The organism is Streptosporangium album, from assembly GCF_014203795.1.
Classification (GTDB): domain Bacteria; phylum Actinomycetota; class Actinomycetes; order Streptosporangiales; family Streptosporangiaceae; genus Streptosporangium; species Streptosporangium album.
This window is the reverse complement of the sequence record NZ_JACHJU010000006.1, coordinates 1-113,232: the sequence shown is the minus strand read 5'-3', so window position 1 is coordinate 113,232 and position 113,232 is coordinate 1. Positions and strand designations below refer to the sequence as shown.

General features: G+C 70.1%; 106 protein-coding genes, 2 pseudogenes and 1 riboswitch. Of the genes and pseudogenes, 62 read left to right on the top strand and 46 right to left on the bottom strand.

The features are described 5' to 3' along the window. Positions 1-166: 166 nt before the first annotated feature. Positions 167-655, bottom strand: coding sequence for a cation transporter dimerization domain-containing protein (locus FHR32_RS45485; protein ID WP_246468544.1), 489 nt, complete (start codon positions 653-655; stop codon positions 167-169). A gap of 289 nt (positions 656-944) precedes the next feature. Between FHR32_RS45485 and FHR32_RS39320 the strand changes: the two genes are divergently transcribed. Both FHR32_RS39320 and FHR32_RS39315 read left to right on the top strand, forming a co-directional pair. Continuing rightward, a complete protein-coding gene (locus FHR32_RS39320; protein WP_184759684.1) occupies positions 945-1,280 on the top strand; it encodes an ArsR/SmtB family transcription factor in 336 nt (111 codons plus the stop codon). Further along, positions 1,280-2,005, top strand: coding sequence for a cation efflux transmembrane domain-containing protein (locus FHR32_RS39315; RefSeq protein ID WP_184759682.1), 726 nt, complete (start codon positions 1,280-1,282; stop codon positions 2,003-2,005). The genes FHR32_RS39320 and FHR32_RS39315 overlap by 1 nt, the downstream gene beginning before the upstream one ends. A 152-nt stretch (positions 2,006-2,157) precedes the next feature. Here the strand turns inward: FHR32_RS39315 and FHR32_RS47580 are convergent, their stop codons facing one another. Together FHR32_RS47580 and tnpA (FHR32_RS39305) are read right to left on the bottom strand one after the other, a co-directional pair. Continuing rightward, positions 2,158-2,406 carry an IS3 family transposase gene (locus FHR32_RS47580; RefSeq protein WP_184759680.1) on the bottom strand — a complete coding sequence of 83 codons (249 nt, stop codon included), beginning with the start codon at positions 2,404-2,406 and terminating at the stop codon, positions 2,158-2,160. A gap of 230 nt (positions 2,407-2,636) precedes the next feature. Then, positions 2,637-3,063: pseudogene (gene tnpA, locus FHR32_RS39305) on the bottom strand (IS200/IS605 family transposase). A 23-nt stretch (positions 3,064-3,086) separates the two neighbouring features. Between tnpA (FHR32_RS39305) and FHR32_RS39300 the strand changes: the two are divergent. Next, positions 3,087-4,355 carry an RNA-guided endonuclease InsQ/TnpB family protein gene (locus FHR32_RS39300; protein ID WP_312882911.1) on the top strand — a complete coding sequence of 423 codons (1,269 nt, stop codon included), beginning with the start codon at positions 3,087-3,089 and terminating at the stop codon, positions 4,353-4,355. A gap of 317 nt (positions 4,356-4,672) precedes the next feature. Here the strand turns inward: FHR32_RS39300 and FHR32_RS39295 are convergent, their stop codons facing one another. Beyond that, positions 4,673-5,617: a TetR/AcrR family transcriptional regulator gene (locus tag FHR32_RS39295; RefSeq protein ID WP_184759679.1), complete on the bottom strand. Its 945-nt coding sequence runs from the start codon at positions 5,615-5,617 to the stop codon at positions 4,673-4,675. A gap of 69 nt (positions 5,618-5,686) precedes the next feature. Here FHR32_RS39295 and FHR32_RS39290 point away from each other — a divergent pair, with 69 nt between their 5' ends. After that, complete coding sequence (locus FHR32_RS39290; RefSeq protein ID WP_184759677.1) at positions 5,687-7,462, top strand: right-handed parallel beta-helix repeat-containing protein; 1,776 nt, start codon at positions 5,687-5,689, stop codon at positions 7,460-7,462. Positions 7,463-7,536: 74 nt separating this feature from the next. Here FHR32_RS39290 and FHR32_RS39285 read toward each other — a convergent pair whose 3' ends face one another. Next, a complete protein-coding gene (locus tag FHR32_RS39285; RefSeq protein WP_184759675.1) occupies positions 7,537-8,109 on the bottom strand; it encodes a putative glycolipid-binding domain-containing protein in 573 nt (190 codons plus the stop codon). Positions 8,110-8,211: 102 nt separating this feature from the next. Further along, positions 8,212-8,403 carry a hypothetical protein gene (locus tag FHR32_RS39280; protein WP_184759673.1) on the bottom strand — a complete coding sequence of 64 codons (192 nt, stop codon included), beginning with the start codon at positions 8,401-8,403 and terminating at the stop codon, positions 8,212-8,214. On the opposite strand from FHR32_RS39280, the gene FHR32_RS39275 reads away from it, so the two are divergent. The 6 genes from FHR32_RS39275 to FHR32_RS39250 all read left to right on the top strand — a co-directional run bounded on the left by FHR32_RS39275 (position 8,390) and on the right by FHR32_RS39250 (position 15,172). After that, the gene (locus tag FHR32_RS39275; RefSeq protein WP_184759672.1) at positions 8,390-9,262 is read left to right on the top strand and encodes an AEC family transporter; all 873 of its coding nucleotides are present in this window, start codon (positions 8,390-8,392) and stop codon (positions 9,260-9,262) included. The two genes, FHR32_RS39280 and FHR32_RS39275, sit on opposite strands and share 14 nt — an antisense overlap. Before the next feature lie 107 nt (positions 9,263-9,369). Beyond that, the gene (locus FHR32_RS39270) at positions 9,370-10,329 is read left to right on the top strand and encodes an alpha/beta hydrolase (RefSeq protein WP_184759670.1); all 960 of its coding nucleotides are present in this window, start codon (positions 9,370-9,372) and stop codon (positions 10,327-10,329) included. A 129-nt stretch (positions 10,330-10,458) separates the two neighbouring features. Next, a complete protein-coding gene (locus tag FHR32_RS39265) occupies positions 10,459-10,644 on the top strand; it encodes a CsbD family protein (protein ID WP_184759668.1) in 186 nt (61 codons plus the stop codon). Positions 10,645-10,850: 206 nt separating this feature from the next. Further along, positions 10,851-12,902: an N-acetylneuraminate synthase family protein gene (locus tag FHR32_RS39260; protein WP_184759665.1), complete on the top strand. Its 2,052-nt coding sequence runs from the start codon at positions 10,851-10,853 to the stop codon at positions 12,900-12,902. A 54-nt stretch (positions 12,903-12,956) separates the two neighbouring features. Beyond that, positions 12,957-13,886 (top strand): glycosyltransferase family 2 protein, encoded by a 930-nt coding sequence (locus FHR32_RS39255; protein WP_184759664.1) that lies wholly within the window; start codon positions 12,957-12,959, stop codon positions 13,884-13,886. Then, positions 13,883-15,172: a polysialyltransferase family glycosyltransferase gene (locus FHR32_RS39250; RefSeq protein WP_184759662.1), complete on the top strand. Its 1,290-nt coding sequence runs from the start codon at positions 13,883-13,885 to the stop codon at positions 15,170-15,172. Before FHR32_RS39255 ends, FHR32_RS39250 begins: the two co-directional genes overlap by 4 nt. Before the next feature lie 73 nt (positions 15,173-15,245). On the opposite strand, the gene FHR32_RS39245 is transcribed toward FHR32_RS39250, so the two are convergent. Together FHR32_RS39245 and FHR32_RS39240 are read right to left on the bottom strand one after the other, a co-directional pair. Next, positions 15,246-16,433, bottom strand: coding sequence for a DUF6716 putative glycosyltransferase (locus FHR32_RS39245; RefSeq protein WP_312882910.1), 1,188 nt, complete (start codon positions 16,431-16,433; stop codon positions 15,246-15,248). Positions 16,434-16,444: 11 nt separating this feature from the next. Further along, complete coding sequence (locus FHR32_RS39240) at positions 16,445-17,482, bottom strand: hypothetical protein (protein ID WP_184759658.1); 1,038 nt, start codon at positions 17,480-17,482, stop codon at positions 16,445-16,447. A gap of 151 nt (positions 17,483-17,633) precedes the next feature. On the opposite strand from FHR32_RS39240, the gene FHR32_RS39235 reads away from it, so the two are divergent. The 9 genes from FHR32_RS39235 to FHR32_RS39195 all read left to right on the top strand — a co-directional run bounded on the left by FHR32_RS39235 (position 17,634) and on the right by FHR32_RS39195 (position 27,500). Further along, positions 17,634-18,506 carry an oxidoreductase gene (locus FHR32_RS39235; protein WP_184759656.1) on the top strand — a complete coding sequence of 291 codons (873 nt, stop codon included), beginning with the start codon at positions 17,634-17,636 and terminating at the stop codon, positions 18,504-18,506. A gap of 15 nt (positions 18,507-18,521) precedes the next feature. Continuing rightward, positions 18,522-19,100 (top strand): TetR/AcrR family transcriptional regulator, encoded by a 579-nt coding sequence (locus FHR32_RS39230; RefSeq protein WP_184759654.1) that lies wholly within the window; start codon positions 18,522-18,524, stop codon positions 19,098-19,100. Positions 19,101-19,470: 370 nt separating this feature from the next. Then, a riboswitch (cyclic di-AMP (ydaO/yuaA leader) is annotated at positions 19,471-19,607 on the top strand. Positions 19,608-19,626: 19 nt separating this feature from the next. After that, complete coding sequence (locus FHR32_RS39225) at positions 19,627-20,331, top strand: CHAP domain-containing protein (RefSeq protein ID WP_184759652.1); 705 nt, start codon at positions 19,627-19,629, stop codon at positions 20,329-20,331. Positions 20,332-20,782: 451 nt separating this feature from the next. Then, on the top strand, positions 20,783-22,135 hold the full coding sequence (locus tag FHR32_RS39220; protein WP_184759651.1) for an ABC transporter substrate-binding protein: 1,353 nt from the start codon (positions 20,783-20,785) through the stop codon (positions 22,133-22,135). An 82-nt stretch (positions 22,136-22,217) separates the two neighbouring features. Beyond that, on the top strand, positions 22,218-23,198 hold the full coding sequence (locus FHR32_RS39215; protein WP_184759649.1) for a carbohydrate ABC transporter permease: 981 nt from the start codon (positions 22,218-22,220) through the stop codon (positions 23,196-23,198). After that, entirely contained in the window at positions 23,195-24,073 is an 879-nt protein-coding gene (locus tag FHR32_RS39210; protein ID WP_184759647.1) for a carbohydrate ABC transporter permease, read from the top strand. The genes FHR32_RS39215 and FHR32_RS39210 overlap by 4 nt, the downstream gene beginning before the upstream one ends. Then, entirely contained in the window at positions 24,070-25,494 is a 1,425-nt protein-coding gene (locus tag FHR32_RS39205) for a GH1 family beta-glucosidase (protein WP_184759645.1), read from the top strand. The genes FHR32_RS39210 and FHR32_RS39205 overlap by 4 nt, the downstream gene beginning before the upstream one ends. 33 nt (positions 25,495-25,527) lie before the next feature. Beyond that, positions 25,528-26,535: a LacI family DNA-binding transcriptional regulator gene (locus FHR32_RS39200; protein WP_184759643.1), complete on the top strand. Its 1,008-nt coding sequence runs from the start codon at positions 25,528-25,530 to the stop codon at positions 26,533-26,535. Between the two features lie 77 nt (positions 26,536-26,612). Beyond that, a complete protein-coding gene (locus tag FHR32_RS39195; RefSeq protein WP_221466881.1) occupies positions 26,613-27,500 on the top strand; it encodes an aldose 1-epimerase family protein in 888 nt (295 codons plus the stop codon). A 374-nt stretch (positions 27,501-27,874) separates the two neighbouring features. Here FHR32_RS39195 and FHR32_RS39190 read toward each other — a convergent pair whose 3' ends face one another. Next, entirely contained in the window at positions 27,875-28,804 is a 930-nt protein-coding gene (locus FHR32_RS39190) for a MurR/RpiR family transcriptional regulator (protein WP_312882909.1), read from the bottom strand. A 131-nt stretch (positions 28,805-28,935) separates the two neighbouring features. Here FHR32_RS39190 and FHR32_RS39185 point away from each other — a divergent pair, with 131 nt between their 5' ends. Genes FHR32_RS39185 through FHR32_RS39175 form a run of 3 tightly spaced genes read left to right on the top strand, consistent with a single transcriptional unit; the run spans position 28,936 to position 31,963 of the window. Next, positions 28,936-30,318: an MFS transporter gene (locus FHR32_RS39185; protein ID WP_184759639.1), complete on the top strand. Its 1,383-nt coding sequence runs from the start codon at positions 28,936-28,938 to the stop codon at positions 30,316-30,318. Next, the gene (locus tag FHR32_RS39180) at positions 30,315-30,755 is read left to right on the top strand and encodes a GAF domain-containing protein (RefSeq protein WP_184759637.1); all 441 of its coding nucleotides are present in this window, start codon (positions 30,315-30,317) and stop codon (positions 30,753-30,755) included. Before FHR32_RS39185 ends, FHR32_RS39180 begins: the two co-directional genes overlap by 4 nt. Next, the gene (locus FHR32_RS39175; RefSeq protein ID WP_184759635.1) at positions 30,752-31,963 is read left to right on the top strand and encodes a metal-dependent hydrolase family protein; all 1,212 of its coding nucleotides are present in this window, start codon (positions 30,752-30,754) and stop codon (positions 31,961-31,963) included. The genes FHR32_RS39180 and FHR32_RS39175 overlap by 4 nt, the downstream gene beginning before the upstream one ends. A 129-nt stretch (positions 31,964-32,092) precedes the next feature. On the opposite strand, the gene FHR32_RS39170 is transcribed toward FHR32_RS39175, so the two are convergent. Together FHR32_RS39170 and FHR32_RS39165 are read right to left on the bottom strand one after the other, a co-directional pair. Then, entirely contained in the window at positions 32,093-33,043 is a 951-nt protein-coding gene (locus tag FHR32_RS39170; RefSeq protein WP_184759633.1) for an alpha/beta fold hydrolase, read from the bottom strand. 106 nt (positions 33,044-33,149) lie between these two features. Beyond that, on the bottom strand, positions 33,150-33,761 hold the full coding sequence (locus FHR32_RS39165) for a GNAT family N-acetyltransferase (protein WP_184759631.1): 612 nt from the start codon (positions 33,759-33,761) through the stop codon (positions 33,150-33,152). 136 nt (positions 33,762-33,897) lie between these two features. Between FHR32_RS39165 and FHR32_RS39160 the strand changes: the two genes are divergently transcribed. From FHR32_RS39160 to FHR32_RS39145, 4 genes are all read left to right on the top strand, one after another. After that, the gene (locus FHR32_RS39160) at positions 33,898-34,863 is read left to right on the top strand and encodes a GntR family transcriptional regulator (protein ID WP_184759629.1); all 966 of its coding nucleotides are present in this window, start codon (positions 33,898-33,900) and stop codon (positions 34,861-34,863) included. Positions 34,864-35,213: 350 nt separating this feature from the next. After that, positions 35,214-36,431, top strand: a complete 1,218-nt coding sequence (locus FHR32_RS39155) for an FAD-dependent oxidoreductase (RefSeq protein ID WP_184759627.1) — start codon at positions 35,214-35,216, stop codon at positions 36,429-36,431. A gap of 66 nt (positions 36,432-36,497) precedes the next feature. Then, entirely contained in the window at positions 36,498-37,829 is a 1,332-nt protein-coding gene (locus FHR32_RS39150) for a class II 3-deoxy-7-phosphoheptulonate synthase (RefSeq protein WP_184759625.1), read from the top strand. A 304-nt stretch (positions 37,830-38,133) separates the two neighbouring features. Then, positions 38,134-38,529, top strand: a complete 396-nt coding sequence (locus FHR32_RS39145) for a hypothetical protein (RefSeq protein ID WP_184759623.1) — start codon at positions 38,134-38,136, stop codon at positions 38,527-38,529. A gap of 150 nt (positions 38,530-38,679) precedes the next feature. On the opposite strand, the gene trxA is transcribed toward FHR32_RS39145, so the two are convergent. The 5 genes from trxA to FHR32_RS39120 all read right to left on the bottom strand — a co-directional run bounded on the left by trxA (position 38,680) and on the right by FHR32_RS39120 (position 42,644). Beyond that, positions 38,680-39,051: a thioredoxin gene (trxA, locus tag FHR32_RS39140; protein WP_184759621.1), complete on the bottom strand. Its 372-nt coding sequence runs from the start codon at positions 39,049-39,051 to the stop codon at positions 38,680-38,682. A gap of 168 nt (positions 39,052-39,219) precedes the next feature. Then, positions 39,220-40,191 (bottom strand): glycine betaine ABC transporter substrate-binding protein, encoded by a 972-nt coding sequence (locus tag FHR32_RS39135; RefSeq protein ID WP_184759620.1) that lies wholly within the window; start codon positions 40,189-40,191, stop codon positions 39,220-39,222. 54 nt (positions 40,192-40,245) lie between these two features. Then, positions 40,246-41,013 carry an ABC transporter permease gene (locus FHR32_RS39130; protein WP_221466848.1) on the bottom strand — a complete coding sequence of 256 codons (768 nt, stop codon included), beginning with the start codon at positions 41,011-41,013 and terminating at the stop codon, positions 40,246-40,248. Next, positions 41,003-42,004 (bottom strand): ABC transporter ATP-binding protein, encoded by a 1,002-nt coding sequence (locus FHR32_RS39125; protein WP_184759618.1) that lies wholly within the window; start codon positions 42,002-42,004, stop codon positions 41,003-41,005. The genes FHR32_RS39130 and FHR32_RS39125 overlap by 11 nt, the downstream gene beginning before the upstream one ends. Then, positions 41,991-42,644 carry an ABC transporter permease gene (locus FHR32_RS39120; RefSeq protein WP_184759616.1) on the bottom strand — a complete coding sequence of 218 codons (654 nt, stop codon included), beginning with the start codon at positions 42,642-42,644 and terminating at the stop codon, positions 41,991-41,993. Before FHR32_RS39120 ends, FHR32_RS39125 begins: the two co-directional genes overlap by 14 nt. A gap of 121 nt (positions 42,645-42,765) precedes the next feature. On the opposite strand from FHR32_RS39120, the gene FHR32_RS39115 reads away from it, so the two are divergent. Next, complete coding sequence (locus FHR32_RS39115) at positions 42,766-43,662, top strand: IclR family transcriptional regulator (protein ID WP_184759614.1); 897 nt, start codon at positions 42,766-42,768, stop codon at positions 43,660-43,662. Between the two features lie 399 nt (positions 43,663-44,061). Here the strand turns inward: FHR32_RS39115 and FHR32_RS45475 are convergent, their stop codons facing one another. Next, the gene (locus tag FHR32_RS45475; RefSeq protein WP_246468543.1) at positions 44,062-44,475 is read right to left on the bottom strand and encodes a hypothetical protein; all 414 of its coding nucleotides are present in this window, start codon (positions 44,473-44,475) and stop codon (positions 44,062-44,064) included. A gap of 204 nt (positions 44,476-44,679) precedes the next feature. Between FHR32_RS45475 and FHR32_RS46430 the strand changes: the two genes are divergently transcribed. The 4 genes from FHR32_RS46430 (at position 44,680) to FHR32_RS39095 (ending at position 48,411) form a co-directional block, all read left to right on the top strand. Then, positions 44,680-44,940: a hypothetical protein gene (locus FHR32_RS46430; RefSeq protein WP_281391202.1), complete on the top strand. Its 261-nt coding sequence runs from the start codon at positions 44,680-44,682 to the stop codon at positions 44,938-44,940. A gap of 413 nt (positions 44,941-45,353) precedes the next feature. Beyond that, the gene (locus FHR32_RS39105) at positions 45,354-46,781 is read left to right on the top strand and encodes a pentapeptide repeat-containing protein (protein WP_184759612.1); all 1,428 of its coding nucleotides are present in this window, start codon (positions 45,354-45,356) and stop codon (positions 46,779-46,781) included. Positions 46,782-46,955: 174 nt separating this feature from the next. Next, positions 46,956-47,594: an HD domain-containing protein gene (locus FHR32_RS39100; protein ID WP_184759610.1), complete on the top strand. Its 639-nt coding sequence runs from the start codon at positions 46,956-46,958 to the stop codon at positions 47,592-47,594. Positions 47,595-47,724: 130 nt separating this feature from the next. Continuing rightward, positions 47,725-48,411: a permease prefix domain 1-containing protein gene (locus FHR32_RS39095; RefSeq protein ID WP_184759608.1), complete on the top strand. Its 687-nt coding sequence runs from the start codon at positions 47,725-47,727 to the stop codon at positions 48,409-48,411. On the opposite strand, the gene FHR32_RS39090 is transcribed toward FHR32_RS39095, so the two are convergent. Further along, positions 48,380-48,781 (bottom strand): PadR family transcriptional regulator, encoded by a 402-nt coding sequence (locus FHR32_RS39090; RefSeq protein ID WP_312882908.1) that lies wholly within the window; start codon positions 48,779-48,781, stop codon positions 48,380-48,382. The genes FHR32_RS39095 and FHR32_RS39090 overlap by 32 nt on opposite strands. A 93-nt stretch (positions 48,782-48,874) precedes the next feature. Here FHR32_RS39090 and FHR32_RS39085 point away from each other — a divergent pair, with 93 nt between their 5' ends. The 8 genes from FHR32_RS39085 (at position 48,875) to FHR32_RS39050 (ending at position 57,121) form a co-directional block, all read left to right on the top strand. Further along, entirely contained in the window at positions 48,875-50,062 is a 1,188-nt protein-coding gene (locus FHR32_RS39085) for a cytochrome ubiquinol oxidase subunit I (RefSeq protein ID WP_184759606.1), read from the top strand. A gap of 10 nt (positions 50,063-50,072) precedes the next feature. Beyond that, positions 50,073-50,840: a cytochrome d ubiquinol oxidase subunit II gene (locus tag FHR32_RS39080; protein ID WP_184759604.1), complete on the top strand. Its 768-nt coding sequence runs from the start codon at positions 50,073-50,075 to the stop codon at positions 50,838-50,840. Between the two features lie 17 nt (positions 50,841-50,857). After that, positions 50,858-52,576 (top strand): thiol reductant ABC exporter subunit CydD, encoded by a 1,719-nt coding sequence (cydD, locus tag FHR32_RS39075; protein WP_184759603.1) that lies wholly within the window; start codon positions 50,858-50,860, stop codon positions 52,574-52,576. Between the two features lie 5 nt (positions 52,577-52,581). Further along, positions 52,582-54,252: a thiol reductant ABC exporter subunit CydC gene (gene cydC / locus FHR32_RS39070; RefSeq protein ID WP_184759920.1), complete on the top strand. Its 1,671-nt coding sequence runs from the start codon at positions 52,582-52,584 to the stop codon at positions 54,250-54,252. Between the two features lie 92 nt (positions 54,253-54,344). Next, on the top strand, positions 54,345-54,971 hold the full coding sequence (locus FHR32_RS39065; RefSeq protein WP_184759602.1) for a transporter: 627 nt from the start codon (positions 54,345-54,347) through the stop codon (positions 54,969-54,971). Then, positions 54,968-55,288, top strand: coding sequence for a winged helix-turn-helix domain-containing protein (locus tag FHR32_RS39060; protein WP_184759600.1), 321 nt, complete (start codon positions 54,968-54,970; stop codon positions 55,286-55,288). The genes FHR32_RS39065 and FHR32_RS39060 overlap by 4 nt, the downstream gene beginning before the upstream one ends. A gap of 30 nt (positions 55,289-55,318) precedes the next feature. After that, complete coding sequence (locus tag FHR32_RS39055; protein WP_184759598.1) at positions 55,319-56,260, top strand: ABC transporter ATP-binding protein; 942 nt, start codon at positions 55,319-55,321, stop codon at positions 56,258-56,260. A gap of 123 nt (positions 56,261-56,383) precedes the next feature. Next, a complete protein-coding gene (locus FHR32_RS39050) occupies positions 56,384-57,121 on the top strand; it encodes an ABC transporter permease (RefSeq protein WP_184759596.1) in 738 nt (245 codons plus the stop codon). 94 nt (positions 57,122-57,215) lie between these two features. Here FHR32_RS39050 and FHR32_RS39045 read toward each other — a convergent pair whose 3' ends face one another. The 7 genes from FHR32_RS39045 to lon form a co-directional block, all read right to left on the bottom strand. Then, the gene (locus tag FHR32_RS39045; protein WP_184759594.1) at positions 57,216-58,547 is read right to left on the bottom strand and encodes a S1C family serine protease; all 1,332 of its coding nucleotides are present in this window, start codon (positions 58,545-58,547) and stop codon (positions 57,216-57,218) included. Positions 58,548-59,380: 833 nt separating this feature from the next. Continuing rightward, positions 59,381-60,934, bottom strand: coding sequence for an acyl-CoA synthetase (locus tag FHR32_RS39040; RefSeq protein WP_184759592.1), 1,554 nt, complete (start codon positions 60,932-60,934; stop codon positions 59,381-59,383). 97 nt (positions 60,935-61,031) lie between these two features. Continuing rightward, positions 61,032-61,868, bottom strand: coding sequence for a MetQ/NlpA family ABC transporter substrate-binding protein (locus FHR32_RS39035; protein ID WP_184759590.1), 837 nt, complete (start codon positions 61,866-61,868; stop codon positions 61,032-61,034). Between the two features lie 96 nt (positions 61,869-61,964). Next, positions 61,965-62,621, bottom strand: coding sequence for a methionine ABC transporter permease (locus FHR32_RS39030; protein ID WP_184759588.1), 657 nt, complete (start codon positions 62,619-62,621; stop codon positions 61,965-61,967). Positions 62,622-62,676: 55 nt separating this feature from the next. Next, positions 62,677-63,639 carry a methionine ABC transporter ATP-binding protein gene (locus FHR32_RS39025; protein ID WP_184759586.1) on the bottom strand — a complete coding sequence of 321 codons (963 nt, stop codon included), beginning with the start codon at positions 63,637-63,639 and terminating at the stop codon, positions 62,677-62,679. Between the two features lie 353 nt (positions 63,640-63,992). Then, positions 63,993-64,235, bottom strand: a complete 243-nt coding sequence (locus FHR32_RS39020; protein WP_184759584.1) for a hypothetical protein — start codon at positions 64,233-64,235, stop codon at positions 63,993-63,995. A 64-nt stretch (positions 64,236-64,299) separates the two neighbouring features. Beyond that, positions 64,300-66,669: an endopeptidase La gene (lon, locus tag FHR32_RS39015; protein ID WP_184759582.1), complete on the bottom strand. Its 2,370-nt coding sequence runs from the start codon at positions 66,667-66,669 to the stop codon at positions 64,300-64,302. 194 nt (positions 66,670-66,863) lie between these two features. Between lon and FHR32_RS39010 the strand changes: the two genes are divergently transcribed. The 5 genes from FHR32_RS39010 to FHR32_RS38990 all read left to right on the top strand — a co-directional run bounded on the left by FHR32_RS39010 (position 66,864) and on the right by FHR32_RS38990 (position 71,475). After that, on the top strand, positions 66,864-68,138 hold the full coding sequence (locus tag FHR32_RS39010) for a sensor histidine kinase (RefSeq protein ID WP_184759580.1): 1,275 nt from the start codon (positions 66,864-66,866) through the stop codon (positions 68,136-68,138). Next, entirely contained in the window at positions 68,135-68,791 is a 657-nt protein-coding gene (locus FHR32_RS39005) for a response regulator (RefSeq protein WP_184759578.1), read from the top strand. Before FHR32_RS39010 ends, FHR32_RS39005 begins: the two co-directional genes overlap by 4 nt. Before the next feature lie 110 nt (positions 68,792-68,901). After that, the gene (locus FHR32_RS39000) at positions 68,902-69,642 is read left to right on the top strand and encodes an alpha/beta hydrolase (protein WP_184759576.1); all 741 of its coding nucleotides are present in this window, start codon (positions 68,902-68,904) and stop codon (positions 69,640-69,642) included. After that, the gene (locus FHR32_RS38995; protein ID WP_184759575.1) at positions 69,635-70,744 is read left to right on the top strand and encodes an acyltransferase family protein; all 1,110 of its coding nucleotides are present in this window, start codon (positions 69,635-69,637) and stop codon (positions 70,742-70,744) included. The genes FHR32_RS39000 and FHR32_RS38995 overlap by 8 nt, the downstream gene beginning before the upstream one ends. 77 nt (positions 70,745-70,821) lie before the next feature. Then, a complete protein-coding gene (locus FHR32_RS38990) occupies positions 70,822-71,475 on the top strand; it encodes a biliverdin-producing heme oxygenase (RefSeq protein ID WP_184759573.1) in 654 nt (217 codons plus the stop codon). Between the two features lie 165 nt (positions 71,476-71,640). Here FHR32_RS38990 and FHR32_RS38985 read toward each other — a convergent pair whose 3' ends face one another. Continuing rightward, positions 71,641-72,012: a DoxX family protein gene (locus FHR32_RS38985; protein ID WP_184759571.1), complete on the bottom strand. Its 372-nt coding sequence runs from the start codon at positions 72,010-72,012 to the stop codon at positions 71,641-71,643. A gap of 92 nt (positions 72,013-72,104) precedes the next feature. Between FHR32_RS38985 and FHR32_RS38980 the strand changes: the two genes are divergently transcribed. From FHR32_RS38980 to FHR32_RS38965, 4 genes are all read left to right on the top strand, one after another. After that, entirely contained in the window at positions 72,105-72,755 is a 651-nt protein-coding gene (locus tag FHR32_RS38980; RefSeq protein ID WP_184759570.1) for a TetR/AcrR family transcriptional regulator, read from the top strand. Positions 72,756-72,889: 134 nt separating this feature from the next. Beyond that, positions 72,890-73,483 carry a TetR/AcrR family transcriptional regulator gene (locus tag FHR32_RS38975; protein WP_184759569.1) on the top strand — a complete coding sequence of 198 codons (594 nt, stop codon included), beginning with the start codon at positions 72,890-72,892 and terminating at the stop codon, positions 73,481-73,483. Between the two features lie 203 nt (positions 73,484-73,686). Next, positions 73,687-74,013, top strand: coding sequence for a DUF8820 family protein (locus tag FHR32_RS38970; protein ID WP_184759567.1), 327 nt, complete (start codon positions 73,687-73,689; stop codon positions 74,011-74,013). Between the two features lie 80 nt (positions 74,014-74,093). Beyond that, positions 74,094-75,125, top strand: a complete 1,032-nt coding sequence (locus tag FHR32_RS38965) for a DUF6745 domain-containing protein (RefSeq protein WP_184759565.1) — start codon at positions 74,094-74,096, stop codon at positions 75,123-75,125. Here FHR32_RS38965 and FHR32_RS38960 read toward each other — a convergent pair. From FHR32_RS38960 to FHR32_RS38940, 5 genes are all read right to left on the bottom strand, one after another. Further along, complete coding sequence (locus FHR32_RS38960; RefSeq protein WP_184759919.1) at positions 75,101-75,976, bottom strand: STM4011 family radical SAM protein; 876 nt, start codon at positions 75,974-75,976, stop codon at positions 75,101-75,103. The genes FHR32_RS38965 and FHR32_RS38960 overlap by 25 nt on opposite strands. 104 nt (positions 75,977-76,080) lie before the next feature. After that, on the bottom strand, positions 76,081-77,586 hold the full coding sequence (locus FHR32_RS38955) for an STM4012 family radical SAM protein (RefSeq protein WP_184759563.1): 1,506 nt from the start codon (positions 77,584-77,586) through the stop codon (positions 76,081-76,083). Next, positions 77,577-78,395 carry an STM4013/SEN3800 family hydrolase gene (locus tag FHR32_RS38950; RefSeq protein WP_376773458.1) on the bottom strand — a complete coding sequence of 273 codons (819 nt, stop codon included), beginning with the start codon at positions 78,393-78,395 and terminating at the stop codon, positions 77,577-77,579. The genes FHR32_RS38955 and FHR32_RS38950 overlap by 10 nt, the downstream gene beginning before the upstream one ends. A gap of 2 nt (positions 78,396-78,397) precedes the next feature. Then, positions 78,398-79,486, bottom strand: coding sequence for an STM4014 family protein (locus FHR32_RS38945; RefSeq protein WP_184759561.1), 1,089 nt, complete (start codon positions 79,484-79,486; stop codon positions 78,398-78,400). After that, positions 79,483-80,433, bottom strand: a complete 951-nt coding sequence (locus tag FHR32_RS38940) for an STM4015 family protein (RefSeq protein WP_184759559.1) — start codon at positions 80,431-80,433, stop codon at positions 79,483-79,485. The genes FHR32_RS38945 and FHR32_RS38940 overlap by 4 nt, the downstream gene beginning before the upstream one ends. Positions 80,434-80,547: 114 nt before the next feature. Here FHR32_RS38940 and FHR32_RS38935 point away from each other — a divergent pair, with 114 nt between their 5' ends. Further along, positions 80,548-81,975, top strand: a complete 1,428-nt coding sequence (locus FHR32_RS38935) for an MFS transporter (protein ID WP_246468542.1) — start codon at positions 80,548-80,550, stop codon at positions 81,973-81,975. Between the two features lie 121 nt (positions 81,976-82,096). On the opposite strand, the gene FHR32_RS47030 is transcribed toward FHR32_RS38935, so the two are convergent. Then, entirely contained in the window at positions 82,097-86,617 is a 4,521-nt protein-coding gene (locus tag FHR32_RS47030; protein WP_184759555.1) for a carboxypeptidase regulatory-like domain-containing protein, read from the bottom strand. A gap of 404 nt (positions 86,618-87,021) precedes the next feature. Between FHR32_RS47030 and FHR32_RS47025 the strand changes: the two genes are divergently transcribed. Beyond that, complete coding sequence (locus FHR32_RS47025) at positions 87,022-87,516, top strand: winged helix-turn-helix domain-containing protein (RefSeq protein ID WP_184759553.1); 495 nt, start codon at positions 87,022-87,024, stop codon at positions 87,514-87,516. 218 nt (positions 87,517-87,734) lie between these two features. Here FHR32_RS47025 and FHR32_RS38920 read toward each other — a convergent pair whose 3' ends face one another. Then, positions 87,735-88,964, bottom strand: coding sequence for a cytochrome P450 (locus tag FHR32_RS38920; RefSeq protein ID WP_184759551.1), 1,230 nt, complete (start codon positions 88,962-88,964; stop codon positions 87,735-87,737). Positions 88,965-89,059: 95 nt separating this feature from the next. Between FHR32_RS38920 and FHR32_RS38915 the strand changes: the two genes are divergently transcribed. Continuing rightward, complete coding sequence (locus FHR32_RS38915) at positions 89,060-90,466, top strand: FG-GAP-like repeat-containing protein (RefSeq protein WP_221466846.1); 1,407 nt, start codon at positions 89,060-89,062, stop codon at positions 90,464-90,466. Here FHR32_RS38915 and FHR32_RS38910 read toward each other — a convergent pair. The 3 genes from FHR32_RS38910 to FHR32_RS38900 all read right to left on the bottom strand — a co-directional run bounded on the left by FHR32_RS38910 (position 90,453) and on the right by FHR32_RS38900 (position 93,608). Continuing rightward, positions 90,453-90,965 (bottom strand): hypothetical protein, encoded by a 513-nt coding sequence (locus tag FHR32_RS38910; RefSeq protein ID WP_184759547.1) that lies wholly within the window; start codon positions 90,963-90,965, stop codon positions 90,453-90,455. The two genes, FHR32_RS38915 and FHR32_RS38910, sit on opposite strands and share 14 nt — an antisense overlap. A gap of 40 nt (positions 90,966-91,005) precedes the next feature. Then, complete coding sequence (locus tag FHR32_RS38905; protein WP_312882906.1) at positions 91,006-92,523, bottom strand: alkaline phosphatase D family protein; 1,518 nt, start codon at positions 92,521-92,523, stop codon at positions 91,006-91,008. 251 nt (positions 92,524-92,774) lie between these two features. Beyond that, positions 92,775-93,608, bottom strand: a complete 834-nt coding sequence (locus tag FHR32_RS38900; RefSeq protein ID WP_184759543.1) for a hypothetical protein — start codon at positions 93,606-93,608, stop codon at positions 92,775-92,777. 179 nt (positions 93,609-93,787) lie between these two features. On the opposite strand from FHR32_RS38900, the gene arfB reads away from it, so the two are divergent. Beyond that, positions 93,788-94,210: an alternative ribosome rescue aminoacyl-tRNA hydrolase ArfB gene (gene arfB / locus FHR32_RS38895; RefSeq protein WP_184759541.1), complete on the top strand. Its 423-nt coding sequence runs from the start codon at positions 93,788-93,790 to the stop codon at positions 94,208-94,210. 18 nt (positions 94,211-94,228) lie between these two features. On the opposite strand, the gene FHR32_RS38890 is transcribed toward arfB, so the two are convergent. The 4 genes from FHR32_RS38890 to FHR32_RS38875 all read right to left on the bottom strand — a co-directional run bounded on the left by FHR32_RS38890 (position 94,229) and on the right by FHR32_RS38875 (position 97,507). Further along, positions 94,229-94,885, bottom strand: coding sequence for a neutral zinc metallopeptidase (locus FHR32_RS38890; RefSeq protein ID WP_184759539.1), 657 nt, complete (start codon positions 94,883-94,885; stop codon positions 94,229-94,231). A 130-nt stretch (positions 94,886-95,015) separates the two neighbouring features. Continuing rightward, complete coding sequence (locus FHR32_RS38885; protein WP_184759537.1) at positions 95,016-95,654, bottom strand: hypothetical protein; 639 nt, start codon at positions 95,652-95,654, stop codon at positions 95,016-95,018. A gap of 36 nt (positions 95,655-95,690) precedes the next feature. Further along, positions 95,691-96,485 carry an HAD-IIA family hydrolase gene (locus FHR32_RS38880; protein ID WP_221466845.1) on the bottom strand — a complete coding sequence of 265 codons (795 nt, stop codon included), beginning with the start codon at positions 96,483-96,485 and terminating at the stop codon, positions 95,691-95,693. Between the two features lie 122 nt (positions 96,486-96,607). Further along, complete coding sequence (locus FHR32_RS38875; protein WP_184759535.1) at positions 96,608-97,507, bottom strand: LLM class flavin-dependent oxidoreductase; 900 nt, start codon at positions 97,505-97,507, stop codon at positions 96,608-96,610. 66 nt (positions 97,508-97,573) lie between these two features. Between FHR32_RS38875 and FHR32_RS38870 the strand changes: the two genes are divergently transcribed. Next, positions 97,574-98,470, top strand: coding sequence for a phosphotransferase family protein (locus FHR32_RS38870; protein WP_184759533.1), 897 nt, complete (start codon positions 97,574-97,576; stop codon positions 98,468-98,470). A gap of 46 nt (positions 98,471-98,516) precedes the next feature. Further along, positions 98,517-98,795 carry a TFIIB-type zinc ribbon-containing protein gene (locus tag FHR32_RS38865; RefSeq protein WP_184759531.1) on the top strand — a complete coding sequence of 93 codons (279 nt, stop codon included), beginning with the start codon at positions 98,517-98,519 and terminating at the stop codon, positions 98,793-98,795. A 66-nt stretch (positions 98,796-98,861) separates the two neighbouring features. On the opposite strand, the gene FHR32_RS38860 is transcribed toward FHR32_RS38865, so the two are convergent. From FHR32_RS38860 to FHR32_RS38850, 3 genes are all read right to left on the bottom strand, one after another. Beyond that, entirely contained in the window at positions 98,862-99,833 is a 972-nt protein-coding gene (locus FHR32_RS38860) for a hypothetical protein (RefSeq protein ID WP_184759530.1), read from the bottom strand. A 75-nt stretch (positions 99,834-99,908) separates the two neighbouring features. Then, positions 99,909-101,348, bottom strand: a complete 1,440-nt coding sequence (locus FHR32_RS38855) for a bifunctional phosphatase PAP2/diacylglycerol kinase family protein (RefSeq protein WP_184759528.1) — start codon at positions 101,346-101,348, stop codon at positions 99,909-99,911. A gap of 115 nt (positions 101,349-101,463) precedes the next feature. After that, positions 101,464-102,249: a polyphosphate kinase 2 family protein gene (locus FHR32_RS38850; protein WP_184759526.1), complete on the bottom strand. Its 786-nt coding sequence runs from the start codon at positions 102,247-102,249 to the stop codon at positions 101,464-101,466. Between the two features lie 301 nt (positions 102,250-102,550). On the opposite strand from FHR32_RS38850, the gene FHR32_RS38845 reads away from it, so the two are divergent. The 3 genes and pseudogenes from FHR32_RS38845 (at position 102,551) to FHR32_RS38835 (ending at position 104,903) form a co-directional block, all read left to right on the top strand. Next, positions 102,551-102,775: a hypothetical protein gene (locus tag FHR32_RS38845; RefSeq protein ID WP_184759524.1), complete on the top strand. Its 225-nt coding sequence runs from the start codon at positions 102,551-102,553 to the stop codon at positions 102,773-102,775. A 64-nt stretch (positions 102,776-102,839) separates the two neighbouring features. Further along, positions 102,840-104,511, top strand: a pseudogene (locus FHR32_RS38840) (IS1182 family transposase). Then, a complete protein-coding gene (locus FHR32_RS38835; RefSeq protein ID WP_184759522.1) occupies positions 104,511-104,903 on the top strand; it encodes a hypothetical protein in 393 nt (130 codons plus the stop codon). The pseudogene FHR32_RS38840 and the gene FHR32_RS38835 overlap by 1 nt, the downstream one beginning before the upstream one ends. A 96-nt stretch (positions 104,904-104,999) precedes the next feature. On the opposite strand, the gene FHR32_RS38830 is transcribed toward FHR32_RS38835, so the two are convergent. After that, positions 105,000-106,142 (bottom strand): RNA-guided endonuclease InsQ/TnpB family protein, encoded by a 1,143-nt coding sequence (locus FHR32_RS38830; RefSeq protein ID WP_184759377.1) that lies wholly within the window; start codon positions 106,140-106,142, stop codon positions 105,000-105,002. Positions 106,143-106,166: 24 nt separating this feature from the next. On the opposite strand from FHR32_RS38830, the gene tnpA (FHR32_RS38825) reads away from it, so the two are divergent. Next, positions 106,167-106,595 (top strand): IS200/IS605 family transposase, encoded by a 429-nt coding sequence (gene tnpA, locus FHR32_RS38825; protein ID WP_184759378.1) that lies wholly within the window; start codon positions 106,167-106,169, stop codon positions 106,593-106,595. 131 nt (positions 106,596-106,726) lie between these two features. On the opposite strand, the gene FHR32_RS43690 is transcribed toward tnpA (FHR32_RS38825), so the two are convergent. Then, the gene (locus tag FHR32_RS43690; protein WP_221466844.1) at positions 106,727-106,915 is read right to left on the bottom strand and encodes a hypothetical protein; all 189 of its coding nucleotides are present in this window, start codon (positions 106,913-106,915) and stop codon (positions 106,727-106,729) included. 142 nt (positions 106,916-107,057) lie between these two features. Continuing rightward, on the bottom strand, positions 107,058-107,732 hold the full coding sequence (locus tag FHR32_RS38815; protein WP_184759520.1) for a macro domain-containing protein: 675 nt from the start codon (positions 107,730-107,732) through the stop codon (positions 107,058-107,060). A 319-nt stretch (positions 107,733-108,051) separates the two neighbouring features. Between FHR32_RS38815 and FHR32_RS43685 the strand changes: the two genes are divergently transcribed. The 4 genes from FHR32_RS43685 to FHR32_RS47015 all read left to right on the top strand — a co-directional run. Continuing rightward, on the top strand, positions 108,052-108,318 hold the full coding sequence (locus tag FHR32_RS43685) for a hypothetical protein (protein WP_221466843.1): 267 nt from the start codon (positions 108,052-108,054) through the stop codon (positions 108,316-108,318). Next, the gene (locus FHR32_RS47020; RefSeq protein WP_221466842.1) at positions 108,315-109,139 is read left to right on the top strand and encodes an ADP-ribosyltransferase domain-containing protein; all 825 of its coding nucleotides are present in this window, start codon (positions 108,315-108,317) and stop codon (positions 109,137-109,139) included. Before FHR32_RS43685 ends, FHR32_RS47020 begins: the two co-directional genes overlap by 4 nt. Positions 109,140-109,181: 42 nt before the next feature. Then, a complete protein-coding gene (locus FHR32_RS47575; protein ID WP_184759518.1) occupies positions 109,182-109,682 on the top strand; it encodes a phosphotransferase in 501 nt (166 codons plus the stop codon). Between the two features lie 106 nt (positions 109,683-109,788). Next, on the top strand, positions 109,789-113,232 hold a 3,444-nt coding region (locus FHR32_RS47015; RefSeq protein WP_184759515.1), incomplete at its 3' end, for a non-ribosomal peptide synthetase.

Genomic DNA, 113,232 nt, shown 5'->3' with positions numbered 1-113,232 from the left:
TGAACGCCGCCGCGCACGACGACGCGGCGGACGCCGGCCGGGCTGCCAGGCCGAAGGCGAGCGAGACCCGGCACGCACCACGATCGGCGTCGCCGCGCTGACACTGGGCCGCCCGGGTGGAGAACGAGATGATCGCCCGACGTTATTCACCGCTCACGACCGCCGCTCAGGGGCGGCGGACTTCCACCGCCTTTTCGCCGGAGGCCTCCAGGAACGCGGCCAGGCTGTCGCGGTGGGTATCGACTCCGATGACGCCATCGACCTGTTCTGCCGGCACCCGGTAGACATCTCGAAAACAAGGCAGCTCCATACCGGGCGCCAGTTCCGAATGCGGGTCATACCAAGTGCCGGGCAGCAGGAATGGCCAACTGCCCGGCGCGGCGGGTCCGGAGTGAAGGTGGGCGGTGGCCACGTTCATGCCGGAGGTCAGCGTCCACAGGTGCAGGTCGTGCACGTCACGCACGCCGTCGATGGCGGCCAGGTCCGCCGTGACCGCGGCCGAGTCGATGCCTTCGGGCACGTGCTGGCCCAGCACGGCCACCACCTGGCGGCCGAGCGCGATGGCGCGCACCGCGACGAAGACGCCGATCGCCAAGGCCACAAAGGTGTCCCAGAAGGACTGGCCGGTGGCGGCTACCAGCCAGCCAGCCGCCACCGATGACGGCCCCCGGCATGGCCATGCCCATGTCCATGGCCGTGCCCGGCGCTCATCGAAGGGCCTCGCGGTCGGGCGTGCAGTTGGGCTCAGGGCGCAGGAGAGCGATGGCGGCGCGCACCATAGGCATGGACCGGTGCACCGACAGGCGTGTGGACACTGGTTTCGCCCAGGCGGCGCGGTTGGCGATCCCGACACCTGAATATCTGTTCATATGTCGCAAAGTTGTGGCCTGTTCCGCCGACTGTCCACAACTTCCTGAATTCAAGATTTCGTGTACATTGAAGGCATGTTGACGATCGCCCCCGAAATCGAGGTCCTGGCCCGTTTCGGCCGGGCGCTGGCCGATCCGATCCGCTGCCGGATCCTGCTCGCGTTGCGCGAGGCTCCGGCTCACCCCGCCGACCTGGCCGAGCTGCTGGGCATCTCCCGCACCCGGCTGTCCAATCACCTGGCCTGCCTGCGCGACTGCGGCCTGGTGGTCGGCGTGCCGGTCGGCCGCCGCACCCGTTATGAGTTGGCCGACGTACGGCTCGGGCACGCGCTGGACGACCTGCGCACCGCGGTGGTCGCCGTCGCCGCCGACGTCACCTGCCCGGATGCGGCAGAGAAGGGCTGCTGCTGATGGTCAGCATCGCGCTCGGCCCCAGCGCGGCCCGTCGCGCCATGCTGACCCGGCGCATCCGGCTGCTGGTGGCCGCGACCATCACCTACAACGCGATCGAAGCGGTGGTGGCCATCACCGCCGGCACGATGGCCACCTCGACCGCCCTCATCGGCTTCGGCCTGGACTCGATCGTCGAGGTCGCCTCCGCCGCCGCGGTGGCCTGGCAATTCTCGGCCACTGACCATGAGAAGCGGGAACGGGCCGCGCTGCGCGTCATCGCGATCTCCTTCTTCGCGCTGGCCGCCTACGTCACCTTCGACGCCGTACGCGCCCTGCTCGGCGCGGGCGAGGCCGAACACTCCACTCCCGGCCTCATTCTCGCCGCGCTCTCGCTGATGATCATGCCGTTCCTGTCGGCAGCCCAGCGGCGCGCCGGCCGCGAGCTCGGCTCGGCCTCCGCCGTGGCCGACTCCAAGCAGACGCTGCTGTGCACCTACCTGTCGGCGGTGCTGCTGGCCGGGCTCGCGCTCAACAGCGCCTTCGGCTGGTCCTGGGCCGACCCGATCGCCGCCCTGGTCATCGCCGCGGTGGCGGTCAAGGAAGGCCGCGAAGCCTGGCGCGGCGACGCCTGCTGCACCCCCCACCCCGCCGGCTCCACCCCGGAAGCCTGCCTCGACGGCTGCTGCTCGACCGATCGCAAGGGCGGCCCTCCACTCGGGTTGGCGCCACCAGCCCCAAGGTAGCGAGAAAGACCAGGTCAAAGCCTTCCGGCGGAATCCTTGATCAGGATGCGAAGCCATTGCGCTCCGCAGTCGTCTGGGACACCGATTCTTCTCGCAAGGCTGATGAACAGCCACGATGCGGTCCGGACTCTCCGTCAGACGATGGGGGCCGATCACTCACGGCTACTTTGCCCCTGGTGACGCCGACCCAAGTGGAGGGCCTTAATGCACGAACCCCCGCTTCTTCGCCGGGCTTTCCCGCGGACCAGCCCGAAGATGCCCAGCTCGCCCATCAGCCGCTGGACCGTGCATCGAGCGACCGGATGACCATCACGGCGCAGCTGCCGGTGGATCTTGCGGAAGCCGTAAGCAGGAGTAGTTGTCCTGGTAGATCCAGGTGATCTCCGTCTTGAGCTGTTCATCGCGCAACGCTCGCCTCGGTAGCCGACAGCAGTCCGGACAGGTAGGCCCGGGCGGTGCGGCGGGGCTCGATGCGGCCTATGGCGTCTTCGAACATGACGCGTCAGGTGTCAAGGTCTACCCGGTTTCGTCCGTAGTGCTCCGGCCTTCAGGCCGGGGGTGAAGCGGACTGTCCCGCGTAGCGGGGCAAGAACAGCCGATTCGCCGCCAGGCGAATCGGCGTCCACCCCGATCAGACCGGCCGTTTCTGCTGCTCGATGTACTGCTTGAGCACGGTCAGGGGTGCCCCGCCAACCGACCCGGCGAAGTAGGAGCCGGACCAGAAATGCCCGCCCCACAGGTACTTGCGGACGTGGGCGCTGAACTCCTTGCATAGCATCCGCGCCGAGACCCCTTCAGCGAGTTGACCAGCTTGGACAAGGCGACCTTGGGTGGGTAGTGGACCAGCAGGCGGACGGGGTCGTCCTCGCCGCCGAACTCGCGAAGTTCGACCTCGAAGTCGGCACAGACCTCCCGCATGATCTGTCCGCATCGGACCGGCATCGGGTCAGCGAAGGCCCCCTCCGGTACCTGGTGACGAACACCAAATGGGCGTGGAGGTGATAGACGGCGTGCCGTCCGGTGTACACATCGGGGTTCGGTTTCCATCTCGGTGACATAAACCAAATGATACGATCAGGGTGTGGAGAAGGTGAGGCAGACGCGGGCGCATGTGGCCCGCCTGGAGTTGAGCACAGCCCAGGTGGCGGTGCTGGACGGCCAGGCGCACACCGCCCGCACGCTGTGGAACCTGCTACACGAGTACTTCACCTTCCGCCAAGGCCGGTTCGCGACGTTGAAGGAGTGCGACACCGCGATCCGGGCGGCTCGTCATGAGATCGACTGGATAGGCCAACTGCCCGCCCAGGCGGCTCAGGCCGTGCTGAAGACCTACCGGCAGGCGTGGGCGAACTTCTTCAACCCTGATCACCCCGCTAAACGCCCGACGTTCAAGGCCCGGTTCGGTTCCCGACCGGCCGTCGATGTGCCTCAGGCTCGCGACCTGCAGATCAAGCGAATCAACCGGCGGTGGGGTGCGGTCAACCTGCCCAAGGTCGGGCGGGTGCGGTTTCGGTGGACCAAGGACCTGCCCGGCGTCACCAAGGGCGGCCCGACCGGGCGGATCACCGGAGCCCGGCTGGTCAAGGACGCCTTTGGCTGGCAGATCGTGTTCCGGACCGAGACCATGACCGCTCCGGTCATGGAGACCCATCCCGGTCCAGCCGTGGGGATCGACCGGGGGATCACCGTCGCCTTGGCATTGTCGGACCAGACCACGCGTGAGCACGGCCCCTGGCTCACCGGCGGTGAGCGTGAACACCTGCGCCGCCTGGAGAAGAAATCCGCCCGCCAGCGCGCTGCCCGTACCCCCGGACAGCGGACCTCTCATCGGCTGACCCGCACCTATGACCAGATAGCCAGGCTCCGCGCGACAGCCAAGCGCCGAGCCGTTAACTGGCAGCACCAGACCACCACCGAACTCGCTGACACCTTCAGCGTGATCGTGGTGGAGGATCTGAAGATCGCGAACATGGTCCGCTCTGCCAAGGGCACGATCGAACAACCCGGCCGGAACGTGACGCAGAAGGCAGGGCTGAACCGCGCCATCACCGGCGAGGCGTGGGGCCGCACGGTCGCCTTGCTGGAGTACAAAACCCGTGATCGCGGCGGGCTGGTGGTGAAGGTCCCCGCCCCGGGCACGTCACAGACCTGCCACCAGTGCGGGCACCGCGACGCGGCCTCCCGTGACGGCACCCGGTTCTCCTGCGCCAACCCCGCGTGTGGGTGGGTCGGCCACGCCGACACCAACGCCGCGATCAACATTCGCAACGCCGCAGGAACTGCGGTGTCAGGACGCGGAGACCTCGGGGCTGCCCGGTCTGCGAGGCGTCAACCCCCGCGCGCCGCTTAACCGCGACGCGACGGGAGAATCTCCGGCCCCCAGGCCAGGGAGGAGTTCAAATGCCGGCCTGGCCGTACGGCACGGCGATACCGTGTGAGCTCTGTCGCGCCGTTCACGCGGCGTGGCCACCCCGTCGACGACCTCGAGCTCCCGGCGGAGATGTTCATCGAGTGCGCAGTAGTCGTCGAGAGTCAGCGGTGTCGGCCGTTCCAGCCGGTCACTCGTCACCCGGCCATTATCGCGGCCAGAACACCGTACCGCCGCCGAGCGGGCCGGTGCGGCGGACGCGGGCCGCCTGGAGCCCGAGGTCGCACGTCTCCGCGCCGTCACTCCTGGGAACTCCGGCGCCTGCGGTAGGCCCGCTGCTGGCAGGCGCGGGAGCAGTAGTCACGCGGGCGGCCGGACCCGGGCTGCTCGATGGCGGAGCCGCACACGCGACACAGGTCAGTTTCATCACGAGTTTCATCACAGTGTGATCGGATCAACGCCTCGACGCCGTCAAGCACGCGCCCCAGCCCGAACGCGAAAGGATCTTCGGGCTCGTCGTAGCCTCCCGACTCCCAGATATGTCTCAGTGTCGGATAGACGTCCAGCCTGTCGTACAGGGAGTGGCGGGCTCCCCACCACTCCTCCTCGGTCACCCCGGTGCGGCGCTCGACCCGGGCGACCTCCACCTTCTGCCGCGCCTCGGCGTCGACGTACCTGCCGACCAGGCCGACCACCGCCAGCATCTCGGCGGGGGTCAGGCCGGTCCCCGCCACGACGCTCAGGGCCCGCTCGAAGTGGGCGATGGAGTTGGGTCCGGGCACGGTGCGCGTGCCCTGCGCCTCGGACAGCCAGGGATGGCGTTCGCGGAGAGCCCACGAGCTCCGGGCCCACGCCTCCAGCGCCGCCCGCCAGCCGTCCCCGCCCTGCGCACCGTCCGCCTCGCCGGTCACCGCCCCCGGGCCGTCGGCCCCCCCGGCCGGCGCCTCCCTGCCGTCCGCTCCGCCCTTCACGGCGTCCGCGCCGACCGCCTCGCCGGTCACCGCGTCGCACATCAGGTCGACGAGCTGGTCCCTGCCGGACACGTGACGGTAGAGCGCCATGGTGGTGAAGCCGAGCAGCTCGGCGACGCGCCGCATCGACAGCCCCTCCAGACCTTCGGAGTCCGCGACCCTGATCGCGGACTCCACGATCCTGTCGACGCTCAGGCCCTGTCTGGCCTCACGCGCCGGCGACTCCCCGGCCCGCCAGAGCAACTCCACCGTGCGATCGGGGTCACCGACCATTTGCGCTCCTCCTCCTTTCCGTGTTTATGATGCACACCATTGTATACGCCATAAACATCGGAGCCGTTCATGACCCGACTCTATGTCGCCCCCACCGGTAACGATCTCTGGCCCGGCACGTCCGAGCAGCCGTTCGCCACCCTGGAACGGGCGAGGGACCACGCCCGCACCCTCCCCTCCGACGTCGTCGTCAGCCTCCGCGCCGGCACCTACACCCTGACATCGACGTTCGACCTCACCGAGGACGACTCCGGAGTGACCTACCAGGCCCACGGCCACGGGACCCCCGAGCGGGAGGAGGTCGTGATCAGCGGCGGCCGGGCGATCTCCGGCTGGCGGCGGGAGGGGGAGCTGTGGCGGGCCGAGGTGGGCGACCTCGACACCCGCCGGCTCTCCGTCGACGGCCGCCGTGCCGAGCGGGCCACCCTCGACGGCATCCCCGGCACGGTCACCAGGACAGAGTCGGGCTATGTCACCGACAGCACGGTCCCCCAGTCCTGGCGGAGTCCGGCGGACATCGAGTTCGTCTACCGGGGCCTCTACCCGTGGACGGAGGCGCGCCTGAGCGTGGCGGACATCTCGGGCGACGAGCGGTCGACCACGATCACGATGGCCCAGCCGGCCTTCGGCTGGGCCGACGACCTCTACAACTCCGCCTGGGAGGGCGCCGAGTCTCACGGCCCCGGCGCCCCCTCCTCCGTCGAGAACAGCGCGACCTTCCTCAGCCGGCCCGGCACGTTCGCCCTCGACCGGTCCACGCCAGGCGAGCACGTCCTGTACTACCTGCCGCGCCCCGGCGAGGACCCGGAGCGGGCCCGGGTCGTCGCCCCGGCGCTGCAGACCCTGGTCCACGCGAGGCGCACGCGCGGGGTCTCCTTCAGGGGCGTCACCTTCGCCGACGCCACCTGGCTCCGCCCCGGCCGCCCCGAAGGGTTCCTGCACTATCACGGGAACGGTTACTACGAGGGCGGCTCCATCGAGAAGGTCACCTTCGCCGACGGGCAGGCGTGGGTGACGGTGCCGCAGGAGTCGGCGGCGATCCCGGCCAACGTCGTCTTCGAGAACTGCGAGCATGTCACCGTCGAGGGGTGCCGCTTCACCCGCCTGGGCGCGACCGCGCTGCGGTTCTCCGGCGGCAGCCGGGAGAACACGGTGCTCGGCAGCGTGTTCGACGACATCTCCGGCGGCGGCGTCTCCATCGGCGCGGCCACCGCCCCCGAGGGCAACCACGGCAACCGCGTCGAGAACAACTGGATCCATCACGTCGGGCAGGAGTACTCGGGCTCGCCCGGAATCTCGCTGACGGCGACGCAGAACTCGGCGGTGGCGCACAACCAGGTGAACGACGTGCCGCACTGCGGCATCGTCATCAACGGAGGGGAGGACGCGTACGGCGGCCGCATCCTGCACAACCTCACCTTCAACACGATGGGCGTGCTGGCCGACGGCGGCGGGATCTACCTCTCCAGCAGCCAGGGGACCTCCGGCGCGGACCGGACGGTCGTGCGCGGCAACGTCATCCGCGACACGCTGACGCCGTACAACTTCGGGCTCTACACCGACTACGGCACGGCGTGGGCGACGGTCGAGGGCAACGTGGTCTGCCGTGGCGACAACACGGCCGTGCTCCAGGTCTGGCCGCCGCTGGAGAACGTCGTCTACACCGGCAACTTCTGGGACGCCGACCCCATCGGCCTTGACGCGCTGCCCGAGGGCGTTGTCTATGAGAAGAACAGCACGCTGCCGAAGGACGGCTTCGACCAGGCACTCGGTGAGACCGCCGGTGCCGGCATCCTCGCCGAGGCGGGCCTGGAACCGGCCTACCGGCACCTCCTGGCCGGATAACACCCTCCACGGCGGCCGGACCGGCTCAACGGCCCGTGCCCACCGCCTGGCGTCGCGGCGGCGGCCACGGGCCGTCAGGGGGTGATCAGCTTCGCCAGCCCCGGATAGTCGACGACGACACCGTCGTCGTCGAGGGTGAGGTCGGCGCTGAAGCCCTCGCTCTCGTAGCGCACGACGTTGGGACGGACGTGGGTGTAGCGCTGCGGGTAATGGATCACGCGCAGGGAGGGGACCTCGACCCAGGCCATGACGAGGTCGACGTGCCCGCCGGCCCGGTGAAGGCCGTGGCGGAGGACCGGCATGGTGTTCGTCAGCGGCGAGAGCCCGAGATCGCAGTCGAGCGCGTCGTTCAGGACGTTCACGTCCCCGCCCGGCGGCGGCCCGCCGAGGTGCCCCTCCTCCTTGGTCTCGCACGACCAGATGCCCTGGGTGGAGCGGCGCAGGTCGAGGGCCCGGGACCAGCCCGCGCCGTGAGCCCGTACGGTGAGCAGTTCGGTGATGTGCCCGGGAAGGGTGCGCAGGGTGTACTCCAGCCGGTAGGGCACCGGATCCGCGCCGATCGCCACACCGACCGCCGTCATCTCCTGCGCGAAGTCGACCTCCGCGTATTCGGCGCCCTCATCCTTCATCCACACCAGCCCGCGCATCACCGTCTCCCTTCGCCTGCCCTTTCCCGCCATCCGTGAGATGGCCCGGCGGCACGGGCGTACCCCGGCAGGTCAGCATGAACCGCCGCGCCGCCCTCCTTGTCAGCCCCGGAAGGCGGCGACGTCGTCGGCGACCCACTCGGCGTAGGTGTGTGCGGGACGGCCGAGGATCTTCTCCACCTCATCGGTGATCGGAGCGGGCTTCCCGATGCTGTCGGCGAGAACCGGCCGGCGGAGGCCCGGACGTGACCAGGGGCCGGGTCCGGCTACGGTGTGCCGGGTGCAGGCGATCATTGCGGCGTTCACCCCGATCTGGATCATTGGTGCCCTCGGCTGGCTGGCCGCCCGTTTCGGAGTGGCGAGCGGGCATGTCCAGCGGGCGCTCACGGAGTTCGCGTTCACCATCGCGATGCCGGCCGTACTGTTCACCACGCTCAGCCGTACCCCGCTCGGCCAGATCCAGCCGCGCCCGTTGCTCGCCTTCGCCCTCAGCACCTTCGCCGTCGGGCTGCCGGCGCTTGCCCTGATCCGCGGCAAGCTACCCGACCGGGTGATCGGCGCGATGTCGTCGGCCTACGTCAACTCCGGCAACCTGGGTATCCCCGTCGGCCTGTACGTCCTGCACGACGCGACGTTCGTGGTGTCGGTCATGGTCTTCCAGATCCTGGTGGTCTCCCCGCTGATCTTCCTTGGCCTCGGAGCCGAACGCTCGTCCCTGCTGGCCCCGTTGCGGACGCCGATCGTGGCGGCCTCGATCCTCGGCCTGGGCATGTCCGCCCTCGGCCTGCACCTGCCCGATCCGGTGTCGGGGCCCCTGGAGATCCTCGGCGGCGCCGCGGTGCCCCTGGCTCTCTTCTCGCTGGGCATGTCCCTGAAGGGCTCGGCGATCGCCTGGCGCGCAACCGGCCCGGTGGTGGCGCTCAAGCTGCTCCTCCAGCCTCTGATGGCCTTCCTGGCCGGTCGCCTCCTCCATCTCGACGGCCCCGCGCTCTTCGCGGCCGTCCTGTTCGCGGGACTTCCCACCGCGCAGAACACCTACGTCTACGCCGCCGAGTACGGCCGTCCCACCGAGCTGCCCCGCGACGCCATCCTCCTCTCCACCTTCCTGTCCATGGCCACCCTCACCCTCATCGCGCTCCTGGGAACCGGCTGATTCCCAGAAGAGGCCGAGGGCCGGGAGACGGCTCGGCATGCGGTCTTCCGACCGCTCATCGGGCGGATGAGCTTCACGGGAGGGTCACGGAGCGTCAGGATGGACCTGTGAACCGCACAGCCGTACGTCTGGGAGTGCTCCTGCTGGCCGGAGCGGCGGTGGCGGCCGTGCTCCTGGCCTTGCTGGTCCCGTTCTCCTCCTCCGACTCCGACATCTCCGTAGGAGGGCAGGCCGTCCAGGTCGAGCAGCGGAGCGAGCGTGACCTCGTACTCACGGTCACCTCCGCCGCGCTCGGCCGTAAGGGCATGGTCAGGGTGCTGCTGCCCGAAGGCTGGCGGCCGGGCTCGGGACCGTGGCCGGTGCTGTACCTGCTGAACGCCTGCTGCCAGCCCGACTACGACGCGTGGGCCATCCGGGGGGAGGCCGCCGGGCTCACCTCGCGCTATCCGGTGATCGTGGTCATGCCGGAGGGCGGTGAGGTCGGCTTCTACTCCGACTGGCGGGAGGGGCCCGACTGGGAGACCTTCCACCTCAGCGAGGTCCGCCGGATCCTGGAGCGTGACTACGGCGCCGGGGACCGGCGGGCGGTGGCGGGACCGTCCATGGGCGGGTTCGGCGCGATGTCCTACGCCGCCCGTCATCCGGGCATGTTCCAGGCCGCCGCCTCCTTCTCCGGCGTGCTGCACACCCGTGACGGCAACGGCGGCGTCGACTGGCTGCTCAACCGGAGCGGCGAGGACGCGGGGAAGCTCTGGGGCGATCCCCGCAGTCCCGAATGGGCCGCGCACAACCCGGCCGACCTGACCGGGAGGCTACGCGGAGTACGGCTCTTCGTCTCCTGCGGGGACGGGTCTCCCGGCCCGCTGGACTCCTCCGGGACGGCCATGGACGAGGGGGAGGCGTCTCTGCTGCACCAGGCCGTCACGTTCGTCGAACGGGCCAGAAGGGACGGTGCCGAGGTGGCGGTCGACTTCTACGGGCCCGGCACGCACAGCTGGCCGTACTGGCAGCGCGGCCTGGAACGCGCGCTCCCCATGCTCATGGACTCCATCGGCGTCACGACCTGACCATCCACCACACTCAGTTACCATGAAGTGGCATTTAGTAACTTAAGGTTAGCTAAGCGGCGGTTGGTCCCCGGTGGTTCTGGCTATGAGAGGCAGTAACCAATCGGTCCTGAAACACGGGGGAGCACGATGACGAACTTCGACCAGATCAAGGGCAAGGTCAAGGAGACCGCCGGCAAGACGGTCGACAACGACAGTCTGGCCAACAAGGGCCGGGCGGACCAGGCCAAGGGTAAGGCGAAGGAGGCGGCGGACAAGGCCAAGGACAGGGCCAAGAAAGCCGCCGACGAGAAGCGGGGCCACTTCGCCGAGTAGGGATCGCTCCCGGACAACGGGCGCCGCGGACGGCACTGGGTGCCGTCCGCGGCGCCTGCCGTGTTGGGGCCCCCACCTCGCGCGGAAAGTTAAGGCGGGCGACTCTGGTCGTTCAGCTCAGGCACCCCTGTCCGGCCACCCTCATGGCTAGCGTTCGTCAAACACCCCAGTTCAGGGGCTTTTGCCGTATGTCATGAGGAGTCACCTTGCGAGTCCTGGCCGTTGTCCCCGCCCGTGGAGGTTCGGTGGGCGTCCCCCTCAAGAACCTGGCCGTGGTGGGCGGCACTCCCCTGGTCGCCCGTGCGGTGAAGGCCTGCGTGCGCGCCGAACTGATCGACGAGGTAGTGGTCAGCACCGACCACGCGGAGATCGCCGCGGTGGCCCGCGAAGCCGGCGCGACCGTGATCGACCGTCCCGACGAGCTGAGCGGCGCGACCGCCTCCAGCGAGTCCGCCGTGCTGCACGTGCTCGACCACCTGCCCGAGACTCCCGACGTGGTCGTCCTGGTGCAGTGCACCAGCGCGTTCATCGACCCCACCGACCTGGACACCGCCATCGTCAAGGTCCTCGACGGCACCGCCGACGTGGTGTTCTCCGGGCTGGAGACGCACGAGTTCCTCTGGAGCTCCGCCGGCGCGGGCGTCAACCACGACCCGTCCTCCCGCCCGCGCCGCCAGGACCGTGAGCCGCACTTCCGCGAGACCGGCGCGTTCTACGTGATGCGCGCCGAGGGCCTCCGCGAGCACGGTCACCGCTTCTTCGGCACGGTCGCGGTGCAGGAGGTGCCGGCACGGCACGCCATCGAGATCGACACCTCCGAGGAATTGGAGATCGTCCGGGCGCTGGCGCCGTTCGTGGACCAGCCCGAGCCGATCGACGTGGACGCCGTGATCACCGACTTCGACGGCGTGCACACCGACGACCGCGCCTACGTCGACCAGGACGGCCGCGAGATGGTCGCGGTCAGCCGCTCCGACGGCATGGGCATCGCGCTGCTGCGCAGGTCCGGGGTCAAACTGATGATCATGTCCACCGAGCACAACCCGGTGGTCGCGGCCCGCGCCCGGAAGCTCGGCGTGCCGGTCCTGCAGGGTCTGACCGACAAGCGGACCGTCCTGCGCGACTGGCTGGCCATCGAGGGGCTGGACCCGGCCCGCGTCGCCTACATCGGCAACGACGTCAACGACCTGGGCCCGATGAGCGAGGTCGGCTGGCCCGTCACGGTCCCCGACGCCCATCCCCGGGTCCGTGCCGCCGCCCGGACCGTGCTCACCAGGCCGGGTGGGGCCGGAGCCGTACGGGAGCTGTGCGACCGGGTCCTCGCGGCCCGCCCGGCGGCCGAGACGACCCCCGCGCCCCGCGCCGAACTGCGGCTCACCCCGGTCGCCAAACCGGTCCAGATCGGCGACGCGCTGGTCGGCGCCGGTCAGCCGGTCTACGTGATCGGCGAGATCGGCATCAACCACAACGGCGATCTGGACATCGCGCGCAGGCTCATCGACGTGGCGGCGGAGGCGGGCTGCCAGGCGGTCAAGTTCCAGAAGCGCACCCCGGAGATCTGCGTGCCGCTGGAGCAGCGCGACCAGATCCGGCAGACGCCGTGGGGCGAGATGACCTACATGGAGTACAAGATCAGGACCGAGTTCGGCCTGGACGAGTACACCCAGATCGCCAAGTACTGCGAGGAGCGGGGCCTGCACTGGTTCGCCTCGCCGTGGGACGTGCCGTCGGTGGAGTTCCTGGAGTCCATGGACGTGGTCACCCACAAGATCGCCTCGGCCAGCGTGACCGACCTGGAACTGCTCCGCGCGCTCGCCGCCACCGGCAAGCCGCTCATCCTGTCCACCGGCATGTCCACCCTGGAGGAGATCGATCAGGCGGTGGAGATCCTCGGCACCTCCAAGCTGGTGCTGATGCACGCCACCTCCACCTACCCGCTTCCCCCGGAGGAGGCCAACCTCCGCACGATCGGCACCCTCCAGGAGAGGTACGGCGTGCCCGTCGGCTACTCCGGCCACGAGCGCGGCCTGCAGATCTCGCTCGCCGCGGTGACCCTGGGCGCGGTGACCGTGGAACGGCACATCACGCTGGACCGCACCATGTGGGGCTCCGACCACGCCGCCTCGCTGGAGCCGTCCGGCCTGGAGCACCTGATCCGCGACATCCGCATCATCGAGACCGCCCTCGGTGACGGCGTCAAGCGGGTCTTCCCCGGCGAGGAGGCTCCCAAGTCCCGCCTGCGCCGCGTCACCGTATAGAAGGACCTGTAGAAGGCGACGCCGGCGCGTCGCGGCTTCGATGGGAAGGGAAACTTGATCAAACTGTCCGTCGTCGTCCCGGTGCGGGACGCCGAGCTCTACATATCGGACGCGCTCACCTCGCTCGCCAGAAACGCGCACCGGGAATTCGAGTTCATCGTGGTCGACGACGGGTCGGTGGACGCGACCGGGCAGATCATCGAGGACTTCCGCGCCGACCTGCCCGGCCTGGTCGTCCTGCGCAACGAGACGCCGGCCGGGCTGGCGGACGCCCGTAACCTCGGGACGTCGCTGGCCTCGGGCCGCTACCTGACCTTCATGGACGGTGACGACTGGCTCGCGCCGGGCTATCTCACCGACCTGGTCGGGGCGGCCGAACGGCTCGGCTGCGACTTCGTCCGGGTGGACCACGTCCAGGTGGAGGGGCGCAGGAGGGTGATCCACCGCGCCCCCCTGGCCACCCGGGAAGTGGTGCTGAAGCCGCGCGACCACATCCTTCCCGCCGAGGTGAAGACCATGGTCGACTACCCCTACGCGTGGGCCGGGATCTACCGGCGCGACCTCGGTGACCTGCTGACCTTCCCCGGGCACCTGCACACCGCCGAGGACCGGCCGTGGATCTGGCGGCTGCACCGGCAGGCGGGCTCGTTCGCGGTGGTCTCCCTGGCCGGGCTCTTCTACCGGCGGATGGTGTCCGGCTCGCTGACCCAGATCGGCGACGCCAGGCAACTGCACTTCTTCGACGCCTTCGACCTGGTCCTGGCGGACCTGGAGGACGAGTTCACGCCCAAGGCCGTGCGTACGTTCTGCGCACTGCTGGCCCACCACCTGGAGCTGGGCGACCGCTTCTCCCCCGAGCTCCGCGACCGCTTCGAGCAGCGCGGAGCCGAGGCCCTGCGGCGGTTGCCCGAGGGCCTGCTCGCCGAGACCCGGCTGGACCCGGAACGCGACCAGATCCTGCGGAAACTGCTGGAGGCCCGATGACGCAGCTGTTCTACGCCTCGACGCTGTTCGGCGCGATGACGCTGGCGGCGGCGATCGGCGACGGTCGCTTCGGGTCGCGTGGGGGCCGCCGTATCCTGCTGGTCTCCAACAACGCGGCCATTCCGGAGATCACCCCGCCCCTGGACGAGGCCCCCGGCTTCGCCGCGCTGCGCCCGCTGTTCGACGAGGTCCGGTCGTGGAACGACATCGTGGCCCCGCTGCATCCGTCGGACTGGAAGGCGCGGGTCATCGAGGTCCCGATGCTGGGCCGCCTGCTGCGCTCCCATCTCTCCCTTGACGACGGCCCCGACGAGCTGGTCCTGGAGTCCATCGCGGTCCCCCCGTCGCGGACCCTGGCCGGGCTGGTCAGGGACTGCCCGATCACGGTCTACTCCGACGGCCTGATGAGCTACGGCCCGACCCGGGACCCACTCCCGGAGGAGATCTCCGGCCGGATCACCCGGCTGCTCCACCTCGACCTCGTACCGGGCCTGTCGCCCCTGCTGCTGTCGGAGTACGGCGTGCGCGCCGAGGCCCTTCCCGACCGAGCCTTCCTTGACGTGGTCGAGCGGGGCGGCGTCGCCGGGCAGGGCATGGACGGCCTGCCGGCCGGTGCGCCGATGATCCTCGGCCAGTACCTGTCCGCGCTGGACATCGTCACCCCCGAGGAGGAGGCCGGGCTGCACGCGGAGATGCTGCGCGGCCTGGCCGCCCGGGGAGCCGAGACCGTCCTGTTCAAGCCCCACCCGGCCGGTGGGCGGCGGCACGCCCAGCGGCTCCGTGAGACGGCCGGCGAACTGGGCGTGGAGCTGGCGGTCGTGGGAGAGGCCGTTCCGGCCGAGTCGTGCTTCGCCGCGCTGCGACCGGCCCTCGTGACGGGTTGTTTCTCCACCGCCCTGGTCACCGCGGGGCGGTGCTTCGGCCTGCCGGTCGCCACGGTGGGCGGGGAACTGGTCCTGGAACGGCTCACGCCGTACGAGAACAGCAACCGCGTCCCCGCCACCATCGCCGATGCCCTGCTCCCCCGGCTGTCGGCCGACGGGTCGCTGGAGGGGCCACCGCCGGTGGATCTTCCGGCGCTGGTCGGAGCGGTCGGCTACTGCATGCAGAGTGAGGTCTACCCCGGTATGCGCCAGGCCACCGCCGCCTACCTGGACGCCCACGGGCCGGCCCGCTACTTCAAACGCCAGCGCCTGGCCGCTCTGGGACTGCTCCCCGCGGCCGCCGTCCAGGAGCCCGGAACGCTGGAGAGGCTCCGCCGCCGCCTGTCGCGAGCACTCCCTTAAAACGCCCAGAAGCGGAGACGGCGGACGGAGACGGAACCCGGCTGGCCGATGCCTCCCGGACCGGCTCCGGGGCTCAGCCGAAGACCTTCAGATAGCGGGTCATCCGGCGCTTGGCCCGATAGCCGGCGCGCAGCACGTTGGGCGGGACCTCGACGCGCAGGCGGGCACGGCGCCGCGCGGCGGCGTACTGCGGGCCGTCGAGCAGGGACCGGGCCGGGGCCAGGCGTCCCGCCCGGACCCGGGCGACCAGCGTGACCATCTGGGACACCCAGTCGCTCTCCCCACGCCGGTGGAAGTAGTTGGCCTGGCACCAGGCCTCCTCCGGGGTGCGGAAACGCCCTTCGGACAGGTCGTCCAGGGTGCCGAGCAGGCCGCTGCCCTCGAAGACCAGGTTGATCATCTCTGCGCTGACCCCGAAGTCCGACAGCACCAGCAGGGGCACCGACTGGGCGATCGCCTCCAGCGCGGCGGTCGAGCTGACCGTGACGAATCCGGCCGCGTGGGCCAGATGCTCGCGCATGGGCCCCGCGGCGAAGCTCACGCCATCGGGGCGGACCCGGCCTCCGTCCGTCAGCGACTGCCACAGCCGCTGGTAGGGGTGGCGCTCGTTGTGGGTCTGCCGCTCGGTGTCCAGGGCACGGAGCTTGACCACCACGTCGAGGTCCGGACGCCGCTCGGCCAGCTCGGCCAGGGCGAGCAGGATCCGTTCGCGCTCCTCCCTGCGCCTGGGCACCTTGGCCTGGGTCGCGAACACCACCCGGTTACGCGGGCCGGTGACGGGGACGTCCTCGCCGCTGTTCAGGAACGGCAGCCGGGTCAGGCCCACCGCCCCGCCCCCGCCCAGCTCACGGCCCAGCGCCGAGAACTCCTCGACCTCCCGCTCGCTGTGCAGGACGAACAGGTCGCACCCGCTGCGGAACACCCATGCCTTCTCGGTCGCCGGGATGGAGATCCCGGGCAGCCCGGAGACGAACACCGGTCGCGGTGCCAGGCCGGCGAGCACCTCGCCCACCAGGATGTCCACCACGGGCCCGGTACAGGCGACCAGCACCACATCGGGCCGTAACCGCTCGGCGGCCCGGCGCAGTCCCCGGGCCGACAGCACGGGTGGATCGGCGGCCGCGCCGGCGACGGCCGCGCGGATCTGGGCCGGGGAGGGCGTGATGGGGGTACGGATCACCGTCAGCTCCGCCGTACAGCTCGAAGGGAGATCATCGAGCAGGTGGGCGGCCCACTTCAGGTAGGAATCCGAGTCGGCCACGGCCAGAACCTTCAACCTGTGACTCCAGTGTCGTGATGGGCGAACATCGACAGATGGGAACGGAGTGAGGGAGCCGCCTGGGCGGTCCACCACGTGTCGGGGACGTCCACCGTCTCCACGGCGACGCCACGGGCCGAGAGCAGGACCCGGAGGGAGGTGACCGCGGTGGAGGGCAGGCTCAGCACCCGCTGTTCGGCGGCCAGTCCTCGCAGGGTCATCTCGGCCGGGATCCCGCCGTCGTAGACGGTGATACCGGGCTGTCGCCCGATCTGGGCGAGATCGTGAGGGTCCTCCCGGCGGTGCGGGAAGTAGGCCACCGGCTCGGAGGAGCCGAGCCCGGCCAGCCAGGTGAGGTAGGGGTCGCGGTGGATCAGGCCGTTGCGGACCAGCGAGGTGCCCAGCACGACGGTGCGCTCCTCGGGACGGGGCCTGCGCAGGGGCTGTGACCGCAGCCAGGCGAAGTCGTGGGTGATCAGCTCCGCTCCCCTGTCCCGTACGGCCCGCGCCAGCTCGTCGGGGACGGGCAGGGCGGTGAAGACCGACAGCCTGCCGGATCGGGCGGCGGCGCGCAGCCGCAGGCCGGCGGCCGTTCCGAGGGCGGCCCGCAGGGGGCCGGCGGTGGCACGGGCCCGTAGCAGCGGGGTCCAGATCCGGCCGGTGAGCAGTTCCAGGAGCCTGATGGTGGCCAGGCCGTCGTCGACGATCACGATCCGGCCGGGCAGGGCGGTGAGCCAGCCCGCCTGGACCTTTCCGGAGAAGGCGTCGCCGGCCGCCCAGGCCGCGCCCCGCCGGGGCCTGGGCATCTCGGGTTCGGGCGGTGCCATCTCCAGCCCCGGAGGAAGGTCCAGCCGGGAGATCTCCCGGCCGGTGACGGCGAGCGGGCGCAGCCCCGCACGGGGCACCACCCGGGCGTGGGCGCCGAGCAGCCCGGCGTGGCAGGCCTCCACGGCGCAGAGCATCTGCAGCGGTGACTCCACCCAGGCGACGGCCGAACTCTGCTCCCGCGCGTGGTCTCGACCGTCCTCCACGCCGGGCGATGACCCGTTCACGACCGCCTCACCGTAACCGGGACGGCTTACGCGCCCGGGAACTACGGGTGAACACGCGCGTACACCCGCTTGCGCGTCCGGTGCGGGACGGCCTACCGTAGTGTACGGAACGGTTTCGTACATCTAATCTCACGTCTCAGAGGAGCACGTCATGTGGACTCCGAACGACATCCCCGACCTGACCGGTTCCACCGCGGTGGTCACCGGCGCCGGCGGCGGCATCGGGATTCCCACCGCCCTGCAGCTGGCCGGGCACGGCGCCCGGGTCGTGATGGCCGTACGGGACCTCGTCAAGGGAGAGGCCGCCCGGGACGCGATCCGGTCGGAGGTCCCGGGCGCGCGGATCGAGCTGCGACGGCTCGACCTGGCCGACCTGAGCTCGGTGCGGGCGTTCGCCGCCGCCGTCGACGGGCCCGTCGACATATTGATCAACAATGCGGGAGTCGGCATGATCCCCCGGCGGACCACCGCCGACGGCTTCGAGATGCAGTTCGGCACCAACCACCTGGGGCACTTCGCCCTGACCGGGCTACTGCTGCCGCAACTCCTGGCCAGGCCGGGCGCCCGGGTCGTCACGGTCTCCAGTGACGCCCACAGCCTGGGAAAGATCGACTTCGACGACCTGGGCCTCGACCGTGGCTACGGGCGGTTCTCGGCCTACGGCAGATCGAAGCTCGCCAACCTGCTGTTCACGCTGGAACTGCAGCGCCGGGCGGAGGGACGGCTGCTCAGTGTGGCCACCCATCCCGGCGCCACCGCCACCGGCATCATGAAGCTGGGCGTGCTCACCGGACCGCTCAACGCCCTCATCCGGCTGGTGCTCAAGCCTCCGCACAAGGGCGCGGCCCCCTCCCTCTACGCCGCCACCTCTCCCCGCGTGACCGGAGGTCAGTTCATCGGTCCCGGCCTGAAGGCACTGACCCCCTCCCCCAGGGCGCTGGACGAGAGCGTGGCCCGGCGGCTGTGGGAGAGGTCGGAGGAGTTCACAGGCGTACGATTCGAGGCGATCACACAGCACTCGTAGCCCACCGGAGGCACCTTGCGTCTCGACCCCAGGCGAGAGCGGGCGATTCTCGACGCGACCATGGAGCTGCTCTCCGAGGTCGGGTTCGACCGCATGTCCGTCGACCAGATCGCCAAGCGCGCCAGCGCGAGCAAGGCCACGATCTACCGCCGCTGGCCGGGCAAGGAGGCCCTGGTGGTGGACCTGGTCTGCAACCATCTGGAGATCGACGTCACACCGCCGCCCGACACCGGGACGATGCGCGGTGACCTCGTGGCGGCGGTGGGCGGATTCTGCCGGACCATGGAGCAGAAGCACGGTCTGGTCTTCGGACTGCTCCCGGCCATGCTCACCACCCCCGAACTGGCGGCCGCCCTGCGCGAGAACGTGCCGCGCCCCGACATCACCGGCACCACCCCGCTGCTCGCCCGCGCCCGCGAGCGGGGCGAGCTGCGGGGGAAGGCGGATCCCGGCGAGATCAGGACGGTCACCGAGGCCCTGGTCTGGCACCGGCTGCTCATCAGCGGCAGGCCACTGGACGAGGCTTTCGTCGAGGACACGGTCGACAGGGTGCTGCTGCCGCTGATCCATGCCTGGGCCGAGGTCAAACCATGAGCGCGACGGGCGTTTTCGCAGGTGAAGAGGCCCTTATCTAAAAGATCTACGTTGATGGCGAAACTGCCGGGGGAGAGATTACGACAGGGCGGCCCCGCCGTGGCGCCGCCGCCCGGGAACGCCTTCCCCATAGGCGTTTCCAGCTCCGAGCGGGCGCCTGGCCCGGAGTCGTCGATCCTGACGGGACCCCAAAGCTTCCCCCTCGATTTCGGCGTATTCCCAAGTCAGGGCAATGTGCCCTACTTGTAATTGTTCGTCCCTTTCACGTAGTTTCGAGTCATTCCTGGTGAATGCCTCGGTCAACCAAGACCTACGCGGCCACCATCACATTGCCCGTCCGTGCTTCATCGGAGCGGATGACTCCGCCCCATGAGCACGGCCGCCGAATCCGCGGATCTCGCGGAACCGGGGAACCACTTTTCTTGGGGTGAATCGACGCCTTCGCGCCGTAGGGCACTTCCCAGCCCGAACCCGTCAGCTAACCCGGTAGGCGGCATGAGAAGCGAAGCAAGGAGTTCTCCCCCTCATGGCCACGAACCGCGTTACTCCCAGGTCACGTAACCTGGCCCACATTCTTCTCGGCGCGTCCATCCTCGTCGGTGGCGGCACCCTCGCGGCTCCCGCGGCCCTCGCGGAGACCGCCGGGCACAGCCCGCTCAGTGCTCCCTCGACGGAGGTCGTCAAGACCGCCAACGTCGCCAAGACCCCTCTCGAGCTCCAGGCCGAGCGCCTGCCCAAGGTCACCGCCTCGCAGGTCCTGGACATCGCCGCCCGCCAGATCGGCATCTCGGAGAACGCCCAGGGCGGCGGGACGAAGTTCCAGTCCTGGTACATGTCCTCCCCGCGAGCCAGGGAGACCCTCGCCCGCGACGGCGGCAACGTGGCCGACTACGCCAACGCCCCCTGGTGCGCGATGTTCGTCTCCTGGGTCGGCGATCAGGCCGGCATCCGGCCCACCATGGGCTGGGACGCCTACACCGTCGCCTACGCTCAGTGGTTCAAGGACAACGGCCACTGGGGTGACGTCGCCAAGCCCGGCGCCGTCGTGTTCTACGACTGGCAGGGCGGCAAGGACATCAGCGGGATCGACCACGTCGGCTTCGTGAAGAAGGACAACGGCGACGGCACGATCAGCACGATCGAGGGCAACACCGGCAACGGCAAGGTCGAGGCGCGCGTCCGGCCCAAGTCCCAGGTCGTCGGCTACGGCTACCCGGTCTACAGCGGCTGACCCACCGGCACCGCACACCACGGCCACCCGTCTCCGGACGGGCCGGCCCACCGGCACCGAAAGGGGCCCGGCTCATCTGAGCCGGGCCCCTTTCCGGCGTCCGGCCCGCCGCCTTCCGGGGGCCCGCCGCCCGCAGCCCCCGGATGCCCGCTTTCCCCGACGACGGCTCTGCCGTACGGAATGTCACGGTACGTCACTATGTGATGGGAGCGCTCCCAGGCGCCTCTCTGAGAGGTTTGCGAGGTATCAAGTCATTAATCCCCCACGAACAGGCCAGATGTAACGGTTGAGTTTCGGCATATTGACGCCTTGGTTGCCTATCGTCCACTCTTCGTGGGAGCGCTCCCAAAAAACGTTGAGGAACCTAACCCATCGCGCATCGTGTTTGTCGGGGACCGATGCGCGATGTCACCTCCCATCAATTCGGGCGACCACCTGAGAGGGGTCCGTAATGTTGAACACCAAGCGGCATGGCAAGCTCGCCGCGGTCGCGGTGATGGCGGCCACCGCCCTGGCGATCACTTCCTGCGGTTCGAACGAGCCCGCCAAGTCCGCGGCCGGCGGCGGCGCCTCCGCGCCCGCCGCCGAGCCGGTGACCATCACCGTGCACACCTTCGGCGGCGGCGCGAACTTCGGCTACAAGAAGGCCGTGGAGACGTGGAACGCGGCGCACCCGAACATCCAGGTCAAATACCAGAACCTGACCGACCGGTTCGAGGACGTCTACCTGCCCCAGCTCCTGCAGAAGCTGCAGGCCGGCAGCGGCACCGGGGACATCGTCGGCATCGACGAGGGCGCGATGGGCCTCATGAAGGCCCGCCCGCAGTTCTTCACGGACCTCGCCCAGTACGGGCTGGACAGCCGCAAGACCGACTTCCCCGCCGCGAAATGGGACAACGGCATCAACAAGGACGGCAAGCTCTTCGCCCTCGGCACCGACATCGGCGGCATGGGCATGTGCTACCGCAAGGACCTGCTCGAGAAGGCCGGCCTGCCGGGCGAACGCGACGAGGTCAGCAAACTCTGGCCGGACTGGGCCTCCTTCATGGAGATCGGCAAGAAGTTCCAGGCCGCCAACCCCGGCAAGGGCGCCCCGAAGTTCCTCGACGGACCCAACACCCTCTACAACGTGGTCCTGTCGCAGGAGGCGCCGAAGAACGGCAACATCGCCTACTTCGACACCGGCAACCAGCTCGTCATCGACAAGAACCCGGCCATCAAGACCTCGTTCGACACGGTGAAGTCCTACAGCGAGGCGGGCCTGACCGCCAAGCTCGCCTCCTTCACCCCGGAGTGGAACGCGGCGATCAAGAAGGGCGGCTTCGCCGTCATGGGCTGCCCGGCCTGGATGCTCGGCGTCATCTCCGGCAACGCCGGTGACGAGGGCAAGGGCAAGTGGGATGTGGCGGGGGTCCCCGGCGGCGCCGGCAACTGGGGCGGCTCCTACCTGGCGGTCCCCGCACAGAGCAAGCACCCGAAGGAGGCCGCCGAGGTCCTGAACTACCTCACCGGCAAGGAGGGCCACGTCGCGGCCTTCCAGGAGGCCGGCGCCTTCCCGAGCTCCCTGTCCGGACAGCAGGACCCGGCGGTGGCCGACATGAAGAACGGGTTCTTCAGCGACGCGCCCACCGGCAAGATCTTCAGCGACTCGGTCAAGGACCTGCTGCCCGTCTTCCTGGGTGAGAAGCACGCCCAGGTGAAGACCGCGGCGGAGAAGGTCCTCGAGGGCATGGACAAGGGCTCCATCCCCTACGGGGAGGCCTGGACCAGGTTCATCGAGGCCGGCACCAAGGCAGCGGGCTGATCCCCATCCCGTCCCGCACGGGCCCGGCGGCGGCTGTCCCCCCGCCGGGCCCGTCGACTGCCCTCCGCTGAAAGGCTGACCGATGACCCTGAACGTCGACACCCCCGCTCCGGCGCGGAGGCCCGGCCCTCGCCGGACCGCCGGGCACCGGAGTCCGGGACGGGGCGGCAGAGGATTCGCCAGGTTCGACCTCCGGGCGACCCCCTACTTCCTCGTCTCGCCGTACTTCCTGCTATTTGCGATCTTCGGTGTCTTCCCGCTCGGCTACACCCTCTGGGTGTCCCTGTACGACTGGGAACTCGCCGGCGACAAGACCTTCCTCGGACTCGACAACTACATCAACCTGATCACCGACGGGGCGTTCTGGAACGCGGTGGTCAACACCCTCGGGATGTTCGTCATCTCGACGATCCCGCAGCTCGTCCTCGCCCTCATCATCGCCAACGCGCTCAACAAGCGCATCCGCGGCCGGCTCTTCTTCCGCCTCGGCGTCCTGCTCCCGCTGGTTACCTCGGTCGTCGCGGTCGCCGTCGTCTTCACCCAGCTCTACGGCCGCGACTACGGCATGATCAACTGGTTCCTCGGCCTGTTCGGCGTCGACGCCATCGAATGGCAGAACCAGAGCTGGAGCGCGTGGATCGCCATCTCCACGATGATCGACTGGCGCTGGACCGGCTACAACGCGATCATCCTGCTCGCCGCCATGCAGACGATCCCCAAGGATCTCTACGAGGCCGCCGCCCTCGACGGCGCCTCGCCCCGGCGGCAGTTCTGGCAGATCACCGTCCCGATGCTGCGCCCGACACTCGTCTTCGTCGTGTTCATCTCCACCATCGGCGGTCTGACCCTGTTCACCGAGCCGGTCATGTTCGAGGGCAACCCGACGATGGCGGGCGGCGCCACCGGCCAGTACCAGACGGTGGCCATGTTCATCGTCAAGGAGGCGTTCCGCGACTTCGACATGGGCTACGCCTCGGCGGCCGCCTGGCTGCTGTTCGCGCTGATCCTCATCGGAACACTGATCAACTACTCCTTCACCCGCCGCATCGGGGGTAAAAAGTGACGGCGATTCAGACCCGGCCGCGCTCCACGCGTTCGCAGCCCCGAAACCGGATCTGGGACGCGGGCCCGCTGACGAAGGTGGTCCTCGCCTTCGCGCTCGTGCTGTCGGCCTTCCCGATCTACTACATGTTCATCATGGCCACGCGGACCAACGACGAGGCCATCGACACCCCGCCGCCGCTGCTCCCGGGCGGCCACCTCGGCGAGAACATCCAGCGGCTCCTGTCCACCGAGGACGCCTACTTCGCCACCGGCCTGATCAACTCGGCCATCGTGTCGATCACGGTGACCCTCTCGGTCGTGCTCATCTCCACCCTGGCCGGCTTCGCCTTCGCCAAGCTGCGGTTCCGGGGCAGCAAGATCCTGCTTGGCCTGATCCTGGTGACCATGATGGTCCCGCTCCAGCAGATGGGCATCGTCCCGCTCTACGAGATGATGGTGACCCTCGGCTGGACCGGCCAGATCCAGGCGGTGATCCTGCCCTTCCTGGTCAACGGGTTCGGGGTCTTCATGATGACCCAGTACACCACCCAGGCGGTGCCGGACGAGCTCGTCGAGGCGGCCCGCGTCGACGGCGCCTCCACCATGCGCATCTACGCCAACGTGGTGCTTCCCGCGGTACGGCCCGGCATGGCGGTGCTGGCACTGCTCACCTTCATGCAGAGCTGGAACGAGTTCATGTGGCCGTTGATCGTGCTGAACCCGGACAACCCGGTGGTGCAGACCTCGATCGCGGCGCTCAACCAGGCCCACGGCACCGACTACGTCATGTTGTTCACCGGCACGGCGGCCTCGGTCCTCCCTCTCTTCATCGTTTTCGTCGCGTTCGGCCGCCAGATCGTCGGCGGCCTCATGGAAGGTGCGGTCAAGGCGTGACCACGCAAAAGACGCAGATTCAGACGCCGGATCTGGTGTTCCCGACGGACTTCGTCTGGGGCGCGGCCACCTCCGCCTACCAGATCGAAGGCGCCGTCTCCGAGGACGGCCGCGGCCAGTCCATCTGGGACACCTTCGTCAAGCAACCCGGCAGGGTGGTCAACGGCGAGAACGCCGATGTCACCATCGACCACTACCACCGCTACCGCGACGACGTGCGGATGATGGCGGACCTCGGCCTCGGCGCCTACCGGTTCTCCATCTCCTGGCCGCGGGTCCAGCCCGACGGCAGCGGCCCGATCAACGCCAAGGGTCTCGACTTCTACAGCCGGCTGGTCGACGAGCTGCTCTCGCGGGGCGTCGACCCGTGGGTGACGCTCTACCACTGGGACCTGCCGCAGACCCTGGAGGACGCGGGCGGCTGGCCGTCACGGGACACGTCGAAGCGCTTCGCCGACTACGCGGCGGCCGTGCACGAGGCGCTCGGTGACCGGGTGCGCAACTGGAGCACGGTCAACGAGCCGTGGTGCGCGGCGTTCCTGGGATACGCCTCCGGCGAGCACGCCCCCGGGCGGCGCGACCCGGCCGAGTCGGTGCGGGCCGCCCACCACCTCCTCCTCGCGCACGGCCTCGCCACGTCGGCCATGCGCGCCCAGCGGGCCGACACCAGGATCGGCGGCTGCGTCAACCTGTACGCGATCACCCCGCAGACGGGCTCCGACGCCGACGCCGACGCCGCCCGCCGGATCGACGGCCTGCAGAACCGCTTCTTCCTGGACGCGCTGCTGAAGGGGGAGTATCCGGCCGACGTCCTGGAGGACCTCGGTGAGACAGGCGGATTCATCCAGGACGGGGACATGGAGAGCATCTCCGCCCCGCTGGACATGCTGCTGATCAACTACTACAGCCGTTTCACCGTCTCCGGCACGCCCGGCGGCGCGGCCTCGGCGGCGGCGGCCCCCACCGACACCGGCTCGCCCTGGGTAGGCAGCGAACACGTGTCGTTCGTCGAGGGCGGCCGGCCGGTCACCGCCATGGGCTGGGAGATCGACGACACCGGTCTGCACGAGATCCTGGTGAGGCTGGCCCGCGAATATCCGCGGATCCCGCTGGTCATCTCCGAGAACGGCGCGGCCTTCGACGACGTCGTGGACGACGACGGCATCGTGCACGACCGTGAACGCCTCGACTACATCGCCGCCCACCTGCGCACCTGCCACGCCGCGATCGAGGCGGGGGTCCCTCTGGAGGGCTACTTCGCCTGGTCGCTGATGGACAACTTCGAGTGGGCGTGGGGGTACGGCAAGCGGTTCGGGCTGGTCCACGTCGACTATGGGACGCAGCTGAGAGTTCCCAAAGAGAGCGCTCTCTGGTATGCCGGGACCATCAGGCGTGGAGGCCTGAGCGGTCCGGCAGAATAAGGGGTCAGCGAATCTCTTATGGGGGCGAAGAACATGAACGGCGACCGTCGTCCGACGCTTGAGGCGGTCGCGGCTCTGGCCGGTGTCGGCCGTGGCACGGTGTCGCGGGTCATCAACGGCTCACCGAAGGTGAGCGAGAAGGCCCGTGACGCCGTGCAGCAGGCGATCCAGGAGCTGGGCTACGTTCCGAACAGGGCCGCCCGCGCACTGGTCACCCGGCGCACCGACACGGTCGCACTGGTGGTCTCGGAGTCGGAATTGCGCGTCTTCGACGAACCCTACTTCGCCGGGACCATCCGTGGCATCGGCTCGGCCCTTTCCGAGACCGGTCTGCAACTCATCCTGGCGATGGCCCAGTCACAGCAGGACCACGAGCGGCTGGAGCACTACCTGACCGGCCAGCACGTCGACGGAGTGCTGCTGATCTCGCTGCACGGCGCCGACCCGCTGCCCGGACGGCTGGAGGCGATGGGCGTGCCGACCGTCATCGGCGGCCGGCCCGTCGGGCTCACCCCCTACAGCTACGTCGACGTGGACAACCGGGCAGGCGCCCGGCAGGCGGTCAAATACCTGCTGGGCAAGGGCCGGCGGCGGATCGCCACCATCGCGGGGCCACAGGACATGGGTGTGGGCGTGGACCGGCTCGCGGGCTACCGTGACGCGCTGCTGGCCACCGGCCTGCCCGAGATCGTGGCCTACGGCGACTTCAGCGAGGAGAGCGGAATCGTCGCGATGCGCAAACTCCTCGCGGAGAACTCCGGCATCGACGCGGTGTTCACCGCCTCCGACCCGATGGCGCTGGGTGCGATCCGGGTGCTGCGGGAGGAGGGCAAGGTCATCCCCGAGGACGTGGCGGTGATCGGCTTCGACGACTCCCCCGCCGGTTCGCACTCCTCCCCCGCGCTCACCACCGTGCACCAGCCGACCGAGGCGATGGGCCGCCAGATGGCCCATCTCCTTGTGGCCCGCATCAACGGCGAGCACCTGGAGCAACCGGTGGTGATACTGGACACCCATCTGGTCGAGCGGGCCTCCGCTTAACAGGGTCCCCGGCCCGTATACCTTCGATCCGATCACGTTCGACTCTCCCTCCTGGTGAAAGGACCCCCGTGTCCCGGATGTTCACCCTCCGCAGCGGCACCCTGCACGCCGAGATCACCGAATGGTCCGCCGCCCTGCGCGTGCTCCGCCACGGCGAACGTGATCTGGTGCCCAGCTGGCCGGTGGACGGCCCGATCCCCTACTACAGCGGCACCCTCCTCGCCCCCTGGCCGAACCGGATCGCCGACGCCTCCTACACCTTCGAGGGCCGGGCCCACCGGCTGACGGCGAACGAGGAGGACAGGGGCAACGCCCTGCACGGGCTGGTCGCCGGGGTCGACTGGGAGGCGGTGGAGTGGCTGGCCGTGGAGGACGAGCACGGCTCCGTACGGCTGGCCCACACGATCACCCCCTCCTCCGGTTACCCGTTCACCGTCGCCCTGCAGGTGCTCTACTCCCTCACGTCCGAGGGGCTGACCACCACGGTGACCGCCGAGAACCTCGGCGACGGTCCCGCCCCCTACGGCTGCGGCCCGCACCCGTGGCTGCTGGCGGGAGAGCGGGTCGAGGACTACGAGCTGCACCTGCCCGCGACCAAGGTGCTGCTGGTGGACGACCGGCTGCTGCCCCGCTCCCTGGAGGACGTCTCCGGCACGCCGTACGACTTCACGACCGCACGGACGGTCGGCGGCACCGCCGTGGACCACGCCTTCACCGGACTCCTCGCGGACGCCGACGGGCTGGTCCGGGTCCGGGTGAACGGCCCGGACGGCGGGGTCGAGATCCGCTGGGACGCCTCGGTCCTGCCCTGGGTCCAGGTGTGCACGGGGACGGTGCTCGACTTCCAGGGGCTGGCCGTCGAGCCGATGACCTGCCCGCCGGACGCCTTCAACTCCGGCACCGACCTGATCGTGCTGCAGCCCGGCGACAAGGTCGAGACCTCCTGGACGATCTCCCCGATCTGAGGCGGCGATGGACAGCAACACCAAGCGCCCGCTCACCGCCGCCGAGCTCGACGCGCCGACGATCTTCGGCGAGCCGGCGGAGACCGACGAGATCGTGGCGGGCTACCGGGCGGCGGGCGGCGTCGTGGAGTTCACCCGCTCCGCCCGCACCCGGATCGCCCTTTACCGCCTCCACCTCGCGTTGATCATTCTGGTGGAGAACGGCCCCCGCCGGTCGCGGAGGAGGACTACGCCCCCCTCCGCGACCGGAGCATCGCCTCCCTGCTCAGCGCGCTGGACCAGCTCTCCGCCTGACAGCCGGTTCACCTGCTCGGCGACGGGCGGGATCCGCGGCCTGGCCTGCCGGCGCCCGCGCGGGCCGGATGATACGGATCTCAGCCCTGCGCGGCCTCACCGGCTCGCTGGACCTTTGCCGGCCTGCCTGCGGAGGCCGCCGGTGCGGGACGGCGGTGCAGCAGGCCGAACGTCGCCCACATGCCCTCGGCCGCCTCGATGGAGACGCCGGTGCGCCCCGGGTCCACGGCGGCGAGCTGGGTGACCAGCGCCTGGGCGACGGCCATGCCGGCGGTCAGCGACGGGAAGAACGCCACCCCCTCGGCCGGCACGATCACCACCGCTTCCGCCGCGTCCGCCAGGGCGGGGCTCGCCGCGTCGGTCAGCGCGAAGACCCGCACGCCGCGCGAGCGCGCCACGTTGGCCGCCAGCACCGTGCTCTCATACAGCCGCCAGAAGCTGATGGCGATCAGTACGTCGCCGACGCCGATCGCCGCCACGCTGTTCGCCAGCTCGGCGTCGCCGGCGGTGACCGCCGTGACGGGGTAGCCGGCCAGCCGCGCGTTGTGCGCGAGCGCCAGGCCGACCGCGGCGTAGCTGCCGTCGGCGACGATCAAGGTACGGCCGGCGGCGGCGATCGCCTCGGCGATCGTGAGAAGCACCGCCTCGTCCAGCCGCCGGTTGAGCAGCGCGAGGCTGTCGAGGTCGCGCCGGAGCGATCTGGAGCTGGGCGAGCCGGTCCCGCTGTGCTCGGCGGCGACCTGGCCGGCGCTGAGTGACGACAGGTATCGTGCGCGCAGCTCCTGCTGGAGCGCGGGCCATCCGGTGAACCCGAGCGCCTGGGCGGTGCGGGTCACGGTCGCCACGTTCACGCCCGCGAGGTGGGCCAGCTCGGCCGCCGACCCGAACGACGCCCGGCGCGGCTGCGAGAGGAGGACCTCCAGCACCGCGGCCGCCTTGGGGCGCAGTCCGCGCTGGGGCACGCGGGCGCGCAACCAGTCCTCGAAGCTGTCCGGCGCGCGCTCTGTCACGTGATCCTCTCCCTCGCCCGGAGACATGCTACGCGTTTCCCGTTATGCAAAGACTATTGCAGTTCATACAAAAAGCAATATAGGTTGCTGAAAATCGAACTGCAGGGCCACTACCTGGGGAAGGTGCGCCAATGACCTTGCTGGCCCGTCTGGACCGGCTTCCACTGAGCCGTCCGCACTACCTGCTGCTGCTGATCGGCGGCCTCGGCTACACCTTCGACGGCATGGACTCGGCCGTGGTCGCATTCCTGCTGCCCAGCGCTCAGGAGGTGTGGGGGCTCGGCAACGGCCAGCTCGGCCTCATCGGGTCCGCGACACCGTTCGGGTTCCTCTTCGGCGCGACCATCGCGGGCCTGCTCGGCGACCGCATCGGCCGCAAGAAGGTCATGATGTACGCGCTGGCCTTCTACGCCGTCTTCTCCGTCATCGCCGCGTTCGCCCCGAACTACGAGGTGTTCCTGGTGGCCAGGGTGCTGGCCGGGGCAGGAGCGGGCGCGGAGAGCGCGATCATCGCGCCGTTCCTGTCGGAGTTCGTGCCCGCCAGCCGGCGCGGCTGGTTCATCGGCGCGCTGGCCGGGTTCTTCTCGTTCGGATTCGTCATGGCCGCGCTGATCGGCCGGTTCGTGGTGCCGACGATGGACAGCGGCTGGCGCGTCGCGCAGCTCCTCACCGCGCTGCCGATCGTGATGCTGCTGTGGTGGCGCCGCTCACTGCCCGAATCGCCGCGCTACCTGCTGCAACAGGGCCGCCGGGACGAGGCGGAGGCGGTGGTCGCCGATCTCGAACGCCGCGTCGAGCAGGCTGTCGGCGAGCCGCTCCCGCCGGTCCCGGAGACCACCGCCCGGCCCGCGACGGAGACGCCGAAGGTGAACCTGTTCAACGCCCTGCGGTTCCTGTGGAGCCCGGCCATGGCCAGGCGCACCGCGGTCATCTGGCTGATCTGGTTCGTGATCACGTTCTCCTACTACGGCTTCTTCTCCTGGATTCCGACCCTGCTCGTGCAGCGCGGCATCACGGTGACGAAGAGCTTCGAGTTCTCGATCATCATCTACCTGGCGCAGATTCCCGGCTACTTCTCCGCCGCCTGGCTGTCGGAGCGGCTGGACCGCAAGAACACCATCGCGATCTACCTGTCCGGCTCGGCGGTCAGCGCGTTCTGGCTGTCCCAGATGGACAGCCCGGTCACCATCACGCTGGCCGGAGCGGTGCTGTCCTTCTTCCTCAACGGCACGTACGCAGGCGTCTACTCGTACACCCCCGAGGTGTTCCCCACCTGGATCCGCGCCACCGGCACCGGCCTGTCCAGCGCGTTCGGCCGGGTCGGCAGCATCCTGGCGCCCACGATCATCGGCCTGTCCGCCGCGAGCCTGGGCTTCGCGGGCGTCTTCGGCCTCACCACGGCGGTGCTGGCGGCCGGGGTGATCTGCGTGCTCGTGTTCGGCCTGGCCACGGCCGGACGATCCCTCGAAGACCTGACCGAACACGCCGACGTGACGAAGGAGACGATGAAATGACCGGCCTGGACGAACTGGAGGCGACCGTACGGCGGGAGCTGGGAGTACGGCTGTTCACGGTCCTCGCCTGGATTCCCGGGCGCCGCGCACTGCGCCGGGCGCACAGCAGCCACCCGGAACAGTATCCGGTGGGCGGGGAGAAGACCGTCGAGGTCGCCCAGGGCTGGATTGCCCGGTGCATCGAGGCGGGCCAGCCGTACTTCGGCCCCGACCGGGCCGCTGTACGGGAGATCTTCGCCGACCACGAGCTGATCGAGAGCCTGGGCTGCGGCTCCATCATCAACGTGCCCGTCATCGACGGAGGGGAGGTCCTCGGGGTGCTCAACATCCTTGACGCCGAGGGGAATTACGACGAGGAGTCGGTCGCCGCCGCCGCGTCCCTCGCACGGCTCGCCGTGCCCGCGCTGCGCGCCGCTGTACGGGAGGGCGAAAAGTGAGCCTGCTGCTGCGCAACGCGCTGCTGCTCGACGTGACCACCGGCGAGTACGCCGAGGGCGATCTGCGCTGCGAGGACGGCCGCATCGTGGAGGCGGGCCCCGGGCTGGCCGCGCCCGAGGGCACCCGGGTGGTCGATGTCGCGGGCGCCAGCGTCGTGCCCGGCCTCATCGACGCGCACGTGCACGTCACCGCCGCGTCCGCCGACCTCGGCTCCCTCGGGTCCATGTCGCCGTCGTACGTCGCCGCGCACAGCGCCCGGATCATGAGCCAGATGCTCGACCGCGGCTTCACCACCGTACGCGACGCCTCCGGCGCGGACTTCGGCCTCGCCGACGCCCAGGCCGAGGGCCTGGTCCGGGGTCCGCGGCTGCTGTTCTGCGGCAAGGGACTGAGCCAGACCGGCGGCCACGCCGACTTCCGTGGCCGGGGCGTGAACCAGCAGGACGATCACCCGTGCTGCGCCGGTGTCGGCCGCGTCGCCGACGGCGTGGACGCCGTGCGAGCCGCCGCGCGTGACGAGTTGCGCAAGGGCGCCCACCACATCAAGGTCATGGCCTCCGGCGGCGTGGCCTCCCCGACCGACCGCATCGACTCCACCCAGTACTCCATGGACGAGCTCCGCGCGATCGTCGAGGAGGCCGCGGCCGCCAACCGCTACGTGGCCGCGCACGCCTATACCGCGCGCGCCGTCAACCGCGCCCTCGAGGCGGGCGTACGCTCCATCGAGCACGGCAACCTGATCGACGACAGCAGCGTCGAGCTGTTCCTGGAGCAGGACGCCTACCTCGTGCCGACCCTGGTGACCTACTGGGCGCTCAAGGAGGAGGGCATGGCGTTCGGACTGCCCGAGTCGAGCTGGCGCAAGGTCGACGACGTGCTCGGCGCGGGCCTCCTGGCGCTGGAACGCGCGGCCCGCGGGGGCGTGCGGCTCGTCTACGGCACCGACCTGCTGGGCGGCATGCACCGGCACCAGAACCACGAGTTTCGCCTGCGCGGCGAGGTCCAGCAGCCGCTCGACGTCCTGCGCGCGGCCACGGTCAACGCCGCCGAACTGGTCGGCATGGCAGGCGAGATCGGCACCCTGTCCGTGGGCGCGCACGCCGATCTGCTCGTGCTCGACGGCGACCCGCTGCGGGACATCGGCGTGCTCGCCGAGCCCGAGCGCATCCGCCACATCGTCCAGGCGGGCGAGGTCGTCTCAGCTTGATCACGCCGCACCGTGCTCGCCGCGCTGCTCATCCAGGCCCGTCATCCCGTGCCTATGAGCAGGCTCGTCGACGAGCGGTGGCCGGACGGCGCGCCCGACCCGGCCGGCCGTTTCGGAGTGCGCGCCGGGTCAGCGGCCGGCGAGCTCGGCGAAGATCTCCACCAGTACGGGCCGGCTGAACGGGCCGACATGGGGTGCCGCGACGCTTCGCACGTCAGTCGGGTTGTCCGGAGTGAGGCGGTCGGCCTCGTTGATGAATCGGTCTTGCAGCGCCAGGGGAATCAGCCGGTCGAGGGTGAAGCGCACATACGTCCGGGGGATCCGGCCCCAGGTCTGCGCTTCGCCCCGCGCTTCAGCCAGGGGAATGCCGGCGGTCTCGTCCGGCTCGAGCGTGTGGAGCAGCCGGCTCACCGCCTCGTCGGTGAAGTCGCCGGCAAGGCACTGCTTGATGCCGTCGAACACCGACGGGTCGGCCGAGCGCCAGTTGACCCGGCTCACCCCCAGGATCGCTGGATCGGCAACCAGCGCCTGGGTCACTTGGGGGAGCAGGCTGTCGCCGTTCTCCGGCGTGGCGAGATAGGCGGTCATGTTCGGCAGGTCCACGCAGCAGTACGCCGCGACGTAGACAACCCGATCGAGCAGGTCGGGGACGGCGTTGCCGACCCTGCTCACGGTGACGCCGCCCTGGCTGGCGCCGACAAGGATCACGGGCCCGTGGCGGCGGGCGCGGCGCACCACATCCACGACGCGCTCGACATAGTCGTCGATGGTGAACTCGGCGAGCGGCGACGGTTCGGTTGCCAGCGCCTGGAGGTCTTGCGGAGCCTGGTAGGCACGGGGGATGAACGCTTCGTCGCCGTGTCCCGGAAGGTCGACGGACACGCTCCGGTGCCCGCGCAGGGTGAGTTCGTTGATCAGCCCCGACCACATGTACGACGGGGCGTTGGTGCCGTGGATGAACACCAGGGTCGGCGGTCGCCGATCACCGTCGTGATCGGCCGTGGCGGTCGCGGTGTCGTGCAGCGGCGTCTTGCCGAGTTCGCTGACACCGCTGGCGTCTGCTTCATGGTTCGTTGTCATTGAGGTTCTCCCTTTGTGCCTGTTGGGTTGTCTGTTGGGTTCTGCCGGTTGAGCGAGGGTGGCCGGACGGGTGGTGCGAGTCGGCGGCGTTGTCGTGCGTCGGCGGTCAACGGCGCGGTTGGCGCCACATCGGCCACAGGAGCGGGCTGTCCGCCACACGAACCGGTTCGCCGAGATCCTCGAATCCGTGCCGCAGGTAGAGGGCACGACTCCGGGGCGAACCCGCTTCCAGATACGCGGCGAGCCCGTCGGCGTCCGCTCGCGCCAGCCGGTGCCGCAACATCGCCGAGCCGAGTCCGGCGCCCTGCCGCCCGCCGACCACCCCCATACACGGGAGGTAGAGGTGCGGTCCGCGATCGGGGTGCCGTTGAGCCAGCGCCTGACCCAGAGCCCGCAGCCGCGCGCCGCTCTCACCGAAGACCGAGTTCAGGCCCGCCTCGGGCGCGTCCGGGTGCTCCTCATGGGGCGCCTGGCCTGCGGCCAACGTCAGCCACACCGAAGCACCCTCGTGACGGCCGACCAGGTATGTCTCGGCGGCGGGACGGGCGAGCAGAGGGCGGTAGAAGTGCGACTGGAGACGACCTCGTTCGCCGACCTCGGGGAAGAGCCAGCAGGCGACGGGATCGTTCATGAACGCCTCGGTGAGGATGTCCAACACCGTCTGCTGGTCTGCGTCATCCACCTGCCGCACAGATGCGTACGGCGTATCTGCTGTCATGCGTACAGAGTATCGACACTGCCGAAGAAGTGGCGTTTATTTAGTCATTTGAGTAGCCAAAGTGAACTAGTACTGTAGAAGCTGAACTAGTACACTGCCGGAAGGCAACGACCTCACCAATAGATCGGGGGCTCCCATGCCGTCGTCAGCGCAGCGACCGGATCCGCCATACCGGCGGATCGCCGCGGAGATCCGTGCCCGGATCCTGACCGGCGACCTGCGGCCCGGTGATCGGATGCCTTCCATCCGGCAGATCGCCCAGCGATGGGGCGTCGCGGTCGCGACCGCAACCAAAGTGATGGCGGCTCTCCGCGACGAGGGCCTGGTCGAAGCGAAGGTCGGTTCCGGCACGGTGGTCAGCGCACGCACGAGCCACAAGCAGCCGGTCAGCCTGACCACGTCACCCAGACCGCGGCAGGCCGGTGTCGCCAAGCAGGCACTGAACCGCAAGCACGTTCTCCGCACCGCCATCGCGATCGCCGACATCGAGGGACTCGACGCCGTGTCCATGCGGCGACTCGCGGCCGAACTCGGCGTCGGTCCGATGTCGCTGTATCGGCACGTGGCGAACAAAGACGAACTGGTGACACAGATGGTCGACGAAGCCTTCGGTGAACCAGAGCTACCCATCCCGGGGCCACAGGGATGGCGAGCCAAGCTCGAATTGATCTCCCGCCGGCAATGGGAGCTGTGCCGGCGACACCTCTGGCTGCCCAGGGCCGTCTCGTTCACTCGCCCGTTGCTCGTGCCCAACGTGATGGCCCACACCGAGTGGACCCTGCGCGCACTCGACGGGCTTGGGCTGCCCATGACGACACGGATTCGCGAGGCACTCACGCTGCACGCACTGGTCGTCACCGTTGCTCTGCCCATGGCGGATGAGGTCGAAGCGGAGCAGGAGACCGGTGTGACGCTCGCCCAGTGGTGGCTGGCACAGCGGAAGCGGGCCGATGAACTCCTCGACAGCGGACGATTCCCACTGCTGGCCACGATTCCAGAGGAAACGGCGTCGGACCTGGACGGACTGTTCGAGTACGGCCTTGCACGCCATCTCGACGGTTTCGCCGCCCTGGTGGAGGATCAAGCCCGAACGCGGTCATGAGGGCGTGGCGGACGGTTGACGAGGGGCCGGCCCGCATCGTCGAGGTCATGGAGAGTCGGTCCGGGCGCGGCGGGCACCCGAACCGAAGGACGCACCGGAGCGGGCCCGCGCCGACGGACCGCTGGAGCAACGCCGGCGGACGCTTCAGCACATCACGCTCAGCCCCAGCCGAGTCGGCGATATCGCCAAGGCCGCTCTCGTTCTCACCCACGTCGAGTACGGCAAGATCACGTGAAAGTCGTTGGGATTACTTCACTATCCGTTGGAAATTTCGCCGACACCACAGGGAACCCGGCAAGGGTGTTCCCTTCCCGGGTTCCCTGTGCCAAAATTTCAATGGGTGATGAATTATGGATCAGAGCACATGCGTGATCGTGGGGGGCGGCCCCGCGGGAGCCGTTCTCGCCCTGCTGCTGGCCCGCGCCGGAGTCCAGGTGACGCTGCTGGAGAAGCATGGCGACTTCCTGCGCGACTTCAGGGGCGACACCATCCACCCCTCGACCCTGCAACTCCTCGACGAGCTCGGCCTGGCCGGGGAGTTCGACCGGCTGCCCCACCGCAAGGCGCAGCGCATGACCGTGTGGACCGACGACGCCATGGTGCCGATCGCCGACCTGTCCAGGCTCCCCGGCCGCTACGGCTACATCGCCTTTGTGCCGCAGTGGGACTTCCTCAACCTGGTGACCGACGCCGCCAAGCGGTACCCCACCTTCCGCCTCGTCATGAACGCCGAGGTCCACGACGTGATCCGGGAGGGCGACGCGGTGCGCGGGGTCCGTTACCGGGACGCCGACGGCGAGCACGAGCTGCGGGCGGCGCTCACCGTGGCCACCGACGGCCGGCACTCCGACGTGCGCCGGGCAGCCGGGCTCGTCCCGGTGGAGCACGGCGCGCCGATGGACGTGCTGTGGTTCCGGCTGCCGCGCGAGTCCACGGACCCCGACCAGCTGTTCCTGCGCGTGTCCACCGGCCACATGATGGTGGCGATCAACCGCGAGACCTACTGGCAGCTCGCCTATCTGATCCCCAAGGGCGGTTTCGACGCCCTGCGGGCCCGGGGCATAGAGGCGCTCCGCGGTCCGGTCGCCGGGCTGCTGCCCTTCCTCGCCGACCGGGTGGGGCTGCTGTCGGGCTTCGGCGAGGTGAACGTGCTGTCGGTCGCGCTCAACCGGCTGCGCCGCTGGCACCGGCCGGGCCTGTTGATCATCGGTGACGCGGCACACGCCATGTCCCCGGTCTTCGGCGTCGGCATCAATCTGGCCGTGCAGGACGCGGTGGCCGCGGCCAACCTGCTGGCCGGACCGCTGGCCGCCGGAACCGAGATTCCCGAGTCCCTGCTCGCCAGGGTCCAGCGTCGCCGCACTCCGCCCACCGTGATCACCCAGTTCGCCCAGCGCGTGGTGCAGGACCGGTTGATCAGCCGCGCCCTGTCCGGAGACGCCCGGCCGTTGAGACTGCCGCGTGACATCTCCCGGCTGCCGGTGATCGGCGCCCTCGCCCGCCGTTTCATCGGCTTCGGAGTCCGCCCCGAGCATGTCGGAACCCCGGCAGGGTCTCACGATGTATAAAGAAGTTTCTCACTCCGTGGACAATAAGGTGAGTTCGCGCGCCCGGTTGCAATAGCCTGGTATGTCGTGAGCATCAACCTCGATTCCTGGCGGCAGCTGCCTGCGGCGCAGCAGCCCGAGTGGCCCGACCGCGGCGAGCTGGACAAGGTCGTCGCCGAACTGGCGGGGCTGCCGCCCCTGGTGTTCGCCGGGGAGTGTGACAACCTCAAGGCGGACCTGGCGGCGGTGGCGCGTGGCGAGGCCTTCGTGCTGCAGGGCGGCGACTGCGCCGAGACGTTCGCCGGGGCCACCGCGGACGACGTGCGCAACAAGCTGAAGACGCTGCTGCAGATGGCGATCGTGCTCACCTACGCGGCGAAGGTGCCGGTCGTGAAGATCGGCCGGATGGCCGGGCAGTTCGCCAAACCGCGATCCAAGAACAACGAGACCCGTGACGGCGTGGAGCTGCCCGCCTACCGCGGCGACATGGTCAACGGCTTCGACTTCACCCCCGGGTCACGTGTCCCCGACCCCTGGCGGCTGCTGCGCGCCTACCACTCCTCGGCCGTGACGCTGAACCTGGCCCGCGCCTTCACCAAGGGCGGCTACGCCGACCTGCGCCAGGTGCACGCCTGGAACCAGGACTTCGTGGCCGAGTCCCCGGCCGGGAAGCGCTACGAGCAGCTCGCCCGGGAGATCGACCAGGCGCTGGCGTTCATGCGCGCCTGCGGGGCCGAGCCGGAGGAGTTCCACAGTGTCGAGTTCTACTCCTCGCACGAGGCGCTGATCCTCGACTACGACCGGGCGCTCACCAGGATCGACTCGCGGACCGGTCAGCCGTACGACGTCTCGGCCCACATGGTCTGGATCGGCGAGCGCACCCGCCAGCTCGACGGCGCGCACGTGGAGTTCTTCTCCCGGATCCGCAACCCGATCGGGGTGAAGCTCGGCCCCACGACCAGCCCCGAGGACGCCCTCGCCCTGATCGAGAAGCTGAACCCGGACAACGAGCCCGGACGCCTCACGTTCATCACCCGGATGGGCGCCTCGAAGATCCGCGACCACCTTCCCACACTGGTGGAGAAGGTCACCGCGAGCGGTGCGACGGTGGCGTGGATCTGCGACCCGATGCACGGCAACACGTTCGAGGCTCCCAGCGGCCACAAGACCCGCCGCCTGGACGACGTGCTGAACGAGGTCGCCGGCTTCTTCGAGGTGCACGGCGCGCTCGGCACCCACCCGGGAGGCATCCACATCGAGCTGACCGGTGACGACGTCACCGAATGCGTGGGCGGCGGCTGGGACATCGCCGAGAGCGACCTGGCACGGCGCTACGAGACGGCCTGCGACCCGCGCCTCAACCGGGGCCAGTCGCTGGACCTGGCCTTCCGGGTGGCGGAGCTGTACCGCTCGGTCTGACCCACCGGAGGCGACTCCGCCGAAAGCCCCGAACCTCCGCTCCTGGGTTCCAAGGGGTTGTCGCGACGGACTGATCCCAAGCGATTCCGGGCGCCCGCTCACAACGAGCGGGCGCCCGTCTTCACGCCGCCGGGCCGCCCTGAGCGATCCCGGGACTGCGGTGCCGAACTCATGCGCAACGCCTTCCCCCAGGCTGCGATTTTCACCAAAAGCGACAAGCTTCCCAGAGTGCAACAATGATCACTTTAGGGTTAAACTGTCCCGATCATGGTCACAGTCAAGGCCGCGGGCAGGTGCGCCCCGGATGGGCGGTAGCACCAGTGCCAGGCACCACCCCATGGACCGGGGGCACCGCGCCGACCACGTCCTCCCCCTGATGACGCGCCGAGAAGCGACGACCACGACCTGCGGCGGCGGCTCCTACCACGTGATCGACCAGTTCGATCTGCGCAGCGCCACCGCCTACCTGCTCTACAACGGCACCACCAACTGTGTGGTCACCTGGAAGAAGACGACCGGCACGGCCTCCTACCTCTCGGCCGTGATCCGGGCCAGCAGCGGTGCCGCTTTCACAAGGGACGAGGGTCAGTTCAAGATTTACGCCGGCCCGGTCAAGGTCAACGCGGCGGGCAAGTGCATTCAATGGGGCGGCCAGAGCCCTGAGATCTACTTCATCTCGGAATGGGTGCACTGCGGCTGAGCCGACCTGCACCGCTCCCGCTCGTGGTCGCGCGCGGCGGCGGAGGCGACCGGCGAAAGGGGCACCGCCTGCCCGACGGGCGGCGCCCCCTTCCAGGCCGTCCCACTGGAACGCGCTACCGCGGCTGCGGGGCTTTCCCGATCCGGGGCATCAGTTGTTCTGAGTGCCCATCTCGCTCGCGAGCTCGGCGCGGATGGCCTCCATGTCGAGCGCGCGGACCTGACCGATCAGATCCTCCAGGGCCGGCGCGGGCAGGGCTCCGGGCTGGGCGAAGACGACGATGCCGTCGCGGATCGCCATGATCGTCGGGATCGAGGTGATCTCGAAGCCCTGGGCCAGCGCCTGCTCCGCCTCGGTGTCGATCTTGCCGAACTTGATGTCGTCGTGCTTCTCCGACGACTTCTCGAAGATCGGCCCGAACGTGCGGCACGGCCCGCACCAGGCCGCCCAGAAGTCCAGCAGGACGATCCCCTCATCGGCGATCTCGTTGAAGTTCTTCTCGGTTACCTCGATGGTGGCCACCGTTGGCTCCTCTTGTCTCTCACAGCTGTACGGCTCGCATAACCACGTACCCCCGCTCAGCATTCCATCCCCGGTATCCGGCGGGAACCACCGGACGCACCGGGGAAGAGCCTCCGCGGACGCCGTACGGGCCCGTCCGCCGTCCGGTGGCGCGCGGTGGTTCCGCCGCTATGATCCGCTGCCGAGGAAGCCCGACTTGTCGAGCCAGTCGGCGGAGACCTTGCCCGGCTCCTCGCCGTCGACGTCGACCCGGGCGTTGAGCTTCTGCATGGTCGCGTCGTCCAGCTTGTCGATCACCGGCTGGAGCACCTTCTCGAGCGCGGGGTGCTTCTGGTAAGTCTCCTGCCGCAGGGTGACGGCGGCGTTGTAGGACGGGAAGAAGTGCTTGTCGTCCTGCAGCACCGTGAGGTCGAGCGCGGCGATACGCCCGTCGGTGGTGAACACCTCACCGAAGTTGCAGGTCTGCCCCTTGTCCGTCTCGGTGTAGACGACGCCGGTGTCCAGCAGGCTGATCCGGTCCTTCGGGATGGTCATGCCGTAGGCCTTGGACAGTCCCGGCAGGCCGTCGTCACGGGTCGAGAACTCCGTCTCGATGCACAGCGTGACCTCCTCGGGCTTGGACTTCGACAGCTCGACCACGTCGGAGATCGTCTTGACGCCGAGCTCCTTGGCCTTCTCCGAACGGATCGCCAGGGCATAGGTGTTGTTCAGCGGGGTCGGCCCGATCCACTGGATCTTGTTCTTCTCCAGGTCCGCCGCCGCCGTGGCCTTGAACTGTTCGGCCGAGTCCTGGATGGGGGTGGCGTTCTTCAGGTGCTCGATCCATCCGGTGCCTGAGTAGTCCCAGTACATATCGATCGATCCGGACTCCAGAGCCTTACGGTTGGGAGCGGTGCCGCCGAGGTTGGTCTTGTCGACGACCTCGGCCCCGTGTGCCTTGAGCAGCTGCACGGTGATCTGCCCGAGCATGATGTTCTCGGTGAAGTCCTTGGAACCGATGACGAACTTGGCGCCGGCGAGCTCGTTACCCGCGCTCGATGCTTCGACGGCGTCGGCGGAGCCGCAGCCGCTCACGGTGGTCACGGTCAACGTCGCGGCGGCGAGCAGGGCGAGCGTATGGCGGAGGGTTCGTGCACCCATGGCTGAAGACACCTTTTCGGATCGGGATTGCGGACGGTCGGATGCGGGGCGCGGTCACATGCCGCGGGGCTTGAGCAGGTTCTCGGCGAGTGCGCCCAGCCAGTCGACGGCGAAGGCGATGCACGCGGTCAGCACGGCGCCGACGACGGTCACGGGCATGCGATTCAGCTTGAGCCCGTTGATGATCAGCTCACCGAAGCCGCCCGCGGCGACGAACGCGCCGAGTGTGGCGACGCCGACGGTGAGGACGAGCGCCGTCCGCAGACCGGCGAGAATCGCGGGAACGGCCAGCTTGAGTTCCACCCGCCGCAGGATCTGCCCTCTGGTCATCCCCATGCCCCGGGCGGCCTCGATGAGAGTCGGATCGACCTGCTGAACCCCGATCATCGTGTTGCGCAGCACCGGGAGCACCGCATATGCCACCAGCCCCACCAGGGCGGTCTGGAAGCCCACTCCCATCAGGAAGGTGCACAGCACGAGAAGCCCGATGCAGGGAATCGCCTGGCCCAGGTTGGCCGCGGTGAGGATGACCGGCGTGATCAGCCGGTTCCTGGCGCGCGAGGCGACGATGCCCAGTGGGATCGCGATGACCAGCACGAGCGCCGTCGCAACGAGGGTCAGCTGAATGTGCTCCACGGCCTTGGTCAGGATCACCGTCCGGTTGAGGCTGCGCCGTTCGATGGAGTCGAGCTCAAGTGTGCCGACCCAGGCGTACAGGGCGGCCAGCGCGGCGCAGACGGCGAGCGGGGTGATGAGGTGGCGCAGCCCCAAGGCTCCTCCGGCCGGTCGCACCCGGCCGACGGCGACTGTCTCAGCGGTCACCGGCGACCACTTCCTCCTGCGGCACGGCCCCGGGCCCGGATCTCATCGCCTCGCACAGCGCCGCGTAGGTCAGCACGCCGGAGGGCGTACTGCAGCGGTCGGTGCCGTGCGCGATCATGACGTCCAGCGCCTCGCGCAGGCTGGTGCCCGCGACGACCGGCGGCAGGCCCGCGCCGTTCGGCGGCCCCGCGCACGGCAGGTCCTCCACGCGCAGCAGCGCGAGCCGTTTGAGCGTGGCGTCCTCGCCGATGAAGCCGGCGACGTAGGCGTCGGCGGGTTGGGCGAGGATGTTCGCGGGCGTGTCGTACTGCGCGATGTGCGACCGCTCCTTCAGTACGGCGATGCGGTCGCCCAGCTTGATGGCCTCCTCGAAGTCGTGGGTGACGAAAATGATCGTCTTGCGCAGCTGCCTCTGGAGTTTGACGAACTCCTTCTGCAGATGCTCACGCGTGATGGGGTCGGTGGCGCCGAAGGGCTCGTCCATCAACATCACGGGTGGATCGGCCGCCAGCGCCCTGGCCACGCCGACGCGCTGCTGCTGCCCCCCGGAGAGCTGGCGGGGATAGCGGTCGTGGAACAGCGACGGCTCCAGGTTGACCAGTGACAGCAGTTCCTCGACCCGGGCGGCCGTCCGGGCCGCCGGCCAGCCCAGCAGCTTCGGCACCAGGCCGATGTTCTGCCCGATGGTCATGTGCGGGAACAGCCCCACCTGCTGGATGGCGTAGCCGATGTGCCTGCGTAGCTCATCGGGATGCAGGCTCAGGATGTCCTTGCCGCCGATGCGGATCTCGCCCGATGTGGGCTCGACCAGACGATTGATCATCTTCATCGTGGTCGTCTTGCCACAGCCCGACGGGCCGACGAAGACCACGAGCTCTCCGGCGGGGATGTCGAGGTTGACGTCGTCGACCGCGGGCGCGTCCTGGCCTGGGTACTGCTTGGTCAACCCGCGCAACTCGATACGCACGCCTTCGGTGTCACTGCCGAACACGGAGCCCCCTTGGAATGGTCAGTTGGCGGACGGTGAAGAAGAACAGGTCGAACAGCACGGCGATGACCACGATGCCGAGCGTGCCCGCGAGCGTCGCGTTGAGCGAGTTCACCGAGCCGAGCCGGGAGAGCCCCTCGAAGATCTGCGTGCCGAGCCCGGGCCCGTCGACGTAGGCGGCGATGGCCGCGATGCCGATAAGCATCTGCGTCGCGATGCGCACGCCTGCCAGGATCAGCGGCCAGGCCAGCGGCAGCTGCACCTTCAGCAGGACACGGCTACGGCTCAGCCCCATCCCGCGCCCTGCCTCCACCGTGGCGGCGTCCACGCCGCGTAGCCCGGTCACCGTGTTCCGGATGATCGGCAGAAACGCGTACGCGGTCAGCGCGACCAGCGTGGATCCCCAGCCGAGTCCGGTGAGCGGGATGAGCAGCGTGAGCAGTGCCAGGGAGGGGACCGTCAGGATCGCGGCGGAGATCGTCAGCGAGCCGCTCCGCACCTTGGGGACATCATGGGCGAGGAGCCCTATACCGACGCCGACGACCGTGGCGATGCCGATGGCGATCCCCACCACGAGGGCGTGTTCGGCGGCGGCCAGCGAGAGAGTGCCCCAGCGCGAGATCACATACTCGCTGAAACTCATGAGTGACCGCCTTCATTTACGCTTGCATGAGTTTGCAAACGTATGCGACTAGTTGCGGTCAGCGCAAAATAAGTTGCAACTGTTGCAAAAATTGGCAACGTTTCGTTATGAACGGGTGGGGATGAGCGAGAAGACACCGGTGTCCTCTGTCGGGCTGCGCCGGGACATGGAGATCCTCGAAGTGCTCGCCGGTCACGGGGACCACCGGGACGTGGACGGGTTCGGTGTCAGCTGGATCGCGCAGCGGCTGGACAGGGAGAAGAGCCAGGTGTCGAGGGCGCTGCGTGCCCTCGAAGTCGAGGGGATGGTGGAGCGGGACCCGCTCACCCGGCGCTACCGCCTGGGCTGGCGCCTGTTCGCCCTCGCGGCGCGGACCCAGCAGTCAAGGCTTGTCCAGGTGTCCGCACCCTTCCTGCAGCGTCTGGCCACGGTCTTCGACGAGGACACGCACCTGTGCATACTGCGCGGCGACATGGTTCTCACGCTGGCGTCGATGCCGTCTTCCCGGGCCTACCACCGGGTCTGGGAGGGCGTCTCGGTTCCAGTGATCATGGCGGCCGCCGGCCGGTCGCTGCTCGCGGACTGGGACGAGGAACAGGTCGGCACGCTCCTGCGGGCCACCTTGCCCACGGGCCTGGACTCCGCGGTCGGCGACGAGAAGCGGTGGATGGCCGACCTCGCCCACGTGCGCTCCCACGGTTACGCGGTGACCGCGGTCGAGCTCGACGACAGCGCGGCCGGGGTGTCGGCGCCGGTACGGGATCATCGGGGGCTGATCGCCGGCGCCATCAGCGTTTCGGTCACCCGCGCGCCCGTGGAATCCCGTCTGCGGGAGATGGGAGGCATCGTCGCCGAGACGGCGCGTCAGCTCTCGACCGCCCTGGGTCTGCCGCCGGGCGGTCCCGGCGGCCCGCCCGTCGCGCCGCCCGGATACACGGGCTCACGGTTCTCCGCCGAGGAGGAACCGGCTCCGGCGCAGGATCACGGCCATCCTGTCGACGGCCGGAACCGGTGGTGAGAGGCCGCCCCCCGCGGAGCTCGAAATGATCTGCCGCCGTCACGGCCGGAGCCCGCTCACGACGGCGGAGACCACAGGCGTCCCCATCGGATCCGGATGGTTCAGTCGGTGCGCACCACGGTGACGGCGTACCGGGAGGCACCATCTCGAAAGGCATGATCACCAAAGTGCCGTTCCGGTAGCGGACGTGGGCGTCGTCGCTCTCCCCGGAAGGCGCCGGTCCGCCCGTCGAGCACAAGGTATCGCTCTGCCCGGCCCGATGTCCGGAACCTCGCGCCGCCCGCCCGGAACGGGGCTCCCACACAGACGGACGGGAGGGCCACCGGGGAACGAACGGACAGGAAAAGCCGGGGGCCGGCGACGCTCCGCGTCACCGGCCCCCGGGGATGGCCTCCGGGATCAGCTCCTGCCTCCCGGCAGGGTCAGCCCGATGACCACGGGGTCGTGGTCGGAGGAACGGAACGCGTCGGGACGGTAGAGGCCCGGCGGGTTGTACTCGGTGGGGTGACGGAGTGCCGCGTAGGTGCCCGCCCCCATCTCGGCGTTGAGCGCGTCGACCAGGGCCTGGACGGCGGTCTGGCCGTTGTTCTGCACCTCCATCAGGCCGACCGCGTCGGCGTTCATGCCCTTCAGCGCGGCGACCAGCTTGGCCAGCTGCCGCTGCTGCTCCTCCGCGGTGTTGGCACCGCGCGAGCCCAGGGTGGTGAACCAGTTGAGGGTGTTGAAGCCGGCCACCTTGACGTTGCCGAGGACGGGGAACGGTGACAGCTCGGTCCAGCCGTTGAACTCCACGGCCTTCCCGGTGACCAGCACGCGGTCGCCGACCTTGACGTCCCTGAACGAGCTGCGCGCGAAGGCGAACAGGCCCTCGGAGGTGGCGGGGTCGGGTCCTGGAGGAAGAACCCGCTGAGCTGGTCCGCTTCCTGGAAGTCCGCGGTCACGACGCCCTCGACCCGGACGGTCTGACCGGCCAGCGGGCTGACGTCGCCGGCGCCCTGCACCTGGGCGATCTGGTGGGTGACCGGGGTGTCGCACGGGTCACCCGTCGGCGTGGGCGTGGGGGTGGGCGTGGGCGTGGGCTCCGCGGTCGGAGTGGGGCTGGGGGTGGGGGTGGGCTCGGCGTCACCGCAGGGGGCGAGGGCGGTGGCCCGGTTGCGCGGTGCGGGGGCCGCCGTCTCCACGTCCGCGCCGTTGACGTCGGTGTCGGCGCAGCCGTGGTCCTTGCGCAACCCGGCCACGGTGGTGGAGAGGGCCGGGGCTGCGGTTCCCTCGAAGTAGTTCGCGGTGCCGTATCCGACGAGATCGGCGATCAGCGCCGTCTGCTCGGCCGTACAGGGGGTGGAACCTCCGTTGCAGGCCAGCCCTTCCGCCGAGCGGGCCAGCACGACCTTGCCCGCGGTGCCGCTCATGTTGACGGCGCCGGTGGTGCCCGGCTCCGCCAGGGCGGGAGCTGAGGTGAGGGCCGTGATGCCGGCGGCGGTGACGCCGACGGCCACGAGGGCGGCGAACGCCCTGGATAAAGCACGCATGACCGGGAGCGTAGAGGTCCACGAACCAGCGAACACGTACCTATAAGTGGGTAGAAGGTGAAATAAGCGAATATTGGCGCTTCATGTCGATTAAGGAGGGCCAGTTATGGCTCGCCTTGACCTAGATCTCGCCTGGCCGCCGACTCTGGGTATCACTCGGTCATGACGACTCTCGACGTGGGCTGGGTTACCTGCGCCGCCTCCCCGCAATGCGCCGGATCGGCACGGCGACCCTATGAGCGCTGCCTGGCTCACCTCGACGAGGACGAGCTCGACGAAGTCGCCGGGGGACTGTCCCCCGGCTCCGCGATCGACCTGCGGGGCACCGTCGTCGACGGGCACCTGCTGGAGCGGATCCTGTCCGCCACACACCGCCGTCTGGGCCGGGCCCGGTTCGATCGGGCGGTCTTCCCCGGGGAGGCCAGGTTCGGCGGCGTCGTGTTCGACGGGGACGTCACCTTCGACCAGGCCCGCTTCCACCGCCTCGCCTCGTTCCTCGACGCGCGTTTCGCGGGAAACGTCTCCTTCCGGGAGGTCAGGTTCTCCAGGGAGCTGTCCCTGCACGGTGTGAGCGTCGCCGGGCACGCCGCCTTCGACCGGGTGTGCGCCGGCCGGGACGCGCTGTTCGGCGCGGCCCGGTTCGGGCGGACCGCGTCCTTCGAGAACGCGGAGTTCCAGGGGTTCGCCACCTTCGACGGCACCCGGTTCACCGGTGACGCCACCTTCCGGGGGTGCCGGTTCGGCCGGGCGTCGTCGTTCCGCAGGGCCGAGTTCGGCGGGCTGGCCGGATTCGAGGCGGCGCGGTTCTGGGCGGGCTGCTCCATGGCTCCGGCCACGGTCGGCCGCAGCCTGAGCCTCGCCGGGGCGTGGGCGGGCAACGGCCTCGACGTGACGGCCCGCGGCTGCGCGGTGGACCTGCGGCGGCTGCGGGTGGCCGGCCCGCTGGCCGTACGCCTCGAAGGCGCGGAGGCCGACCTCGAAGGCGCGACACTGCGGGGCCCGGCCACGGTCAGCGGGCGGGGCCCGGCGCGGATGACCTCGCTGCGCGGGGTGGACTCCGAGGCGCTGACGCTGAGCCGCGTGGACCTCAGCACCTGCGGCTTCACCGGAATCCGCCACCCCGAGCGGCTCCGGCTGGCCGGCTGCGCGTTCGCGACCACCCCGCGTGGCGTGCGGTTCGCGCTGCGCTGGCCGCCGCTGCGCTGGTGGACCCCGAGGCGCACCCTCGCCGACGAGCACGCCTGGCGCGGCTGGTCGGGGTCCGAGGCCGACCCGCCGACCCCCCACCGCCTCGCCGTCCTCTACTCCCGGCTCGGCACCGGTGTGGACGACAGGACCACCGCCGCCGACTTCGCCTTCGGGGCGATGGAGATGCGCCGCGTCACCAGCCGGTCAGCGGGTCGCTGGCTGCTGTCGCTCTCCTGGATCCTCTGCGGGTACGGCCTGCGGATGGGCCGCGTCCTGGGATGGGTCGTCCTGGTGGCGGCCGTCACGGCCGCCACCCTCCTGATGAGCTCCGCCTCCCACGCCGCCCGCCGCCCGCCCGGCCCCTCGGAACCCTCCCCGCTGGTCCACCTGTCTCAGCGGTGACGGGCGGACCGGGCAGGAGCCGCGTACCGGCGGCGGAGAGCATCCCGCATGCTCTTTTCTGTCCATTTCCGTGGATAGTACGTCTCAAAAAGCAAGACGTTCTCGCCACCCCGGTTGAGAAGGTAGAGGTCAGCAGGGTATTCCTCATCGGACCCCGGAAGGGAGATCACTCTCATGACCGAGACGATCGCGGGCATCACCATTCCCGATTCCGCCCTCGCGAAGGAGGCGACCGAGCTCGTCCGTCAGGCGGCGCCCCCGCTGCTGTACGACCATTCCCGCCGCGTGTACCTCTTCGGAACGCTGCAGGGCAGACGGCTCGGGATGGAGGCCGACCCCGAGCTGCTCTACGTGGGGGCGATGTTCCACGACCTGGGACTGACCGAGACCTACCGGCGTACCGACCAGCGCTTCGAGCTCGACGGCGCCGACGAGGCACGGCGCTTCCTCACCTCCCACGGCCTGCCGGAGGCCGACGTCCGCAAGGTGTGGGAGGGGATCGCCCTGCACACGACGCCGGAGGTGCCCTACCGGCTGGAGCCCGAGGTGGCGCTCGTGACCGCCGGGGTCGAAACCGACGTCCTCGGCATCGGCTACGCCGAGCTGTCCGCGGAGGACGTCGCCGCGGTCACCGCCGCGCATCCACGCCCCGACTTCAAGCGCGAGATCCTCGCGGCCTTCACCGAAGGGTTCAAGGACCGGCCCGACACCACCTTCGGCACGGTCAACGCGGACGTCCTGGAGCACTTCGTCCCCGGGTTCAGGCACATCGACTTCGTCGACGTCATCCAGAACTCCGCCTGGCCCGAGTAGTCCCGGTCCGTCCGCGGCCGGCGGACGCGGGTTCGGGGTCCTTTCGGGGAAGTCCCCGATGCGCCGTCCCGGATATGGGGCCAGGATGGGGGGTGGATACCTTGGGGAGGCCCCACCGACTGGAGAGACCATGGCGCGCGCCGGAATCATCGACGACTACGTGACAGGGCTCAGCCGTGCTCTCCGAGGCCCGAAGGGACCGAAGCTCGACCTGGTCACCGAGGCGCGTGACAGCCTGCTCGACACCGCCGAGGCGCTGGAGGCCGAGGGGCTGGAGCGGGCCGAGGCCGAGCGGGTCGCGGTCGAGGAGTTCGGCCGGATCAGCGAGATCGCACCGGGGTACCAGGAGGAGCTGTCGATCTCGGCGGGCCGCAGGCTGGCCGCCCTGCTCTTCGTCAGCGTTCCGCTCACCGCGCTCATGTGGAGCGTGATCTGGAAGGTCTTCCCCACCGACCCGCTGGACTACGCGACCAGGCCCGACTGGTTCGTGCCGGTGGCCCGGAGTGTGGACATCCTGCAGATGTTCACCGGCGTGCTCGGCGGGATCGCCCTGTTCGCGCTGGGCCGAGGGCTGCGCAGGATCCGGCGGCCCCGGCTCGTCACCCGGGGGCTGGCCGTGTTCGTCTGGGCCATGTTCCCGGTCATGCTCGTACTGTGCGCGGCGCTGGTGTACGGCTCGCACGGCCCGACCGGCTTCTCCGGCTATCCGCTGGGTGTCGGCCTGACGCTGGTCAGCGACGGCTTCATGCTCGCGCAGCTGTACGGCGCGGCCTGGTGCCTGCGCATCACCCGTCGGCGCGAGCCCGCCACCACGTAGCGCGCGGCTCCGGCACGGTGCCGATCGTGCCGACGAACTCCCGCCACGCGGGTCGTTCCCCGGCCAGAGCCGTACGGCCAAAAGAGGTCAGCCGGTAGGTGCGCCGCCTGCGCCCGCCCACCGTGCCCCACTCGCCGGCCAGGTATCCCTCCTGCTCCAACCGGCGCAGAGCCGGATAGAGGGTGCCGGTCGGCATTTTCAGCGTGCCCGCGCCACGCTCCCGTAGCGCTTCGACGATCGCGTAGCCGTGCAGGGGGCCCTGCTTCAGCACGGAGAGCAGCAGGATCTCCGTCTGCCCGAGGGGGGCGCCGGCGTTCACCGTGCCTCCCGCGCCGGGCGTGCCGTCCGTCTGCCCGCTCCACTCCTTCACGGTGCCACCTCCCTTGTCATAGCCACTCTACACATACTCCAGCTACATGTAGAATGCCTATATGTAGCTGGATATAACGTTGGAGGTGACACCATGGACGTGCTCGACCTGGCTCGGACGCAGTTCGCGGTGACGGGGAGTCTTCACTTCCTGTTCGTCGTGCTGACCCTGGGCCTGGCCCCCCTCGTCGCGATCATGCACACCCGCTCCGTCCTGACCGGCAAGCCGGTCCATGAGCGGATGACCCGTTTCTGGGGCCAGATCTATGTGATCAACTACGCGCTGGGCATCGTCACCGGACTGGTGATGGAGTTCCAGTTCGGCCTGAGCTGGAGCGGCCTGTCGCACTACGCCGGGGATATCTTCGGCGCGCCGCTCGCGATCGAGACGCTCGGGGCCTTCTTCCTGGAGTCCACCTTCCTGGGACTGTGGATCTTCGGCTGGCACCGGCTGCCCAAGTGGCTCCACCTGGCGTGCATCTGGCTGGTGACCCTGACCGCCTACGCCTCCGCTTTCTGGATCATGGTGGCCAACTCGTTCCTGCAGAACCCGGCGGGAGCCGTGGAGCGGGGCGACCACCTGGCGCTGACCGACTTCGGCGCGCTGGTCACCAACCCCATGCTGGCCATGTCACTCCCCCACGTGCTCGGTGCGGGCCTGTGGACCGGCGGGTTCGTGGTGATGGGCGCGAGCGCGTACCAGCTGCTCAGGCGGACCGCCGAGCGGGAGTTCTTCACGAGATCGCTCCGTCTGGGGGTGGTGGCCGCGTTCATCGGCTCGCTGGTCACGGTCGGCTTCGGCTACGCCCAGTTCGGTCCGGTCGGCATCTTCCAGCCGGACAAGTTCAACGATGCCACCCTGGCAGGGGCCGGGCTCGGCGTCATGATCACGATCGGGCAGACGCTCCAGCTCCTCATCATGTTCGTGCTGCTGCCCACGGTGTACTGGCTGCCGCGCTGGCGCTGGGCCCACCCGATCCTCCTGCTCATGACCCCGCTGCCCTTCCTCGCCGCGATCTGCGGCTGGCTGGCCCGCGAGGTGGGCCGCCAGCCGTGGCTGATCAACGGCAAGCTGACCGTCGCCGACGCCATGTCCCCGGGCCTGACCACGGGGATGGTCACCCTCTCGCTCTTCGGGTTCGCAGGCGTGCTCGGCCTGCTGGCGCTCGTCGACTACCTCCTGATCGCCCAGACCGTCCGTCGCGGACCCGGCGCCGCCGCGCTCGGCGCGGGCGACGGCCCCGCCGGCTCCACCGAGCGCGCGCACGCGCTCAGCTTCTAGGGAGAAGACCGTGGACATCCTCTGGACGGGCGTGTTCGCCCTTCTGTTGATCGGCTACTTCGCCCTGGAGGGCTTCGACATCGGCCTGGGCATGTTGCTGCCCGTGCTCGGCCGGACCCAGGAGGGCCGCGACCGCGTCGTCGCCGCCATGGCGCCGTTCGTCCTGGCGAACGAGGTCTGGCTGGTGGCCGTGGCGGGTGTGCTGTTCGGCGCCTTCCCCTCGATCGAGGGAGACACGCTGTTCGGCCTCTACCCGCTGGTGGTCTCCCTGCTGGTCTCGTGGATCCTGCGCGACGCGGGACTGTGGTTCCGTCGCCGTCTCGACGGCCCTGCCTGGCGGGCGGGCTGGGACTGGGTGATCTGCGTCGGCTCCTACGGCCTGGCGCTGAGCTGGGGCATGGCGCTGGTGGCGATGGCCGGCGGCCTGTCCGGACCGCCGATCAGCCTGCCCGGCCTCGGCGGCGGGCTGGTGGTGGCCGCGGCGTTCGCCTTCCACGGCTGGACCTTCGTCTCCTGGCGGCTGCCGGGACAGGTGACCGGCGCGAGCCGGACCGGCAGGGCTCTGCTGGTCTCGGCGTGCGCCGCGGCCGCGCCCGTCACGGCGCTGCTCGCCGCGCTCGTTCCGTGGCTGCTGGAACACACCGCCCCCGCCGGGACACTGAATGTGTTGAGTGTCATGCTTCTGCCGTTCGCACCGCTCATGGTGGGGGCGCAAGTATGGGTATGGCGCACGTTCGGTCCCCGGCGTGCGGCCGACCGGATCCCGTCGTTCTTCTGACGCTTTCAAAGGTTCGCATGCACAAGGATCTTCTACGGCTTGCCCGGAGCGAACGGGCCGTCCGCCGCCACCTGGCCCTCTGCCTGGGCGCGGCGGTCCTCGCCGGGCTGCTCGTACTGGTCCAGGCGGAGGTGCTGGCCGGAGTGCTGTCCGGGCGGTTCGCGACCTCGGCGCTGGTTCTCCTGGCACTGGTCGTCGCCGTCCGAGGGGCGCTGGGCCTGGTGCAGGGCATCGCCGCCGGACGCACGACCACCGGAGTGAAGTCGGCGCTGCGCCACCGGCTGCTGTCGCGGCTTCAGGAGCTGGGCCCGGCCCGGCTGGCCTCCCACCGCTCCGGGGAGCTGGTGACGCTGACCGGCCGGGGCCTGGACGCCCTCGACCCCTACCTGTCGGGATATCTCCCGGCGGTCGCGGTCGCCGGGGTCGTGCCGATCGCCGTGCTCGTCCGGCTGCTGGCCGCCGACCTGACCAGCGCGGTGATCGTGCTGGTCACGCTGCCGCTCATCCCGATCTTCGGCGCGCTGGTCGGCATGCACACCAAGGTGGTCACCGAACAGCAGTGGCGGGCCCTGTCACGGCTCGGCGGGCACTTCCTGGACGTGGTCCGCGGCCTGCCCACGCTCCGCGCCTTCGGCCGGGCCCGCTTCCAGGCCGGGGTGATCCAGCAGGTCGCCGACGCCCACCGGAACGCGACGATGCGCACGCTGCGGGTGGCGTTCCTGTCGTCGCTGGTGCTGGAGCTGGCCGCCTCGCTGTCGCTGGCACTGGTCGCCGTACCGGTGGGCCTGCGGCTGCTGTCGGGGTCGCTCGACCTGTCGACCGCGCTGCTGGTGCTGCTGCTCGCCCCCGAGGCGTATCTGCCGCTGCGCACCATGGGCAGCAGGTTCCACGCGGCGATGGAAGGGGTCGCGGCGGCCGACCAGGCCTTCGCCGTGCTGGACGGGCAGGCGGAAGGCCCCGCGGAGGGCGGGTCCCGGCCCGGGGCGGGCACCGGCCGGCGCGGGGCACCGGAGATCCGGCTGGAGAACGTCACGGTGCGCTATCCGGGCAGCGAGGAGGCCGCGCTGGAGGACGTCTCGCTGGTGATCGCGCCCGGCGAACGGGTCGCGCTGGTCGGTGAGAGCGGCGCGGGCAAGAGCACCCTGCTCCACCTGCTGCTCGGCTCCGTCTCTCCCGCCTCCGGCAGGGTCCTGATCGACGGGGCCGAGCTCACCGACCTCGACTCCTGGCGCCGGCGGCTGGCGTCCGTGCCGCAGCGCCCCCACCTGTTCGCCACCTCGGTGGCCGACAACATCAGGCTCGGCTCCCCCGACGCGACGATCGACGAGGTGCGGGCGGCGGCCGAGGGCGCGTACGCCGACGAGTTCGTGGCCGGGCTACCCGGCGGATACGAGACGGTGCTCGGCGAGCGCGGCGCCAACCTGTCGGCCGGGCAGCGGCAGCGGGTCGCACTCGCCCGCGCGTTCTGCCGCCCGTCGGCGGACGTCCTGCTGCTCGACGAGCCGACCGCACGGCTCGACGGCCGCAGCGAGGGCGCGGTCGTGAGCGCCACCCGCGACCTCGCCGAGGGCCGTACCTCGGTGATCGTGGCCCATCGACCCGCGATGATCGACGTGGCCGACCGGGTGATCCGGATCGCCGACGGCCGCGTGGTGTCGGACCGGGTGGCCGTCCGTTCCGTAGACGACCGGACCGGCGGCGCCACCGCAATGGAGACGACCGGGGGGTCCGTGTGAACCGGATGGGTGGACGGCTGGCTCTCGCCGCCTCGGCGGGAGCGGCGGCCGAGCTGGCCGGGCTCGGGCTGATCGGATCGGCCGCGTGGCTGATCACCAGGGCAGCCGAGCAGCCCCCGCTGGCCGCGCTGAGCGTGGCGATCGTCGGGGTCCGGGCGTTCGCGACGAGCAAGGGCGTCTTCCGGTACGGCGAGCGCCTGGCCGGGCACGACGTCGCGCTGCGGGCTCAGGCGACGACCCGGGAGCGGCTGTACGCGGCGCTCATCCCGGCCGGGCCGCTGAAGCAGCGGGGCGCCGACCTGCTCAGCCGGATGGTCGACGACACCGACGCGGCACAGGACCTGCTGGTCCGCTGCCTGCTCCCGGCGGTGGCCGCGCTGGTCACCACGGTGACCGCGGTCGTGCTCGCGCTGTTCCTGCTCCCGGTCGCGGCGTTGGTGCTGCTGGCCGGGCTGGTGGTGGCCGGGGCACTGATCCCGGCGGGCACGGCCGCCGCGGCCAGGCGATGGTCTGCGCGGATCGCCCCCGCACGGGCCGAGCTGGCCGCCAGGGTCGCCGACCTGGTGCACGGCTCCGCGGACCTGGCCGCCTACGGAGCCGGTGACCGGGCGCTGGCGGCCTGCGCCGAGGCCGACGCGCGGCTGGCCTCGCTGGAACGCCGGCAGGCCAGGGCGAACGCGGTGGCCATGGCTCTGGGCGTGCTCGCCCAGGGCCTCACCGTGCTGGCGGTCGTCCTAACCGCGCGGGGCGCCGGGGCCGGGGCGGTCCCCACGGCGGTGCTCGCGCTGGTCTCGCTGGTGTCGTTCGAGCCGGTGCTGCCGATGGCCGCGGCCGGGGAGCGGCTGACCGGGGTGCTCGCCGCCCTCCGCCGACTCAGAGAGGTCCGCGCGACCCCGCCCGCCGTGACCGACCCCGCCACCCCCGCCGCCGTCCCCGGCGGCCCGCCGACCGTCGAGATCGACGGCCTGGTGGTCCGGCACAGCGCCGACCGCTCCCCCGCCCTCAACGGTGTCAGCCTCACCCTCACCCCCGGCAGGCGCGTCGCCCTGGTCGGCCCCAGCGGCGCCGGCAAGAGCACGCTGCTGTCGGCCCTCATGCGCCTGGTGGAACCCGAGTCCGGCACGATCCGGCTGAGCGGGGTGGAGATCGGGGAGCTGTCCGCCGACGACGTCCGGCGGGTGATGACGGGGCTGACGCAGGATCCGTACGTGTTCCAGGCCTCGGTCCGGGACAACCTTCGGCTGGCCGGACCGGACGCGGGCCAGGACGCGCTGGCGGAGGCCGTACGGCGGGCACGCCTGGAGCGGTGGGTGGAGCGGACCGGGTGGGACACGGTGCTCGGGGAGGACGGGCGGACGGTGTCCGGGGGGCAGCTGCAGCGGCTGGCGCTGGCGCGGGCGCTGCTGAACGACCCGCCTGTGCTGCTGCTGGACGAACCCGCAGAAGCGCTGGACGAGGAGACCGCCGACGCCCTCATGGCCGACCTGCTGGACGCCACCCATGGCCACACGACGCTGCTGGTCACCCACCGCCTGCACGGGCTGGAGGAGGTGGACGAGATCGTCGTGCTGGAGAACGGTTCGGTGATCCAGCGCGGCACCCACGAGGAGCTGGTGGGTACGGCCGGCTACTACCGCGACCTGTGGCGGTCGGAGGCGTTGGCCGCCGGGCGCTGAGCGCACCTCTTGAGTTGATGGAGCAATGTGGTTTATAGTTCAAACCACAAGGTTTGAACTGCAAACCGCTTTGCATGCTCAAGGAGTTGGCCATGGACGACGACGAGCGGGTGCTGAGCCCCGAGGAGACGCTCCGGCTGATCGAGAAGCAAGGCTCGGCGGCGGCCGACCGGTTCACCCCCGACCCGGTGCCGCACTACCTGGCATGGGGAGTCGCCTGGCTCGTCGGGTTCGGAGCGTTCTTCCTCCACCACGGCCTGTCCGGCACGCCGTACCTGCCGATCCCGATCGGCGTCGCGATGGCGCTGCTGCTCGGGATGATGACACTGGCGATGCTGGTCAGCGCGCTCACCATGTGGCAGCTCGGCAGCCCGGTGCATGGCATGTCCCAGGCGCGCGGCATGATGTACGGCTTCGCCTGGACGTTCGGCTTCCTCTCCGCCGCGGCGATCGCCATCCGGGTCGGCGCGCAGCTTCCCGAGGCGGAACGGAGCCTGCTCTGGGCGAGCCTGTCGATGACGGTGGTCGCCGTCCTCTACATGGCGGGCGGCGCCATCTGGCACGTCCGGCCGATGTTCGTCTTCGGCGCGGGGCTGGCCGTTCTCAACGCGATCGGCACGACCGCCGGACCGGGCTGGCACGCCCTGCTGATGTCGGTGGGCGCGGGCGGCGGATCGATCGCCGCCGGGCTGGTGCTCCGCCGGAGAACCCACCGGTGACCCCCGAACTCGACCCGGTGATCCACGCGCAGGCCCGGCTGCGGGTGGTCGTCACGCTCAACACGCTGAACGAGGGTGACCGGATCACCTTCCCCGGGCTGAAGGATCTCCTCGGGATGACGGCGGGCAACCTGTCGGTGCACCTCACCAAGCTTGAGGAGGCCGGATACGTGGAGATCGTCAAAGCCCACAAGGGCCGGACCCCCGTCACCTACGCCGCCCTCACCCGGCGGGGACGCCTCGCCTTCGAGGACTACACCGCGGCCATCCGCCAACTGCTGAACACGACCATGACACCGCCTTCCGGCGACAGCTGACACACGATCCGAGAAAGGAAGGTTCCACCGATGGCAGAACAGACGACGGACCCTCTGACAGGGCTCACGGAGCCGACCTCCGAGCCGGTGGCTGAGGTCCTGGCGCGCGCCGTCGGGGTCACCAGGCGCTACGGGGACGTGCTCGCCCTGAACGGGCTCTCCCTCGACATCCACGCAGGCGAGCTGGTCGGCCTGCTCGGCCCCAACGGTGCGGGCAAGTCCACCCTGATCAACCTGTTCGTGGGGCTGCGCAGGCCCAGCGCGGGCCGGGTCGAGCTGTTCGGCGGCTCCCCCGCCGACCCGCGGCTGCGGCGCGGCATCGGCGTCACCCCCCAGGAGACCGGACTGCCGTCGACCCTGCGGATCGGCGAGGTCGTGGACTTCGTCGCAGCCCACTACCCGCGGAGCGTCGCACGGGGGGCGCTGCTGGAACAGTTCGCCCTGTCCGGGATGGAGCGCCGCCAGATCGGGGGGCTGTCGGGCGGGCAGAAGCGACGGCTCGCGGTGGCACTGGCCTTCGTCGGCGCCCCCCGGCTGGTCTTCCTGGACGAGCCGACCACGGGGCTGGACGTCGAGGCCCGCCGGGCGCTCTGGGACGGCATCCGGCACTTCCACGCCGACGGCGGCACCGTCGTTCTCACCAGCCACTATCTGGAGGAGGTCGAGGCGCTGGCCGAGCGGGTCGTGGTCATCGGGGAGGGCCGTGTCCTCGCCGACGGCACCACCGCCGACGTGCGGGGCATCGCGGGTGTCCGGCGCGTCACCCTGACCGCCGACGCCCTTCCCGACCTGCCCGGCGTCCTGAGCACGGAGCGGGAGGGCGCCCGGACCCACCTGCTCACCGCCGACGCCGACACCCTGGTGCGCGCCCTGGTCCGCGCCGAGATCCCCTTCTCCGACCTGGAGATCCGCGCCACCTCCCTGGAGGAGGCGTTCCTCACCCTCACCGCCCGCGAGCCGCAGGCCGCCTGAGGCACCGCCCCGGCGCCCCCTCCTCGAAGCACCCTCCCCCGCCGGCAGCGCACACCGGCGACCCCGGCCCGGTCCCTGTACGGCCCCGCTCCCACGCGTCCCGTCCCCCGAGAGGACACCCCCATGTCACTTCTTCTTACCCATACCCGGTATCAGTTACTGGAGACCGTCCGCGTGCCGATCGCGCTGATCGGAAACGGTTTCTTCCCCGCCGCCTCAATGCTCTTCTTCGTGGTGCCGTTCGCCGGAGACGATCCCCTCGGGGCCACTCTGGCCACCGCCTCGATGTTGATCTTCGCGGTGATGTCCAGCGGCCTGTTCACCCACGGCCTGGGGGTCTCCGAGGATCGCGCCCAGCCCTGGGACCCCTACACCCGCACTCTTCCCGCGGGCTCCTGGCCGAGGTTCGGGGCCCGGATCCTCACCGCGCTGATCATGACGGCGATCGGGATCGTGCCGGTGCTGATCGTCTCCGCACTGCTCACCGAGGCCACCGTGACACCCGGCCGGCTGCTGCTGGGCCTCGGAGCCCTGGTGGTCGCGTCGGTCCCGTTCCAGCTCCTGGGCCTGTTCATCGGCTACGCGCTGCCGTCCAAGGCCGCGATCGCGGTGGTGCAGCTGACACTGTTCCCGATGGCGGTGGGCGGGGGGCTGTTCATGAACCCGATGTACACCCCGGCGTTCATCGAGGTGGTCGCGCCCTTCCTGCCCAGCCGGGGCGCCGTCGAACTGGTCTGGGCCGCGGTCGGCCACGGCACCCCGGGGACCCTGTCGATGGCCATGTTCGGCGTCTGGACCGTGGTGGCCGGGGCCCTGGCCGTGTGGGCCTACCGGCGCGACGAGGGCAACCGCTTCTCCTGAGCGCCGCGGTCCGAGACGAGACGCTCTCGGGATGCCGGGAACGGCCGTGCCGCCGGGGTCACCGCGACCCCGGCGGCACGGCCGTCGGCGGGGACTACTCGCCGGTCTTCTCGGCGAGGGTCACCGTGGCGGTCTGGGGCCGGCCGTCGCGGACGTAGGTCACGGTCACCTTCTGCCCCGGCTTGAACCCGCGGACGGCGCCGACGACGGTGGTGCCGTCGTCGACCACGGTGTCGTTGATCTTGGTGATGAGGTCGCCCTGCTTGATCCCCGCCTGGGCTGCGGGGCTGCCCGCGGTCACCTCGCTGACCAGGGCCCCACTCGTGCCCTCGGCGGCGGAGGCGAGGGAGACACCCAGGAAGGCGTGGGTGACCTTGCCCTTCTCGATGAGTTGCTGGGCGACCTGCTTGGCGGTGTTGATCGGGATGGCGAAACCGACGCCGATGTTGCCCTCGCCGCCGTTGGTGGCGATGGCGGTGTTGATACCGATCACCTGCCCGGACGCGTTGACCAGCGCGCCGCCGGAGTTGCCGGGGTTGATCGCCGCGTCGGTCTGGATGGCACCGCCGATGGCCGTGGGCGCGCTGCCGCTCTGCTGCTGCTGGCCACCGCCCCAGCCCGGCGGGAGCTGTTGCTGCTGCTCGCCGCCGACGGTCACCGTGCGGTTCAGCGCGCTGACGATTCCGGCGGTGACCGAGCCGGACAGGCCGAGCGGGCTGCCGATGGCGAGCACGGAGTCGCCCACCTTGAGCCGGTCGCTGTCACCGATCGAGGCCGCGGTGAGGCCGGAGACGTCGTCCGCCCTGATGACCGCGAGGTCGGTGACGGGATCGGTGCCGACGACCTTTGCCCCGACGGACTTGCCGTCGCTGAACTTGACGCTCACCTGGGCGCCCTGACCCAGCCCGCCGGCCTCCACCACGTGGTTGTTGGTCAGGATCAGTCCGTCGGTCGACAGCACCACGCCGGAACCCTCACCACCGCCGGCACTGGTCTTGATCTGGATGGACACCACCGCGGGCTGGACGGCCTTGGCCACGTCGGCGACGGTGGTCACATTGCCGACCGGGTTGACGACCGGGCCGGCGGAGGAGGCGAGCGTGGTGCCGGAGCCGCCGAACGAGGTCGCGGCCAGGGCGCCCACCACTCCACCGCCGACCGCCATCGCGGCCAGCGCGAGCCCCGCCCCCACCTTCTGCCCGGTGGTCAGCCTGGCCCGCTGGGCGGGCACCGGGGCCGCGAGCGGTTCCGGCACCGGATGGATCAGCGTCGGCTGCGGCCCGGCGTCACCCGCGCTCTGGTCCGCCCCCCTGCCCATGGCGTACTCGCCGGTGCGCGGCGGCGTCTTGCCGAACTGGGTCCAGCCGTCGTTCCTGGGGGTCGCGTCGGCCGGAGTGGTGTCCTGCTCATTCTTGTTCGGGTCCATGTCTTCCCCCAAGTCTTGCGTCCGCCCGTGAGTAGCCGGGCGGCGACCGGTCCTCCCGGCGACTCAAACAATGCCTGAAGGCGCGTAAGAGCAGCTTAAGGGGATGATCTCGGTTGCCCGGATCCTCTGACGGCCGCTTTATCGAAGCTGGTCAAGACAGAGATCGATCTTGACCTGTCCGAGAAAATCGGCTCTTCCCGTGTCGCGCACCGGTGAATCCCCAACCAGATGCCCCGGCCGGGGATTCACCGGACAGGGCCTCTACCGTTGCGGAAGAACCGGTGGGGGCTGAGCGGCCCCGCACGTCGATTCCGCAGATACGGGACAGGCGACGGACGCCAGCGCGGGCATCATCTCCCCCTGGGCGTCCACCGCCGAGGGGCCCTTCCACGAGCTCTACGCGGCCGGCGCGGCCTACTACCCGCAGGTCATCGAGCTTCTCGCCGAAGCGGGCAGCACCCGGACCGGCTACCGCCCGCAACGGCGCCCTCCTCGTCAGCGCGGACGAGGGGAAACTGCGTGCGGCGCAGGACCGTGTCGAGGCCCGTGCCCGTACGGCCGATGCCGTCGTGGGCGAGGTCCAGCGCGTGGGCAACACGGACGCCCGCGCGGCGACGGCGTCCCCCGAGTGGAGGTGGGCCACGAACTGCTGGAGGCCGACGACTGGGACTGCGCCCGCTGCGCGACAGCGGTGTCGAACGGGTCCGGTTCAGGCCTTCGAAGGTCGCCTCAAAGCGTTCAGGGCGTGTGTAAGCCCGCGCGGTGCATTCGCCGGCCGCGAGGCGCTCAGTCGCGGTAGGCGGCCGTCGCGATCTGGACGGATGAGCCGGCCCTCAGACATCGGACTTGCCCGTCTGAGGCCGCGGCCAGTACTCGTCGCGCAGGAGGCGCTTGTAGAGCTTCCCCGTGGGATGACGGGGAAGCTCGTCGCGGAAGTCCACCGACGTGGGGCACTTGTAGGACGCGAGCCGGGAGCGGCAGTAGTCGATCAGCTCGGCCGCGAGCGCCGGGCCGGCGAGGTCCATGGAGACGGGCTGGACGACGGCCTTGACCTGCTCGCCCATCTCCTCGTCCGGGACGCCGAAGACCGCCACGTCCGCCACCTTCGGATGGACCGACAGGACGTTCTCGGCCTCCTGCGGGTAGACGTTCACCCCACCAGAAATGATCATGTAGGAGCGCCGGTCGGTGAGGTAGAGGAAGCCCTCCTCGTCGAGATAGCCGATGTCACCGAGGGTGGTCCACCCACGGCCCAGCGGGTCCCGCGAGGATCTCGTCTTGTCCTCGTCGCCGTGGTAGACGAACTGGGGGCCGTCTGCGAAATAGACCGTGCCGTGCTCACGCGGCGGCACCTCGTTGCCGTCCTCGTCGCACACGTGCACGACGCCGAGCAGCGAGCGGCCGACCGTGCCCCTGTGCTTGAGCCAGTCCTCCGGACCGACGTACAGGAAGCCGTTGCCCTCGGTCCCCGCGTAGTACTCGTGGATGATCGGCCCCCACCACTCGATCATCTCCTCCTTGACCGGGACGGGGCAGGGCGCGGCGGCGTGGATCGCGCACACCAGCGACGAGAGGTCGTAGCGTGTCCGCACCTGCTCCGGCAGCTTGAGCATCTTGATGAACATGGTCGGCACCCACTGCGAGTGCGTGACGCCGTACTTCTCGATCAGCGCGAGCGCCTGCTCGGGGTCGAACCGCTCCATCACCACGAGCGTCGCGCCCACGCGCTGGAAGTTCATGCAGTAGCGCAGCGGGGCGGCGTGGTAGAGCGGCGCCGGGGAGAGGTAGACGCTGTCGGCGGACGGCGCGAACAGGAACTGGATGAGCTGCAGCAACGGCCCCGGGGTGTCCAGCGTGGCCTTGGACAGGGGAGGCTTGACGCCCTTGGGCCGGCCGGTCGTGCCGGAGGAGTAGAGCATGTCCATGCCCTGGCACTCGTCCTCGATGGGGGTGGCGGGGTGGGAGGCCACCGCCTCCTCGAAGGAGTCGAAGCCGGGGGCGACACCGTCCAGCATGAGCCTGAGCTCGACCTTCGGCGTCGCGGGAGTGATCGAGGTGGCGACCTCGGCCAGCTTGGCGGAGGAGATGAAGACACGCGCCTCGCAGTTGTCGACGATGTAGGCGAGTTCGTCGGCCTTCAGCCGCGAGCCGACGGCCGTGTAGTACAGGCCGGACCGGTGCGCGGCCCAGGCGATCACCAGGAAGAGCGGATGGTTCTCCAGCATGAAGGCGATGTGGTCGCCCGGCTGGAGCCCCGCGGCGCGGAACAGGTGGGCGAGGCGGTTGGACTCCTCGTCCAACTCGCGGAAGGTCACGACCTGCCCGGAGCCCGCCATGATCACAGCGGGCTTGTCCGGCGAGGTCGCCGCGATGGCTCCCGGGTGCATAAAACCGAACATTACTCGGTTTGATGTTCGGTGAGAAGGCATGGAGGGGCCGTGGCCCCCGTGGTGCGGGAAGCCACGGCCCCTCCAGAGAGGGACGTCAGGAGGCGGGGATGACGGCTCCCTTGTAGGTCTGCTCGATGAACTGCTTCACCTCGGGGCCGGCGAGCAGCTTGACGAGCTTGACCACGCGCGGGTCCTTCTCGTTGCCGGCCGCCACGACCAGACCGTTGACGTAGGGGTTCCCCTCGGCCTTCTCCAGCACCAGGGCCTTGTTCGCCGGGTCGAGACCGGCCTCCAGGGCGTAGTTGCCGTTGATGACGGCCACGTCCACGTCCTCCAGCGAGCGGGGCAGCTGGGCGGCCTCCAGCGGCTGGAACTTCAGGTTCTTGGGGTTGCCGGTGACGTCACGCTCGGTGGCCGCGGTGCCGACCCCCTCCTTCAGCGTGACCACGCCGTTGTCGGCGAGCAGCTTCAGCGACCGTCCCAGGTTGGTGGCGTCGTTGGGCACCGCGACGGTCGCGTTCTGGGCCAGCGCGGTGAGATCGGTGAGCTTCTTGGAGTAGACGCCCAGCGGCTCCAGGTGGACCGGCTGGACGAAGCTCAGCTTGGTGCCCTTGGAGGCGTTGAAGTCGTCCAGGTAGGGCTTGTGCTGGAAGAAGTTGGCGCCGAGCTGGCCGTCGTTGAGCTGGACGTTCGGCTGGACGTAGTCGGTGAACTCGACGATCTCCAGGTTCAGCCCCTCCTTGGCCGCGAGCTTGTCCTTGACGAACTTCAGGATCTGCGCGTGCGGGACGGGGCTCGCGCCGACCTTGAGCACCTCGGCGGCGGAGGCCTTGCCCGTGTCTCCGGATGTGGCGGTCTCGGTCGAGCCGCAGGCCGTCAGCGCCAGGGCCAGGGCGGTGATCGCGGACGCGATCCCCATGAACTTACGCATTACGTGCTCCTTCGGGCGTGGAAAATCGGAGGGCCCTCCTGGCGGCAGGGTCCTGAAGGGTGGGAAACCCGCCCGGGACGGGTTTCCGTAAGAGGGTCAGCGACGCGCGAGACGGCGGGCGACGGTCTCGCCCAGGGTCTGCATGAGCTGGACGACGACGACCAGCACGACGACCGTGACCACCATGAGCGTGGTCTCGAAGCGCTGGTAGCCGTAACGGATGGCCAGGTCGCCCAGGCCGCCGCCGCCGATCGCCCCGGCCATCGCCGAGTAGGAGATCAGCGCGACCACGGTCACGGTGAGCCCCGCGACCAGGCCGGACATCGCCTCGGGCAGTAGGACCTTGCCCACGACGGTCGTACGGCTGGCGCCCATCGCCTGGGCCGCCTGCACCTTGTCCCTGCCGACCTCGAGCAGCGCGGTCTCCACCAGCCGGGCGAAGAACGGCGCGGCGCCCAGCGTCAGCGGAACCACGGTGGCGATCGTGCCGATGGTGGTGCCGACGATCAGCCGGGTCAGCGGGATCACCGCGATCATCAGGATGACGAACGGCAGCGAGCGGCCGATGTTGACGACCAGTCCGAGCACCCGGTTCAGCGTCCACGAGGGCAGCAGCCCGTCCCTGCCGGTGACGACCAGCGCCACCCCGAGCGGCAGGCCGATCAGCACGGTGAACAGGGTGGACCACAGCACCATCTGGACCGTCTGCCAGGTCGACTCCCACAGCAGGGGAACCATCTCGTCCCATGTCATGCGATCTCCCCCGCCGGCCGCAGCCTCTCGACGCCGTGCCCTCCGGTGTACGCGCTCAACGGCTCTCCTCGACCAGCAGGCCGCGCTCGGACAGGTAGGTCAGGGCGGCGGCGCGCTCGTCACCGGTGAGGCGCAGGCGCAGACGCCCGACGGAGGCGCCGGCCACCTCCTCCAGTGCCCCGCCGAGAATGTTGACGTCCACGTCGAACTTGCAGACCACTTCCGAGACCACGGGCTCGTCGGCCTGCCCGGTGAAGGTGATCGTGACGCTGCCGGGATCCGGTGCGGGGAGGGGGAACAGCTCCGCGGTGAGACGGGAGCCCGGCCTGGCGATCAGCTCCGGGAGCGCCCCGGACTCCTCTATCCGGCCGTCACGCATGATGGCGGCCGAGTCGCAGATCGACTTGACGACGTTCATCTCGTGGGTGATCAGTAGGATGGTCAGGCCGAGCTCCCGGTTCAGGCTTCTGAGCAGCGCCAGGATCGACTGCGTGGTGCCCGGGTCGAGCGCCGAGGTGGCCTCGTCCGACAGCAGCACCGAGGGACTGCCGGCCAGCGCGCGGGCGATGCCGACCCGCTGCTTCTGCCCGCCGGACAGCTGGGCCGGGTGCGCTCCGGCCTTGTCGGCCAGCCCGACCAGCTCCAGCAGCTCGGCGACGCGCCTGGCCCGTTCGGCCTTGGCGACCTTCATGACCTCCAGCGGGAAGGCCACGTTTCCGGCCACCGTACGGGAGGACAGCAGCGCGAAGTGCTGGTGGATCATCCCGATCCGCTGCCGGGCGCCGCGCAGCTCGGCCTCCCGCAGCGCGGTCAGCTCCCGCCCGGCCACGGTGACGGTGCCCTCGGTGGGCCGTTCCAGCAGGTTCACGCAGCGCAGCAAGGTGCTTTTGCCGGCACCGCTCTGCCCCAGCACACCGAAGATCTCACCCTCGCGGACGTGGAGGTCGACGCCGTCGATGGCGACCACCTCGCGCCCCCGATCTCGATAGACCTTCCGCAGGCCCGACACATCAATCACAGCTTGTTCCCCAACACGAGTGGATCGTCGAAAAGATCTCAGGACCTGGGGAGGGCTAGCGGGTGCCGGGGTGGAAGGGGCGGTGGCTCAGACGGCGCAGGATGAGGTCATCCGCGGGGCAGGTCATGGTCTCGGAGCTTTCGTGAGAAGCGCGGGCGGGGTCCGGAGGCTCGGCGCGTTCAGCGCACGGAGCACATGCGGCACATGGCACACATGCTCGACATCTCGCGCATGTCACAACACGTGCCTCGCCCCTGCGAAGCCATGCGGGTATGACGTGCCACGCTCGTTTTCACGTCTGCGTCAACACAGACCCCGGTTACCCCTATTCCCGACACGTTATGTGATGTCGGTCACCCGTTCCGACAAGGGTCACGGAGCGGAGCGGCCCGGGCGGCGGAGTCGTCCTTGATCGCCTGCATCCTCGGGCCGGGCGCGTAGAAACGCCCCTTGGTCTCCCCGTACGACCGCAGCCAACCCTTGGCCGCGAGTTCGCGCAGGTCCCTGGCCGCCTGCCCCTGGCTGAGCGACTCGTCCAGCTGGTACCGGGTGCGGCGCAGCCGCCGGGTGACGAACACCTCGTACAGGGCGGACACGGTCCGGAGAAGGGGACGGCCCGTCCTCTCCTCGGAGGACGGGCCGACTTCGGGGGAGACGGGGTCAGGCGACGACGCGCTCGGCGACCTTGGCCGGGGTGAGCGCGATCTCCAGGACCTCGCGCACGTCGCTCACCACGTGAACGGTGAGCTCGTTGCGCACGGCCTCGGGGACGTCGTCCAGGTCGGGCTCGTTGCGGGCCGGGATCAGCACGGTGGTGATGCCCGCCCGGTGGGCGGCCAGCAGCTTCTGCTTGACCCCGCCGATGGGCAGCACCCGGCCGGTGAGGGAGACCTCGCCGGTCATGGCCACGTCGTTCCTGACCGGGCGGCCCGAGAGCAGCGAGGCCAGGGCCGTGGTCAGGGTGACACCCGCCGACGGGCCGTCCTTGGGAACCGCGCCCGCGGGGAAGTGGACGTGCACCGAGCGGTCCTTGAGGGACGCCACCGGCAGTTCCAGCTCCGCGCCGCGAGAGCGCAGGTAGGACAGCGCGATCCTGGCCGACTCCTTCATCACGTCACCGAGCTGACCGGTCAGGGTCAGGCCGGTGTCGCCGGTCTCCGGGTCGGCCAGCGACGCCTCCACGTAGAGGACGTCGCCACCGGCGCCGGTGACCGCCAGGCCGGTGGCCACACCGGGCACCGACGTACGCTGGCGGGACTCCGGGAGCGAGGACTCCGGCACGTGGCGCGGACGGCCGAGGTAGGGGACCAGGTCGCCCACCGTCACGGGCAGCTCGCCCTCGCCGAGGGCGACGTTGGCGGTCACCTTGCGCAGGATCCTGGCGATCGAGCGCTCCAGGGACCGGACTCCGGCCTCCCGGGTGTATTCGCCCGCCAGCCTGCGCAGCGCGTCCTCCTCGACGGTGACGTCGGCGGCGGTGAGGCCGGCCTTGTCGAGCTGGCGCGGGAGCAGGTGGTCGCGGGCGATCACGACCTTCTCGTCCTCGGTGTAGCCGTCGAGCGTCACGATCTCCATGCGGTCCAGCAGCGGGCCGGGGACGGCCTCCAGCACGTTGGCGGTCGCCAGGAAGAGCACGTCGCTGAGGTCGAGCTCGACCTCCAGGTAGTGGTCGCGGAAGGTGTGGTTCTGCGCCGGGTCGAGCACCTCCAGCAGCGCGGCCGTCGGGTCGCCCCGGTAGTCGGAGCCGACCTTGTCGACCTCGTCCAGCAGCACGACCGGGTTCATCGACCCGGCCTCGCGGATGGCGCGGACGATCCGGCCGGACTGGGCGCCGACGTAGGTGCGCCGGTGACCGCGGATCTCGGCCTCGTCGCGGACGCCGCCGAGGGCGACGCGGACGAACTTACGGCCCATGGCGCGGGCCACGGACTCGCCCAGCGAGGTCTTGCCGACTCCGGGAGGGCCGGCCAGCGCGAGCACGGCGCCGCTGCGGCGCCCGCCGACCACGCCGAGACCCTTCTCGGCCCGGCGGCCGCGGACGGCGAGGTATTCGATGATGCGGTCCTTGACGTCGTCGAGGCCGGTGTGGTCGGCGTCCAGGACGGCGCGGGCCGCGGCGATGTCGTAGGAGTCCTCGGTCCGCTCGTTCCACGGGATGTCGAGGACGGTGTCGAGCCAGGTGCGGATCCAGCCGGTCTCGGGAGACTGGTCGGAGGTCCGCTCCAGCTTGTCGACCTCCTTGAGCGCGGCCTCGCGCACCTTCTCGGGCAGGTCGGCGGCCTCGACGCGGGCGCGGTAGTCCTCCTCCTCGGTCTCCGGGGAGGTGCCGTTGAGCTCGGACAGCTCCTTGCGGACCGCGGCGAGCTGCTGGCGGAGCAGGAACTCCCGCTGCTGCTTCTCCATGCCCTCCTGGACGTCCTTGCGGATCGTCTCGGCCACGTCGAGCTCGGCCAGGTGCTCACGCGCCCACTCGACCAGCTTCTCCAACCGGTCGGCCGGGTCGGCGGTCTGAAGGATCTCGGCCTTGCGCGGCGTGCCCAGCCAGGGGGCGTAGCCGGAGCTGTCGGCGAGGACCGACGGGTCGTCCATCTGGTTGACCGCGTCGACGACCTGCCACGCGCCCCGCTTCTGCAGGATGGTGGTGGTCAGCGCCTTGTACTCCTTGGCCAGTTCCTCGGCGCGCTCGCCCGCCGGGACGGCCTCGACCAGGGTGGCCTGCACCCACAGGGCCGCGCCGGGGCCGGTCGTGCCGGTGCCCACGCGGACGCGGTCGACACCGCGCACCACCGCGGCGGGCTCGCCACCGGGCAGCCTGCCCACCTGCTCGACGACGGCACGGACGCCCACGGAACCGTATCGCCCGTCGATCCGGGGAACGAGCAACACTTCCGGCTTGTTGTCGCTGAGTGCCTGAGCCGCGTCGATCGCAGCCCGGACCTCGTTCTCCGACAGGTCCAACGGAACCACCATGCCCGGCAGCACGACCTCGTCGTCGAGCGGAAGGACCGGGAGGATCAAGCTCTCACTCATCTGAACTCCAAAGGTTGAGTTACATCGACTCAATTAATGGGAGCCTTAAAATGTTCCCGAGATTGAGCGTGTTCGCTGTGAGCGATCGTAATTGTGTAATTATCCCTCTCCGGCAGCCGTAGCTCCCAGGTGTGACGGGGGGGATCACCCATGGGTGTGACGCCGGCCGGGCCGCGCCCGCCTAGGCTGGCCGGGTGAACCTGCCCGCCGGCCTCGTACGGCTCACCCGGCCGCTGGCCCTGGCGGTGGTCAGCGGGAAAGCCGATCCCCCGTTCCCGCGCTCTCGCGGCCTGCGGATACCGATTCCCGCGTCCCTGGGGCTCCTGCCGTTCCGGACCGTCGACCTGGTCGTGGTGGCCAACCTGCTGATCTTCTGGTTCGCATACAGCGGGAACCTGTCCGCCTTCCTGGAGAACAACGGGGCGCCACCCGCCCCCTACCCTGAGTGGCAGATCTACTATGCCGTCGCGGCCTGCGCCCTCCCCCTGCTGCTACGTGAGCACTGGCCGCTCGCCGCATGGCGGATCAGCGCGGTGGCCATGGTCACCACCGCTCCGCTCACGGACACCCTGCTCGGCAATCCCGTGCCGGTCATCGGGATCCTCACCTATCTCCTCGTCGTCTACTCCGTCGCCGTCCGCTGCGAGCGGGATACCACTCTGGGCGTGTGGATCGCCTCCGTGCTCTGCATGGCGATCTCGCCCTCCAGCAGGGACGAGATCGTCATAGCCGCGATCCTGCTGGGCGTCACAGCGCTCTTCGGCTACAACGTCCGGACCAGGCGGCTGGCCACCAGGCGGCTGGCCGAGGAGGAGCAGCGCAGCGAGCAGGCGCTGGCCGGACAGGCGGTGCTGGAGGAGCGGGCCAGGATCGCCAGGGAACTGCACGATGTCGTCGCCCACCACATGTCGGTGATCGCCATCCAGGCGGAGGCCGTGCCACTGCAGGCGGCCGGGGACGCCAGGCGACTTGAGGAGGGGCTGGGCGAGATCCGCGCGCTCTCGCTCACGGCCATGACCGAGATGCGCCGCGTGCTGGGCGTGCTCCGCGACGGGGACGGGCTCACCGAAACCGCGCCGCAACCGGGCCTCGGCCGCCTGGAGGAGCTGATCGCCACCGCGCGCTCGGCCGGGCTCGCCGTGACACTCAAGCTGGGCGGCGACTTGACCGGGTTGCCCACGGCGGTGAGCCTGTCCGCCTACCGGATCGTGCAGGAGTCGACGAGCAACGCCATGCGGCACGCACCCGGCTCGACCGTCCTGGTGAAGATCAACCGCTCCGGCGCCGAACTTCACATCAATGTGACGAACGACGCCGGATACCGCTCCCCCACGGAACCGGGACACATAGGGCACGGCCTGATCGGGATGCGGGAACGGGTGTCCATGCTCGGCGGACGCCTGTGGGCCGGACCGGTAGGGACAGGCTTCGCGATCACTGCCATACTGCCGATCGTGGAGGCCACGTGACGATCCGGGTGCTCATCGCCGACGACCAGGGCATGGTGCGGACTGGATTCACCGTCTTCCTGGGCGCGCAGCCGGACATCGAGGTCGTGGGCGAGGCCGCCGACGGACGCGAGGCCGTGACCCGGGCGGCCGAGCTGCGGCCGGACGTCGTGCTGATGGACGTGCGGATGCCGGTCATGGACGGCCTGGCCGCGACGCGGGAGATCCAGGCGTCCGGGGACTTCCCGCCGAAGATCCTGATCCTGACGACGTTCGACCTCGACGACTACGTCTACGAGGCGCTGCGGGCCGGAGCCAGCGGGTTCCTGCTCAAGGACGCCTCCGCCCAGCAGCTCGCCGAGGCGGTCCGGGTGGTGGCCTCCGGGGAGGCGCTGCTCGCACCCTCGGTGACCCGGCGGCTGATCACGGAGTTCGCCCGCGTCGGACCGCGCCGCCCGCGCGGCCGGCTGGACGACATCACCGAGCGGGAGACCGAGGTGCTCACCCTCATCGCCCAGGGCCGTTCCAACCAGGAGATCGCCGAAGAGCTCGTGCTGTCGGAGCAGACCGTCAAGACCCATGTGGGGCGGATCCTGGCGAAGCTGAACCTGCGCGACCGCGCCCAGGCGATCGTCCACGCCTACGAGACGGGCCTGGTCCGCCCCGGCGGGTGACCCCCCTCACCCCAGGGAGGGACCCGCGGGGTGAGCACCGCGGGACGACGCCGACGACGGATCTTGGTCCCTAATGTCCTGTCCGGTTCCCCAACCGGACAGGAGGCTCCATGTTCCGCCGCGCGCTCGCCGTGGTCACCGCCGCCGCGCTCACCTATGTGATCGTCCCCGCGCCCCCGGGCGACCGCGTCGTCAGGATCTACGGCGATCTCCGTACGGCCGAGCACGTCGCGGTCGTCGTCCCGGGCTCCGACACCACGGTCGCCAGCTTCGACGGCGGCAGGGCCAAGGCGTACAGCACTCCGGGCGGTGGCGCCAAGGCGGTGCTGGCCGAGGCGCGGGCGCTGGACCCCGGGGCCCGGCTGGCGGTGGTGGCCTGGCTCGGATACGACAGCCCGGCGACCGTCAGCCTTGAGGTGGTGACCAGCGGGGCCGCCGAGAGAGGAGCCGTGGCGCTGCGGCGATACATCGCCGAGACGCTTGCGGGCAAGCAGGTCAGCCTGCTGTGCCACAGCTACGGGTCGGTCGTGTGCGCCAAGGCCGCGCCCGGGCCGGGTGTCGCGAGCATGGCCGTCGTCGGCAGTCCCGGGCTCGGCGTCTCCGCTGCGTCCGAGCTCGGCGACGTCCCGCTCTGGGTGGGCAGCGGCAGCCGGGACTGGATGCGTGATGTGCCCAAGCTCCGGATCGGCCCGCTCGGCTTCGGCCCCGACCCGGTGGACCCGTCCTTCGGCGCCCGGCTGTTCGCGGCGGGCGACGCCGGGCACAGCGACTACTTCGCGCCCGGCGGCGTGTCCCTGCGCAACCTGACCCTGATCGCCCTCGGCCGGACGGGCGAGGTGTCACGTGGTTAGCGTCGCCGCCCGGATCGAGGCAGCCACCCCGGCGGGCAGGGACCGGGGAATGGACGCGCTGCGCGCGCTGGCGATCCTCGGAGTGGTCGCGGGGCACTGGCTGGTCACGGCATGGGTGCACGGGCCCGGCGGGAAGGTGTACGTCTCCAGCCCGCTCAGTTACCTGCCCGCGCTCACTCCCCTGTCGTGGGTGCTGCAGACCCTGGCGGTGTTCTTCTTCGTGGGCGGCTACGCCGCGGCCCGGAGCCTGCGGTCGGCCGTGGACCGCCCTGCCTGGGTGCGGGCCAGGATGGGACGGCTGCTGCGGCCGGTGGTGCCGCTCGCCCTGCTCTGGACGGGGGTCGCGGCCGGCATGGCGCTGCACGGCCTGCCCGAGCGGGCGGTCAGGTCTCTGGTGCTTCCGGCCGTCGGGCCGCTGTGGTTCCTGGCGGTCTTCGCCGCGCTCAGCGCGGCCACCCCGCTGCTCCTGCTCCTGCGGCCGGGCGCCGTGGCCGTCTCGGCGGTCGCGGTCGTGCTCGTGGTGGACGCGCTCAGGTTCGGGCAGGGGGGACCGGACTGGCTGGGATGGGTGAATCTGGCGGCCGGGTGGCTGGTGCCGTACGCGCTGGGGATCTGCTGGGCGAACGGTGCGCTCACCTCACGCCGGGCGGCGGCCGGTCTGCTGGCGGGCGGGACGGCCGGGGCCGTGGTGCTGGTCACCGGGTTCGGGTATCCGGCCAGCATGGTGGGGGTGACGGGGGCGAAGCTCTCCAACCTGAGCCCGCCCACGCTCGCCGTGGTCTGCTTCGGCATCGCGCAGGTGGGGCTGGCGCTGCTGGCCCGCGAACCGCTGGCCCGGTTGATGCGGCGGCCCCGGATCTGGGCGGCGGTGGCGCTGGCCAACCTGTCGGCGATGACGATCTTCCTGTGGCACCAGACCGCGCCGGCCGTGACCGTCCTCGCGGCGCTGCGTTTCGGTGACGTGCCCGGCCTGCTGGCACCGCCCACCGAACCGCTCTGGGTGCTGCACCGGCTGGCCTGGCTCCCGGTGTTCGCCGCGCTGCTGGGTGTGGCGTGGCTGTCCCCTCTCAGACGAGGGAGTTTTAATGACAGAGTGTCGTGATCAGCTTGACGGAGCCCCGCAGTTTTTGTGACACTATGTCATGAAAGATATGGAAGGCCCGTCGACGTGGAGTGATCATGAGCGAGTCGCCGTTCTCCGAAGTGCTCAGGGACGCCACCCGGGGCGACCACGGGTCCGCCGAGGACGAGAGCTACCTCAAGGCTCTGATGGCGGGCGAGCTCAGCCGCGAGGCCTACGGGGAGATGGTCGCCCAGCATTACTTCGCCTACGCCGCGCTCGACGGCGCCTCCCGGTCGCTCGCCGGCGACCCGGTCGCTGCGCCGTTCGTCCTCCCCGAGCTCTACCGCGAGGAGGCGCTGGCCCGCGATCTGGAGACGATCTACGGTGCCGACTGGCGGAGCAGGATCGCGCCCTCCAAGCCGACCCGGACACTGGTCGCCCGGATCAACCAGGTCGCCACCTGGCCGGGCGGCTACGTCGCCCACCACTACACCCGTTACATGGGAGACCTGTCCGGCGGGCAGTTCATCCGGATGGAGCTGCAGAAGATCTACGGCTACCAGCCGGGTGGCGGCGTCGACTTCTACCTGTTCGACGAGGTCGGCAGCCTGCCCCGGTTCAAGAACGAGTATCGCGCCCGGCTGGACGCCCTGCCCGTGGACGACGACGAGAAGCGGCGGATCATCCGTGAGACCAGGCTCGCCTACCTGCTCAACACCGAGGTGCTCGGCGACCTCGGCCGGGTGGTGCGGGCCGGGCTCGCGGCGTGACCTCCCCCGCGCCTCGCCGGACAGGGCGCTCCGGTACGGCGTCGCCGTACCGGAGCGCCCTGTCGCCGGAAGGGGTGCGGCCGTGAGTTCTCACCGGGCATCGAGGCCCCAGACCCGCCATGACAAGGACACGGGCCGCTCCCCGGGAAGACACCGCGAGCCCTCTCAGAAGGCGTAGGGCCCGAACCGGCCCCAGGCCACGAAGGCGGCCAGCGCGAGGAGCACGACGTTGACGGCGATGCCGGGATATTCCCCGCGTCGCGCGTGCACGACCGCGGCGGCGATCATGGTGATCACCAGGCCCACGGCGGCGAGCGGGGTCAGCACGGGCAGGATCCCGGTGACCGCGGGCGCGATCAGCCCGATCGCGGCCAGCACCTCGACGGTTCCGATGGCCTTGACCTGGCCGTCGGAGAAGTCCTGCACCCACGGCATGTTGCCGGCCAGCTTCTCCCGGGGCTGGGTGGCCTTGGTGAGGCCACCGAAGAGGAAGGCTGCGGCGAGCAGTCCCTGGGCGATCCAGAGGGCGACGTTCATGATGAGCTCCGAAGAATAAGTGAAGGCGACCCTTCGCTTGATACGGACCGTAGCATAAACGCAGGATTGCCTTCACTTCATAGAATCGACGCATGGAATCGTGCAAGCGGCGGGGGCTGCGCAAGGACGCCGAGATCAATCGGGAGCGCATCCTGGAGGCCGCCCGAGCCGCCTTCGGCGAGCGGGGTCTCGACGTCCCGCTGGAGGAGATAGCCCGCCGGGCCGAGGTGAACATCGCCACCCTCTACCGTCGCTTCCCCGACCGGGAGGCGCTCATCGAGGCGATCCTGGCCGACCGGATGGCCCAGTTCGCCGACGCCGCCGAGAAGGCGGTGCGGGCCACCGACCCCTGGGAGGGGTTCCACGGGCTGGTCGAGCACATCTGCGGCATGCAGGCGGCCGATCAGGGGGTGACCGAGGCCTTCACGGTCTGCTTCCCCGGCTCCCGGTCACTGGAGGGCCCGCGCGAGCGGGCGATGGCGGCGACGGACCGGGTGATCGAGCGCGCGAAAGCCGCGGGGACGCTGCGTGCCGACTTCACCGGCCAGGACCTGATGCTGATCCTCATGGCCAACGCCGGGGTTCTCGGCGCGACCCGCTGCGCGGCCCCGGAGGCGTGGCGGCGGCTGGTCTCCCTGATCCTCGACGCCTGCCGCGCCGACCGGGCCGGTCTCCCCCTCCCTCCCGCCCCCACGGCCGAGAGTCTGCACGCCGCGATGCTCGCGACCCGCCCGCACCGCTGACCGACACCGACCCGGCACCGCCCCGGCACCGACGCGGAGTCGCGGAAACACGGACGGGACCGGGAAGGCTCGGAGGCTGAGGCCGTACGGCTCATGGGCCGTCCGCGCCGCCGCCCCTGTGCCACCATGGGAGCATGCCCCGGATTTCGGCCCCGACGATCGGCGAGCACCGCGCCCAGACGCAGGACCGCATCCTGCAGGCGGTCTCGCGCCTCTCCCGCGACCAGGGCATCGACACCATCTCGATGACCGACGTGGCGGGCGAGGCCGGGATCACCAGGACCGTCCTCTACAACTACTTCCCCGACAAGGCCGCCCTGCTGCTGGCCTTCACCGAGCGGGTGACGCACTACTTCATCGAGAGCTACGAGCGTGAGCTGCCCGAGCAGGCCTCCCCCGCCGAGCGGCTGCGGGCGTTCGTCCGGCTCCAGCTCGCCGGGCTGCTCGCCCATCCCCACCCCGGCCCCGCCGACCTGTCGGCGGCCCTGGGGCCCGACGCCTACCAGCGCCTGGCCGACCACGTCGCGCCGATGCAGGACATCCTGACGGGCATCATCGACAGCGGAGTGGCCTCGGGTGACTTCGAGGCCCCCGACGTGGCCGCCGCCGCCCGGATGATCCTCGCCGTCATCGGCGCCGAGCGGATGCCCCTGCTCAGTGGCGCGGTGACGCCGGAGGAGGCCGGGGAGACCGTCTGCGGGTTCCTGCTGCGGGGGCTGGGCGCCTGACGCCCGTCCCGGTGAAGCCGCGCGGAGCGCCGGCGTCATGACCAGGCCCGCCTGGCGCGCCTCCCGGTCCGTCGCGCGATCCACCGCCTCCGGTCCCGTCGCGAGCGGGGAGATCCCTGCCGCGATCCCCTCTCCGCGGGGCCGCGGAAATGTCAGTGGCGATGGCTAGCTTCGATCTACCCCCGATCCGAGGAGCCAGCCAGATGTACCGCCAGGGAGACATCCTGATCATGCCCGTCCGCGAGGAGGCCGTGCCCACCTCGGCCAGGAACTCGCCGTCCGCGCCGCCTGACGCCCGTGGCCGTCTGGTGCTGGCCCTGGGCGAGGCCACCGGCCATGCCCACGCGGTGGTCGGCCCCGGCACCCTGGTCCGCGGCCTGCGGCCGATGGATCCGCACTTCCTGCACCTGCCCTCCGGCGGGCGCGTCGTGCACGAGGAGCACGCCGCGATCTCGCTGCCCAAGGGCTGGTACGCCGTGCGACGTCAGCGCGAATACATCCCCGGCGCCTTCCGCGTCGTCGCCGACTGACCTTCCCGTCCCACCCCGGTCCCCCCGTCCGGAGGCGCCGCCGGGGCATGTGTCCCCGTTCAGCTGAGGAGCTTTCGATCATGACCGTCACCACCGAACTGGCCGACGTCCTGACCGCCGCCGCGCTCCGCTGGGAGGAGGTGGCCTTCCGATCCGGCCCCGCCGACCGGCCCGGGGCCGAGGCGGGAGTGCGGCTGGCCTACCGGATCGCCGGGCTGGCGGAGCCAGAGAAGATCATCTGGGTCGACTCCCCCGCCGCGGGCGCGAGGGCCATCGCCCTGCTCGGCGCCGGAAAGCCGGTGCGCGACGCGGTGCGGACCGGGCCGTGGGAGCGGGCCAGGGCCGACGTGCACGCCTCACTCGGCCCCACGGCCTGGCCACTGGCCTGGTCGCTGACCGGCGGACGGCTCTGGGAGCCGGTGGGCGCCCTGGTCAGCCGGATCCGCCGGGGCATCGCCGCGACCGAGGAGTCGCAGGAGGCCGCGGCCGCGCTGCGCGCCTCGACCCTGGACGCGGTGCTGGGCCAGCAGGACGCGCCCTGGCTTTCGCTGTTCGACGCGCTGGGCAGGCCGGAGGTGGAGGGGCTGGTCCAGGTCGCCCGGGCGGCGGGCTGGTGGTGGCCGTTCGAACGGGTGGCCATCGTCTGCGAGCGCCCGGCCGAGCTGCACCGCGACGAGCTGTCGCGCCTGCACCGAGCCGACGGCCCGGCGCTGCTGTTCCCCGACGGCTTCGCCGTGCACGCCTGGGGCGGCACGCCGATCCCGGCCGACTTCGCCGCCTCCATGGCGAAGCTGACCCCGGAGCGCATCCGTGCCCAGGAGAACGCGGAGCTGCGCCGGGTCATGCTGGAGCACTTCGGCTACGACCGCTACCTCGCCGAGTCGGGGGCGACCCCGCGCCATCGGGACGAGACCGGCGTCCTGTGGCGCATCGATCTGCCCGAGGACGAGCCGGTGGTGATGGTCGAGGTGGTCAACTCCACCGCCGAGCCCGACGGCACCTTCCGTAAATACTGGCTCCGGGTCCCGCCGGCCACCCGCACCGCCCGCGAGGGCGTGGCCTGGACCTTCGGCCTGTCCGAGGCCGACTACCGGCCGGACCGGGAGACCTGAGGCCCGGCGGGCCGCCCGGGCCGGTCCATGTGCGGGACGCGCTCCAGGATCCCGCCGGCGAAGACGTCGTAGAGACCGGTCTGCTCCAGGTGGACGTAGCCGATGTGGCAGTCGCACAGGGCCGCCGGGCACATCCTGGCGCTCGGGCGGAACGTCCCGTCGTAGAGATTGCCGAGGACGGCCGGGACGAAGTGGCAGCGCCGCACGGTGCCCTCGCCGTCCACGGAGATCACGGTGTCTCCGGTACGGCAGGGCCGCCCGGCGCTGCGGTGCGGTGTCCGGCTGTAGGAGAAGAGCGGGTCGATCGCCGTCCAGCGGGCCGCCTCGGGATCGGTGTAGAGGTGGCCCTCGGCGGCGTTCACCCACAGATACACCTCCGCCGGCAGGTCGGCCCGGAGTCTCCGCGCGCGCTCCAGGTGCTCCGGCAGGCCGACGATGCCGACGCTGAAGCGGACCCCGCGCCCGGCCAGCTCCCGGCACCTGCCCAGGAAACGCTCGTAGGAGACCTGGCCGGGGTGGTAGGTCACCCAGAGGGCGAGCGTGCCGAGATCGGCCTCGGCCAGCCAGTCGGGGCGGCAGCTGAAGTTGGTCTGGATGGCGACCCGCCGGACGTGCGGAAGGTGGCTGAGCTCGACCATCGCCCGCCGGTACCAGGAGCGGACCAGTCCCTCGCCCCACGGTGTGAACAGCACCGAGACCGGATGGTCGCGCCCGGCCACCCACCCGGTGAACCGCTCCAGCGCCGCCCGGTCCTGGCGGAGCCGGTCGGGGCTGTCGCGGCGCTTGGCGAACGGGCAGTAGGGACAGTCGTAGTCGCAGCTCGACAGCGGGCCGCGGTAGAGGATCGTCAGGTGGCGGGGGTCCTGGACGTCGGCGCGCGGCGGCGGCCCTTCCCCGGTTCCCGTCGAGACTCCCTGGGCGTGGAGATTCCGGGCCTCCGGCTCCGGAGAGGGGGTCAGCACGCCTCGTACCCGGCCATCAGCTCGCGGACCCGGCCGGAGAACAGCGCCGGGCCGATCGCGTCGGAGTACGCGAGACCCTCGGCAGTGAGCCGGAGTCGGTCGGCACCGCGTGCCCCGCTCCCGGCGGGCTCGGGCGCACCCGGGTTTTCGAGGGTCCCCGGGGCTCCGGGGACGGCCGGCTCCAGCCAGCCCCGGCCGGACAGGAGGTCGAGCTCCGCTCCGAAGCCGGCCGTCACCTCGGTGCCGAAGCGCTCCCGGTAGGCGGCCGTCTCCAGTCCCTCGGCCTGGAGCAGCGACTGGATCAGGTGGCGGCGCCGCCGTTCGTCCTCCCCCAGCCGGAACCCCACGTTGGCGACCGCGAACTCCTCGGGCGCGAGCCGTACGTAGTCGTCGATGATCGCGCGCACCTGGCCGGCGCCGACCGCGTACTCGTAGGAGTAGTGGAGGCTGGAGGTGTAGGACCGGGCGCCGCAGCCGAGGCCGACCATGCCGTCGCTCTGGCAGCAGTACTCGGTCGCGCCGGCCGAGCCCGGCAGCCGGAACATCCGCATCGACACCTGCTCGTACCCGGCGGCCAGCAGATGGTCGCGGCCCTGCCGGTAGAGGCCGAGCCGGTGGTCGTCCCAGTCGTGGGCACGACGGCCGAGACCGGTGAGCGGGCGGACGTACAGCGGGTAGAGGTAGATCTCCTCGGGCTTCCAGCCGAGCGCGGCGTCCAGTGAGTGGCGCCAGGACCGCTCGGTCTGCCCGTCGATCCCGTAGATCAGGTCGAGGTTGAGCGTCTCGAACCCCACCTCCCTGATCCGGTCGAGCGCCGCCTCGACCTCCCGCCGTCTCTGCGGGCGCACCGCCGCGCGGGCCTCGGCGTCGACGAAGCTCTGCACACCGATCGAGACGCGGGTGGTGCCCCGTTCGGCCAGGACGGCGAGCCGGTCCGCCGTCGCGGTCGCCGGTGAGGTCTCCACCGACAGCGGCACGGCCCGCAGGTCGGCGCCCATGATCCGCTCGGTGAGGTCGAACATCCGGGTGAGCTCGGCCGCGCTCAGGTAGGTCGGCGTGCCGCCGCCGATGGCCGCGGTCACGAACCTCGGCCCCTCCAGGGCGTCCCGTACGGCCCGCGCCTGGCGTTCCAGAGCGTCCAGATAGGCGGCGACGAGCCGCTCCGGGGCGCCGGTCCGGGTGAACAGGTTGCAGAACCCGCAGCGCATCTCGCAGAACGGGATGTGCAGGTAGAGGGAGAGACTCCCGAGCGGTTCGGCCGCCCATACCTCCCGCAGCGACGGGCGCGGCTCCAGCGGCCGGTAGGCCGTCTTGTGCGGGTAGGCGTAGACGTAGCCCTGGTACGGCCCCGCGTCGAACGGGCCGTCGACGGCCGGCGGGGACGCGGGGAGCCCCTGAACCGTGTGTGCCGCCGGGAGCGCCTGACCCGTCCGAACCGCCCGCGTGTCCGGCCCGCCCTCCGGCACCCGCGTCTCACCGAGATCCGCAGTCACCGCCATCCCCCCTTTTCCATCGTGAAATCTCCGTAGGGCACGGTCCAGACGACCTCGTGGCCGATCCGGTGCCCGGTGTATCCGTCTTCGCCGTAAGCGGTGCCGTGGTCGGAACAGACGATCGCGAAACCCGGCCGCCGGGCGCTCATCAGGGCGAACAGCCTGCCGATGTGCCGGTCCACATACTCCAGCGCGGCTGCCTGGCTCTGCCGGCTGTCCCCGTGCTCGCGGGTGGCTCCCGGCAGATGGAACCAGTTCGGCTGGTGCAGCGCCGAGACGTTGACGAACAGGAACACCGGCCCTGCCACTCCCGCGACCGCCCGCTCGGCGCAGGCGATCTGCTCCTCGAACGAGGTCGGCGAGGTGACCCCGAACCCCTGCTCCCAGTGGCTCTCGGCGAACAGGCCGGGCAGCGCGGACCCCAGCGGGGTGAGCTTGTTGAAGAACCCCACTCCCCCGACGCAGACCGTGTGGTAGCCGGCCTCCGCCAGCCCGCCGGGCAGGTCGGGCGCGTCGAACGCCCAGGTCCCGTCCGCCGTGGTCTCGCTACCGGGAAACGCGGCCGCGAAAAGCCGGGGATGGGGTCCGGGATCGGCCGGGGTCGGCAGGAACCCGGCGAGGATCGCGGCGTGCGCGGCGTAGGTGAAGCTTCCGGGGCTGTGCCGCCGCTGCCATCGCCCGCCGGGCAGCGCCCTGGCCAGGGTGGGCAGCCGTCCCGCTCTGATCAGCTCGTCGGCCACGTCGTAGCGGAGCGTGTCGAGCGTCACCAGCAGCAGGTCGTGGCTCCCCACGATCGCGTTCATGTCCCGCGTCATGCTCACCGCGCTCCCGCCGTACGGCGCGCGGCGATGGCCCTGACCTGCGCGTCGTAGGTGTCCAGGCCCTCGGCGCCGCCGCCGGGGAAGCCGGTCAGCCGGGGCAGCAGATCGCCGAAGGCGTTGACCTCGGCCACGGCCACGCTCCGCCAGCCGACGCCGATCATCAGGTCGACCCCGACGGCCAGGCTCCCCGGGAAGCAGGCCGCCGCCCGCGCGCAGACGTCGAGCGCCCGCCCCCAGCCCTGCGGGCCGACCTTCTCCCTGACCACGTCGAGATCGCCCCGCTCGCCGCCGAGGTGCAGGTTCGTCATGGGAGTACGGCTCGCCCGGACCACCGCGTGAGTGGGTGTGCCGTCCACCACGACCACCCGCAGATCGATGGTCCGCCCGCCGACGCCCGCCTTGGGAAACCACCGCTCCACGTGGAGCCCGTCCCCCGCCAGCATGTCGACGATCGCGGCCACGTCGATCTCGTCCTCGTAGGAGCGCACCTGCAGCGAGTTGTGCAGACCGTCTCCGGCCAGCTCCACCGAGGTCACCGCCCTGACCCGGTCCGCGGAGGCGTGCAGGGCGATGATCCCGGAGGCCGACGATCCGTGTGCGGGTTTGACGAACACCCGGCCCCAACCGGCCTGGTCCATCTGCTCGCGCAGCCCGGCGTAGTCTCCGACCGGACCAGGCAGTGCGGGCGGCACCGGCACTCCGGCCGCCGACAGCCTCGCGTGGCACAGCCGCTTGTCGAACATCACCGCGATCTCGTCCACATCGGCGAGCAGCACGGCGCCGGGCGTCCGCTCGACGGCCTCGCGGATCCGCGCCGTCGCGGTGGTGAGGGCGGCGTGCCAGGCGCCGCCGCCGCCGACCCTGGACGGCTCGCCCGGACCGCGCAGCAGCGCGTCGGCCTCGGCGTCCTCTCCGGGGGATTCGATCCGCACGAGCGTTCCGGGCTCCAGGCGGAGGTCCTCGCCCCGGAGCACCGCGGTCCATGGGACGACGCCGGGCTCACGCAGGCCGTACCGGGCGCAGGCCTCGGCGAACAGGGTCACCCGCCGCTCCCCCGGTGTGCCGACGACCGTCAGGGAGGTCATTCCGCGACCGCGACGTAGCGCCAGTCGTCGTCGGATTTCTCCTGTCCGGACAGATCCACCTCGACACCGGTGAAGGCGTCCTCGACGCGCTTGACCATGGCGTCGGTCAGGAAGTGGTGGTGCAGGTCCAATCGCCCGAGGTGGGTCAGCGGCTGACCGGACAGCAGCGCCTCGGCGCCCTCGTCGGTCAGCGCCCCCATGGAGAGGGCCAGCGACTCCAGTCGCGCCACCACCGGCGCCGCCGCCACCGCGGCCGCGATCTCGTCCTGGATCTCGCTGTCCTGCAGGCCGAGATGCCGCAGCTCGGGGAGGTTCTCGCCGGACAGGATCGGTGCCAGGTCCGCCACCGTGGCGTCGCCGCCGTACTGAGAGACGCCCAGCCACAGCTCCAGGTGTTCGAGGGCGGGAAACGCGCACCCGCCGACCCCGCGGACGACCTCGGCGGGGAGACCGCCCGTCTCGAACCTCAGCACCCTGAGGTTCTCGTGCCGGATGGGGCGCAGCCGGAGCCCGGAACCGCCGCGCACCTCCAGCCGCTCCAGCAGGGGGAACGCCTCCAGCAGGGGGGTGATGTCGCTCTGCTGGATCCAGGAGATCTCGCAGTCCTCCGACGTCATCGCGCCGAGGAACAGCGAACGCAGCGCCGGGAGGCGGGCGGCGTTCTCGGCGAGCAGGCCGACGACCTTCGAACTGTCGTCGTCGTAGGCGTCCTCCCAGCCGCCGATGACGACCGCCTTGACCGCGGTGGTGTCCACCTTCTCCAGGAACAGGGCGAGTTGCTGTTCGAAGTTCTCCTCCGAGTCGTAGACGTGTTCCGAGAGCCGCCAGGCCGCCTGGTCCGCGGCGGGTAGCTCCTCGTCGTCGGAGGTCAGGACCGCTATCGGCAGGCCGGCGTAGGTGCCGTCGTAGAGACCGTCGACATCGTCGTTGAACTCGGTGTGGTCCATCAGTGCTCCTGTCCGGCGAAACGTGACAGAGGACGTCCTACCAGAGATCACCGACACTTCCGGAATCATGGCTCCGTGGTGGATCACGCGAAACAGTCGGCGATGATGAGGGGTATGGATAACGGCCATATTCGGCTCAGCTCAGCCCAGGGGCGCTGGGTCCTGCTCACCACCGTGCTCGGATCGGGCATCGCGCTGCTGGACGGCACCGTCGTCAACGTGGCGCTGCCCGCGCTCGGCGACGATCTCCGAGCCGACATGGCGGGACTGCAGTGGACCGTCAACGCCTACACCCTCACCCTGGCGGGCCTGATCCTGCTGGGCGGCTCGCTCGGCGACCGGTACGGCAGGCGCAAGGTCTTCCTGATCGGCGTGGTCTGGTTCGCGATCGCGTCGGCCCTGTGCGGGCTGGCCCCGAACGTGGAGACGCTGATCGCGGCCCGGGCGCTCCAGGGCGTCGGCGGGGCACTGCTCACACCGGGCTCCCTGGCCATCATCCAGGCGTCCTACGTCCGCGAGGACCGGCCCAAGGCGATCGGCGCGTGGTCGGGACTGGGCGGGATGGCCGCGGCGGTCGGGCCGCTGCTCGGCGGGTGGCTGGTGGAGACCGTCGGATGGCGGTGGGTGTTCCTGATCAACCTGCCGCTGGCCGCGCTCGTGGTGGCCGTCGGCCTGCGGCACGCGCCGGAGAGCAGGGACGTCGAGGCCACCGGGCGGTTCGACGTGCTCGGTGCGGCGCTGGCCGCGCTGGCGCTGGCCGGGATCACCTACGGCCTGATCGCCCTCCAGCCGATCCCGGTCGCGGTGGGCGTCCTGCTGGGCGTGGCGTTCGTCTGGCTGGAGATCAGGCGCTCACCCGGCGCGCTGGTGCCGATCGGAGTCTTCACCTCGAAGGTGTTCACCGCGGTCAACGTCGTCACGTTCATCATGTACGCCGCGATGGGCGTGGTGTTCTTCCTGCTGGTCGTCCAACTCCAGGTCTCGGCGGGTTTCTCGCCGGTGACGGCCGGATCCGCGATGATCCCGGTGACGGTCCTGATGCTGCTGCTGTCGCCCCGGTCGGGTGAGCTGGCCAAGCGGATCGGGCCCCGGATCCCGATGACGGCGGGCATTCTGATCTGCGCCGCCGCGCTGCTGCTGATGTCGAGGATCGGTGAGGGCACCTCCTACGTGGTGGGCGTGCTGGTCCCGACGGCCCTGTTCGGCCTGGGGCTGTCGGCGGCGGTCGCGCCGCTCACCGCGACCGTGCTCGCCAGTACCGAGGAGCGTTACGCGGGTGTGGCCAGCGGCATCAACAACGCCGTCGCCCGGACCGGCGGGCTGCTGGCGGTCGCCGCGATCCCGCCGCTGGCCGGCCTGACCGGCGACGTCTTCAAGAACCCGGCCGCCTTCACCACCGGTTTCCACACGACGATGCTGGTCAGCGCGGCGATGATGGCCGTGGCCTCGCTGATCACCTTCCTCTCCATCCGCGGGAACATCCTGATCGACGCGGAGCCGCCGACCGGCTGCCCGGTGGAGGCTCCCCAGCAGGGCCGTTGAGTGCCCCCACGGCGCCTCCAGCGGTGGGGTTTTCGAAGATTGCCAGGACACTGGCGCGGTCGTCGCGTACGGGCCGGGCCCGCGCCGACCAGCGGCGCGGGCCCGGTGGATCAAGCCCCGGTCAACAGGTCTCGGGGCGTAGGGCGAAGTCGGCGGTTACCGTCTTGCCCGCCTTGAGTGTCAGTTGCTTGGTTTGCGGTATCCAACCATCCCGGGCCACGATCGCCTGGAGCGGGTTGGCGCCCTGGGGCGCCCAGATCGCGTACCGGCCGCTCGGGTCGGTCTTCAGGGTGACCGTCCAGGCCTTCTTGCCGTTGACCTGGACGGTCGCACCGCGCAAGGCGGCGCTGCCGTTCTGGCAGTCGACCCCGGTGACGATGCCCGCCAGCTTGCCCCAGTCGCTGGGCGGCTGCACGGTCATCGTCACGTCGATCGGTGCCACCGGGTACGGCGTGCTGGACTTGACGCCCAGCTGAGCGGTGTAGGTGCCGGGTTGGGCAACGCCCTTGGCCGAGGTGGCGTCGAGCGTGACGGTCACTGTGGCGCTCTGCCCGGGCTGCAGTGTCGCCGTGGTCGGCGACGCGGACAGCCACGGTACGTCGGTGACGGCAGCGCACTGGTCGAAGCCGGGAAGCAACTCGCTTTCCGGCGTCGGGGTGAACCCACCGGTCGATCCACCGACCTTCACGAATCCGCACGCCGCCCCGGCCCGGTAACGAGCGTGGTTGGCGTTGGGCAGTGCCGACCAGGAGTTGGCCGCCGGGTCGTACGCCCAGCCCTGGTTGGTCACCGTGGTGGAGTTGTTGATGACACCGGTGGAGAGCAGCAGCAGCCCGTTGGCGGTGTCCGCGCCGGCGGCCCAGAAGTCGACCGGCAGGTCGGCCAGCTGAGTCCAGGCGTTGCTCCCCGGATTGTAGGCGTAGGTGCTCTTCAGCGTCGTCGGCCCGTTACCGCCGGCGCAGTACACCGTGCCGTTGATCCCGCCGCAGCCCTGCCAGGCCACCGCGACCGGGTATGGCGCGACCGTGGTGAACGCGTCGCTGCCCGGGTTGTACCGGACGACCACGTTGGACTTGGCGCAGTTGCCGTCAGTACAGCCGCCGACAAGGTAGATCTGGCCGTCTGCCACGGCCACGCCGGGCGCGGCACGCGGTGCGGGGTTGACCGCGGCCCGGGTCTGCCACGTGTTGGTCGCCGGGTCGTAGACGTAGACCTTGCTCGATGTGTTGCCGGCCGAGTCCCAGCCGCCGAAGACGTACAGTTTCCCGTCGGCGAAGGCCGCCGCCGGCTTCTCCAGGGCCGCGGGCAGATCGGCGATCCGCGTCCAGGTGTTCGCCGCCGGGTCGTACGCATAGCCGTTGGCGAGGACGGCGGTGGCGGAGGCACCGCCGACCGAGTACACCTTGCCGTCGAACGCCGCCGCGGCATTGTCCATGACCGCTGTCGGGTAGTTGACCGTGTTGACCCACGGTGGCGCGTACGGTGACGGCTCGAACGGGTCACCGGGCTTGCTGTCACCCCGCCATGCAGGTGAGACACCGCCCTTGACCATGTTGAGCTGGAGCGGTGCCCCACGTGGCCCGAGGATCTCGAATCCGCCGCGCCGCTCGGACAGCTCCACCGTGGCCGGTGCATCGCCGTCGTTGCGGATCGTCGCCGTCGCCGTCTTGCTCTGGCCCACCGTCATGTTGCTACTCACCGACGGTGGAGTGATGACCAGCCGACCGGCCTTGAGGTTGAAGTTCGCCCGGGTGGCCCGGTCTGCCGCCACGTCCACCGCGGAGGTGACGACCCCGTAGTTCCCGCTCGCCCCGGTGAACGGGTGGTCCCCGGTCAGGGAGGAGAACAACCAGTAGAATCCGTCGCCGAGGTTGTCGTCGTCGGGCGTCGGCGCCGTGGTCGTCTTCTCGGCCGGCTTGTCAACACTGGTCACGGTTGCGCCGTTGAGCCCGGTGTCGGTGTTGCTGTCGAGCACCTGGCCGACGACGAGACCTCCCGGGATCGGGTCGCACGACCGGTTGACGAGGGAGACGTTGTCCAGCTCCCACCACCAGGCGTAGCTGCCCCGGTAGTGGAACCGGACCCGTACGTCGGACTTACCGCCGGCGTTCGGGATCGCCAGTTCCTCCACGACCGGCCCGCGCCGGCTGGCGGTGGTCCAGTTCGACACGACGCCCCAGGTGGCGCCGCCGTCGATGCTCACCTCGACGTTGGCGAACCCGTTGAGGGCCCGGTAGTCGCTGTTGAACCGCAGTACGGGTGCGGGTACCGCCGACAGATCCAGGGCCGGGGTGATCAGATCGGTGTCAACGGTCGCACCCGATCCGGCCGCGTCGCTGTCCGCGATCGCGTACTTACCGGTGCCGCCGGTGAGGTTGCCCCGGTTCTTCGGGTCGGTGAACCCCCAGCCGCCGCTGGTGGTGTGGTTCATCACGTTCCAGCCCTCCGGGGTCGTCCCGGACTCGAACTGCTCCGTGAACAGCGGTGTGCCGTAGTTGAACCGGTAGCCGGCGGCCACGCAGGTGTTCTCCACGGCCAGGCCGATGTCCTTCACCTGGTCGCTGTCACCGATCTGGAGCTGCGCGGTGGCTTGCTGGTACGACGGGTACATCGCCTTGACGGTCAGGCCGTAGTCACCGCTCGGCAGGTCGACGCTGTACGCGCCGGTGGCCGGGTCGGTGAACACCGGCCCGCCGGGCTTGCCGGCCACGTCGATCCGCGCGTACAGCGGCCAGCCGTGTCCGGAGCCGTCCTTCACCACACCGGAGAATCGGTGCTTGGACACGGCGTCGAGCGTGAAGTTGGCCGTCACCGTGCCGCCGTCGGGTACGGTCACCGTCGTGGTCTTCGACGTGTACCCGAAGGCCGAGACGGTCAGCTCGTGCTCACCGACCGGCATGGTCAGCTTGTACCCACCCTGCGGGTCGGTGGTGGTGCCGCTGCCCCCCACCCGTACCGAGGCGCCGGCGATCGGCGCGCCCGCCTGCGAAGTGACCTTGCCGGTCACCTCACCACGCGGGCCGGCCACGCAGTTCGGGAACTTCATCGCGCCGATCCGGGTGTGCCAGTCGGCGGAGCTGGTCGTGGTCAGGTATTCGGAGGTGAACCAGAACGTACAGCCGTCGGTCGGGTCCACCGACATCGAGGTGTAGTCGCCCCAGCGGGCCGCCGAGTGGGTCTGTGCCCCGGTGCCGGCGATCAGCGTTCGCTCGCTCTGCCCCAGCTGGCCCAGCGGGTCGCCGGAGAGCCGGCCCGCCATCCGGATCGACGGGAACGACGTGCTTCCCGAGGCCGAGTATCCGAACGCGATGTTGCCGGAGACGTCGATCGCCCCGCTGGCCATCCAGCGGTGCTCGGCGTCCGGTGCGTACGTGCCCTGCTGGTGAACGGTCCAGTTGCTGGGGCTGGTGCTCCGCAACTCGTACCAGCGCATGCCCGCGTGGTCAGTGTTGTTGACGTCCACCGTGTGGTTGAGCACGATCGAGGCGTGATCGCCGAAGTTGCGATACGCGGCCCGGTACATCAATCGGTCGGAGATCGAATCCAACTTGGCCGAGGTGCCCTGTTGCGGGATGCAGGCGCGGGCGTAGTTGCACATGTTCGAGTCGAACGGTGCGGTCTCCAGATACCGGTTCGGTGTCAGGTTGTTGCCGAACGTGGAGCTCGTCGGGTTGGTCCAGTCGACCTTGAAGTCCCACATCAGCAACCGGTCGGTGGGTGAGATACCCCATGCGTCGTCGTCGAACATCACGAATGGGTTCGGCGCTCCGGCGGGCGGGGCAACGCCCTCCGCGTCGGCGGGCAGTAGACCGCCGAAGTCCGGTCCGAGGTGGAAGTACACCATCCTGGCCGGTTGGCCGGCGAGCATCTTTTCCCGTTCGAACGCCACCGCGCCGGCGCCGACGAACGACGGGGCGAACTCGTTGGTGGTCATGTAGTAGGCGTCCGGCCAGATCCCGTACTTCGGATAGTCGTTCATCCGGCTCTGGTGGTAGAGAAAGTCGTACCGGTAGTACGCCCCGGTCGGGTCCGGGGTCTGTGAGATCGCCATGCACTGGTGGTAGCCGGCGGATCCGCCGGGCAGGGCGAACTGGGTGACCATCCACCGGTCGGCGGTCTCGTCGTAGAGCACCACCGGGTCCCCGTCGTTCCTGGTCTCGCACGGCCCACCGAAGCCGGCGAACAGCGCGTTGCCGGGCAGCGGACCGAGCAGCAGATTGCCGCTCTTGTTGTAGACCGCGTACGAGAGGTTCACCATCTGTACGTAGTGGTTGGGGCCCACGTCACCGTTGATGTCCGGCGGCAGCACTCCGTCGACGTTGCCGATTCCCTCGAAGTTGGCGACGAATTCGGGTACCTGAGTGGCGGTGAGATCTCGTTGCACCGCATCGCTGCCGGTCTTGGCGTCCGGGGCCGTCAGCTCTCGCGGCAACTGCCGATTCGATTGCTCCTCGACCTTGGCCCCCCGGTCACGGGTGCTGCTCTTGGGGGAGAGATCGCGCAGCTTACGAGAGACGTCGTTCTTGACGGCTTGCCGTACCTCCGCCTTGGCGGGCACGGCCGCGGCGGGCTCCGGGCCTGCGGATTGGGCGGTGGCCGGTAGGCCGTTAAGGAACAGGAGCAGGCCGGCGAAGCCGGCCACCAATGGTCCCGCTCGTAACATTCGTCGTCGTGCTTGTCGCATTGGGGGGGACTCCTTGCTGACGGCGGACAAGGAGTATGTCGGCCGCCGGGAGATGCGGGATGGGTGATGCCGCATGGCTGGCGTGCCAAGAGGGGTGTCTCAGCCCGCAGGGAAAGGGAGGATGAGGGCGCTGCTTGGTTGGTGGCAGCCCGTGATCATCGTCACCCGCTTCTGATCTCACTTCAAGATCAGAAATGGGGCGGCGGTGGGGCAAAATCGGCTCAAAATGGGCACTTTCGCCCTGACTTCCGCAGAGCGAGCGAGCAAACATGGATATTGACTACGGTCAGTGCTGTTGCTTTCCTTAGCCCATGAGCGTTAGCCCGGCGGAGAATTTCGACGAACAGCCGGTTATCTTGTGCGTGACATCCAGTCGCAGCAAGCGGGTGCAGATGGCCCGGTTGATGGGCGGCCACGGAACCTTGTTGATGTTTCCCGACCTGGAGTCAGTCCGTAAGGTGTTGTTCAGCGAAACGGAGGTGACCACCCCCGCCATCCCGGGGGCGGAAGTGGTGGCGCTGGGCCGCCTGGTTGTCGATCCTGACCGGCAACAGGTCAGCTGGGCCGGTATGGCCCTTCCACTGACCCGCATCGAACGGGAGATGCTCGCCGCACTCGCCAGCCCGCCGCTACGGGTCTGGACCTACGGGCAGCTCTACGGACGGGCCTGGGGCGCCGACTATCTGGACGACGCGTCCGCGGTCCGATCGGCTGTCAAGCGGCTGCGCGCCAAGCTCCGCAACGCCAGTGCGACCGTCATGGTGGAGTCGATGCGGGGGGTCGGGTTTTCCTTGGTCGACACCGGTGGTGAGGCATCCGCGGCGGTCGGCGACGGCGGTGTGGCCCTGGTGCGATGAGTCGGGTGGGTGATGACGCGGAGCCCGGCCCGAAGGTTACCCAACTCCCGGCGAAGCGCGTCGCGTTCGGCGATCAGCCCGGTCATCTCGTCCAGGCTGGAGCGTGTCTCGGAAGGGCCGTTCATGGTCCGGCCGTGTTCACCGGGTTCCCAGAAGAATTCGACGGAGACCGCAAGGACGGCCCCGCCACCACAGGTTCCGCCCTGACAAAGCACCGACTAGAAGGTGAACCCCTGACGCCGGACGCTGTTGTCGAAGTTGGACACCAGCAGCTCCGGCTCACCGAGCGAACGGATCTCCGGCAACCGGGTGAACAGCTCGCGGAACATCGTCCTGATCTCCTGGCGGGCGAGGTTGGCCCCCAGGCAGAAGTGCGGCCCGGGGCCGCCGAAGCCGACGTGCGGCTTGGTGTCGCGGGTGATGTCGAACCGGTCGGGGTCGGGGAAGACCTCCCTGTCCCGGTTGGCCGAGCCGTAGAAGAGCACGACCTTGTCCCCGGCCTTCAGGCGCAGGCCGCGCAGGTCGTAGTCCTCGGTGACGGTGCGGCGGAACTGCATGATGGGTGAGACGTGGCGGACCATCTCCTCGATCGCCCCGCCGATCCGCGCGTCGAAGTCCTCCACCAGCAGGCGCCGCTGGTCCGGGTTGTCGGTGAGCAGCTTGATGCCGTGTGCCATGGTGTTGCGCGCCGTCTCGTTACCCGCGACGAGCAGGAGCGCGAAGAACGAGCCCAGCTCCCTGTCGGTCAGCCTTTCGCCGTCGACGTTGGCGGTGACCAATGCCGAGACCAGGTCGCCTCGCGGCGTCGCGGCGCGCTCCCGGCCGAGCTCGATCACCAGGCGCTGCAGGGCGAACAGGGCGCGCGTGTTGCGGGCGGCCATCCTGACGGTCTGCGTCAGGCTGGGGCGGATCCCGCTGTAGGCGGTGGAGACGTCCACATGCTCGTGCACCTTGGCCCGCATGGCCTCGGGGATCCCCATCATGTCGCAGATGACGTGGATGGGCAGCCGGGAGGCGACCTGGCCGACGAAGTCGCCGGCCCCGGCCGTGAGCACGTCGTCGACGATCCGCGCGCACGCGGCGTCGATGCCGTCCTGCAGGCCGGTCAGCATCTTGGGGCTGAACGCCCGGGAGACGATGCGGCGCAGCCGCGCGTGGCGGGGGTCGTCCATGTTGACCATGGACTCGCCGAACACGTGCTTCACCCAGCCGGGCGGCTCGGGGCTGGTCACCCCGGGCCTACTGGAGAACACCTTGGCGTTGCGGCCGGCCTCCACCACGTCGGCGTGCCGGACGAGCGCGTAGAACCCCTTGCCCGAGCGGAGCAGCGGTACCCGCTTCTCCTCGAAGAACACCGGCCTGTCCAGGTCTCTCAGGCGCGAGAACGCCTCGTGCCGCTCTTTGAGCGGGCGACGCCAGAACCCCAGGTCAGCCAGGTCGGTTTCCATGAAGCCAATCCTGGCACGTTCCTTACCCGTAATGGTCATGCGAATTTCATGTCCTGATAGACCGGGTGCCTGAATCATCAGAAAGCATTACATATATGAGAGCCGCGTTTCTCGCCTCCGCCGTCCTCGTCACTTTTCTGGTCCCCGCCTCACCCGCCACCGCCGTGGCGTCCTGCTCCGGAGTCCCGTCCGACTTCGACGCCGACGGCCGCGCCGACCTCGCGGTCGCCGCGCCGTACACCGCCGTCGGCGGTCACGCCCGCGCCGGATCCGTCACCGTCCTGTACGGCATGCGTACCGAGAGACGGCTCACCCAGGACGATTCCGGCGTGCCCGGCGAGGCCGAGACGGGGGACGCCTTCGGTTCGGCGCTGGCGACCGGGGACTTCGACGGCGACCGCTGCGCCGACCTGGCGGTGGGCGTCTCCGAGGAGGACCGCTCCCGGCCGGGCGCCGACGGCGACGGTGCCGTGCAGATCTTCCACGGCTCCGCGGGCGGCCTGCGCCCCGCCGAGGTGCTCGACGCCGGGGATCTGGGCCGCAGGCGTGGCCCCGACCGGTTCGGCGCCGCGCTGGCCGCCGGTGACCTGGACGGCGACGGCGACGACGAGCTGGTGATCGGTGTGCCCGGTCTGGGCGGAGGCGGGGTCGGGGTGTACGGCCTCAAGGGGAGCGGGCCGCAGGTGATCGAGCAGGACAGTGGCTGGGTCGGCCAGAGCGCGAAGGAGACCGACCAGTTCGGGGCGGTACTCGCGACAGGCGACTTCGACGGCGACGGCCGCGCCGAGATCGCGGTGGGCGCGCCGGGCGACTCGTTCCCGAAGAGGAACGGCCAGGGTTCGGTCACCGTGCTCGACGTCCACCGCAGGGAGGCCACCCTGTTCACCCAGGACAGCCCGGGGGTCGCCGGTCTCGGCGAGCCCTGGGACTTCTTCGGCTCGGCGCTGGCCAGCGGCGATTTCGACGCCGACGGCCGCGCCGACCTGGCGATCGGAGTGCCGGGCGAGGGCCTGACCGACAACCAGCGCGCGATGGACTACGGCGACGGCACCGTGGACGTGCTCTACGGCTCGCCCCACGGGCTGCGGGGCGGACGCGCGCAGGCCTGGTCACAGCGGTCGCTCGCGGGTGAGCCCCGCTACTTCGACCGGTTCGGCGCCGCGCTGGCCGCCGGTGACCTCAACGGCGACGGCGACGACGAGCTGGTGGTGGGCGTGCCGGGAGAGAACGCCGTCCAGGTGCTCGCCGGCAGCGGCGCGGGCGGCCTGACCCGGAAGAACAACGTGCTGGTCCCCGGCCGGGGCGGCGGCTTCGGCTCGGCCCTCGCCACGGTCACGGGCCGGGGCCTGGTCGTGGCCGCCCCGGACGACGGCAGGCTCACCCTGCTGCGGGGAAGCGTGAAGAAGGGCGCGTATCCGGGCGTGAGCCCGGCGACGACGGCGAGGACCCTCGCCACCACCGCCGGGGGCGCGCTCTTCGGCTATGCGCTCACAGGACCCTAGCCCTGGCCGTGATGCTGCCGCGGAGATCCTTCTTCAGCTCGCTGAGGCGGGCGTCGCGATCTTGGGTGGCGACCCCGCCGAACCTGGCCGTGGTGGTGCCGCGGTGCGAGCCGACCCACGCGCGGATGACGACGGTCGTGGAGTCCCCCTTGTCGAGGGAGGCGATCCAGCAGGTCACGGCCGGGCGCTTGACGGAGCACTTGACGCTGCGCGGCTTACGGATCACTTTGATCGCGCGGAAATGGCTGGAGAACCTCCCGAAGAGCGCCACGTAGTGCTGGCCTCGGACCGTCCGGTTGCGCACCTTGACGGTGTAGGTGAGGTATCCGCCGCGGCGGACGTATTTGGGGAAGTAGACCTCAAAGCGGAAGGCTGCGGCGGACGCGGCAGACGTGACGGACGCGGGAGCCGCGGCCTGGGCGGGGCTCTGGACGAGGAGGGTGCCGCCCAGCGCAGCGACAAGAGCCGCGGCGCTGAGTCTCTGGGCGAGGTGACTCATACGGCGCATTATCTAACAAATTAATCGGAATTCCTCGGGATTACACCAAAGAGGAGCTACCCGTTGGAATAGTGAAATGAGCCCCGGTTTTCGCAGGAGCACCACGGCGGCTGATGTATTCCAGCGTACGGAAATCGGCCCGCAGTTCCTCGGGGGTGAGCCGGCAGACGATGTAGCCCCGCCGCTGGTCGAGGTAGGAAATGTGGGGGTTCTCCGCGAGGGTTTCGGCGATCCGGCCCCTGTCCCGATATCCGTCGCCGTCACTGGCGATCGACGAGGTGACGAGCTCCACCGCCACCTGGGGTGAGCCGGGGTCGTCGAAGTCGAGCCTGAGGTCGGCCGCGTGGTGCATGTGCGCGTCACCGGTCAGCACGACCGGGTTGGCCGCTCCGGAGTCCCGGAAACCGGTCAGCAGCCGGGTGCGCTCGGCGGCGTAGCCGTCCCAGGAGTCCATGTTGGCCTCGGTGCCGGGGCCGATCTTGGAGTCCCGCCGGGCCATGAGGACCTGCTGGCCGACCAGGTTCCATCGCGCGCCGGAGGCGGCCAGCCCGTCGAGCAGCCAGCGCCGCTGGTCCTCCCCCAGCAGGGTGCGGCCCGTCGCCAGCCGGTCGTCGCAGCCGGACCTGAGCCCGTCCTCGCATGCCTGGTCGTCGCGGAACTGGCGGGTGTCGAGCAGGTGGAAGCGGGCCAGCGGCCCCCAGTCCACCCGGCGGTGGATCCGCATCGACGCCCCGTGCGGCAGGCTCGCCCGGCGTAGCGGCATGTTCTCGTAGTAGGCCTGGAAGGCGTTGGCCCGGCGCCGGGCGAACCCCGGAACGTCGTTGCTGGAGACGTCGGCGGCCCAGTTGTTCTCGATCTCGTGATCGTCGAAGGCGACCAGCCAGGGCGCGACCGCGTGCGCGGCCTGCAGGTCGGCGTCACTCTTGTACTGCGCGTGCCGCATCCGGTAGTCGGCCAGTGTGGCGCACTTGCCCGCGGTGTGCCGGCGGACGCCCCCGCCGAGCGCGGTGTACCCCTGGGGCGCGTATTCGTACATGTAGTCGCCCAGGTGCACGACCAGGTCGGGATCCTGTTCGGCCAGCCTCCTGTACGCCGTGTAGTAACCGTGCTCGTAGTGGGCGCAGGCGGCCACGGCGAAGGTGAGCGGGGACGGCGCGGCCGGGGTGGTGCGGGTCCGGCCGGTCGGCGACAGGTGGCCGTCGGCGCGGAAACGGTAGAAGTACTCCCGTCCGGGCTCCAGCCCGTCCGGCTCGACATGGACGCTGTGCGCCCGCCTCCACCGCGCGGTCGCGGTGCCGTCACGGACGACCTTCGCGAACCGCTCGTCCGTGGCGACCTGCCATTCGACGTCCACGTCCCGGGCAGGCATCCCGCCTCGCCCCTCCGGGCCCAGCGGGTCGAGAGCGAGCCTGGTCCAGAGCACGAATCCGTCCCGTGACGGGTCACCGGAGGCGATCCCGAGGGTGAACGGATCGCTGCGGAGGGTCCGGGCCGGAGCGAGACCGGCCCCGGTGAGCAACAGGCCGCCCGCACCCGCGGCGGCAACGGAAAGGAACACTCTGCGTGACGGCTTCTGCTCCACACCGCCAGTGCAACGCCTCTCCCTGTCCCCGCTGTGGCCTGCACGTCAAGGCAGGGTTAACAGCTGTTGCACAGGCAAGCGCATTACCCACCGTCGTTGAACACCGTCCAGCCGGCGGGCGACATCGGGGCGAAGAACTCCCCTCGCGCCGACGGCCGGCCGGGCGTGTCGTCAACGGCTCTCAGGTGGCTCCCCAGACACGACAACGCAGCCCTTCCGCGACCCCGTCAACGCAGATAGGGCTTCAGGTGGTCGTTGAGCGCGCCGCAGCCCAGATACTTCTCCACGGTGTGGAAGTCGAGCCAGTCCAGGTTGACCAGGGCCTCCTGGTCAACCCCGGTGAAGCAGGCCCGCAACCCCGGGGGGATGGCCGCGATGTCGTCCTTGTCGGCGATGTTGACCCAGCGCCTGACCTGCCGGGGCCGCGCGCCCCAGCCGTTGACCGGGGCCGGCAGCAGGCGTTCGAAGATCACGTTGCGCATGCCGAGGGGGCTGCCGAGGGTGATCAGCAGTTCCACCTCCAGGTCGGGATTCTCCCAGAGCGTCTCGTAGGCCACCACACTGCCGAGCGAGTGCGCGATCACCACCTTCGGCCGGTTGCGCCTGATCACCCCGGCCACCGCCGCACGCGCCGCCGACCGTGCCTCGCCGCCGGCGGCCATGTAGGCGGCGACCTCCGGGCAGAAGAACGTGGCGAACTCGGCGGCGTTGCCCTGCAGGCGGTCCAGGAGCCAGCCGGTCATCCGGTGCAGCGCGCCGGTCAGCCCCTCCCCCACCGCGTCGAACTGCTTGGCCCAGGCGACGAAGACCTCTTGCGCCCCGACGTCCATGGTCTGCACGGCACGGAGGGAGTCGTCCTTGTGCTCGCCCAGCAGGTGCGCGTAGTAGGCGATCTCGGCGATGTAGCGCTCTCCGGCGTACGGCCTGCCGCCGGTCAGGCCCTTGTGCAGGTAACGGTCCCACTTGTCGCGCACCGCGGCGGCGGCGCCGGCGACCGAGTTCCCCGCGTCGCGGTAGTAGTGGTACTTGCCTATCCCGTGCACACCGACGATGTCGCCCACGCGCCCCCGCCTCCCGCTGACGGATATCCATGATCTGCCCCGAGTCACTGTGACGGAAGGAACCGGGCGCCACAAGCCCACCCTCGTTGACACGACTTCGATTGGGCATAAATCGCTTGATACAAGGGTTTGCTCTCCCGTTATCCTGAACGCCCACCCGTACAAAGGAGTCACCCGCCATGCCCGGTCCGCTTCAGATCAGCGGCTCGGTCTCGGTCCCCGAGGCCGAGCTCCGCTGGCGGTTCTCTCGCTCCTCGGGCCCCGGCGGGCAGGGGGTCAACACCACCGACAGCCGGGTCGAGCTCAGCTTCGACCTGGCCGCCACCGAGTCGATCAGTCCGTTCCTGAAGGCCCGCGCCGCAGAACGCCTCGCTCCCCGCCTGGTGAACGGCGTCATCACCATCGCCGCCTCGGAGTTCCGCTCCCAGTTGCGCAACCGCGAGGCCGCCGAGATGCGCCTGGCCCAGCTCCTGCGCGAGGCCATCGCCCCGCCACCCAAGAAACGCCGGCCGACCAAGCCGAGCAGGGGGGCCGTCGAGCGGCGGATCACCGCCAAGAAGCAGCGCTCCGACCTCAAGCGGCTGCGCCGGGGCGACCACTGAACCTTCCCGCCACGGACGTCAGCCGGGCAGACAGCCGGGCACCCCGTACTTCGCGCCCCGCCTGAAAGCGGACATCCGCTGGGCGGCGGTTCCGTGGTCGCTGACGTCGGTCCACGAGGTCGCGTCCCCCAGCCTCCGGTGCGCCGCCTCGATCTCCTCCACGTCCCCCTTCTCGAACCACAGGATCCCGTCCGCGGCGGCGCCGTACAGGACGGCTCCCGCCAGGCAGTCCGCCTGGAGTTCGTAGGTGCGCATGACCAGCGAGCGGTTGAGCCGCCCCTGCACGGCGTGCCCCCATTCGTGGGCGATGACCAGATACACCCACGCGTCCCCGAAACGGTAGCCCTCCCTCATGAGGTCGACGTCCCATGCGATGTAGTCGCCGTTCCGGCAGTACCACGCGTTGTCGTAGGTGAGCCGGTCCGGGCCGCAGAGAGGCGGCTTACGCCCCCCTCTCCGGTAACCGCCGAAAACGCCGGGGCTGGAGTACCTTCCGGTGAAGAACCGGGACCAGTGGCTCGACCAGTAACGGTTGACCACGTAAACGGCCGCGGAGATGTCCTTGTCCATGTCGTCCGCCTGCCGTGCGGTCGCGGAGGCGACCCCGCCGCCCGCGCCGACGGTGATCAGGGACGTCAGGGCGAGCACCAGCCAGGTCGCTCTCCATCGCCGCATGCGCGCGACCGCCTCTCGTCGGCCCCCGGCCCTGCATCGACGGTAAACGCGGCTCCGGCGCGGTGGAAGAGCTAATCCTGATTCATAGCGATATTTCACAGAGCTTGCAGAGACCGGGCGACCGACGTCCTCAAGGGGTGGGGCGACGGTCCTCCATCTCCCACAGATGGTCGATGACATGCCAGGCGATCCGGCGGGCGGCGTAGCGGACGGGCCAGCCGCCGGAGACCACGGGCATCCCGTCCGAGGGCGTGGCCAGCACCTCCGCGAGCTCCGCGCGCATCGCCGCCAGGCCGGAGGGGTCGCGGAACGCCTTGTGCCGCACACCGACCTTGCGGGCGTACGCACGCTCGGCCTCGGTGACGTGGGTGGCCATCTTGTCCCGGTCCCGGCCACCCCCGCGCGGGCCCTTCCTCAGCTCCTCCGGCGAACCGGCCACGGCCTCGCCGAAGAGCTCCCATGCCGCCCTGACCAGCGCCGCGGTGCGCGCGGACTCGGCCGCGTCCACAGGTCTGCCGTCCAGCCCGGGAATCGCCTCGATCGCCCCGAAATCGGTGGTCGTCCCTCCCCGGACCCGCTCCACGACCACCGGATCACCGGGCTCGAACACCAGCCCGGCCCGCTCGGCGATCACCCGGTAACGCGGCGCGTAGTCCGCCAGCGCGTCCAGCGCGAGCTCCTCGGACTTCCCGATGCGGCACCACCCCGGCCACTCCGCGGAACAAGCGAAGACCTTCTTCGGTCCGGTCTCCAGATAAACGTCTGTCATGCGCGACAGCCTCGCACCGATACCTGACAGCTACGGTCAGGTATCTCCGTCGATCATCCCGATCAGGTCGGCGATCGAGTCGACCACCTGAGACGGACGGAACGGATAGCGGTCCACCTGCCCCCTGCTCATGACACCGGTGAGCACCAGGATCGTGTGCAGCCCCGCCTCCATGCCGGAGACGATGTCGGTGTCCATCCGGTCCCCGATCATGGCGGTGCTCTCGCTGTGACCGTCGATGGCCCGCAGCGCGCTGCGCATCATCATCGGGTTGGGCTTGCCCACGAAGTACGGCTCCACACCGGTCGCCTTGGTGATCATCGCCGCGACCGCGCCGCAGGCGGGCAGCGACCCCTCGTTGGACGGGCCGACCGGGTCGGGGTTGGTGGCGATGAACCGCGCGCCGCCCTCGATCAGCCGGATGGCCCGGGTGATCTGGGTGAAGCTGTAGGTGCGGGTCTCACCGAGCACCACGTAGTCGGGCTCGATGTCGGTGAGAACATAGCCGACCTCGTGCAGGGCGGTGGTCAGCCCGGCCTCGCCGATCACGTAGGCGGAGCCACCCGGACGCTGGGAGTCCAGGAACCTCGCGGTGGCGAGCGCCGAGGTCCAGATCGACTCCGGCGGGATCTCAAGACCCGCCATCCGCAGCCGTACGGCGAGGTCGCGCTGGGTGTAGATGGAGTTGTTGGTGAGCACCAGGAACCGCTTGCCGGACTCGCGCAGACGGCGGATGAACTCGTCGGCACCGGGCACCGGCTGCCCCTCATGGACGAGGACCCCGTCCATGTCCGACAACCAGCACTCGATCGGCTTGCGCTCGTCCACCATTCCCCCGCACTCCACGCCAACAGGTACAGAACAAGGATGACAGGTCCGAGACGGGCACGGCATCGTCAGGTCCGCACCTGCGACGGCCCTATCGGAGTCTCCTCCCCCGGCCGGTGGCCCGCTCAGGGCACGAGAGCCTCCAGCGCCGCTTCGGCCCGGCGCATCGACTCCTCCGGATCGGCGTCGGGTGAGCCGATCTCCGGATCGAAGTTGAGGTCGTGGAAGACGTCGGTGACACCTCTGGACTCCAGCATGGCCACGTCCTGCCGGATCTCCTCGAACGAGCCGGTCAGCGGGGCACGCCCGGCGTCTCCGGACGGGCGGATCCGGGTGACGCCGCGGGTGACGAAACGCAGCGCCTCCGGGTCCCGCCCGGCGGCACGCGCCGACTCCTTCACGATGGCGATCTTCTCGTCGATGCGGTCGAGATCCTCGCGGCTCGAACTGATCCAGCCGTCCGCCAGCCGTCCCGCCCGGCGCAGCGCCACCTCCGCGCTCCCGCCCAGCAGGATCGGCGGCGACGGGAGCGGCTTGGGGTCCTGGTGCACGGGCGGCAGCTCGTAGAACTCCCCTCTGTGCTCCACGACCTCCTCCGACCAGAGCCGGCGCAGCACGTGGACGAACTCCTCCCCGCGCCGCCCGCGCCGTTCGGAGGACACCCCCGACGCCGCGAACTCCTCCGGGAGCCAGCCCAGCCCGAGCCCCACGTCCAGCCTGCCACCGGACACGGTCTGCAGGCTGGCCAGCTGTTTGGCCAGCATCGCCGGCGAGGAGAAGGGCATGTTGAGCACCGCCACGCCGAGCCGGACACGGCTGGTCACCCCCGCCAGGTAGGCCAGCGTGACCACCGGGTCGTGCACGCTGCGGTAGACCGGCCCCATCGGATGCCCCTGCGGATACAGCAGGCGCTGGAAGGTCCACACCTCGTGATAGCCGAGCGCCTCCGCCCGCTGCGCGACCCGCACCATGTTGGCGGGCGTCGCCCAGGATCCCGACACCGGCACCGCGAATCCGATCCTCATACCCTGCACTTTATGCGCCCCCTGCGACGGAGACGTGGATCAGTGGATCAGTGGTTCACTTGACCGGTGAACGACAGCGGGGACCTGATCGACGAGCTGCGCCGGATCGGCGTCCGGTACGGCGGCGCGCCCGCCGAGGTACTGCCCACCAGACCGGACGTGATCATCGTCCGGGCGGGATCCGTCGTGGTGAAGGCGCACGCCCCCGGGGCGGAGAAGGCACCGCTGGTGGAGCGGATGCGGGCCGTCGCCCACCCGGCGCTGCGCGGCATCATGCTCGGCCCGGTGACCGAGGAGGTCACGGTCGTCCGCGATCGGCTGGTCACCGTGTGGCCGGCCGGGGTTCCGGTGGACCACGGTGATCCGGACGCGGCACCCTGGGAGGCGTCCGCGCGGCTGCTGGCCGGGTTGCACGCCGTACCGGCCGGGGCGCTGCCCCCGCTGCCGGCCGCGGGCGGGCCCGCCCGGGTGGGAGCCACGGTCGCCCGATTGGGCGGCGACTCCGCCGCCGAGCGCGTCGTGCGCCGCGCCCTGGCCTGCCTGCCCTCTTTCGACGCCGGGCCGCGCTCGACGACCCACGGCGACTGGCACATGGGCCAGCTGGTCCGCACCGGGGACGGGTGGATCCTCATCGACGTCGACGATCTGGGGATCGGCGACCCGGCGTGGGACCTGGCCCGGCCGGCGGCCTGGTTCGCGGCCGGGCTGCTGGACCCGGAGGTGTGGCACCGTTTCCTGGGGGCCTACCGCGCCGCGGGCGGACACGCCGCCGGAGCCGACGGCGACCCGTGGGAGTGGCTGGATCTACCGGCGCAGGCGATGACGGTGCAGCTGACGGCGGCCGCGCTGGCCACCGCGGAACGGGAGGGACGGCCGCCGGACGAGGTCGAGCAGGTGCTGATCGACACCTGCGAGAGGATTATCCGGCTCCGAAGCGCCTGCTACAGCGCGCCCACCGAGTAGGTTGTGGTTAGTTCAAGACAATGCCAAGGGCAAGGAGATCAGCCAGATGCAGTGCCCGAAGTGTCGCGGCGCCATGCGCACTTATGAGCGCAACGGCGTCCACATCGACCAGTGTGAGAGCTGTCGCGGGATCTTCCTGGACTATGGCGAGCTCGAGACCCTGACTCGCATGGAGAGCCAGTGGTCCCAGTCGCACGCCGCTCCGCCCCCGCCTCCGCCGCCGCCGCCCATGCACGGCGCCCCCGCCTGGGGCGCGCCGCATCACGGGGGTCACTACGGCCACCACCGCCAGCGCAGCTGGGTGGGGATGCTCTTCTCGACCTGATCAGAGGCACGCCGAGACCGCGATCCCCTCACGGGGTCGCGGTCTCCGCGTAACCTGCGGGAGGCGTCAACCGGGGAAGTCGCCCGGTTTGATGCGTTTGGGCGGCACGGTGCCGCCCGCGACGGCGTTCAAGGTGATGGTCCAGTCGGTCCAGCGGATCTGGGTCGCGGTGTAGACCGTCTTGAACCGCACGGACTTGCCGAACTGCTCGAAGGTGCACGACCGGGTGAAACTGCCGGCCCTGGAATCCCAGTCCGAGCCGAGGGTGTAGTAGACCTTGTAGCTGCCGTCCCGCACGCCCTGGATCCTGAACTTCGACTTCTTGCGGACGTAGACGCGGATCGCCTTCTTCTTGCCGCGCACCAGCACGACGACCGCGTCCTGCTTGTTGCCGTTCTTCAGTTCGAGATAGGCGCGCCCGGGACGGCCCTCGGACCTGATGTACTTGCCGTTGGACAGCCGGCGGGACCTCTCCTCCGTGACCTTCACCGGGATGACGTCGGTGCGGTAGTCACCCCGCTCGGCCAGCGCGGCGGCGCTCTTGCGGACAGGCGAGAGCTGCCCGATCTCCTCCACCCCGGTCAGAACCGCGGGCCCGGTGCACACGTCCTGCGCCCGCACGTCCTCCTGGGCGGCCGACAGCGCGCTCAGGAACTGCCGGAGCGTGCCCACGTAGTTTCCGTGCTCGATCTTCACCTCGGAGGGCGGGGCCAGCGCCTCCAGCCCGGCGACCGCGTCCTCCATCGCGGAGACCGTCTGCTCCAGCCGCTTGTCGAGCCCCTTGCCGCCGGTGGCGTTCAGCTTCTTCAACGCGTCCCTGATGGGGCCGCGAGCCTTGTCGAGCTCGGCCCGGTAGTCCTCGGTGGTCAGCTCCGCGGGGGCGGGCGTCCCGCTGGGGCCGGCCGTCTCCCCGGTCTCTCCGACCACGCCACTGGCGCTGGCCGGGCCGACCACGGGTTCGTCGGGGACGCCGGAGGTGCAGGCGCTCAGGGTCAGCATGGTGACCACGGCACAGGACAGCAGACGGGGGGTAGTCACCTGCCCCACTATCGCCGGATCGATCACGCCCCGTCAACAGGCGCCCGGTCCGCCCCGTCCCGCCGGGCGGACCGTCTAACCCGCCGGGCGGATCACGAGCAGGGAGCGGGGCCGCTTGGTGAACTCCACGTCCCCGGGCACGGTGAACGTCTCACCGTCGCGGGCCAGCCGTACCGTGCCGGAGGGCGAGGAGAGTCTCAGCGTGTCGGCCTGCCACTGCTGGTAGTGCCGGGACAGGCCGATCCCGCCCAGCAACACGCTGGTGAGGGCGCGCAGCCGGGGCAGCCGGGAGGTGGCGGTCAGCAGCCGGACGTCCAGCAATCCGTCCTCCAGTCTCCGCCGCAGGCGTGGGGCGGCTCCGCGCGAGTCGTAGCGGCAGTTGCCGACGAACAGCAGCCATATCCGCTGGGGCACGCCGTCGACGACCACCTCCTCGGGCTCGGCGGTGCGCAGCACGCGGCCCAGTGCCCACAACAGCGCCGGCCACTTGCCGATGCGCTGCTCGACGGACTCACGCCGGTCGACGATCTGCGGATAGACGCCGAGGCCGGCGTTGTTGAGGAAGATCCGGCCGGCCACCTCCCCCACGTCCACCGCGACCACCCCGCCCGAACGGTAGGCGGCCATCGCGTCCTCGGGTCCGCGTAGGCCCAGGGCGGCCGCGAAGTGGTCCAGCGTCCCCGCCGGGATGATCATCAGGGGTTTGCGGTATCGCAGCGCGGCCTGCGCCCCGCAACCGGCCGTGCCGTCGCCTCCGGCGACCGCGAGCACCCGGGCACGGGCTGCGGCCTCGTCCATCACCCGGGCCACGTCCGGTCCGTCCACCTCGACCACCTCGGCCTTGGGCAGCCAGGACCGCACCGCGGCGACCACGGCCGGGGCACCTCCCGCAGAGGGGTTGATCACGGCGACCACGCCCTGGCCGTCGGGGTCGTGCCCGGGCACCGGCGGCGCGGTGACCACCCGCGGCGCGCCCGTCACGGCCTCCGGCCAGAGCCGCCGGGTGAGCAGCCCGGTAGCGACGCCGATCGCTGCCCCCGCCAGGACGTCTCCCGGGTAGTGCACGCCGGTGTAGACGCGGGAGAAGCAGACGGCCGCCGCGAGCAGTGCGACGGGGGCCGCGACCACGGCGGGCGCCTCGACGGCCACGGCGGTGGCGAACGCGGCGGCCGAGGCCGAATGACCGGAGGGGAACGACGCCGACGCGGGCATCTTGATCATTCTTCTCAGGGGCAGGCCGTCCAGTGACGGGCGGGTCCGGCCGAAGGCCTGCTTGCCGACCAGATTCACCAGGGGACTGGCCAGGCTGACCGCGAGCAGCCCGCGGGTCGCGGCGCGGCGCAGCGGCCGCCGCCCGCTGACCGCCAGCGCCCCGGCGAGACCGGCCCACAGCAGCGAGTTGTCGGCGGAACGCGACAGGACGGGGACGAGACGCTCGAGGCCGGGAAGCTTCGCGCCCGCCACCATGGCGAACAGCCGCCGGTCCAGTCTGCCGAGCCGTGAGCTCAACCGCATATGTCACACCCCTGTCGAACGGCGGCCCGGCGAACAGGCCCCTGATTTCCATCGCATACCCCGCTGCCCGGCGTATGTCCCCTTTACCGGATCTCAAGTGATCCGCCAGGAGACGCTATCCGTGTGAGAACGGCTGGCGGATGACGGGGCTGCTCAGGTCGTAGCCCCGGGCCAGCAGTTCCGCCTCGACCGCGGCGCAGACCGTCTCGACGACCACGACGCGGGCCAGCTGCTTGTCGTCTCCGGCCACCACGTGCCAGGGAGCCTTCGGATGGTCGGTCCGGTCGAGCATGTCCTCCACGGCGGCCTCGTACTGCGGACGCTTCTCACGGTTGCGCCAGTCCTCGTCGGTGAGTTTCCAGACCCGCAGCGGGTCGCCCGCCCGATCCTGGAAGCGCCGCAGCTGCTCCTTCTCGGAGACGTGCATCCAGAACTTGACGATGATCATGCCCTCGGCGACCAGGGTCCTCTCGAACTCCACGATCTCGCCGTAGGCGCGCGACCACTGCTCCTCGGTGGCGAAGCCCTCGACGCGCTCCACCAGCACCCGCCCGTACCAGGAGCGGTCGAGCACGGCCATGCCGCCCCAGCCGGGCAGGACGGGCCAGAACCGCCACAGGAAGTGGTGCCGCTTCTCGTCGTAGGTCGGCGCCGCGAACTGGGCGACCCGAACATGCCGGGGGTCGAGCGGGCGCACCAGCCGTTTGATGGCTCCTCCCTTGCCCGAGGCGTCCCATCCCTCGAACACCGCGCACAGCGGGGGGCCGATGCGTTTGTCGCCGATCTGACCGCCCAGGACGAGCCGCAGGTGCAGCAGGCGGTCCAGCGCGGCGTCGAGGCGCTCGGCGGCCTCCTTCTTGCCCAGCTTCTGTGACAGGTCAACCTTGGACAGCCGTTTCATGGACATAAGCTTCGCATTCCCGGCGGCGGATCAGCCAGAACGCGACGCAGTCGTGGAGGTCGTCCACGAACGAGCTCGTAAAGGTCGGGGTCGAGGATGTCCTCACGTGGCCCAGCGGCCGGCCGCCGCCGTAGAGTCCGGCGCGGCGCACCGCGCCCTGGGGGGGTGGCGGAGTAGCCGGCCGGAGTGTGGACGGCGACATGATGACCGCGGAGCCGCTTCTCGGGGTTCGAAGCATGGATGTCACAGCCGGCGGTTATAGTCCCCACCCGACCGAACCCCTTTCTGGTGGAGGCTCTCCATGAGCGACGCGTACTCACCCATCCCCGAGCTGAACTTGCTCAAGGAACTGCAGGATCGGCTCGCGGGGCAGTACTTCGCTCCAGGCTTCGAGCTGTTCGACTACGACGACGACCTCGACTGGTTCTGCGGTAGGGCGGATCCGGAGTACCTGGACCGGCTGATTTACCGAAGGTCCGCAGAAAGCCTCGGCCTTCAGGACTCTGTTGGCCGATTCGAGTGGTGATCATCGTTTGACGTGGCACGGTGGAGGAACCCTCTTGCAGACAGTGTGTGGAGGAGGTTCTGCCATGTCTCTGCGTCCCCGTCCCGCTGGTGAGGTGCCGGAATCGACCGTCCGGGTAGCATGGGCGGCTTTCCCCAAGGGATGTCTGGCGATGCGGGTCCGTGATGAACTCGGTCCGCTCTTCGAAGACGAGCAGTTCGCCGAGGCGTTCCCTGCGCGGGGCGGACCTGGGCTGTCTCCCGGGATACCGGCGCCGGTGTCGGTACTGCAGTTCGCCGAAGGGCTGAGCGATCGGCAAGCCGCCGACGCGGTGCGCGGGCGGATCGACTGGAAGTACGGCTTGGCCCTGGAGCTGACAGATCCGGGATTCGACTTCTCGGTGCTGAGTGAGTTTCGCGACCGCATCATCGCGCGCGGGATCGAGCAGAAGGTGCTGGATACGCTGCTGGAGCGGTGTTCGCAACTGGGGTTGTTGCGCGCCGGTGGCCGTCAGCGCACCGATTCCACCCATGTGCTGGCGGCCGTGCGGACGCTGAACCGGATGGAGTTCGTCGGCGAGACGCTGCGTTGTGCGCTGGAGGCGTTGGCCGCCGCGGCGCCCGGCTGGCTGGCTGGCCGAGGTGGTCTCGGCCGAGTGGATCGAACGGCATGGGGCGCGGGTGGACGCCTATCGGTTCCCCAAGGGGGAAGATGCCCGGACCCGGTGGGCTCTAAGGGTCGAAACCGATGGGTTCGCCCTGCTGGAGGCGGTCTATGCGCCCGGCGCCCCGGCCTGGTTGCGGCAGATCCCGGCGGTTCAAGTGCTGCGCGTGGCCTGGGTGCAGCAGTATCACCGCGACGAGAAGGGGGTGCGCCGGCGGGAGGCGAAAGATCTCCCGCCGGGCAGAACCCGCCTGGCCTCGCCCTACGATCCACAGGCGCATTACGGCGTCAAACGCGGCTCGGGCTGGTGCGGCTACAAGGTCCACCTGAGCGAGACCTGTGACGAGGACGCCCCACATCTGATCACCAACGTGGCCACGACCAACGCCTGCACCGGCGATATCGAGCTGACCGCACCGGTCCATGCCGCACTGGAGCGACGCGGGCCACGACCCGGCGAACACGCGGTCGATGCCGGATACACCAGTGCCGCGCTCATCGTTTCGGCCCACAGCGCCTACGGGATCGACCTGCTCGGGCCGGTCGGCATCGACACCACCGAACCGGGGCAGGCCCAGGCCGGGCTGACGCAGGGGGACTTCGCCATCGATTGGGACCGTCATCGGGTCACCTGCCCGCGTGGCGCGGTCAGTGTCTCCTGGTCTGATCAGCGCAAATCCAACGGAACCCCGATCACCCAGATCCGTTTTTCCAACGACGACTGCGGTCCATGCCCGGTACGCCAGGCATGCACACGCGCTGCCCACGGCAAGTACGGCCGCACCCTGACCCTGTTACCCCAGCCTCTGCAACAGGTGCTGGAGCAGCGCCGATACGACCAGCAGACCCAGGAATGGAAGGACCGCTATGCCGTCCGGGCAGGGGTGGAAGGAACGATCTCCCAAGCTGTCCGGGCCACCCAGATCCGTCGGACTCGTTACCACGGCCTGCCCAAGACCGCACTTGGGCACGTCTTCACCGCCACCGCGATCAACCTCATCCGCCTGGATGCCTGGTGGACCGGCACCACACGCGGCCGTACCCGCATCTCGCACCTGACCCGACTCGCCTGCGATCTCGGCCTGGCAGCCTGATGTCAATCGGCCAACAGAGTCCTTCAGGGCAGGGAGCAGGTCAATTCGCCTACGCCACCAGCTCCGGTTCGTACTACGCGCTGTGGCGGTGCGACGACCGCGCTGACCTCGCCACCCTGCCCGTCATCCTGTTCGGCGACGAGGGCGATCTCAGTGTCGACGCACGTGGCCTTCGAGAGTTGTTCCGGTTACTCGCCTGCGAGCCGGAGGACCCGGAGGACCGCCGCCCAGGGCGCCAGGAGTACCTCACGTGGCTGAACCAGAACTTCGGGCTCACACCGCCTGACCACGCCGACGACATCACCTGGCCGGCCATGGATGAGTACGGCCGGCGATTCGCCGACTGGGTGCGGCTCGCGACGCGCAGCGCTATCGATATAACCCTTCCGTAGCGGGGGCGGTGGTTCAGTGGATCAGTCAGTTTCTCAGCCCTGAAGGACTGAGCTTGCAGCTCCTCGCCGTCGGTGGCTTCGACGGTTTGGTCCGCGTCAGGCAGCGTGACTCACTGCCCAGCTTGTGACACCGCGTGCGGCGATGTTACGAGCTGCGTTGACGTCGGCGTGCTCAGCGAAGCCGCACGACGTACAGAGAAAGGTTTCCTGGTCGGGCCGGTTCTTCTTGTCCACGTGCCCGCAGGCCGAGCAGCCTTGCGAGGTGTAGGCCGGGTCCACGTAGACCAGAGCGACACCGGCACGGGCCGCCTTGTAGGCGATGAACCGGCCGAGCCGGTGGAAGCTCCACGAATGCAGCGTGACCCGCTGGGGCTTACGGAGCCGTACCCGGTCGCGGATGCCCTGGAGATCTTCCAGGGCGATACCTTGCCCGGTGCGTGTCGCCTCGGTCACGATGCGTTTGGCAATGGTGTGGTTGGTGTCGGCGGCGAAACGCGCTTCTTTGCGGCGGCGTTTCTTCAGCAGCCGTTTCGCGGATTTGGTGTTCTTACGCTGCAATCGGCGACGCAGTTCCCGGTCGCGGTGGCGGACCGCGTTCAGCCCTTTACCCGAGTGATGAGTGCCGTCGTCGGTGGTGGCGATGTCGGCGATGCCCAGATCCACGCCGAGGAACCCGTCCGGGTCGGTGACCGGCACATCCGGCAGGTCGCAGGTAGCGATGAGGAACCACATGCCATCGCGGTATACGAGGTCCGATTCGCCCTTGCGGTAGGCGGCCAACGTCTTGAGCTGATCGGCCGAGGCGGTGAACGCCACGCTCTTCATTCGCCCCCAGGTGGTCCAGATCGACACCGTCCGCGCGTCCATCTGCCAGGACAGACAGCGGTCGTCGAACGGCTGGGCCGCGCTGGGGCGAAAGACGATCGGCTTGGCCTGGACCCGCTCGCGCCGCGCGGAGCCGGGCTTGCCCACATTGCCGTTGCGGAGATTGGCGTGCAGCGTGGCGTAGGCGTCGGTGACCTTCTTGATGACATGCTGCGCGGCCTGAGCCGCCAGCCCGTACCTGTCCTTGATCTGCCCGTAGGCGTGCTTGCGCAGGTCGTAATCGCGGAATACCCGCTGGTCGTGGGCGAGCGTCGAGACCCAGGTGGCCGCGTCGTTGACCGCGCGTAGAGTCGCCTCCAGCGCCGCCGCCTGCTCAGGCGTCGGCAGGAGCTTGACCCGCACCACCAGCTTCATATCGAACACTCTAGCATTAGGTCCATGTCACCGAGATGGGGACCGAATCCCGACATCCGCCGAGGCCGTGCCGTGGTCCACAACCTGCACGCCCACTTGGTCTTCACCCCAAAGTATCGGCGAGGTGTGTTCACCGACGAGATTCTGCGTCGCTGCGAAGACATCATGATCGAGGTGTGCGACAGTTTCGGGGCGGAGCTGGTCGAGTTCAACGGCGAGGAAGATCACGTGCACCTGCTCGTGCACCACCCACCCAAAGTCGCCCTCTCGACGCTGGTAAACAGCCTCAAGGGCGTGTCTGCCCGGCTACTCAGCAAGGAGTATCCGGCACATATCCGTAAGTATCTGTGGGGCGGGCATTTCTGGTCGCCGTCGTACTTCGCCGCCTCCTGCGGCGGCGCACCCCTATCGATCATCAAGGAGTACATCGAAAACCAGAAACGTCCGGGCTGAGCCGCTCGACGGCCTACCGGTCACCACACCGCTCGGGCCTTGGCGGCCCTCCCGCGCTGTCGTTTCCTCCCGGGCGCGAACGCCCGGGGTCCCACGCCAGATCACGCTGAACCCTGCCGCTGTCGACCCCGTTAGGCGGTAGTCGCGCCGTGTCGAGCATGGCGTTTGCCGCGGTCACGGGCGCGCCGGTAGAGCTCAGCGGCCCAAGGATCGTCGTGTCTGCTGTTGTCGGCGAAGTGGGTGAGGGCTTTGCGCGCGTAGATGAAGGCCGCGGTATCGGCGTGCCCGCCCGCATCGCCGATCTTCTCGGCCAATCGCACCTAACACCCTGCCCAGTCGCCTGGAGGCCGGGCTCACGCGGACCCAGCCGCCCAGGCCGGGACACGGCAGCCGAGCCCCAAGCGAGCAGCTTCGATTGAACCGGAACACGGGAAGCCGCTCGATCGGGTCGCGCTCACTTCGTCAACCACGGGACTGGCCGGCGGGCGGCTTGATCCGCACCCGCTCCTCTTCAGGGCGGCTCTCGATGTCGTCGAGTTGCTCGCGGATCGTCTTCTGCAGGTCGTCGTAGTCCTGGAAGTAGTAGTCGTTGAACAGGGTGTAGCCGGTCCACATCAAGTTGGCGCACACCCGCGGCGGCACCCGGCCCGTCGCCATGCCCATGCCGACCAGCGCCACCGACTCGATGCTGCCCGGCTCCTTCTCGTTCTGCATGTGGATGGCCTGGAACGCGGCGGCGCACGCCAGAGCCACGTTCAGCGTCTCACTCACGTTCTGCACCGACTGCACCATCGTCGGCGTCGAGATCAGGAACTTCGGGTTGGTCGCCCCGGACGGTACGCACACGGCACTTCCCACCGGCAGCGACCCTTCGAACTGATCACGGATCGCCCGCTGGACGCGCAGCTGGATCCCCGCCCCGAGGTGCCGCTTGATGACCGCATCGACCCCGCCGTCCATCCGCCCGCGGGAGTTGGTCGGGCTGACCCAGGCATCGACGTGCCGGGCGAGGATTGACCCCTTGTGGATCTCGACCTCGGGAGTGTCGGCGAACGCCGCCCGCCACGACTGCACCACCTTCGCGTTGATGTCCACCAGCACCACCTTGAGCAGCGGCTTCACGTGCTTGACGGTCATGGCTCACTCCGGGCGCGGGAAGGGAGTGTTTCCAACGCCCACGAAGATACCGCGCCACGCGGGCGAACGAGATCTTGGTTGGAGACTTGGGAACGATCTCCGCGCTTGCGAACGCACCGACTCCGGCTTGCCCTGCCCTGAGCCTTCCGCGGACCAGGCCCTACAGTGAACTGACGCTCACGACCGGAAAGCCCACCCACTCCAACGGGTGGGCTTTCCGGTTCTCCGACATCGCATCCGGGGTCTTCGCACGGCACGATTCCCCCACCTCAATCACCCGTGCCGTCACCGGTACGGCTCGCCGATCCGGGAGCTCACGATGAGCGACGTCAACGCCTCCACCCCGCCCGACCCGAATGACCCGCTGGCCCTCGCCGAACTCTTCAAGAGCGGCGGCGAGCCGTGGCTGCCGCTCTTGAAGCCGGTCATCGAGGCGCAGTCGGCCGCGGCCACGTTCATCGGCCTGGGCCGCAGCCCGATGGTCGTGCCCGTCCGGGAACTGACCTTCCAGGCGATCAAGCCCCACCCGCCGCACAAGTGGCACAGGGCGACATCTTCTGCGACGGGAACCACTTCGCCGCCGTGAACACGGCACTCGAGGCGCTTGGGGTCGACGAGATCGACTGGCTGCCCGGCAAGGGGTGGAACAAGCTCGCGGCGCAAGCCGGCGGGGCGGACGCGGACACGGCCGACCGCATGGGGGCGTTCATCGCCTCCACGATGGAGTTGCACAAGCTCTACCTCGAACGGCTCGCCAGCGTCAAGGACGAGGGGCTGGAACTTCCGGCGATCATCGGCGTGTTCGACACCCCGCTCATGGACTTCCGCGAGGCCGGCGCCCCGGTGGCCAAGCTGCTGTCGGGTCTCGACTGGCACATGGAGCAGTCGTACCAGTTCGGCGAGAAGCAGGCGGGCGACGCGGCCGGCGGCCTGTCCGCCGACGAGATCGCGGCCCTCTACCTCTACACCTGTGAGTCGGCGTTCTACCGGCAGATCAACGCCACCCTGCGCAACCCGGACCGCACCCGGATCGTCCCGTACCTGCGACTCTTGTTCTCGGCCGTGTCGCGTCTGCCGGCCCGCAAGGAGCCGCTGTGGCGCGGGGTATCGCTGGACCTGCGAGCGCAGTATCCTCTCGGCCGAACCGTGACGTGGTGGGGCGTGTCCTCGTGCACGTCGAAGCTCGACGTGGCCCAGGCGTTCCTCGGCCGCCGCGGCAAGCGGACGCTCTTCGAGGTGCTCCCCGTGCGGGCCGTGGGCATCCGCAGTTTCTCCTCGTTCACCGGCGAGGAGGAGTTCATCCTCGCCCCCGGCACGCAGCTCAAGGTGACCGATGTGAAGGCCGAGCGCGGCGGCCTGTATACCGTGAAGCTGACCGAACTGGCCGAGCAGCACCAGGTGGCGTGAGCAGCGGAGGGTGTCTCCGTTCATGAAGCTCCGGCCACTCCGATGCGCGGCGTTCCCCTCGCAACGCTCACACACGAGTTCGACAAGAAAGTCCACGCCATTGCCTCCAGCGGCGTTCCCGCCGGCATCCGAGAGATCTGGGACGACGCCGTGTCGGCTCCCGACGGGGAGGGCCCGCCGGTATGGCTGCACGGTGACCTTCATCCGGCGAACGTCGTCGTCTCGGACGGGGCGCTCTCCGGCGTGATCGACTTTGGTCAACTCGGCGCCGGTGATCCGGCGGCCGATCCGGTCGAGGTTCGCTGCCGCCTGCCCACCGACTCACCGATTTTCGAGCCGGGCGGACCAATATCTCGATGTGACCGCGGCGTGTGGCACGGTGCCGCAGCCAGGGGCAGTTGCGGCATGGCACCGAGGAGATCACCCTCTTCTGCGCCCACGATCCGACCAAACCGCCCTAGAAATAGGGCAGATCGGGGGAATAGGGCAGAACGGGCTAACAATTTGATCAAGGTCCTGACGGTCGACCGAATCACTCCATAAGGTCGGCCCGGCAAGTCCGGCAAAGAAGTCATATGTAAATAAAAATTCCCCTGTACACGCAAGCACTTAAGGCAGAAACGCTGATGGCGAGCACGGACGGTCAACGGTGACCGAGACGTTCGACGCACCAGGTCGCGTCCACGAAGCGATAGAGGTCCAGAGCCGGCGTACCCCGGAACGCACCGCCGTCGTGGCGGGCACCAGCCGACTCAGCTACGCCGAGTTGGACCGCAGAGCAGGCGACATCGCACGCACCCTGGCCGAACGGGGCATTGGACGCGGCCAACTGGTCGGAGTCTGCCTGGGTCGCGACGAGTGGCTGATTCCCGCGTTGGTGGGGGTGTGGAAGGCGGGAGCGGCCTACGTGCCGCTGGACCCCGCCTACCCGGCCGAGCGGTTACGGTTCATGGCCGAGGACGCCGCCGTGACCGCGGTGCTCACCTCGGCCGCGCTGCGCCGGACCGCCACCCTCACCGGGGCCGAGCCCGTCCTCGTCGACGACGTGGTGCCGGGCGACGGGGCGCCCCATGTGGCCGGGGATCCGAGCGATGCGGCGTACGTCATCTACACCTCCGGCTCCACCGGAACGCCTAAGGGCGTGGTGGTGGAGCACCGCAACACCCTGAACCTGCTGCGCTGGGAGGCGTCGGCGTACACCGCCGAGGAACTGAGCGGCATGCTGGCCACCGCCTCGGTCTGTTTCGACCCGTCGATCAGCCAGCTCTTCCTGCCACTGGTCGCCGGCGGGACGGTGATCCTGGCCGACAACCTGCTGGCGCTGCCGGACCTGCCCGCCCGCGAGGAGGTGACCATGGTCTACGGGGTTCCCTCCGCGCTGGCGGTGTTGCTGCGTGAGCCGCTCCCGAGCGGGGTGCGCGCGGTGTTCTCCGGCGGCGAGCCGCTGACCGGCGCCCTGGTGCGGCGGATCTACGCCAACCCCGCAGTGCGCCGGGTGCTGAATCTGTACGGCCCGACCGAGTGCACCACCACCTGCGCCATCGCCGAGGTGGGCCGGGACCACGAGGGTGAGCCGCCCCTGGGTGAACCGATCGCCGGTGCGACGTTCTCGGTGCGCGATGCGGCGGGAAACCCCGTCCCGGACGGAGAACTGGGCGAGTTGTGGATCGGCGGGCCGGTGGTGACCCGCGGCTACCTGGGGCGCGACTCGCCCGCGTTCCGCACCGGACCGGACGGCAGCAGGGTCTACCGCAGCGGAGACCTGGTCCGCCGGGTGGACGGCGAGCTGCGCTTCGCCGGCCGGGCCGACGACCAAATCAAGATCCGCGGTTACCGGGTGGAGCTGGGCGAGGTGGAGGCCACGCTGACCCGCCATCCCGCGGTACGCCGCGCCACCGTGCTGTCCGCGACCGACGACGACGGGATCGCCTATCTGGTCGGCCATGTGGCGGCCTCCGGGGTGAGCGAGCAGGAGCTGCGGGACTGGCTGCGCGCCCGCATACCCGATCACCTGGTGCCGACCCGGATCGGCGTGGCCGAGGAGCTTCCGCTCGGCCCCAACGGCAAGGTGGACCGTGCGGCCCTGCCCAGGCTTGGCGCCTTCCGGTCGACCGGTGCGGCACTGGTCGCGCCCCGCACCGACGACGAACGCCTGGTGGCCGAGGTGATCGCCGACGTTCTTGGCCTGCCGCAGGTCGGCGTACACGATCAATTCACCGACCTGGGCGGGCACTCCCTGGCCGCGGCCAGGGTGGTCACCGAGCTGTCCCGCAGACTGGGGCACACCGTGCCGCTGGCGGCTTTCCTGACCGCCCCCACCGCGGCGGGCCTGGCCACCCGGTTACGCCAGGCCGGGCCCGAGTTGGTACGGCAGGGCGGCCGGACCCGGCATCCGCTCACCGGCATGCAGCGCGAGTTCTGGACCCTGAGCCGGCTCCACCCCGACAGCCCGGTCACCACGCTGGGAATCCGGTTGCGCGTGCGCGACCTGCCCGAGACCGCGCCGTTGAGCTTGGCCCTGAATGAGGTCGTGCGCCGGCATGAGGTGCTGCGCAGCACCGTAGCCGTCGACGAGGACGGCGTGCCGTACGCCATGGTGCACCCGCCGGCCGCCGTGCCCCTGGTCGAGCACGCCGTGGGAGAGGACCCGGAGAAGGTGGCCAGGACCGCGGCGGCACACGTGTTCGACGTGACGAGCGAGGTGCCACTGCTGCGGGCCAGCCTCTGCCGGCTCGGCGATGCGGAGGCCGAGCTGGTGGTCGTGGTGGACCACATCGCCTTCGACGGTGGCTCGGTCGGGGTGCTGATGGGCGAGCTGGCCGCCGAGCTGGCCGGCGAGCCGGTTCCCGGGCCGGCGGTCCAGGTCGGCGATGTGGCCGTGCAGCAGCGGGAACAGACGGATCTGGCGCGGCTGCGGGAGTTCTGGCAAGCCGAGCTGGCCGGCGCGCCGGCGGCGGACCCCGCGCCCGCGGACCTGACGTCGGGCAGGGTGATCCGGCCGCTGCCCGAGGAGTTCGTGACGGGCGTGGCCGCGCTGGCCCGGGACTGCGGTGCCACCCCGTTCGGGGTGTACCTGGCCGGTCTGGCCCTGGCAAGCGGCGAGCCCGACACGCTGGTCGGGGTGGTCGCGGCACGGCGGGCCCGGCCGGAGCTGACCGAGGTCATCGGCCCGCTGGTGGACACGGTGCCGGCGCGGCTGCGGCCGACCGGCACGCTGACCTTCCGGGACCTGGTCCGGCAGGCCGCCGCCGCGACCACGCGGGCACTGATCCACCAGGAGATCCCGCAGGCCGACCTACCCCGCGCCCCGGTGCTGCTGGCCATGCAGCACGCCGAGGTGCCGGTGCGCCTGGGCAACCTGGAGCTGCTCACCGACCTGGGCTCGGGCGCCGCGGTCCACGAGCTCAGCGTGCTCGTCAACCGGACCGCGGCCGGCACCGAGCTGCAGTTGGAGTACGGCGACGCCCACCTCGATCCGCCGCGGGCCGAGGCGTACCTGGACCGGCTGATGTGGCTGCTGCAGTGCGCGCTGGCCGACCCGGACCGGCCGCTGTCGGCGTTCGAGCTGGTCACCCCGGGCGAACGCGCCGCTCTGCTGACCGCCGCGGCCGGGCCGGAGCTGCCGGAGGTTCTCCAGACGGTGCCGGAGGCGCTGGCGGCCCGCACCGACGGGACGGCCGTGGTCGGCCCGGACGGCACCTCGCTCAGCTACGCCGAACTGCACGACTGGTCCGGCCGAGTGGCGGCGGCGCTGCTGAAACACGGGGTGGCGCCGGGCGAGGTGGTCGGGGTCTGCCTGCCGCGGGACCACCTGATGCCGGCGGTCCTGCTGGCGGTGTGGCGGGCCGGTGCGGCGTATCTGCCGCTGGATCCGGAGCACCCGGTCGAGCGGCTGCGCTGGCTGGCCGAGGACGCCGGGGTGCGCGTGGTGCTTACCCGGGGCGGTGTGGCCGTTCCGGGCCTGTCCGCCCTGGACCTGGACCATCTGGTGGCCGTCCACGGCGAACAGGCGGAGCTGCCGGAGGTGCGGGCCGGGGATCTGGCGTACCTGCTCTATACCTCCGGCTCCACCGGGGCGCCCAAGGGCGTGGGT

Excerpts from the sequence above, each read along its gene's own strand:
- FHR32_RS38975 (WP_184759569.1), top strand. The coding sequence starts at position 72,890 with ATGCCCCGGATTTCGGCCCCGACGATCGGCGAGCACCGCGCCCAGACG.
- FHR32_RS38945 (WP_184759561.1), bottom strand. The coding sequence starts at position 79,486 with ATGACCTCCCTGACGGTCGTCGGCACACCGGGGGAGCGGCGGGTGACC.
- FHR32_RS39160 (WP_184759629.1), top strand. The coding sequence starts at position 33,898 with ATGCCGTCGTCAGCGCAGCGACCGGATCCGCCATACCGGCGGATCGCC.
- FHR32_RS38970 (WP_184759567.1), top strand. The coding sequence starts at position 73,687 with ATGTACCGCCAGGGAGACATCCTGATCATGCCCGTCCGCGAGGAGGCC.
- FHR32_RS38935 (WP_246468542.1), top strand. The coding sequence starts at position 80,548 with ATGGATAACGGCCATATTCGGCTCAGCTCAGCCCAGGGGCGCTGGGTC.
- FHR32_RS39290 (WP_184759677.1), top strand. The coding sequence starts at position 5,687 with ATGACCCGACTCTATGTCGCCCCCACCGGTAACGATCTCTGGCCCGGC.
- FHR32_RS39280 (WP_184759673.1), bottom strand. The coding sequence starts at position 8,403 with ATGATCGCCTGCACCCGGCACACCGTAGCCGGACCCGGCCCCTGGTCA.
- FHR32_RS39055 (WP_184759598.1), top strand. The coding sequence starts at position 55,319 with ATGGCAGAACAGACGACGGACCCTCTGACAGGGCTCACGGAGCCGACC.
- FHR32_RS43685 (WP_221466843.1), top strand. The coding sequence starts at position 108,052 with ATGAGCGACGTCAACGCCTCCACCCCGCCCGACCCGAATGACCCGCTG.
- FHR32_RS38955 (WP_184759563.1), bottom strand. The coding sequence starts at position 77,586 with ATGGCGGTGACTGCGGATCTCGGTGAGACGCGGGTGCCGGAGGGCGGG.
- FHR32_RS39105 (WP_184759612.1), top strand. The coding sequence starts at position 45,354 with ATGACGACTCTCGACGTGGGCTGGGTTACCTGCGCCGCCTCCCCGCAA.
- FHR32_RS38965 (WP_184759565.1), top strand. The coding sequence starts at position 74,094 with ATGACCGTCACCACCGAACTGGCCGACGTCCTGACCGCCGCCGCGCTC.
- FHR32_RS39030 (WP_184759588.1), bottom strand. The coding sequence starts at position 62,621 with ATGACATGGGACGAGATGGTTCCCCTGCTGTGGGAGTCGACCTGGCAG.
- FHR32_RS39320 (WP_184759684.1), top strand. The coding sequence starts at position 945 with ATGTTGACGATCGCCCCCGAAATCGAGGTCCTGGCCCGTTTCGGCCGG.
- FHR32_RS39195 (WP_221466881.1), top strand. The coding sequence starts at position 26,613 with ATGTTCACCCTCCGCAGCGGCACCCTGCACGCCGAGATCACCGAATGG.
- FHR32_RS39100 (WP_184759610.1), top strand. The coding sequence starts at position 46,956 with ATGACCGAGACGATCGCGGGCATCACCATTCCCGATTCCGCCCTCGCG.
- FHR32_RS39095 (WP_184759608.1), top strand. The coding sequence starts at position 47,725 with ATGGCGCGCGCCGGAATCATCGACGACTACGTGACAGGGCTCAGCCGT.
- FHR32_RS39000 (WP_184759576.1), top strand. The coding sequence starts at position 68,902 with ATGTTCCGCCGCGCGCTCGCCGTGGTCACCGCCGCCGCGCTCACCTAT.
- arfB (WP_184759541.1), top strand. The coding sequence starts at position 93,788 with ATGCCCGGTCCGCTTCAGATCAGCGGCTCGGTCTCGGTCCCCGAGGCC.
- FHR32_RS39315 (WP_184759682.1), top strand. The coding sequence starts at position 1,280 with ATGGTCAGCATCGCGCTCGGCCCCAGCGCGGCCCGTCGCGCCATGCTG.
- FHR32_RS39295 (WP_184759679.1), bottom strand. The coding sequence starts at position 5,617 with ATGGTCGGTGACCCCGATCGCACGGTGGAGTTGCTCTGGCGGGCCGGG.
- FHR32_RS39250 (WP_184759662.1), top strand. The coding sequence starts at position 13,883 with ATGACGCAGCTGTTCTACGCCTCGACGCTGTTCGGCGCGATGACGCTG.
- FHR32_RS39115 (WP_184759614.1), top strand. The coding sequence starts at position 42,766 with ATGAGCGAGAAGACACCGGTGTCCTCTGTCGGGCTGCGCCGGGACATG.
- FHR32_RS38985 (WP_184759571.1), bottom strand. The coding sequence starts at position 72,012 with ATGAACGTCGCCCTCTGGATCGCCCAGGGACTGCTCGCCGCAGCCTTC.
- FHR32_RS39135 (WP_184759620.1), bottom strand. The coding sequence starts at position 40,191 with ATGGGTGCACGAACCCTCCGCCATACGCTCGCCCTGCTCGCCGCCGCG.
- FHR32_RS47575 (WP_184759518.1), top strand. The coding sequence starts at position 109,182 with ATGCGCGGCGTTCCCCTCGCAACGCTCACACACGAGTTCGACAAGAAA.
- FHR32_RS38885 (WP_184759537.1), bottom strand. The coding sequence starts at position 95,654 with ATGACAGACGTTTATCTGGAGACCGGACCGAAGAAGGTCTTCGCTTGT.
- FHR32_RS39050 (WP_184759596.1), top strand. The coding sequence starts at position 56,384 with ATGTCACTTCTTCTTACCCATACCCGGTATCAGTTACTGGAGACCGTC.
- lon (WP_184759582.1), bottom strand. The coding sequence starts at position 66,669 with ATGAGTGAGAGCTTGATCCTCCCGGTCCTTCCGCTCGACGACGAGGTC.
- FHR32_RS39220 (WP_184759651.1), top strand. The coding sequence starts at position 20,783 with ATGTTGAACACCAAGCGGCATGGCAAGCTCGCCGCGGTCGCGGTGATG.
- tnpA (WP_184759378.1), top strand. The coding sequence starts at position 106,167 with ATGTCACCGAGATGGGGACCGAATCCCGACATCCGCCGAGGCCGTGCC.
- cydC (WP_184759920.1), top strand. The coding sequence starts at position 52,582 with ATGGGTGGACGGCTGGCTCTCGCCGCCTCGGCGGGAGCGGCGGCCGAG.
- FHR32_RS38910 (WP_184759547.1), bottom strand. The coding sequence starts at position 90,965 with ATGAGTCACCTCGCCCAGAGACTCAGCGCCGCGGCTCTTGTCGCTGCG.
- FHR32_RS38835 (WP_184759522.1), top strand. The coding sequence starts at position 104,511 with ATGTCAATCGGCCAACAGAGTCCTTCAGGGCAGGGAGCAGGTCAATTC.
- FHR32_RS39235 (WP_184759656.1), top strand. The coding sequence starts at position 17,634 with ATGTGGACTCCGAACGACATCCCCGACCTGACCGGTTCCACCGCGGTG.
- FHR32_RS38875 (WP_184759535.1), bottom strand. The coding sequence starts at position 97,507 with ATGAGGATCGGATTCGCGGTGCCGGTGTCGGGATCCTGGGCGACGCCC.
- FHR32_RS38880 (WP_221466845.1), bottom strand. The coding sequence starts at position 96,485 with ATGGTGGACGAGCGCAAGCCGATCGAGTGCTGGTTGTCGGACATGGAC.
- FHR32_RS38845 (WP_184759524.1), top strand. The coding sequence starts at position 102,551 with ATGAGCGACGCGTACTCACCCATCCCCGAGCTGAACTTGCTCAAGGAA.
- FHR32_RS39145 (WP_184759623.1), top strand. The coding sequence starts at position 38,134 with ATGGGCGGTAGCACCAGTGCCAGGCACCACCCCATGGACCGGGGGCAC.
- FHR32_RS39185 (WP_184759639.1), top strand. The coding sequence starts at position 28,936 with ATGACCTTGCTGGCCCGTCTGGACCGGCTTCCACTGAGCCGTCCGCAC.
- FHR32_RS39265 (WP_184759668.1), top strand. The coding sequence starts at position 10,459 with ATGACGAACTTCGACCAGATCAAGGGCAAGGTCAAGGAGACCGCCGGC.
- cydD (WP_184759603.1), top strand. The coding sequence starts at position 50,858 with ATGCACAAGGATCTTCTACGGCTTGCCCGGAGCGAACGGGCCGTCCGC.
- FHR32_RS38980 (WP_184759570.1), top strand. The coding sequence starts at position 72,105 with ATGGAATCGTGCAAGCGGCGGGGGCTGCGCAAGGACGCCGAGATCAAT.
- FHR32_RS39215 (WP_184759649.1), top strand. The coding sequence starts at position 22,218 with ATGACCCTGAACGTCGACACCCCCGCTCCGGCGCGGAGGCCCGGCCCT.
- FHR32_RS39045 (WP_184759594.1), bottom strand. The coding sequence starts at position 58,547 with ATGGACCCGAACAAGAATGAGCAGGACACCACTCCGGCCGACGCGACC.
- FHR32_RS39040 (WP_184759592.1), bottom strand. The coding sequence starts at position 60,934 with ATGCACCCGGGAGCCATCGCGGCGACCTCGCCGGACAAGCCCGCTGTG.
- FHR32_RS39285 (WP_184759675.1), bottom strand. The coding sequence starts at position 8,109 with ATGCGCGGGCTGGTGTGGATGAAGGATGAGGGCGCCGAATACGCGGAG.
- FHR32_RS39225 (WP_184759652.1), top strand. The coding sequence starts at position 19,627 with ATGGCCACGAACCGCGTTACTCCCAGGTCACGTAACCTGGCCCACATT.
- FHR32_RS47580 (WP_184759680.1), bottom strand. The coding sequence starts at position 2,406 with ATGAACAGCTCAAGACGGAGATCACCTGGATCTACCAGGACAACTACT.
- FHR32_RS38865 (WP_184759531.1), top strand. The coding sequence starts at position 98,517 with ATGCAGTGCCCGAAGTGTCGCGGCGCCATGCGCACTTATGAGCGCAAC.
- FHR32_RS39035 (WP_184759590.1), bottom strand. The coding sequence starts at position 61,868 with ATGCGTAAGTTCATGGGGATCGCGTCCGCGATCACCGCCCTGGCCCTG.
- FHR32_RS38950 (WP_376773458.1), bottom strand. The coding sequence starts at position 78,395 with ATGACGCGGGACATGAACGCGATCGTGGGGAGCCACGACCTGCTGCTG.
- FHR32_RS39155 (WP_184759627.1), top strand. The coding sequence starts at position 35,214 with ATGGATCAGAGCACATGCGTGATCGTGGGGGGCGGCCCCGCGGGAGCC.
- FHR32_RS38855 (WP_184759528.1), bottom strand. The coding sequence starts at position 101,348 with ATGCGGTTGAGCTCACGGCTCGGCAGACTGGACCGGCGGCTGTTCGCC.
- FHR32_RS39065 (WP_184759602.1), top strand. The coding sequence starts at position 54,345 with ATGGACGACGACGAGCGGGTGCTGAGCCCCGAGGAGACGCTCCGGCTG.
- FHR32_RS38815 (WP_184759520.1), bottom strand. The coding sequence starts at position 107,732 with ATGACCGTCAAGCACGTGAAGCCGCTGCTCAAGGTGGTGCTGGTGGAC.
- FHR32_RS38990 (WP_184759573.1), top strand. The coding sequence starts at position 70,822 with ATGAGCGAGTCGCCGTTCTCCGAAGTGCTCAGGGACGCCACCCGGGGC.
- FHR32_RS39165 (WP_184759631.1), bottom strand. The coding sequence starts at position 33,761 with ATGACAGCAGATACGCCGTACGCATCTGTGCGGCAGGTGGATGACGCA.
- FHR32_RS39085 (WP_184759606.1), top strand. The coding sequence starts at position 48,875 with ATGGACGTGCTCGACCTGGCTCGGACGCAGTTCGCGGTGACGGGGAGT.
- FHR32_RS38915 (WP_221466846.1), top strand. The coding sequence starts at position 89,060 with ATGAGAGCCGCGTTTCTCGCCTCCGCCGTCCTCGTCACTTTTCTGGTC.
- FHR32_RS38830 (WP_184759377.1), bottom strand. The coding sequence starts at position 106,142 with ATGAAGCTGGTGGTGCGGGTCAAGCTCCTGCCGACGCCTGAGCAGGCG.
- FHR32_RS39200 (WP_184759643.1), top strand. The coding sequence starts at position 25,528 with ATGAACGGCGACCGTCGTCCGACGCTTGAGGCGGTCGCGGCTCTGGCC.
- FHR32_RS39170 (WP_184759633.1), bottom strand. The coding sequence starts at position 33,043 with ATGACAACGAACCATGAAGCAGACGCCAGCGGTGTCAGCGAACTCGGC.
- FHR32_RS38850 (WP_184759526.1), bottom strand. The coding sequence starts at position 102,249 with ATGAAACGGCTGTCCAAGGTTGACCTGTCACAGAAGCTGGGCAAGAAG.
- FHR32_RS38920 (WP_184759551.1), bottom strand. The coding sequence starts at position 88,964 with ATGGAAACCGACCTGGCTGACCTGGGGTTCTGGCGTCGCCCGCTCAAA.
- FHR32_RS39120 (WP_184759616.1), bottom strand. The coding sequence starts at position 42,644 with ATGAGTTTCAGCGAGTATGTGATCTCGCGCTGGGGCACTCTCTCGCTG.
- FHR32_RS38940 (WP_184759559.1), bottom strand. The coding sequence starts at position 80,433 with ATGGACCACACCGAGTTCAACGACGATGTCGACGGTCTCTACGACGGC.
- FHR32_RS39180 (WP_184759637.1), top strand. The coding sequence starts at position 30,315 with ATGACCGGCCTGGACGAACTGGAGGCGACCGTACGGCGGGAGCTGGGA.
- FHR32_RS38890 (WP_184759539.1), bottom strand. The coding sequence starts at position 94,885 with ATGCGGCGATGGAGAGCGACCTGGCTGGTGCTCGCCCTGACGTCCCTG.